The following is a 95,066-nucleotide window of genomic DNA, read 5'->3' as shown; positions in this document are numbered from 1 at the left end:
GTCGTGCGCGATTATTCCATCGACCAGCTCAAAGACGCCGCCAGGCTGATGCGCGGCTATGACCTGGTCGCCCTGTGCGCTGCCGGGAGCGGCCATGCCGGCGGAACCCTGTCAATCATGGATATCGCCGCCGCGCTTTATCTGAAAGTCGCTAACTTGGACCCGCAGAACGCCGAGTGGGCCGACCGCGACCGCATCATCTTCTCCACCGGACACAAAGCCCCGAGTCTTTATCTCGGGCTGGCATTCGCCGGCTTTTTCGCCCCCGAGGAAGTGGTCACGCTCCGCAAACTCTATTCGCCTTTCCAAGGCCACCCGCACTGGTTGAAGCTGGCGGGTGTGGAAGCCTCGACCGGTTCCCTGGGGCAGGGCTTGAGCATAGCGGTGGGCCTGGCGCTTGCCGCCCGGCTCAACCAGAAAAATTACACGACCTTCTGCATCATGGGAGATGGCGAGCAGCAGGAAGGCCAGATCTGGGAAGCGGCCATGGAAGCCGGCCACTACCAACTCGACAACCTGGTCGGAATCGTGGATTACAACCGCCTGCAGATAGACGGTCGCGTGGCCGATGTCATGAACATCGATCCCATCGAGCAGAAGTACCTCAGCTTCGGCTGGGACGTGGTGCGCATCAACGGTCATGACATGGACCAGGTGGTGGAAGCCCTACAAGCGGGGAAAGCACGAAGAGGAACCGGCAAGCCGCTGGCCATCATTGCTGAGACCATCAAGGGCAAAGGCATCAGCTTCTGTGAAGATGTGGCCGGATGGCACGGCAGGGCAACGAACCTGGATGAAACCAGGAAGGGCCTGGCCGAGCTTGGATTGACGGAGAAAATCCCTCTCGAGGCTCTGCTCGAGAAGGCCAAGTCCTACCAGGCGACGGTGAATGCCAAGCTGTTCGAAAAGATGCCGCAGTTCCGGCGGGACTACTGGTGGAACAACTCCGTAGACATGCAGGTCCAGATGAAACCGACGCGCATGGGATTCGGCGAATCGCTGGCCGTCAACGGCGCCGACGAACGCGTGGTGGCGCTCGGGCTCGACATCTCCGGCTCCATCACCATCAGCGAGTTCTACAACAACAAGCCGGAGCGCAAACCGCGGTGGATGAGCATGGGCATCGCTGAGCAGTCCGCGACCGCGGTGGCGGCCGGCCTGGCGCGGGAGGGCAAGCTGCCGGTATTTGGAACCTATGCGACTTTTGCCGTCGGCCGCAACCTGGACCAGATTCGCACCACCATTTGCTACGGCAACTTCAACGTGCTGATCGCCGGCGCGCATGGCGGGGTTTCCGTCGGACCGGATGGCGCCACCCACCAGGCGTTGGAAGATCTGTTCGCAATCTGTGGTCTCCCCAACATGGTGGCCGTGGTTCCTTGCGACAGCGTCGAAACACGCAAGGCGACCGACTACCTGCTGATGCGGCACGTCGGTCCCAAGTACATTCGCTTTGCGCGCGAGGCCACGCCCATCGTTACGAAACCGGACACGCCCTGGGTCTTCGGCAAGGCAAATGTGATCCGCTTCCGCCGCGAAGCGAAGGATTTTATTGACGCCTTCGATACCGTGCTCGCCTCTCACTACGAAAATGAAGACGAGGACCTGGCCATCATTGCTTCCGGCCCCATGGTGCCGGAAGCCATGCGTGCTGCCTACATCCTGAAGCAGGACTTCGGCTACGAGACGCGCGTTGTCAACCTGCACACGCTGAAGCCGGTCGACGAGGCTGCGATTGTCCGCGCCGCGAAGGAAACCGGGGTTGTCGTGACTGCGGAAGAGCACCAGATTGGCGCGCTGGCATGGCGCGTCAGCGCGGCCATCACCGCCAGCCCCGAAATGTACGGGCAGCCGATTATTACCGGCGCCATCGGGGTACAAGATCGGTTCGGGGATTCCGGCGCGCCGTGGGAGCTGATCAAGGAATTCGAGGTCTCGGCCGAGCACATCGCGCACAAGGCCGTAGAGCTGATGAAGATCAAGCGCCAAAAGGCCACGACACGCCTGGATCTTGGCCAATTGGTCAGCAGCCGGAACTGACTTCCGAATTGTCACCTGCTGTGTAGCACGGGTCTCAAAAACGAACCCCCGCGGGAAAACGAGACCTTGTGACACTGCCCTCGCTTGTGTGCACTTGCGAGTTCAAGTTCTTCGCAGGCCTCGGCGCCTCACCGAGGCAGCAAAACACATTTCCCGAAATTGCTGTGGCCTTGTACGAGGTATTACGCTGCGGTGGATTTTTTGCCAACCCCTCCCGTAAGCTAGATTGTTTCTTCAGGTGTGGGGGAGAGCTGCATGGCTGACCAGAAGCGCTTCCGCGTTTATGCGACGTGTGATATTGGCGAAGCTCTTGAGATGCTGCGCAAACGCGGCTACGAAGTTGAGGTTTATCCCGGTCCAGAGCCGCCGCCGAAGAAACTCATACTCGAAACGCTGCGCACCGGTGTGGACGGCCTTATCACCACCCTTCGCGATCCGATTGACGCGGAAATCTTCGAGGCCGGCAAAGGCCACCTCAAGGTGGTATCGCAGCTCGCGGTCGGCTTCGACAACATCAACCGCGCCGACGCCAATCGCTACCAGGTCCCATTTACCCACACCGCCGACGTCCTGACCGAAGCCACGGCGGAGTTCGCCTTCTTCATGATGGGAGCGGTGGCGCGGAAATTGTGGAGCGCCGAACTGAACCTGCGCCGTAACGAATGGGGAACCTGGCACCCGTACCTGCCATTTCTCGGCGATGAGGTCAGCGGAAAAACGATCGCGGTGATCGGCACCGGGCGCATCGGGCTGGCGATCATCAAGAAGTGTGACGGCTTCGACATGAATATCCTGTGCTACGACCCGGTTTACCAGAATCACGAGTTCGTGCGGGGAATACAGCAGCTCAAGGAATTGAGGCATTCCTTGGGGATCACGAAAGATCGAACCTGGATCAAGTACGTGGGCTTCGAAGAGGCGTTACGCGAAGCCGACTTCGTGACCATCCACGTTCCGCTGGTGCGGCCCGGCGAAGGCGAGACGCCGACGTACCACCTCATGAACGAGAAAACGCTGCGCATGATGAAGCCGACGGCGTACTTGATCAACAACTCGCGCGGACCCGTGGTCGATGAAAACGCGGTGGCCAAGGCGCTGCGGGAAAATTGGATTGCCGGCGCGGCGCTCGACGTCTTCGCCAAGGAGCCGCTGCCTGCGGATTCTCCGCTGCGCGACCCCGCCATCGAGGACCGCTGCCGACTGTATCCACACTTCGCCAGCGCGGGCAAGATCACGCGCCTCTCGACCGATCCTGACAAAGGCATGGCCGGGCGCTGCGTGCAAGGCTTGATTGATGTGCTGGAGAACCACTATAACGGCGATCCGGCAAAAATGCCCTTCGTAGTTAACAAAGAAGCTTTCAAATGAGGCTTCAGGCTGCTGGCTACCCGGCTCCAGGAAAACCGGCCTGAAGCCTGCAACCTGGAGCCAGTAGCCGCTAACTCCTGCCTGCCGACTCCTAACTACTGCTCTACCGCGGCTCTGCCGCCTGCTCCACGTTCTTGCGATCCACGTCAAGCTTGTTCACCACTTGATCGACGTTCGGCACCGTCGCCGCCAGCTTCTGGACCTGGGTCCGCTCTGCGGGCGTCTTCACCTTGCCGTCGATCGTGAGCACGCCGTTCTTGGCCTGGTAGTGGATACGTTCGTGATCGAGACGATTGGCCACCAGCACGGCCTTGAAGTTCTTCTCGATCGCGTCGTCAACGTTGCGCTCGATGGTTTTTGCCGCGTGCTCCTCGTCCACGGGCTCGATGCTGAGCTGGTTGGAGACCACGTCGCCGGCTGCGGCCTGCTGCGCGACTTCACCGGCCTTGGCTTTCAATTCCGGTGAGCGCACGCGGCCGTTCAACGCGATGACGCGCTTATCTTTGTCCCACTCGACCCTCAGGCCGCTGAAGCCGGCCTGGTCGAGCGATTTCTCAACTGCTTCTTTGTCGTTGCGGGCAGCGTTCGGGTTGTCATTGCGCGCGTTCGTATTGCGGTTCGAGGAACACGCCAGCGCCAAACCCAGAATCGACAGCAAGGTAAAAGCAAAGAACTTCCTGAGCATAGGACCTCCAAGCAAGGTCAGGGGATAAAGCTGGGATGCAAAGCTGAGCAGCCGGGAGGCCGGGGAATCCAATGCCGAATTGCCTTGCCGAATTGCAACTCGGCAGTTCCGCAGTTCGGCAATTCCGCAATGGCTATTTCGAAATGAGCAGTTCCTTCGCCCGCTGCGTCGCCTTCACCACCGCCTTGATGAGCGTGACGCGCAGCTTGCCCTCTTCCAATTCCAAAATGCCGTCAATAGTGCAGCCGGCCGGGGTAGTGACCGCCTCCTTCAGCAGCGCCGGATGCTCGCCGGTCTTCAGCACCATTTGCGCCGCTCCAAGCACGGTCTGTGCCGCCAGTTCGGTCGCAAGTTCGCGCGACAGGCCGACTTTGACGCCGGCTTCGGCGAGCGATTCGAGGATGATGTAGATGTAGGCTGGGCCGCTGGCGGAAAGACCGGTAATCGCGTCCATCTTATTTTCGTCAGCGACGGCGCAGCGCCCCACCGAGGTGAAAAGCCGGCGAGCCGTTTCCATGTGCTCGTCGGTCGCATACCGGCCCTTGCAGATGGCTGTCATTCCGCAGGCCACCACCGACGGTGTGTTGGGCATGGCGCGCACCACCGGGACTTCCTTGCCCAGTTTTTCCTCGATGTAGCTGGTAGGAACCGAAGCGACAATCGACACAATCAGCTTATTCGGCCCAACCTCAGGCCGGATTTCCGCCAGCACCTGGTCCATGACCTGCGGCTTTACGCAAACGAAGATGATGTCCGCGTTACGCGCGGTCCGCCGGTTGTCCGTGGTAACCGGGATATTGAACCGCTGGGCAAGCTTGCCGGCGCGCTCGGCGTGCTGCACGGTCGCACTCAGTTCCAAGCGCGGCGTTCCCTCGTAATGCGCGAATGCTTGCAGCAGAATGCCGCCCATTTTCCCGGCTCCCAAGAGTGCGAGACTTTGCGTACCAGCCTGAGGCCTGTGTTTTGCCCTCTTCGTTGCTTGCTGCATATGCTTCCTTCCCAAAATATTTCCTTGATCATCCGTAGCGCTGAATTTTGCCAGCTTTGCCGCGGCATCTTACCGCCATGCGGGGGCGAAATTGGAGGGGGTTTACGGTCGCAGCGCCATGGCACGGACCAGGGAATCGAAAATCTTGAACCCGTCGGTACCGCCCATCAGGGCTTCGCTGGCGCGTTCGGGATGGGGCATCATGCCTAGCACGTTGCGGCCATGGTTGCAGATGCCGGCGATGTTGTCGAGTGAGCCATTGGGATTAGCCGCCTCGGTGATCTCGCCTGCAGGAGAACAATAGCGGAACACCACACGCTGCTCCCGGCGCAAATCTTCCAGCGTGGCAGCGTCGCAAAAGTAGTTACCTTCCATGTGTCCGATGGGGATCTGCAGCACCTCGCCCTTGCGGCAGGAGGCGGTGAAGGGAGTTTCCGTCTCCACGCGCACGTGCACCGGCTTGCAGATATATTTCAGCCCGGCATTGCGCAACAACGCGCCCGGCAGCAAGTGCGATTCGCAAAGAATCTGAAAACCATTGCAGATGCCGAGCACCAATCCTCCGCCGGCCGCGAATTTGCCGACCGCCTCCATCACCGGGGAAAAGCGAGCGATGGCGCCGGTGCGAAGGTAATCGCCGTAGGAAAAGCCGCCAGGAACGATTACCAAATCACAGTTTTCCAGGTCCTGCGATTCATGCCAGAGATACGTGACCGGCTCTTTCGCCACCTGCTGGAATACCCAGTAGGGATCCTGGTCGCAATTCGAGCCTGGAAATTGAATGACGCCGACTTTCATTGTGACCAGTTTAGCATCGGTGGAGCGAATCCCACGGCGCGATCGTGCATGTTCACGGTCTCGCAAGGGACTTCGCGGCAGCCGAATCGACTCCTGTGGAGAGCAGACCGGCTATGGGCTACACGCCGACCGGGTATGGCTTGCCGGTTTGGGGCTCGCGCAGTTCGCGGCCGCTGAAGATGCGCTCAAAACGCCCCTGCAGCAGCGACATCAAGCCGGTGTACCAGTAACCCATCACAAACAGAAACAGGAAAGGAACCGTGATGTAGTTTTCGTTGGTGATCGCGTACCAGACGGTCGCGGCAAAGTAGGCGCCGACGAGCAGCTCGAAATAAGGAATCAGGCCGAGCCGCTTGCGGTACTTGCTGGTACGCACTCTATCCTTCTTCGATTCCACGCGGTACTTGGGCGTGCGCGCAAACGCTGATTGCTTCCCGAACAGCGCTTCCAGCACGACCTTGGTATTGGTCAGCGTGAGGCCGATGCCCTGCGCCATCAGGAAGGGCAGGAACAACAGGCAACGCGGCCAGGTTTTCGGGAACAGTTCCCGCTGCGACACCAGGTAGAAGCTGCTGATCGAGAACGTCGAGGCCAGGAACAGCGGCACGTCGATGTACAGCATCTGGAACCAGCCCTGGTAGAAGCGGATGATCATCGCCGGCAACAGCAGCGTGGAGAGCACAATCATCAGCGGGTAGCTGATGTTCGCCGTGAGGTGATACCAGGCTTCGACCTTCACGCGCCGCGGCGCGTTGCTCCTCATGACCAACGGCAGGTCCTTGATCGCGCACTGGATCAAGCCCTTGGCCCATCTCGCCTGTTGCGTCTTGAACGCTGTCATCTCCACCGGCAACTCAGCAGGGCACTCCACGTCCTGCAAGTAAACGAAGCGCCAGCCCTTGATCTGCGATCTGTAGGAGAGGTCGGTATCTTCGGTGAGCGTGTCGTGCTGCCACCCGCCGGCTTCTTCGATCGCACGCCGCCGCCACATGCCCGCGGTGCCGTTGAAGTTGAAGAAGACGCCGGTGCGCGAGCGCGCGCCGTGCTCCAGGATGAAGTGTCCGTCGAGCAGGATGGCCTCGACCTCGGTGAGCAACGAGTAGTTCCGGTTGATGTGCGTCCAGCGCGTCTGCACCATGCCCACGTCGGGCGCGGTGAACTGGTGGATGCAGCGCATCAGGAAATCTTCCGGGGGCACGAAGTCAGCATCGAAGATGGCGATGAATTCGCCGGTCGCGATCTTCATCCCTTCCTGCAGCGCGCCCGCCTTGAAGCCCTCGCGGTTGCTGCGATGGTGATAAGTGACCGGGTAGCCGAGCGTTGCCCAGCGATCGACGGCGTCGCGGGCGACATCGACGGTTTCGTCGGTGGAGTCGTCGAGCACCTGGATTTCCAGCTTCTCGCGCGGATATTGCATCTTGCACACCGCTTCCAGCAACCGCTCAATGACAAACTGCTCATTGAAAATCGGCAGCTGCACGGTGACCCGCGGCAGGTCGGAAAATCGCCCTGGGGGATGGTCGCTGCTGGCGCGGTTCTTGCGGTTCTTGTAATACAGGTACACCAGCACGTAGCGGTGAATCCCGTAGGACGCCAGCCAGATCAGAACGATGAAATACGGAATCAGCAGCGCGTAGTCGAAGGCGTTGGCATGATAGAGCCCGCGGAAAGTGGTATCGAGGAAATGGCTGCGAAAATATTGGCCGACGCTCGGCCGCGCCGCGAAAAGGGCAAACATGGGGACAAAAGTGTTCAGCGCAGTGCTCCGGTACAGCAGACGATCACGGGCAGCCGCCCGAGCAGGTATAAACACTTGATTGTAACGCAATCGGCTCTCGGCTGTCGGCCACCGTGTTCGGGAGTAGGCCGAGAAAAGAACACTGAACGCCGCTCGGTAAGCCAACGCGCACGCGCCGATCACCGACAGCCGAATGCCGACAGCGGTTCAGTTCAGGAAGTAGGTACGATACAGCGTGTCTCGCTGCACCGGGCGGAAGCCGGCGTCGCGGATCATGCGGCGCAGTTCCTCTTCCGTGGTGCAATTGGTCACTCCTGCGGAGCGCACCACGTTCTCTTCGATCATGACCGACCCGACATCGTTTCCGCCAAAGCGCAGCCCGAGCTGGCAGACCTTCAGGCCCTGCGTCACCCAGCTCGATTGCACGTTGAGGAAGTTAGAGAGGAACAGCCGCGAGATCGCCAGCACCTTCAGGTATTCCACCGCTGTGGCTTCATCCCAGCCGCGGCCGCCGAGCGCGGTGTTGTGCGGCTGGAAGCTCCATGGGATGAACGCCGTGAACCCGCCTGTCTCCTCCTGCAGGTCATAGAGCCGCTGCAGGTGGTTGATGCGGTGCTCATGCGTCTCGCCCACGCCGAACATCATGGTGGCGGTGGTGCGCATGCCGAGCTGGTGTGCTGTGCGGTGCACGTTGAGCCAATCTTCCGTCAGGCACTTCAGGCGCGCGATGCGGTAGCGCACTTCGTCATCCAGGATTTCGGCGCCGCCGCCGGGAATCGAGTCCAGTCCGGCATCGCGAAGGCGAGCGATGGTGTCGCGAATGCTCAAGCCGCTGTATTCGGCGATGGCAATGATTTCCGACGCCGAGTAGCAGTGCAGGTGAACGCGTGGGAAGCGCTGCTTGATCCCGCGCAGCATTGTTTCGTGCCAGTCGATCTTCAGGTCGGGATGAAGCCCACCCTGCATGAGCACACCAGTGCCGCCCAATTCCACGGTCTCCGCGATCTTCTGGTAAATGGTGTCGTAATCCAGGATGTAGCCTTCCGCCGCCAACTTGCCCTTCAGCGGACGATAAAACGCGCAGAAGGTGCAGTATTCGGTGCAGAAGTTGGTGTAGTTAATATTGCGGTCGATGATGTAGCTGACCACGCCGTCGGGATGGATCTTGCGCCGCTGCGCGTCCGCTTCGATGCCCAGACCGATCAAGTCGTCGGAGCGGAACCAGTCGAGCGCTTGGGCTTTCGTCAGGGACATAGAGAAACAGTCTGCCAGTCTCTCAGTTTATCAGCCAGGGTGTTTTGAAGTCACCGGCGTCTCGGGCGACCGAGCGACTTACGACTAACGGAGCTGAGAAGCGGAAAAACCGACAGACCGCGAGAGCTATTTCTTGGTTGTGTCTTTGCTCGGCTTGCCCGCAGCAGCCGGCGGTGCCTGGTGCGCAATGATCTGGTCCTTGATCTTCTCGTACTCGCTCTTGCTCACGATTTTCTTCGTAACCAGGTCGTTCTTGCCGCGATAAGGACGTCCATCAATGATCTTCTGCGAGGTTGCGGGACCGATGCCGGGCAGCTTCTCCAGCTCGTCTTTGCTGGCAGAGTTGATGTCGATCTTGGCGCCGGACTTCGCCGCGGCGGTGTCGGCGGAGGGCTTGGAGGTCTGCGCCGAAGTGTCCTTGCCCGACTTGGCTGTCGACTTATCTGTCTTGGTTTGAGCGGCGAGCATTGCTGTCGCCAAGCTCACGGTGATCAGTAACATCCATAATTTCTTCATGCAGTTTTCTCCTTTGCGTCTTCGTCGACGCTATCCGCGTCGCCGGCTCTTCCTTGTTGCTGCTCCTTCAGCTTCTGGTTGCCCTTGCCGGGAATGGGCAGCTCCTCGACCGGTTCGCCGCGGCGCTTTTCTTCGGCCCGGCGCTTGGGCCGGTAATACTTGAAATAGACAAGGGCACCCATGCCGCCCAAGGCCGCCAATACTAACAGAACGTACAGAACCGGCGTCCGATAGCGTGTTATGAAACCAATAATTGAGTTTCCGTACAGGTGCGCAAGGTACGCGACGCCGGCATAACGGATGCCGCGGCCAACGGTCAGAGCGAACAGGAAATTGCGTGTCGGATATTCCAGGATGCCCGGCGCCATCAGCACCGGAACGATAGGAAATGGCGGCGGCAACATGGCGCCGATCACGATAGTGGAAAACGCGTGTTTGTCGAATTTGGCATAAATCTTTTCTGCCCGCTTTTTGCCGATCTTCTTCTCCAGCGTTTCTTCACCGCCCTTCTGGGCGAGGCGGAATGTGAGCCAGCCGCCACAAACCGAGCTGGCGGTCGCGATTCCGGCGTAATAAAGCCACGCGCTTCGGTGTCCCGATACCAGCAGAATTGTGAAAATGTCCATCCCCCCGGGGATGGGAATAAGCGAGTTGTCGATGATGCCGACCAGGAACAACCCGACCGGGCCAAGCCGGTGCAGCCAGTCCATGACGGAGAATGCAAGCAAGCTGATCAAGGTCACCCACAAGGAGGAAGGACGCGCGTACTCTCATTCCCCAGGAGGTTAGACGCGACCAGCGAGGCCGGCGAAAGTCACCAGAGTTGGATTTATTGGATTTAAGAGATAAATCTTGCTGATATCACAGCTTCCAGGGGAAAGTTCAGCCAACAAACTGGGGCGCGGCCATGCCGAGGAAGCGCAGCGACGGCGCCTCCTCAATGACGCCACACTCGGCCGCGTAGCGGAAGAAGAGTTCCAGGCCCTCCAGGTTCTCGGCGTCGAGAGCAAAGTGGATGTTGCGGGTCAGATAGCCGGCAATCTCCCGCTCGGTCAGCCCGACGCGGCCACTCCAGCCGCGCGCGATCGTCGCGATATTCGCCGGCTGCACACCGTGATCACGCGAATTGCGGAACACCGCGGGGACGTCCAGGTCGCGGCGCGCTTCGCTCAGCGCCTGCATCCGCGCCGCCCAGAAAGCAAAGACAAATGGTTTGCCGGTGAACTTTCGCCACTCCTCCGCGAGGTCATACACGAAATAGTCGGCGCGTGCGACGCGCAGGGCGGGGTCGCCGATCAGCAGCGCCGCATCGCAGGCGGCGAGCATGGAATCAAGGTCGGCGGGGAAAGCGCGAAACTGCCGGACGCGCCCCCAGAGCTTCTGGCAGAGTATCCGCGCCAGGGCCACCGAACTCCGAGATGATGTGTCGGCGGCGATCGTGTTCACCTGCTCGACCGGTTTTCGGCTCACCAGCAAGATCGATCGCACGGCGCCTTTCGCGGCGATGGCGGCGTCGGGGAGAATCACCAGACCTGGAATCGTGGCGTAGGTGATCGCCGGAATGATCCCGATATCCGCGCGGCCCCGCTTCAAGGCCTCGGCGCAGTGCGATGGAACCGTGTACTCAACCGTGAAATCAGACCGCAGTTCGGGCGGAAGATCGTCGTCGCTGTGCTGCTCCGGCGTGGCGCCGTAATCGAAATCCCACATTAACGGCGCGGTGTTGAGGAACGAAATGGCGGAAACTTTCAGCCGTCGCATCGTAAACCGTGATTGTAACAAAGAGGTGTGACGCGGCTCGCTGACCCCGCGGAGCAAGGCGTGTAAAGTTGGTGGTTTTCCCAGGCTGGGAGATTCATGTCAATTGCAAAGACCGCACCCGCCTCCCATCACTTGCAGTGGCTCGCCCTGGCGCTGACGCCCTCGCTTGGACCCGGACGATGCCGGCGCCTCGTCGAGCATTTCGGCAGCACCGCGGCCGTGTTCAACGCCAGCCTGACCGAACTGGAAGCGGCCGGACTTTCCGCGGTCGCGGCACAATCCATCGCGCTCGGCAAATCGTCGGAGTTGGCGCAGGAAGAAATGGTGAGAGCGGCCAGCCTCGGCGCGCAGATCCTCACTTTGGACGATCCTGACTACCCGTCGCTGCTCAAGCAAATATACGATCCACCGGTCGCGCTGTATGTTCGCGGGGACCCCGCAATCCTGTCGGTCCCGGGGATCGGAGTGGTCGGCACGCGCCACCCCACACCCTACGGTCTCGGCATGGCCGAGCGACTTTCCTGCGACCTTTCGGCCCGCGGGATCATCATTATCAGTGGCATGGCCCGCGGCATAGACTCGGCTGCGCACCGCGGTGCCATTTCTGCCAAGGCAAGAACCGTCGCCGTCTTCGGAACCGGCATCGACGTTTTTTATCCCCGCGAAAATAGCAGGCTTGCCGATCAGATCCTCGCGTTTGGAGGCGCTCTGGTCACCGAGTTTCCCGTCGGCACATTCGCCGCGCCGCAGAATTTTCCGATTCGCAACCGCATTATCAGCGGCATGTCAGTCGGTGTTTTGGTGATCGAGGCGGGCGAGTACAGCGGGACGCGCATTACCGCGCGATGCGCACTGGAGCAGAATCGCGAGCTGTTTGCTGTGCCGGGCAATGTTACGAACCGCAACTCGTGGGGTCCGAACACGTTGATCAAGCAAGGCGCAAAGTTGACCGCGACCTGGGAAGATGTCTGGGAAGAATTGCCCGCCGACGTTCGGCTGAAGTTGGAGGCGGAGCGGCCTGCTGCAACGGAACCGGGTGCTACCGCATCCCTGTTCCAGTCCGAAGCGGTGCCGCCGCAGGAACGTAAGGTGCTGGCATTGCTCAAAGCGGACGAAAGCACCCACATCGATGACATCGTCGAACGGCTGGAAGGCACAATGTCGTCTTCCGAGATATTCGCCGCGCTTTTCGAGTTGGAACTGGCGGGCAAAGTCCGGCAGATGCCGGGAAAAAATTTCGTAAAAGCTTTTTGAGCTGGTTTGCCGCGGCGGCTGCAAACGCGACTGACTCGTGGTACAGCGAACTGCCGTTTCGTTACTGTCGAGGTTACGCGCAAACGCGTGATTGCAAAACGGCTTAGCTGAAAGCTGAGAGCCGGATCACAGACGGCCGGATAGCCAATACCATAAAAGCCGTGCTAGCTTGAAAACTCACAAGAGGTAATTTTGTCCAACTTAGTCATCGTCGAATCGCCGACCAAGGCGAAGAGCATCGCGAAGTATCTCGGCAAGGGATACGACGTCGAGGCCTCGCTCGGCCATGTCAAGGATTTGCCCAAGAGCACCCTGGGCGTCGACATCAAGAACGATTTCGACACCGATTACATCGTCATTCCGGGTAAGGAGAAGGTTCTGGCCAGGCTGAAGAAGCTGGCCAAGTCGGCGGACGCGGTCTACCTCGCGCCCGATCCCGACCGCGAAGGCGAGGCGATTGCCGCGCACCTGGCGGAAGAACTTGCGCCCGACGGCAAGCGCAGGAAAAAAGGCGAGGACAAGATCTGGCGCGTCACCTTTAACGAGATCACCAAGCGCGCCGTCCAGGACGCATTCCAGCATCCGCGCGGGATCGACTGGAACCTTGTGGACGCGCAGCAGACGCGTCGCGTGCTCGACCGGCTCGTCGGCTACCAGGTCTCGCCGCTGCTCTGGGACAAGGTCCGTCGTGGCTTATCTGCCGGCCGCGTGCAGACCGTCGCGCTGCGCTTGATCGTGGATCGGGAGCGCGAGATCAAGGCCTTCGAGAAAAAAGAATACTGGACCATCGACGCCCACCTGCAGGGCGCCAAGCCGCCCGCCTTCGATGCGCGCTTTATCGGCATCGGCGAAGAAAAGACCGAGGTCCCGAACGAAGAAGAGTCGAAAAAGATCGTTGACGCTCTGCGGAACGCTTCCTGGACCGTACGCAGCGTTGACAAACGCGAGCGCCGCCGCTCGCCTGCGCCGCCGTTCACCACCAGCAAATTCCAGCAGGACGCCTCGCGCAAGCTGCGCTTCAGCGTCAAGCGCAGCATGATGATCGCGCAGCGACTCTACGAAGGCATCGATATCGGCGAAGAAGGTGCCGTCGGTCTCATCACCTACATGCGTACCGACTCGGTGCGCGTCTCCAACGACGCGCTCAACGAAGTTCGTGAATATGTCGCGCACGAATACGGCCCGCAATATTTGCCGGAAACGCCGAACACCTACAAGTCCAAGAAGGAAGCGCAGGAAGCGCACGAGGCCATACGCCCGACTTCCGCCTTGCGCCATCCTGATTCGGTGAAGCAGTACCTGAAGGAAGATGAGTACAAGGTCTACAAGCTGATCTGGCAGCGTTTCGTGGCTTCGCAGATGAATCCCGCGATTTTCGACCAGACCAGCGTCGACATTGAAGCCAAATCAAACGGAACGTCTTACATCTTCCGCGTCACCGGTTCCGTGTTGAAGTTCGACGGGTTCCTCAAGGTTTACGAGGAAGCCAAGGACACCAGGGACGAGGAAGACGAGGCGCTCAAGCACAAGCTGCCCGTGCTCGAGGAAGGGCAGAGGCTGACGCTCAAGGAACTGAAACCCGAGCAGCACTTCACCGAGCCTCCGCCGCGCTACAACGAGGCGTCGCTGGTGAAAGAACTGGAAGAACGCGGTATCGGCCGACCATCCACCTACTCCGCCATCCTGAGCACCATCCAGGAGCGCCAGTACGTGCAGAAGCTCGGTGGAAAATTTGTTCCCACTGAGATCGGCCTGGTCGTCACCGACCTGCTGGTTGAAAACTTCAAGGACATTTTCGACTTCCAGTACACTGCCCGGCTCGAGGAAGAGCTGGACGAAATCGAAGAAGGCAAGGAGAAGTGGACCGACGCGCTCGGCGACTTTTACAAGAAGTTCCAGAAGGACCTCCGCTACGCCGAGAAACACATGGAAAACATCAAGCGGATGGAGAAGCCGACCGACGAGAAGTGCGAGCGTTGCGGCGCGCCGCTGGTGATCAAGTGGGGCAAGCACGGATCCTTCTACGCGTGCAGCACCTACGATAAGGACGATCCCAACTCCTGCACCTTCACCAAGGAAAATCCGATTGATCTGCCGGATCTGGACTCCGCCGACATCCAGGAGACCACGCAGGAGGAGTATTGCGAGAACTGCGGGCGTACCATGGTCCTCAAGCGCGGACGCTTTGGCCAGTTCATGGCCTGCACCGGCTATCCCGATTGCAAGACCACGCGCCGGCTCGACCAGGGCAAGAAGGTGCCCGATATTCCGCTGGAAGAAAAATGCCCCAAGTGCAGCCGCAACATGGTGCTGCGTCACGGCCGTTACGGCGAGTTCGTATCCTGCAGCGGTTATCCTGAGTGCAAGTACGTCAAGCAGAACTACATCGGCGTGCCGTGCCCGTTATGCAAGGACGGGGAACTGGTGGAGAAGAAGGCGCGCCGCCGCGGCAACCTCTTTTATGGCTGCTCGAATTACCCGAAGTGCAAGTTCACCTCGGCTTATAAGCCCATCGCCGAATCCTGCCCGCAATGCGGCAGTCCGTACCTGATCGAGAAGAATCTGAAGTCCGGCGCGGTCGTCGCTTGTCCCAACAACAAGCGCGCTGCCGCGGAAGAAGAAGACAAGCCCAAGCGCCGCCGCAAGAAGGGCGAAGAAGCACCGGAGAGCGCCGTGAAGTGCGATTACTCGCGCCCGCTCGAGCCCAAGGAAGGCGCCGTCGCCTAGCAGTCGCCTGAAACGCGCTACCGCGTGCACTCCGTTCCATCGTCTGGGAGCGCAGTTCGCTCCCCTCGTTGTGTTATATTTTGCCGAATCCTGAATGACAGCGCGTTCCGCGCCATCGAGAAATTCCACTCTTAGTTTTCGTGAGGAGAAACCATATGCCCAAAACCGCCGGCAAGAAAGCAACTGCTGCCGATGCCGAGATCGTGATGAAACTTTACGACCTGCGCCGTGAACCGGAGATGCGCAAGGCGCGCCACTGGTACGGCAATGCCGACTTCAGCTCCTGGGAAGCGGTCCAGAAAGTCATGATGGGCTGGGGCACGCAAGAGAATGCCTGGTTTCGCCAGAACCTTACATATTGGGAAAATGCCGCGTCGCTGGTGCTGCGCGGAGTCGTCAACGCCGACCTGTTCTTCGACTGGAACGGCGAGATCGTATTCACGTACGTCAAGATCAAGCCCTATATCAAGCAGATGCGTGAAACTTCGGGCAGCGACGAATTCATGCAGAGAACCGAGAAACTGCTGAGCAGTACGCCTGAGCTGCGCAAGCGCGTGCAATGGATGGAAGGGCAGTTTAAGAAGTGGGGCGAAATGATGAAAGCTCGGGCGGCGGCGAAGGGCTAAGCTCGGACTTTCGGGAAGTAGGGAAGAGGCTGCCCGGTAACGACGGCCTGCGGATTGTCGTTTGTGATTGCTTGCGCGACCCCCGGTCCATAAACGCGGCTGATGAGGTCGCGGGCAGCGGAAAGTATCGGCGGGCGGCGTTCAATGTTGTGCGAATCGGTCGCCAGGATATGCACGGCTTCGCGATCGAGCAGCCATTTCGCCGCCTTTTTCGCCTTCTCGCCCCAATTGCCGGTCACCGATGATGCTGTGACTTGCACCGCGCACCCCAATTGTGCCCACTGCAGAACGCGCTCCGGTTTGTGCTGCAGCAGCGGATTACGCTCGGGATGGGTAATGATGGGCCGCAAGCCTCGCAGCAACAGATCTTCCAGTTCGGCGGTCAGCGACGGCGGAATGGAAAAGTCGCTGAACTCGACCAGGAGATAAGGTGTGTCCTCGATGGTGTACCGGTGAGGCGTTTGAGCGATGCTTTCCAGATTTTCGTAGGACAGATGAAAGTCACAGCCCAGGCTGAGCTTGGGCTTGCCGCCGGTTCGCCGAGACAATTCCGAAAGCAGGCCGCGCAGCCAGTCGCGATCATACGCGTAAGTGCTGTTGGCGTGCGGCGTGGCAACCATGTGTTCGATCCCGTCGCCCGCGGCCATGTGACACATGTGCTCCGACATCTCCCAGGAGCGGGAGCCATCGTCAACTTCCGGAAGAATATGGCTGTGAATGTCGACCATGTAACGTTCAGCGATTAACTATAACGCGCCCGGGTACACGACAGACGAGTTCGCCCCGCATGGCCCGCGCAGGGTGCCCGCATGGCCGCGCCACCTACTTGTAATGCTCGCGCAGGTAGTCGGCCATGCCCGCATAGGCTTTGGCGAGCGTCGCTTCGTCGGGCAGAAAGACGATACGGATATGGCGCGTGCCGGGGTGCTGGCCGAATCCGCTGCCGTGGACGACGAGCACCTGCTTTTCCGTCAGCACGCCTTTGACAAAATCGAGATCGTCGCCGGAAATGTCGAGCTTCGGAAACACGTAAAAGGCGCCTTTCGGCGAGACGCAACTCACGCGCGGGGTGGAGTTCGCCCATTGCACCGTCAAGTCGCGACGTCGGCGCAATTTCTCATTCATTTCTTTCAGATGGTCCTGCGGGCCTTCGAGTGCCGGCTGGATGGCGTACTGCATGGGCGCGTTGGCGCACAGGCGCGCGCGCAGAAGCTTGTGAGTGCCTTCAATGTAGCTTTTGAGGGCTTCTTTCGGACCGCTGCAGATTGCCCAGCCAGTGCGCCATCCGGGCGCCAGGTAGGGTTTCGAGAGTCCGCTGAAGGTAATCACGGGAACGTCAGGCGCGAGCGAAGCCAGCGAGACATGTTCGACGTCGTGATCAAGAATGAGCTTGTCGTAAATCTCGTCGGCGAGGATGACGAGGTTGTGCTTGCGCGCCAGTTCGCAGATCTGTTCCAGCTTCTTCCGCGAGTACACCGCGCCGGTCGGATTGTTGGGATTGATGACGACGATTCCGCGCGTTTTCGACGTAATCTTGCTCGCCATCTCCTCGATGTTCGGTTCCCAGCCCTGCTCTTCTTCGAGGAAGTAGGCGTTAATTGGACTGTCGATTTTCGCCAGCACCGCCGAGTACAAAGGGTATTCGGGCGCCGGCGTGAGCACGTTTTCGCCAGGATTGCACAGCGAAGTGAGGCAGATCTCGACGCCTTCGCTGACACCGGCGGTGATGAAGATGCTCTGCACGTTGCGAATGCCGCGGCGTTCGGCTTCGCCGGCAATCGCCTTGATCCCGGCGTCGATGCCGAGCGAAGGCGCGTAACCGTTGTAGCCATCGCGCATGGCTTTCTGCACCGCTTCGATCAAGTGCGGCGGAGTGGCGAAGTCGAACTTGAGCGGGTCGCCGATATTGAGCGGGAGGATTTTCTTGCCGCTCCTGGCGACTTCGTCGGCCAGGACGGCGAGATCACGAATCGCGTAACGAACATTCTCCAGCCGCAGCGCGGCCAGGATTTCGCGGGCTTGCGTGGTCATGGGCATGGCAGTAATCCGCTGGACCTACGATTGTAGCCGAATGCCCGGATTAGCCACAGAGGGCACAGAGGAGTGCATTTTCTTGTGGCAAAGAATCGAGAATGCGGAATGTAGATGGCGGCATTTCCCGCGGCTCCACCAAACCTCCCTGGAGAAGAATGAATCACTGCATCTGTCCGGCGGGCCGGACATCTCATAGCTGATCACCCTGATCAGAGGAGGAGACAAGTGGCATCGTTACCCAAGACGTTCGCTGATTCCAGCGCCGGTAAGGCGATTGCGCAATCATTATTGCCGGAGTTCGATCAGGAGATGGCAAACACCCGCAAGACGCTGGAACGCGTGCCCGACGACAAGTTTGACTTCAAACCGCACGCCAAATCCGGTTCCATGGGATGGCTGGCAGGACACCTGGCCAACCTTCCGCTGTGGGCGGTAATGACGCTCAAGGAAGATTCGCTCGACATCGCTCCCGCCGGCGGACAGCCATTCAAGCTGCCTGAAACCAAGAACCGCAAGCAAGTTCTGGAAACGTTCGACGAGAATGTCGCCAACGCGAGGAAAGGTTTGCAGTCTGCCACCGACGCGCAGCTGATGAAGTCGTGGTCGCTGCTGAAGACTGGGCAGCCAATCATGACCATGCCGAAGGTGGTGGTGCTCCGCTCCTTCGTGCTCAACCACATCATCCACCATCGCGCGCAGTTGGGAGTTTATTTGCGGCTGAATGACCTGCCGGTGCCGTCGATTTACGGACCTAGCGCGGACGAAGGAAGCTTCTGAAACAAAGAAGTCAGAACGTCGTGGCGAGTGACGCCGCCGTTCTGACTTCTTGCTTTAGACTTCCTGCTTCTAACTTGTCTCTATTCTGGCCTGTCAATCTGCGCGCGCTGCAGCTTGTCGCTGTAATCAACGTAGATGGACTTCCACTCCGTGTAGAACTCGATCGCGCCGAGCCCGCCTTCACGGTGCCCGTTGCCGGTTGCTTTGGTTCCGCCGAAAGGCAGATGCACCTCGGCGCCTATCGTCGGAGCGTTGATGTAGGTAATGCCGGCGAACAGATCGCGCATCGCGCGGAAGGCGCGGTTCACGTCCTTAGTGTAAATCGCGCTGGAGAGGCCGTATTGGATGCCGTTGGCAATCTCGATGGCATCCTCGAAGCCGTCACAGGGAATGATCGACACCACCGGCCCGAAGATTTCTTCCTGCGCGATTCGCATCTGCGGGTTGACGTCGCCGAACACGGTAGGCTCCAGAAACCAGCCATGCTTGTAAATGCCGCTGTCCAGACGGTGTCCGCCGCAAAGCAGCTTGGCGCCCTCCGCCTTGCCGACCTCGATGTATTGGAGATCGGTTTCCAATTGTGACTTGTTGACCGCCGGACCCATGTCCACCGTCTCATCGAGCCCGTTGCCGATCTTGAGTTTCTTCGCGCGCTCCACAAAGCGGCTCACGAACTCGCCATAGACACCCTTCTGAACGATGATGCGGCTGGTCGCAGTGCAGCGCTGGCCGGTGGTGCCAAACCCGCCCCACAGGCCGCCTTCGAGCGCCAGGTCGAGGTTGGCATCATCGAGAACGATCATCGGATTCTTGCCGCCGAGCTCGAGCGAGCAGCGCTTGAAGCTCTTGGCGCACGATTCACCGACAATGCGCCCGACGTCGCTGGAGCCGGTCAGGGAGACTGCGCGGATCTCCGGGTGCTCGGTCAGCGGCGCGCCGATCTTCGAGCCAAAGCCGGTCACGATGTTGACCACACCCGAGGGAACGCCGGCGTCCACCAGCGTCTGCACAAAATTAAATACTGACAGGGGAGTATCCTGCGCCGGTTTGATGATGCACGTGTTGCCGGCAACCAGGGCGGGGAAGAGCTTCCAGGAGGGAATCGCCATGGGGAAGTTCCACGGCGTGATCATGGCGCACACGCCTACGGGATGGCGCGCAGCCATGGCGAACTTGTTCGGCAACTCGGAAGGCACGGTGGCGCCAAACATGCGGCGTCCCTCGCCGGCCATGTAGAAGCCGGTGTCGATTGCTTCCTGGACGTCGCCGCGGGTTTCCTTGATCACCTTGCCCATCTCGCGCGTCATGTCGCGGGCGTAGTCTTCCTTGCGTTCGGCCAGCATCTGGGAGGCGAGGTAGAGGATTTCAGCGCGGCGGGGAGCCGGCACCAGGCGCCACTTCTTGAATGCCTGGCGGGCGGCGTCCACGGCGGCGTCCACGTCGGCCTTGCCGGATTTCTGGAACACGCCGACCACATCGCGGGTGTCGGCGGGATTCAGGTTCTCGAAGGTCTCGCCGGTCGAGGCTTCCACCCACTGGCCGGCGATCAGGTTTTTGTAAATCCGGGCGGTCTTTACTTTGCTGATAACGTCCACATCAGTGGCCATTTGCTGCGCGCCTCCAGCGAAATAAGTACAAACCCATCATCGTATCCGGGAGGCCAAGGGTAGGCAAGTGCGCGCGGCTGCGAAGCTGAGCTGCAGGTCCAACTTGGCACTCCAATCGCTGCCATGGATCGGCCACAGTGGCCCGCCCCTCCAAAAGACCTGCAAGGGGTAATTCTCAAGTTATTCACCTATTTGCGACGGTTAGCCATTGTGGTACTCTCGCCACATTACCCCAAGTCCTACAATTTAATTGTTCCAACGCGTGCCACCGAAACACAAAGCGGGCTTCCAAATCTCGTGGACCACGGTCACGTATCGCAGTGTCCTTCTGTTAATTCTGATCGTGACGATGGCGCTGACGTTCGTCCTGCACCTCCTCTTTCCCGAACCGACGAAGCGTTTAGCACGCAAGGCCGGCGAAGCGGTCGCCGATTGGCTCGGAAAAAGAGGCCGCGGTCCGGGCAACAGCACCGGCCAGCAAGCCGCAAGCTTTACAGCGATTGACGGCACGGTGCGCGTCAAGAAGGCGAACAGCAATACTTGGGTCAATGCCGATTTCAACGTTCCGCTGGAAAAAGGCGATGTCGTGCAGACCAGCAACGAGGGAATCGCGAAAGTGGTGTTTCCCGACAACACCAATTACACCATCAAGCAGGATTCGCTGATCGTCATCCAGGAGAACTCGACCAACACCGCACAGCAAACGCAGGTCGCGGTGGAGTTGACGACGGGCACGGTGGACCTTTCGACCTCGTCGTACACACAGGGTTCCAAGAGCCAGGTCATCTTGGCCGGCGCGACTGCTTCCATCGGAGCGGACAGCTCGGCCATGGTCCGCAATGACCCTCGCGCCGACCAGCATGAGGTGCTGCTGAAAAAAGGCACCGGCGAAATCGCCCGCGGCACAGAAAAGGTCAAACTGGGCGAGTACGAGCGCGTGAGTTTCACTCAGGAATCGAAGAAGATGACGAAGCTGAAGGAAGTTGCGCCCCCGACGCTGATCGCGCCTGCCAACGTCGCTCCCATCTTCGTCAACATGCAAGCCGGAGGGTTGGTGGATTTCGTCTGGTCCCCGGTTCAGGATTCCGTCCAGTACCACGTGCGCATCTCACGCAATCCGTACTTCTCCTCCACCGTGTACGACAAGCGGACGCCGCTGCCGCAAGTGAAGGTCCCCGGGCTGGCCGAAGGCGCCTATTACTGGACGGTGCAGTCGGTCGATGCCGATGGCAAGGAGTCGGTGGAGAGCGAAAAAAACCGCTTCACCGTGATTGCCAAGGGCACGGAGAGCGCCGAAATCGCGCTGGAGCTGGCGCCATTCGTCCAGCACGGACACGTGATCGAGGTGAAAGGCAAGACGGAAAAGACGGCGCGCGTCATGGTGAATGGCACCGAGGTCCCCGGCGTACGTGAGGACGGTTCCTTCTTCTTCTTTACTCCTCCCTTGCCCAATGGAGAGAACATCATCACCGTGACGGCCCAGAACGCTAAAGGCGGGGTGAAGACGAAGCAGCAGAAGATTTTGATCCAGTAACCCGGGCGGCCAGTGTCCGTTTCGATCTTCAGCCCAGGAGCGGAGCCGCGATCGTGGACACTCCTCAGGGACTTGCGCCGCGCGGTGGGATATGGAGAATCACGGTAGGGCTGCGACTTTGGTTCCACCGATAGCGGTGCACATCGAATAGAATCAGTGCAGTCGGGCAGGAGAAATCAGGACAGGTTACAAGAAAACCAGGTTCCAGAGAGAAGAAGTATGTCAACGAACGGTTTCCATCCAACTTCCCGCTTCCACAATGTGCGCTCGCTGTTCAGCATGTTTTCCAGCGACTTGGCCATCGACTTGGGCACGGCGAATACCCTGGTTTACGCGCGCGGCAAAGGCATTGTGGTGAATGAGCCGTCCATCGTGGCGATCAACAAGAACACCGGGGAAGTGGAGGCGGTGGGCAAGGAAGCCAAGGAGATGTTGGGCCGCACCCCGGGCAACATCGTAGCCATCAAGCCGATGAAGGACGGCGTCATCGCGGATTTCAAGGTCACCGAGAAGATGCTGAACTACTTCATTCAGAAGGCCCACAACCGCAAGATGCTGGTGCATCCGCGGATAGTGATCGGCGTCCCCAGTGAGATCACGCAGGTAGAAAAACGCGCCGTCATGGACTCCGCCTACCGCGCCAAAGCCAGCGAAGTACACCTGGTGGAGCAGGCGATGGTGGCGGCCATTGGCGCCGGATTGCCGATCACCGAACCGAGCGGGAACATGATCGTCGACATCGGCGGCGGCACCACCGATATCGCCGTCATTTCCCTCAGCGGCATTGTGTACTCGCGTTCGGTGCGCATGGCCGGCAACCAGATGGACGAAGCGGTGATGAATTTCCTCAAGCGGAAGTACAACCTGCTGATCGGCGAGCGCACGGCGGAGCAGATCAAGATTGAGATCGGCAGCGCCTACCCGCTGGATAAGCCTCTGACCATGGAAATCAAGGGCCGGAATCTGATCGAGGGCGTTCCCAAGACCATTACCGTGGACGATAGCGAAGTGCGCGAAGCGCTCAGCGAGTGTGTGGCTACGATCATGAATGCGATTCGCGTGGCACTGGAGCGTACCCCTCCGGAGTTGAGTGCCGACATCAGCGATCGCGGCATCGTGTTGACCGGCGGCGGCGCGCTGCTCAAGAATTTGGACAAGCGCATCCGCGAAGAAACCGGACTGCCGGTTTCCATCGCCGACGATCCGCTCTGCAGTGTGGTGCTGGGTACAGGCAAGATGCTGAGCGATTTCAAACTGCTGCGAAAGATCTCTCTCGAATAGCCACAGAGGCACCGAGGAAGGCTAGTGAAATTCGGCGCAGATTAACGCGGATGAAGTGCAGATTATGCAACCATCATGAATGGGATGATGGCGGATTCGCAGCCTGTTTGCTCGCTACCGGCTGGCGGTTGATGCCCTAAGGTCGCTAACTACTAACCTCTAACTCCTGGCTGCTAGCCACTGGTTTGAAGTGGACAACATCATCAACCGCCATCGAAACCTGACCATCCTGGCGGTGGTATTGTTTGCCCAGATTCTCGGGCTCGCGGTCCAGGTCAAGAAGGGCACCGACCAAGGGTCTTCGCGCCTTATCCGCATCTGGGCTGTTTCTGCCGTTACTCCTTTCGAAAAAGGCGCGGTCCACGGCACGCGTTGGTTTAGCGAAGCCTGGCACAACTACCTCTACCTGCGTGGCGTGCGTAGCGAAAACCGCCAATTGCGCGAGGAAATAGAACGCATGCGGCTGGAGCAGGTGCGAATCTCGGAAGATGCCGGACAGGCGCGGCGCCTGCAAACGCTGCTCGGATTCAAGGAGCAATTCATCTCGCAGACGATGGCGGCGCAGGTGATCAGCACCACCGGCAGTGATTTCTCCCGCGGAGTTTTCATTGATAAGGGATCACGCGACGGGATCAAGGCCGACATGCCCGTCGTCACTCCCGACGGAATCGTCGGCAAGGTTTTTCGCGTTTACCCGACCTCTTCGCTGGTTCTGGAGATCAACGATCCCACCAGCGGCGCGGGAGTAATCCTGGAGAAATCGCGGCTGCAAGGAGTCTTAAAGGGCTCTTCGACGGGCGAAACTTTCCTCGCCAACGTCATGGCGGACGAAAAAATCGAACCCGGCGAGCGCATTCTGACCAGCGGTGGTGATCGCGTCTATCCCAAGGGAATGGCGGTCGGGACCGTCTCTCGCGTGAATCCGGCGGGCACCTTCCTCAATGTGGAAGTCAGGCCGGCCGCGCATCTCGACAGGCTGGAAGAGGTGCTGGTGATCACCAAGATCGTAGACAAGGCCCCGGATGTTGCCGACCAGAGCGGTCCGATACGGGCCATCGATATTTTGGCGCGCCGGCTGCCGTCGGTGCCGCCGCCGAAGCCTGAGGCGAAGGCCGGCGCGACGGGTGTGGTCGCCAAACCCGCGCCTCCGGCGACGACCTCGAAGCCGGCCAATGACGCAGCGAAGCCGGCAACTCCGCCCGAGACGGCAGGGCAAACCCCGGTCCGGAAAGAACCTGTAATTGCGCCCGTGGCGGATGCGGCGAAATCGGTGACCGATGCCGCCAAGCCCGATAATCCAGCAAAGGACACCCCACGGTAGTGGCCACCCACACTGTTTCCCGCGAGCAGATCGAAGTTTATCGCTTCCCGGTGGCGGTGGCGGTGGCAGTCCCCCTGGCAGCCTTGTTGCTGCAACGATTCCTGCCGTTGTATTTCCCCTGGCTGGCCATGTTCGACCTGCCTCTGCTGGTCACGATTTATTTCGGCATGGCCCGGCGCAACCAGATCAGCGGGCTGCTCACTGGCGGCGTGATCGGCTTGATGCAGGACAGTCTGACGCACCAGCCAATCGGTCTGTACGGAATTGCCAAGACGGTGGTGGGATACGGCGCCTCGTCACTCGGCGTCAAGATCGACGTGGAAAATCCCGGATCGCGCATGCTGGTGACGTTTGGGTTTTACCTGTTACACCAGGTCATCTACTTTGCGGTCGCCCGCGGGCTGGCAGGAGAGGTCATGTTCTGGCGGTGGGGCCATCAGGCGATCGCTGCTATTGCCAATGCGGCCCTGGGCCTGTTGTTGTACACGGCGTTGGACCGGCTGCGGCAGCGGACGTGACGACAGTCTGTCAGTCTGTCAGTCGGTCAATCGATCCGGACCACTATTTCGCTGTTTGCGACTGATAATGGCCGGAAGACTGAAAGACTGAAAGACCGAGAGACGAAGAAAAACCAGCAGCATCTAACCATTCAGAGTTGAACCATGCCGTTAGGACGCGACGACAAAGTACCGCAGCTCCGGCTCAACGCCGTTCAATACGGCATCCTCGGCATTTTCCTGATCCTGGTCTTTGGGCTGTGGCGCTTGCAGGTGGTCGGCACCGAATACTATTTGCAGTTAGCGGAAAAGAACCGCATCCGGAACGTTCCCATCCTGGCCCCCCGCGGCAAGATTCTCGACCGCGAAGGGCGGATCATCGTCGACAACTATCCTTCTTTTTCCGCGCTGCTGTTGCGCGATGCGTCGAAAAATGTCTGGACCGACCTGCCCGTCATCGCGGCCGGCCTGCACATGGATCCGGACGAGGTCCGGGATCGCGTCAAGAAGTTCTCCTTCACCCCGCAATACCAGCCGATTTTCCTGAAGGACGACATCACGCCGGATGAGCTGGCGTTCATCGAATCGCACCGCAATGAGCTCCCGGAACTGGACACCATCATGGCCAACCGCCGCCTCTATCCCAAGGGCGGGTTCATGGCCCATCTGGTGGGATACGTGGGCGAGGTCAGCGAGGACATGCTGAACTCCCCGCAGTGGGAGTTCTACAGCGCCGGCGACGTGGTGGGAAAGTCCGGCGTAGAACTATCGTATAACGACATATTGATGGGGAAGAATGGTTTCCGGCGGTCGCTGGTGAACAGCCGCGGCAAGGAGGTCGGCCGCCTCGATGAGACCCCCGCAGTCCCCGGCAAGCAGCTCAAGCTGACGGTGGATATCGACCTGCAAATTGCCGCCGAGGAAGCGCTCGGAGACAAAAATGGCGCCATCGTCGCCATGGATCCACGCAACGGCGAAATCCTGGCGATGGTGAGCCGTCCCACCTTCGACCCGAACTCGTTCGCGGTGCGGATCAAGAAAGCGGAATGGAACCGGCTGGTGACCGATGATGATCACCCCCTGCTGAACAAGGCCATCCAGGCGCAGCTGGCGCCGGGTTCAACGTTCAAGATCATCATGGCTACCGCCGGCCTGCAGGAAGGAATCGCACAGAGCATGCACGTCAATTGCACCGGCGGCGGCACTTTCTACGGGCGTTATTTCAAGTGCTGGATCACGGCCCAGCATTCCACGCACGGAATGGTGGAAATCAGCAAGGCCATTTACCAGTCCTGCGACACGTTCTTCTACACGCTGGCGGAAAAGCTCGGGATTGATCGCATCGCGAAGTACGCCACCGCTTTCGGCATGGGGCAGAAGACCGGGATCGACCTTCCCAACGAAGTCGCCGGCGTGATGCCGTCAGAACAGTGGAAGATCAAGAACTTCAAGCAGAAGTGGTACGCGGGCGAGACCATTTCGGTCGGCATTGGACAGGGAGCGGTGGCGGCCACGCCCATCCAACTCGCGCGCGCCGTTGGCGCCATCACCAGCGATGGCGTCCTGCGCCGCCCGCACGTGGTTTTCCCGGATGAGATGCCGGCGCAGCTCAAGCCGGCCGCGTTCCGGGAAAGCACCACGGTGCCCATCGACCCCAAGAATTGGGAGACGATTACTGATGCCATGTCGCTCGTGCCCTCGCCTGCCGGAACCGCGGGCAGCGCGCACCTGGACGGCATCGATTTCGCGGGCAAAACTGGCAGTGCACAGACCATGAGCAACGCGCTGGCGCAAAAGCTCGGCCACAAACACTCCGTCAAAGACAATGCCTGGTTCGTGGGCGTCACACCCCGGCGCAATCCTGAACTGGTGGTGGCGGTGCTCTTCGAAGGCGGCGAGCACGGGCAGTTCGCCGCCCGGCTGGCGGCGCAGGTCGTGAAAGCCTACGTGCTGAAGCAGCGAGCCAAAGAGACGAAGATGGCGGCAGCTGCGAAACACAATGCGGTTGAGCTGGCCGGTTTCTGGGGCATACCGGATCCCGATGGGCATGGCGGCGACGGCATGCGCGGCGCGCGCATTCATGTTGACCTGGATGCGACCAAGGCCCCGGTGGCGGCAGCGGTGATTCATTGAAACGTTACATCTCATTCCGCGATTTTGATTGGGTGTTGCTGGGATTCGTTCTGGCCATTTGCGCTGCCGGCATTCTTGAGATTTACAGCGCGACGGTGGGGACAAAGTTCGCGGGCGCGCACCTTCGCCAGGTGTACTGGATTTTGGGGGGCGTGTTCGTGATGTTTATCGTGAGCCGCATCAACTACCACGTTCTCCTGGACCAGGTACCATGGATGTACGTGATCTCGGTGGCGGCGTTGATGTCGGTGCTGTTGTTCGGTCAGAGGTACCTGGGAGCGAGGCGCTGGATCAAGATCGGCGGCGGCATCCACTTTCAGCCGTCCGAGTGGGTCAAGCTGATTCTGATTATCGCCGTCGCCAAGTACTTTTCCGATGTTCGAAAGCAGGACTGTACCATTTCCGATATCGTCAAAGCCGGCCTGCTGGTGGGCGTGCCCATGCTGCTGGTGCTCGCCCAGCCGGATCTGGGAACCGCATTGACCTACATGCCCATCGCGCTCATGGGCCTGTTTCTAGGCGGTCTCAGGTTCAAGCACGCGATGGCGATTCTGCTGTTGGGAGCGATGATGGCGCCCGTCGCCTGGCACGTCCTGAAACCCTACCAGCGCGACCGTCTGACCAGCTTCATGCAGCCGGAGGCCGATTATCACGGCTCGGGATACCAGGTCATACAATCACTAATCGCGGTAGGTTCAGGAGGGATTTGGGGCAAAGGGATTGGCCACGGCACGCAGATCCAGGGTTCATTTCTGCCGGTTCCGCAAACTGATTTTATCTTTGCGGCCTACGCCGAAGAACACGGATTTGTCGGTGCAATGGCGATCCTGCTGCTATACTTCATTGTGCTGATGCGACTGATCAACAACGCCCAAACGGCGCCGGATCGGTCGGGTACGTTCTTGGTCATGGGTGTGGTGGCGGTCTTGACCTTCCACATCCTGGTCAACGTCGGCATGGTGGTCGGTTTTATGCCCGTCACCGGAATACCGTTGCCGCTGATGAGTTATGGCGGCTCGTCTGTATTATTTACGTTCCTGGCGCTCGGCATTGTGATGAACATACGCATGCGCCGGTTCGTGAACTGAGAAGAGTATGGAATCCGCCTTTGCAGCCATGTCAATGGCGCAAGGGCGAACAGTTTTGAATACGATCGCCCCCTCGATACGGGGGTTTGCACCGGCCGCGTGAGGGGCCGGTACAGGATTGAGCCAGGCAGGGGACTGGAGCGGCACATCCGGGCTGCGACGACGCGCCGGGAAGCCTCCCGTACCCTGAACCAGCGCCGCGGGGCAGGTAACGGCGCCTTCGGATGACGCGCGGTCGGATCAACCGCAGCGTGGCCCGGAAGAGCGGTCACAAACCCCGTGTAGGTGCGCGAGGTGCTAAAGATTCCGAGTCTATTACAACGAATCGTGCTCGCATCTTGTGAGCGCCGTCCGACAACCGAGCCTTCCGCTTCCATCGCGGCGGGCCGGGGAGTGCCGGAAGGTTGCATCTTGACGCTCCGTCCTGCTGTCGCCCCTCGTTAGCTACAGGTGCTCGTCCCGCGCAAGCGGGAGTGGAGCAAGCATGTCGAAAGAGCTCTTTGTCTCCCTGACACCGCATGAAACCAAGGTTGCGGTCTCCGAGGATGACCAACTCACCGAAATTTATTACGAACGCGAAAACGAATACACCCTGGCCGGATCCATCTACAAAGGCCGGGTCACGCGCGTGCTTCCGGGCATGCAGTCCGCCTTTGTGGACATTGGCTTGGAGCGGGACGCGTTTCTCTACGTCTCCGATTTCTTCGAAATGGAAGACGAGCAGGACGAATTCGATCCGGTTAAGGTTGGCGGACCGCGTGCGGAATTCCGCGCCCCCGAGGAAGTGCAGCCGCACCTGATCGAACCGGAAGCGGAAACGCGGCCGTCTTCTCCGATTGTTTTTGAGGGATCGTTTGAAGGACCTTCGGACATGCCGCCTGCGGCCGAGCAAGGTGCCGCCGGGTCGGATTCCAACGAAGGCCCCTGGCGCGGGCGCGGCGGCCGGCGGCGCCGTGGACGCCGCGGCCGCGGCTTCCCGGAATCCAAGTTCGCGGCCCGCGACCAGGAATCTGGAGAATCCGAAGGCAACCGCGAGCCGCAGCCGGGCGGGTACCCGCCCATCATCTTGCCGGGTGAATCGATTTCCAAGTTTTCCCAGGCCGCCCCGCCGCCGCCGCCACAGATGTTGCCCGGCGAATCGTTGGCGAAATTTTCTCAGCCGCCAGGTCAGCCGGCCCCGCACGAAGAGCTGCCGCGCGCACAGGATCGAACCATGGAGCGTGAACGGCGTCCGGAGCGCGGATTCGATCGCGGCCGCGGACGGGAGCGCGATCGCGAGCAATCCTACGCTCCACCGCCGGGATACCAGCCGATCATTTTGCCCGGCGAATCGATCTCGAAGTATGCGCGCATGAAGCCATCGCAACCCGCGCAAGTCCTCGATGTGGAGCACGTTGAGTCGGCATCGGGTGAATCGTCGGAAGCCATGGCAATCGCGGCTGGGTCACACGACGAAGTCGCGGACCGCGAGCTGCCGCGCACCGAAGCGCATGCAGCCGAACCGCCGGTTATCGAGCCACCGGCGTTTCAGCAGGTTGGCGCCGAGACGCCGCTCCCGGGAGAGATTGAGGATCAGTCCAAGCATTCCGAACGCGAGCAGCGCTTAGATCGCATGAACACAGGTTTCTGTGGCGCAGAAGTCACAGCGGACGAAACCCACGCCGGAACGCAGCGCGAGGGATCACCAACACGAGAGGGCGGCGTTGAGGCTGCGCACGAGGACGATCAGCACGAATCTGCCGAAGCCCACGCCGAACACACCTTTTCCGCTTCGCCTTCGCAGACGGTCGAGCATGAAGAAATCGAAGAGGAAGAAGAGGCGGAGCTGCCCATTGTAGGCGAGCACCTCGAAGAAACCGACGACTACGAGGAACTGGAGGAGGAGACGCTGGAGCCGCATTCGATCCAAGCCGAGCGCAACGGCGACCTGGCCGAAGTTGGCGATGAATTGACCGAAGCCGTCGAGGAAGCGCAATCCGAAGCCGAAGCCGCCGAAGAGCTTGAAGAGGAGGAGAACGGCGACCAAGCGGAGTACGAGGCGGAGGCAGCCGGAGGCGAGGAAGAAACCGCCAACCGCGCTGAGCTTCGCGCCTCGGCCGGTACGGCGGGCTACCAGCAGCGGACCCAGCGTCCGCCGTTCGAGCGTCGCGGGCGAGGCCGTCGCGGCGGCCGTCGCATGCGCCAATTCCGTCCGGCACAACGGCAGCAGGCGATGATCTCCGACATGCTGAAGGAAGGCCAGGAGATCGTCGTCCAGATCGCCAAGGAACCCATCGGCAAGAAGGGCGCGCGCATTACCAGTCACATCGCGCTGCCCGGACGCTTCCTGGTGTACATGCCGACGGTGAACCACATTGGCGTCTCCCGCAAGATTTCCTCCGACGATGAGCGCCAGCGCTTGAAGCGCATTGTTATGGGCGAGCGCGACGTGCCCGGCCACGGCGGCTTCATCGTCCGCACCGCCGCGGAAAATGTTGCCGAAGACGAACTCAAGGCCGACATCCGCTTCCTCAAGAACCTGTGGAACGAAATCAAGAACCGCGCCGACAACAGCAAGGCTCCGGCGCTGATTTATCACGACCTTAACTTGGTGGAGCGCACGCTGCGCGACCAGCTCACCGAGGAATTCACCCACGTCTGGCTGGACAATGAGCAGGAGTACGAGCGCGTGCTGCGCTTCGTCAACCGCTTCCAGCCCAACCTTGTGCGCCGCGTCCGCCTGTATACCAAGGAGACACCGCTGTTCGACCAGTTCGGCATCCAGGAAGAAATCAACAAGGCGCTGAAATCGAAGGTGTGGCTGAAGAGCGGAGGCTACATCGTCATCAATCAGACCGAGGCGCTGGTTGCCATCGACGTGAATACCGGCAAGTACGTCGGCAAGACGTCGCGGCTGGAAGACACCATCGTGAAGACCAACGTCGATGCCATCAAGGAAATCGTGCGCCAGATCCGGCTGCGTGACCTGGGCGGCATCATTGTGATCGACTTCATCGACATGGATGAGCGCAAGAACCGGCAGAAGGTCATGCAAGCGCTCGAAGAAGCTTTGCGCGGCGACCGCGCGCCTTCGAAGGTCCTCCAGTTCAACGATTTCGGACTGGTGGCGATTACGCGCAAGCGCGTCAAGCACTCCCTGGAGCGCACGCTTGGGACCCCCTGCCCATACTGCACCGGCACTGGGCTGGTGAAATCAGTGGAGACGGTGTGCAACGAAATCTATGTCGAAATGAAGAAGATGCGCCGACACCTGGAAGGGACGGAGATCCTGCTGCGCGTTAATCCTGAGGTCGCCAAGGAACTGAAGGCCAATAACGCAAAGTGGCTGAACGATCTGGAGGAATTGACCGGCAAGAGCATTATCATCAAGCCCGACGCCACGCTGCATCAGGAGCAGTTTGACCTGTAGCTCTGACCTGGCAGCTCTCGGATATCAACTGCAGCGCGCTCGCAACTGGGCGCGCTTTTTCTCAACCGAAGGCGCGGATTTGACCCCTCCATGCGCTTCCCCTAACATCGGCGGGCGGTTATTGACTCGAATGCCCCGAACGACAGGAGTGAAGGCGTATGCACTATCACGATTCTGATGACATGAAAAAGTTGGGCGAGTTCAAACAACTGGTGCCGGCCGAATTTTCCGCGTTTGTAGAATTCGACAAGATTGTCGGTCGTGATGACAGCGCCATCCCGCGGAAATATCGTGAGTTGATCGCAATTGCGGTGGCATGCACAACCCAATGCCCTTATTGCCTCGACGTGCATACACGCGCCGCAAAGCGTGCCGGCGTTAGTCGCCAGGAAGTGGTCGAAGCGGCAATGTTGGCGGCCGCACTCCGGGCAGGCGCCGCCGTCACTCACGGCGCATTGGCGGTGAAGTTGTTCGACCAGGCTTAGGCAGCGGAGGGCGCCGAACCCCAAGTAATGCGCCGATGCGCGATGCAGGGGCCGGGTTCCCGGACCCCTGCTTCCCTGGTTATGAACCCGAAGGCGATGACTTCCGGTCTACTACCCTAGTGTTCCAATCAGGCAAAATTGCAGAACCCTAACGGGCAACACCCCTGCCCATTGGGTCATTTTTGGTTACCCCCCACAACAGCTGGTAGATACTCGTGAAGTTCAATTCCGGAAATTTCCAAACAACAGGCAAAACTACAGGACAACAACCAAAGTAGTTATTGACACACACCTGCTTAACACTGATATAAGGTGCAGCGCTCAACGATAACTCCCCCCGAGACAGCAGAGGAAATTCCTCTTGCAGGAGCTTCCTCTCCCCGTTCGGACACTGCCCGGGAACGACCGGGAGCGGGGTCCTGGCAGGGCCGCAATCGCCCGTAGGGGCAGAGCGCGACCAGGGTCGCTGTCATATTTTTGGAAAGGGCTTAGCGCTTTATGGCCGATTCGCGAGAAGTCATGAATATTCGCCAGGCCTCCCAGTACCTGGGCGTGAGTCCCGACACGCTCTACAAGTACGTCTACGAAGAAAAAATTCCGGCTTTCAAGCTGGGAAACCGCTGGCGCTTCAAGAAGTCGAAGCTCGACCAGTGGATGGAAGAGAAGAGCACCATGAGGGAGACTCGCGACAAGAAGAAGCCCAAGGCTGCGCGCATGGCGGCTGGGCAATAGGGGCGAACGCATGTTTGGATTGGGTGGAAGCAAGACCATCGTCGGGCTCGACATCGGCTCCAGTTGCATCAAGGCCGTCGAGCTGAAGCGGTCCCGCGGAGGGATCGAAGTTGCTCATCTGGGCGTGGAGCCGCTGGCCTCCGATGTGGTCGTGGATTCCATGATCATGGATTCCCCCTCGGTTTCCAGCGCCATCACCAAGCTATTCAACGACAACGGCATCAAGGCGCGCGCCGTGGCCACCAGCGTCAGCGGCCACTCCGTGATCGTCAAGCCGATCTCGATTCCGACCCGGTCGGAAAGCGAACTGGAAGACGACATCAAGACCGAGGCGGCGCAACATATCCCCTTCGACATCGACGTCGTCAATATCGACTATCAACTTCTCTCCGAGGACATGACCGGTCCGCAGATGGACATCATCCTGGTCGCAGTGAAGAAGGACAAGATCCTCAACTACACCAACGTGCTCAACATGGCGGGCAAGACCCCTGCCGTCGTCGACATCGACGCCTTCGCACTGCAGAACTGTTACGAGTACAACTACGAGCCCGCGCCGGGCACCACCGTGGCGCTGCTCAATATTGGCGCCAGCGTGATGAACATCAATATCGTCAAAGGCAGCAAGCCTCTGTTCACCCGCGACGTCAGCGTCGGCGGTCACCAGTACACCGACTCGCTGCAGAAGGAACTGGACCTCACCTTTGATGACGCCGAGTCGCTCAAACTGGGCCACAAAGTGGGCACCGTCAGCGAGGACGCCAAGGTTCCCATCCTGCAGCAGGTGACCGAGATCATCGTGCTGGAAATCCAGAAAACGTTCGATTTCTTCCGCGCCACTGCCGCCGGCGAGCATATCGAGCGCATTTACCTGGCCGGCGGTTCTTCCAAGGTCACAGGCCTGATGGAAGCGCTGCGCCAGGAATTTTCCCTACCGGTGGAAGTGCTGAATCCCTTCGCACGGATCAGCTACGCGGAGGGCACCTCCGCCGCCGATTTGATCGATCAGAACGCGGGACAACTCGCGGTTGCCGTGGGCTTGGCCCTGAGGAGCTTTGACGACTTATGATCCGCATAAACTTGTTGGGCGTAACTTCCGGGAAGAAGGGCAAGCGCGCCGCCGTCGCCGCCGCCACCACGACCGTCTCCGGCGGCGGCCCCAATATGCTGGTGGTGCTGCTGGTCATCACCGCTCTGGCCGCGGGCGGCAACTATTACTACTACTCGAGCCTGCAACGGGACGCCGCCAACCTCAAAATCAAGATGGAGGAGGCCAAGCGGGAAAATCAGCGCTTGGCCGACATCAAGGCCAAGTACATCGAACTGGAAAAACAGAAAGACATCTACGAGCGCCGGGTCAACGTGATTCATCAGCTGCAGGCCAACCAGTCTGGACCCGCCACCCTGCTGACCACCATCGGCGATACGGTGAACCGGACCGACGCGGTATGGCTGAACAGCATGAAAGATGACGGTGCCGCCATCAATCTGGACGGCATCGCGCTGAGTGTGGACGCGGTGGCGCAGTTGATGAAGAACCTGAAGGCGACCGGATATTTCAAGAACATCGAAATCAAGGAATCGTTTCAGGACGATGTGGTCAAGGACATGACCGCGTTTACCTTCACCCTGGTCTGCGAAAAGCAGCCTCAACAGAAGAGTTAGGGCGGCGAATATGGCGAAATTTTCAGAATTATCCTCGGCAGTACAACTGGGAATCGTGGTTGGCTTGGCGGTCCTGATCAGCGGCGCGGCCTACTGGTTCGTCTACCGCGACATGGACAATGCCAATCGGGCGATGCGGACTCAATTGAAGGCCAAGGAAGATGAGAACGCGGCCTTGCGTCCCTACGCGGACAAGAAAGCCGACATGGAGCGCAAGCTGGCCACGCTGAAGGACCAGTTGGAGCAGATGAAACGCATCGTCCCCGACGAGAAAGAAGCTCCTCAGTTCATGGAGATGGTCCAGGCCGAAGCGCGCAAGGCGGGCATAGAAGTGCGGCGTTACGCCGCCAAGGCGACCTCGCAGAAGGAATTCTTCACCGAGGTGCCGTTCGATGTCGAACTTGACGGTTCGTACTATTCGCTGCTGCGTTTCTTCGAGAATGTGGCGCATCTGGATCGCATCATCAACGTCTCGGGGCTGAAGATGGCTTCGCTGCGCAAAGCCGGCGAAGCCGGCGTCAAGAAGCAGTACCAGTACGCGCCCACCGAAACCGTGGCCGTAACCGCGGTCGCCACCACTTTCTTCAGCCGTGAAATTACGCCGGGGCCCAGCGCCTCGATGAAGTAGGGGAAGCCATGAAGGCTAGAACAATTGCTCTGATGTCGGTGATGGCAAGCAGCATGGTGGCGGCGCAAACCGCGCCTCCCAGTCAAATGGTCGCGCCCAATGCCAAACCTGCCGCTGCCAAGCCAATGACCCAGGTTAAACCGGCAGCACCGGCGGTGCATGTCGTCAAGCCTGCGGCTGCTCCGTCACCCATGCAGCCGAAGGCGAAAATGGCCGACCATGCCCCGTCCCAATCGCCGATGCAGCCCAAGGCGGTCGCCGTAAAAGTTAAGCCCGCCGCCATGCCCGCGACCGTGGCGGTCAAGAAAGCGGCGGTGAAGACACCCTCCGGTGTGGCCGTATCCAAGCGCGACCCGTTCACCAGTCCCATTCGCGAACAAGGATCGGTCGGGCCCACCTGCTCGGTCGGCAAGAAATGCCTTGCGATTAATGCCATGTCTCTGCGAGGCATCGTGAAATCGCAAGCCGGTATGATCGCCGTCGTCGAGAGTTCGACGCGCAAGATCAGCTACTTCCTCCGCGAAAACGATCCGGTGTTCAACGGCTACGTGGTCAGGATTACTGCCGACACGGTGGTGTTCCGTGAAAATGTTATGGATCGCCTTGGCAAGCAGAGCACGCGCGACGTCGTCATGAAGGTAGTTGCGCCCGTCGTTTAAAGTGGGAAAAAGTTTTTTCTGGAACTCGCAGTCGCAGTACCTCAGTTCGGCCGAACCGTAGGAGCAGTAACCGCCGTGGTTCCACGCTGCAGCTAATTGCGGCGCAGGCGAACGGTGGGGCTATTCTGCAAGCGTCGTAAGTTGTCGCACACGCTTTTGGACTTTTGTCCTGCGCGTGGGGAGATTCGAGATGAGGCTTAAGCAACTGCTGGGTGTTTTATTCCTGTTGCTCCTTGTGAGCACGATGGCGGCCGCCGCTGGCCCCCAACTCACCAGCGTCAATGTAACGGGCCAGGCCCAAACGTCCACCCTTGTCCTCCACGCGAGCGGCGCGTTCACCCACACTGAATATCGCCCGGTCGACAACATGCTGCTGGTGGATCTCACGGGCGTGCAAGCCGGCAGCCTGAAGGACACCAGCAAGGCTGTCGATCTGCCGGGTGTTGTCTCCTACCGTGTGCTGGGATATACCGGCAACCGCGGCAGCGAGGTAACTCGTCTGGAGATTACGCTCACTGCCGGCGCCGTGGTCAATGTTTCCGAGATCGCCGGCGGACTTCAGGTGCGAGTGAGCACAGGTGACGCCCCGCAGCAAGCCAATCCGGTTCCTGCCGCTATGAAGACGGCGGAACCGGCCAAGCCCGCGCACGCGGTCGTCGCGAGCACCGGGCCGGTGATGGTGCGGAATATCGCGGTTACGCGCGGCCAGGGCGGCATTCAGGTTGAGATCTCCGCCAGCGCCCCGCTTACCCCGAAGACGCTGACGCTAACGGATCCGGATCGAGTCGTGGTCGACCTGCCCAATGCCATTCCGACCGGACATCCGCGTTCGATCGTGGTCAACGGCGCCGACATCAAGTCGGTGCGCATGGGACAATTTCAGCAAGACCCGCCCGTGACGCGGGTCGTGGTCGACCTTGCCGGCGCTCGCGAGTTCGATATTATGCCCGTCGGCAACAAGCTGGTTCTGAAGGTCAGGCCGGAACCGTCGGCGGTTGTAGCACAGGCTCAGATGACGATTCATACCCCGGCGAGGCCATCGCTTGCGGGCATGGTTGTTCCCGCCGCGATGACGTCGGAATCGCCCAAGCCGCAGATCATCGCGGCCGCCATGACTACGACCGAACCGTCGAAGCCGCAAGCGGCGGCTGAGGTGGTTGCGGTCCAACCAAGCTTCGTGGTCAAACCGGAGACACCCGAAACTGATACCCAGGCCCAAACCGAAACCAAAGCACAAACTGAAACTGCCGCTCAGCTCCTGGCCAAGAGCAGTTCGCCGCAGGTCTCTGACCCCAGCGTGCTGCCTCCCGCCAGCGGCGCGCCGGCGACCAACTTGGCAGCTCAGCAGCAACAGCAGATGCAACGTGCGGCGCAAGCGCCCGCCCAACCTGGCCAGCGCTATACCGGCGAACCCATTTCGGTGAACCTGAAGGATGTTGACCTGAAGGATTTCTTCCGCCTGATCCACGAAATCAGCGGGCTCAACATCGTGCTGGATCCCAATGTGCGTGGCAGCTTGACCCTCGTGCTGGACGATGTGCCGTGGGATCAGGCTCTCGACATCGTTCTGCAGAACAACGGGCTGGACCGGCGTTTAGAAGGCAACGTGCTCCGCATCGCAACCCGGGACACCTTCACCAACGAGGCCGAGTCGCGCCGCAAGCAAGCCGAAGCGCAGGCCCTGGCCGTGGACAAGGTCCAGGTAACGCACTTCCTCAGCTACGCTCACGCCCAGGATGTAATGCCGATCGTCAAGAAGTTCCTCTCGGCGCGTGGCGATGTTGTCGCCGATCCGCGCACCAATGCGTTGATCATCACCGACATTCCCAGCACCATTCCTGAGGTCCAGCGCCTGCTCGGACAACTGGACCGCAAGACGCAGGAAGTTGAAATCGAAGCCCGCGTCGTCTCGGCTACTCGTAACTTTGCGCGTGACATCGGTGTACAGCTTGGATTTGCCTGGGGTAACACTCCCACGGCAGTCGGCGGCGCGACGGCGGTCGGAACCAGTCCGCTCCTCGTCGCCATCCCGAGCCCAACCTACTTCACCACTGGCAATGCGATTCCGCTGTTCTCAAACCTGGGCGCTGTAGGTCCGACCTCCGGCTTCAGCGTGTCGAACGCGACCAACAATTACCGCGTCGACACCATCCTCACCATGGCCGAGAGCCGCGGCCTGTTGAAGATTCTGTCGCGGCCGCGGGTGGTGACCCAGAACAACATTGGCGCCACCGTGAAGCAGGGCGTGAAGATTCCGGTGGTAACCGCGGCGCAGTTGGGCGGCCCGCCGACCACGACGTATGTTGACGCCGAACTGCGGTTGCAGGTGACTCCGCAAATCACGGTGGAGAACACCATCTTCTTGAACGTGGATGTGGAGAATACCTCGCCCGACTTTGGCCACCAGGTGCAAGGCAATCCCACACTGCTCACGCAACAGGCCACCACGCAGGTGTTGGTGACGGACGGCGGCACGGTGGTCATCGGCGGTGTCATCCAGACGCAAAACTCGGTGTCTGTGACCCAGGTGCCTCTCCTGGGCGACATTCCGGTCCTCGGCAACCTCTTCAAGCGTCGGAGCGTTTCCACTCAGACGCAGGAGTTGATCTTCTTTATCACTCCCAAGATCGTGCAGACATAGTCGGCAAACCAATCACCTAACCAGGAGCCCCCGGCTGGTTCGGGGGCTTCGCTTTTGTTGCCCAAAGTGTCCGGTTGCGATCGCGAAAAGCCGTCATGAAGTGAATCTAAAGCTACCATCCATTCTGATACTCTTCCCTTGATGGACTACCTCGGCCGCCAGTCTGCCGTAGAAGCGCACCTGGAGAAACTTCACCTCGACGCCTTTCTCACTACCCATCCCGCCAATGTTCGCTACCTGTGTGGCTTTGCCGGAAGCGCCGGGGCGCTGCTCCTGCATGACGGCCGGCCGGCCTTTTTCACCGACGGGCGGTACACAGCGCAGGCGCGAGAGCAGGTTGCGCATGCTGGCGTTTTCATCAGCAAGGGATCACCGCTGCTCGCCGCCGCCCAATTTGCCGGGAAAAGGGGGTTGCGCGCCCTCGGAGTTGAGCGCGATCACGTCACCCTCGGCATGCACGCCGCGCTTCGCACCGCGCTGGGCGCTGCAACGCGGCTGCGCGGCGTTTCCGGGGTGGTGGAAAAGCTGCGGATGATCAAGGACTCCGAGGAGGTCGCCCTCATTCGCGATGCCGTGAATCTCGGCGCCAGCTTGCTGGACGTCGCACTGAAGTCAATTCGTCCAGGCATCGCTGAAGCGGAGGTTGCAGCGCAAATTGAATTCGCTGCGCGACGTGCCGGGGCGGAGGCCATGTCGTTTGAAACGATCGTCGCTGCCGGCGTACGTTCCGGCATGCCGCACGGCATTGCTTCCGCTCTTCCCATTCCAGCGCGCGGATTCGTCGTCTTGGATTTCGGTGTTATACTCCACGGTTATTGTTCGGACATGACTCGCACTGTGCATGTCGGCAAAGCGTCCGCCGGCGCGCGCAGGATGTATAACTCGGTGCTTGAGGCGCAGCAGTCGGCGGTCAATGCGGTGCGCGCCGGTACCTTGTGTGGACAGGTCGATCAGGCTGCTCGATCTAGGCTGCGTAGCGCCGGATTGGCGAGACATTTCACGCATTCCACCGGTCACGGCGTGGGATTGGAAATCCACGAACCGCCGCGTATCGGCCGAGGGCAGCGGGAACCGCTGCAGGCCGGCATGATGATCACCATCGAACCCGGTGTCTACGTGGACGGCAAAGGCGGCGTTCGCATTGAAGACATGGTCCTGGTGACCGGCGGCGGCTGCGAGGTTCTTACGCCTGCCCCCAAAGATTTTATCGAGCTGTGAGTCGGGCCGGACGAACCAATTCATATGAATCAGAAAGAACTGAAAGAACTCATCGAATTCATAATCGAGAAGGACATCGCCGAATTTGAGTTGGAGCGCGGCGACGTTAAGTTACGTGTCAGGCGTGGTGGCGCCGAACCGCAAGTGGCGGTCGATCCACGTTTTTTTGTTGCTCCACAACCGCAGCCGGTGGCGCAGGCTGCTTCCGCCGCCCCTGCGACTACCGCTCCTGCTTCTCCAGCTTCCGCCTCTCCGCCGGCTGCCACCACGGCGGAGGTCGCCGAGGAGGCGGGGCTGCACATCGTTCGGTCGCCCATCGTAGGCACCTTTTATGAGGCTGCCTCACCGGGAGCGCCTCCGTTCGTCAAGCCGGGCGATACCGTTGCCGTGGGCCAGGTGCTGTGCATCATCGAGGCGATGAAGCTGATGAACGAAATTGAATCGGACTTCGCCGGCGAACTGGTGAACCGCTATGTCAGCAATGCGCAACCGGTGGAATACGGCCAGCCGCTGTTCGCCATTCGCACGCAGTGAAGTCTCTTAGTCGGTCCGTCTCTCAGTCGTAGAGTTTCTCGGCAAGCGTCTACATGGCTGAAGGACTAACGGACCGACAGACTCTGAAACTGAAATTGAAACTGAAACTTGTTTAAGAAAATCCTCATCGCCAATCGCGGGGAAATTGCGCTCCGTGTCATCTGCGCCTGCAAGGAACTCGGCATTCGCGCCGTGGCCATCTATAGCGATGCCGATCGCAACTCGCTGCACGTGCGCTTTGCCGACGAGGCTATCTGCATCGGTCCTCCCCGCCTGAGCGAGAGCTATCTCAACATCCCAGCCGTCATCAGTGCCGCCGAGATCGCCAATGTGGACGCGATCCATCCCGGCTATGGCCTGCTGAGCGAAAATGCCAATTTCGCCGAGGTCTGCGAAACCTGCGGCATCAAGTTCATCGGGCCGCCGCCGGAGATCACCCGTCTGATGGGCGAAAAAGAAAAAGCGCGTCAGGCGATGAAGCAAGCCGGCGTGCCCATCCTCCCCGGTTCCGAGGGCGTCGTCCAGTCAGCCGGTGAAGCGGCCGAGTGGGTACGGGAAGTCGGGTTCCCGGTCATCGTGAAAGCCTCCGCAGGTGGCGGCGGTCGCGGCATGCGCGTCATCCGCAGCGAGGAGGAGATTCCCAATCTCTTTCAGGCGGCGCAATCGGAGGCGGCGGCCGCGTTCGGCAATGGCGACCTCTACATGGAGAAGTTCATCGAGCGCCCGCGGCATATCGAGTTCCAGATCCTCGCCGACCAGTACCGTAACGTCATTTCCCTGGGCGAACGTGAATGTTCCATCCAGCGCCGCCACCAGAAGTTGCTGGAAGAGTCTCCCTCCGCCGTGGTCACGCCCGAGCTGCGCGCGCGCATGGCCAAGATACTGTCGGAAACGCTGGCGAAGATCGGGTACGTGAATGCCGGCACGGTCGAGTTCCTTATGGACGAGGACGGCAGCCTGCACTTCATCGAGATGAACACGCGCATCCAGGTGGAGCACGCGGTCACAGAAATGGTGACCGACGTTGATCTGGTCAAAAGCCAGATCCGGCTCGCCATGGGAGAACGTCTCGAGAAGGTTTTGAACGGCCCCGTCGCAACCCGCGGCCACGCTATCGAGTGCCGCATCAATGCCGAGCATCCGGAGAAGTTCACCCCGTCGGCGGGAAAGATCACGACCTTCAATCCGCCGGGCGGAACCGGGGTCCGTGTTGACACCGCTGCCTATGCCGAATCCGTCGTGCCGCCGTACTACGATTCACTGATCGCTAAGTTGGTCGCTCGCGGACGGGATCGCGAAGAGGCTATTTCCCGTATGTCGCGCGCCCTCGAGATGTTCATTATCGAGGGCATCCACACTTCCATTCCGCTGCACCGCCGCATTCTGGCCCATCCCGATTTTCGCGCCGGCCGCACCGATACCAAGTTTATGGAACGCTTGCTGGCTCCGCCCAAGGCCGCCGGCTCACAATGACCAGCCACGATCCATCTCTGTCTTCGCCGATCGGAATCCTTAGAACCGCCGCTTTTCCAAAGCTCTATGCAATTCTGGACGCATTCTGTTTTCCCGGTGATCGCGAACTCTTCCAATTTGCCGAAGATGTGCTCGCCGCAGGTGTTACGCTCTTGCAATACCGCAATAAAAATGGCAGTCCGCGACAGATGCTGTCGCAGGCGCGAGAGTTGCGCCGCATCGCCGGCAATCGCGCGCGCCTCATTATGAATGACCGTGCCGATCTTTGCCTCGCTGCCGCTTTCGATGGCGTCCATGTCGGCCAGGACGATCTTCCCCCGCCGGCCGTCAGGAGGATCGTCCAAATCCAGCTCTGGATGGGCGTTTCCACCCATAACGTGGACCAGCTTCGGGCCGCGGACCAAACCGACGCCGACTACCTCGCCATCGGTCCGGTCTTCGCGACCCGCAGCAAGGCCAAGCCTGACCCTGTCGTCGGCCTCGAGGGCGTGCGCTCGGCACGGTCGCTGACCCGCAAACCGCTGGTCGCCATCGGGGGAATCACGCGACAGAATGCAACTTCCGTGCTCCAGGCCGGTGCCGACTCTGTCGCCGTCATTTCCGATCTGTTGGGGGACCCACGCCGTGCCGTGGGAGAATTCCTCCGCTTCCCCTACTGACCACAGGGCGGTTAACTGTTGTGGGTACCGCCCAAGCGAGAACCAATCGCCGGCCACCGGGCCGGTATATCATTCGTCGCAATACGGAAGAAGCCGCTTAACAAGGTACTTCGCGGCTGGCGGGACTACGATCCTGAGGAACCGCTGCGCAAGACCGGTTGGGCGGAAGCGCTGGAAACCCCGCGTAAATAGGCACTTTAGTGGACTTTTGTTATTTGCAGGCGGTGGCCCAAGCGGTGTAAATTCTTGCTCAGTTCAAGGAGCTGCGTGACCCCTCAAATCGGCACGGCAAGCCGTCCCACCGCTCCCGCCCAAGACCAGGAACTCGTCAAGGGTCTTGGCCTGACCAGCGCCACCACTCTTGTCATGGGCTCCATGATCGGCTCGGGAATCTTCATCGTTTCCGCCGACATTGCCCGCCTCGTCAATTCCCCCGTCCTGCTGATAGCCGCCTGGGTCGTCACCGGGTTCATGACCGTGGTCGGCGCGCTCTGCTACGGCGAGCTGGCGGCCATGATGCCCAAGGCGGGAGGCCAGTATGTATTCCTGCGGGATTCCCTCGGGCCACTATGGGGCTTTCTCTACGGCTGGACCTTTTTTCTCGTGATCCAGTGCGGCACCATCGCCGCTGTCGGCGTGGCGTTCGGAAAGTTCCTGGGCGTGTTCTTCCCGTCCGTTTCTTCTACGCACTGGATCCTCCACTTCTGGAAAGCGCCCGCTCTGCATGTTGGCCCCATGGTTCTGGGCAACATGGACGTCGGCCTGAACACCGCCAACCTCGCCGGCATCATCATCATTGTTTTGCTATCGATCGTGAATGTTTTCGGCGTACGCACCGGGGCGATGGTGCAGAACGTTTTCACCTTCGCCAAGGTGGCGGCGTTATTGGGCCTGGTTCTTCTCGGCCTGTTCGTCGGCGGCAATGCGGTCGCCAGCGCCGCCAACTTCGGCCCCGAATTCTGGCGTCACTTCAGTTGGAGCGCCCGTTTCCCGGTGGAAGTTGGGGTTGGCGGCCCGATCGCGATGGTCAGCGTGCTGAAGATTCTCGCCGTCGCGCAGGTCGGCTCGTTGTTTTCCGCCGACGCATGGAACAACGTGACCTTCACCGCCGCCGAGGTCCGCAATCCCAGCCGCAACCTGCCGCTGTCGCTGGCCATGGGAACCGGCATCGTGATTTTGCTCTACATTGCGGCGAATTTCGCCTATCTCTCGGTCCTGCCGCTGCATGGTGACCCCAACGGCGCCACGGTCTTCGCGCGCGGCATCCAGTACGCCGCCGAAGACCGCGTCGGCACCGCTGCGCTGCAAGGCATCTTCGGCAGCGCGGGCGCGGCCATGATGGCGGCCGCCATCCTCGTGTCAACTTTCGGTTGCAACAACGGCCTCATCCTCGCCGGGGCGCGCGTGTATTACGCCATGGCTAAGGATGGCCTCTTCTTCCGCGGCGTCGCCCGCCTGCACCCCACGTATAAGACTCCGGCGGTATCTCTGATGGTGCAGATGGTCTGGTGCTCCATCCTGTGCCTCTCCGGGACCTACGGCCAGTTGCTCGACTACATCATCTTCGCGGTGCTTGTGTTCTATATTCTTACCATCCTCGGCCTGTTTGTTCTGCGAACCAAGCTGCCGGACGCGCCCCGTCCCTATCGCGCCATCGGCTACCCGGTCTTACCCGCCATTTACATTGTGATGGCCCTCTTTATTGATATAGTGCTGCTGCGCTACAAGCCCCAGTACACCTGGCCGGGGCTGATTATTGTTCTGGTGGGGATTCCCGTGTATTTCGTGTGGTCCCGAAGAAATCAGCAATCCATCGCCTCGTCGTAGGAGCATGACAATCGAATGTCCAACCTTCTGAAAACCAAGTCGCTCGACGTGCTTATGACGGAAGCTCACGAAACCGGTGAGCACAGTCTAAAGCGCGCCCTCGGGCCGATTAACCTCATCACCCTCGGCATCGGCGCCATCATCGGCGCCGGCATCTTCGTGCTGACCGGCCAAGCCGCCGCGCAGTACGCAGGTCCGGCCATCATGCTCTCGTACGTTCTGGCAGGACTCGGCTGTGTGTTCGCCGGACTGTGTTATGCCGAGTTTGCTTCCATGATCCCCATCGCGGGCTCCGCCTACACCTACGGCTACGCGACCTTGGGCGAGATCTTCGCTTGGATCATCGGCTGGGACCTCATCCTGGAGTACGCCTTTGGCGCGGCCACCGTTGCTTCCGGCTGGAGCAGCACGCTGGTCGCATTCCTCCAGGACTATGGAATTAACCTGCCACCGCAGATCTGCGACACGCCCGGTACGGTGTGGGTGAAGTATGCAACACCGCCGGCCACCGTGCCTTACTGGCAGCCGCTGAGCACGGTCGAAAAGGTCCTCACCGGCGCCCACATCGACTGGCACACGCTGCCGCATGCCACCGCAGCGTTCAATCTTGTCGCGTTCCTGGCGATCATCGCGGTGACTGCCATACTCATCGTCGGCATCAAGGAATCGGCGAACTTCAACACAACGATCGTTTTCGTGAAGTTGATTGCCGTCATCACCTTCATCATCGTCGCCGGCATGTACGTGATGAGCCATCGCGCCGAGGCGGCTGCGAACTGGTCTATCTTCATCCCGCCCAATGCTGGCCACTACGGCGCGTACGGATGGTCGGGTATAGCGCGAGCCGCCGGCGTGGTGTTCTTTGCCTACATTGGGTTCGACGCGGTGTCCACGGCAGCGCAGGAAGCGAAAAACCCGCAAAAGGACATGCCCATCGGCATCCTTGGTTCGCTGATCATCTGCACCGTCCTTTACCTGTTGGTTTCCGGTCTTCTCACCGCCACCGTCCACTATTCGCAGCTCAACATTGGCGCGCCGGTCTCGCTGGCCATCCGCCATACGGGCGTGAAGTGGGGCAGTTACGTGGTGAACGCTGGCGCACTCGCCGGCTTGAGTACGGTGATGTTGGTCATGTTGCTGGGCCAGTCGCGTGTGTTCTATTCCATGGCGCACGATGGTCTGCTATGGAAGTGGGCTGGAGAAATCCATCCAAAATTCCGCACCCCGTGGAAATCGACGGCGATCACAGGTCTCTGCGTTGCGGTCATAGGCTCGCTGGTTCCAATTGGTGACCTGGGCGAAATGGTGTCCATTGGCACCCTGATGGCATTCGTGATTGTCTGTGCCGGTATCTGGACCATGCGCAAGAAGCGCCCAGATGCTCCGCGCCCGTTCCGGACGCCGTGGGTTCCCTTGGTTCCGATCATGGGGATCATCATCTCGCTGCTCATGATGGTGTCGCTGAACACTGCAACCTGGATCCGCTTGTTCGTCTGGCTCATCATCGGCATGATCGTCTACTTCACCTACGGCCGTAAGCACAGCAAGGTCCAACTGGCCGGCAGCGAGCCCGAGAAGAAACCTAAGCCGGGAACCGTCATGGCGGATTAGTTTCTCGATTCGTCGCCCATTGGTTGCAACAAGCCCTTCGCCTCGGCGAGGGGCTTGTTGTTAATTGCCGGATTGAATAGTTGCCGATTCGGCAATTCCGCAGTTCGGCAATGCCTCAATTTGTTCTACACTCAGCAGCCGCATCCCACATGAAAGCCATCCGCAATCTCAAGCTCGTCGCGCTCGCCCTCGCCGTGCTCTTCGGACTCGGCACCGCGGGCTTCCACGTCATGGAAGGCTGGACGTGGTTCGACAGCTTCTACATGGTCCTGATCACGGTCACCACCATTGGGTACTCGGAAGTCCACCCGCTCTCGCATTCCGGTGAGGTTTTCAACGTATTCATCATCATCATCGGTGTCGGCCTGGTGTTTCTGTTGATCGGGGTTGTGGCACAGGCTTTGCTAGAATTCGAGCTCACGCAGTTCTTTGGAAGGCGGCGCATGGAACGCGAGATCGACCGCCTCAGCGGTCACTTCATCATCTGCGGCGCCGGACGCGTCGGGCGCAGCACCGCGCGCGAACTGGCGCGCAAGCCCGCGCCTTTTGTCATCATCGAAAATGCGGACACGAAAATGGAACGCCTTCCGCCCGAGTGGCTGGTCATTCGAGGTGATGCCACGCAGGAAGCTACTCTTCGCCAAGCGCAAATCGAGCGCGCCCGCGGCCTGGTTGCGGCGACGACAACGGATGCCACCAACATCTACATCGTGCTCACCGCGCGCGGCTTGAACCCGGAGCTCAAGATCATTGCCCGCGCCAGCGAGGAGGATGCCGAGAAGCACCTGAAGACCGCCGGCGCCGACTCCGTCATATCGCCCTATCACTTTGCCGGTCATCGCATCGCGCAGTCCTTCTTGCGTCCGCATGTGCTCGACTTCATCGACTCCGCCACCGTGCGTCTTGGTGTAGACCTGGAAATCGCGGAGATTGAGGTCGGCGCGCGTTCGCGCTACGTCGGGCAGACGTTTCGGACCTCAAAAATGCGCAGCGATACCGGCATCATTGTGCTGGCCGTCAAGCGCGACGGTTCCATGCGCTTCAATCCCGCGCCCGATGACCGTATCGAAGCCGGCGATACCCTCATCGCCATGGGGGAACCGGCGGGCCTGCGCAAGCTGGAGGAAGCCGCAGGAGTCGCAAGCTAAGTCTCAAGTTTACGTTTCACATTGTCGAAATCTCGTCCAAAATCCTCACGACGTGAAACGTGAAACGCGAAACGTGAAACTTTCATGAAAGTCACGACTTCGGCCGAAATGCGCGACATCGATCGCCTCACCAGCGAGCGCTACGGCGTCCCCTCTCTCACGCTCATGGAGAACGCGGGTACCCACGTCGCCAATTATGTGCTGCGCCGATACCCGCGAGCAGAGCGGGTCTGCATCGTCTGCGGCAAAGGCAACAACGGCGGCGATGGCTACGTGGCTGCTCGCAAGCTTCACGAAGCGGGAAAGAAAGTGCAGGTCCTGCTCCTCGGCGATCCGGCGGCAGTCAAAGGTGACGCGGCAGTAATGCTGAAGCGACTTCCGGTCGCCCCCATCCTCATCCGAAATGAGGAGGAGCTGAACGAAGTTGGAGCGCGCTCGCCCTCGAGCGCGGCGGGAGAAATTGGAGCGCGCTCGCCCTCGAACACGATGGGGAACGTTGGAGCGCGCTCGCCCTCGAGCGCGTTGAATGACTGCGACCTTATCCTCGACGCCATCCTTGGCACCGGATTCAAACCTCCCGTCACCGGCCTCTTCGCCGCCGCCATTGAAAGGATCAACGCGTCCACCCTACCGGTGTTTGCCGTTGACATCCCCTCCGGCGCCAGTGCCGACGCGTTCGCGCCCGAATCCCATCTTCGAAGTCGCGCCGACGCCATCGTCACCTTTACCGCCCCGCGTCCAGCGCACGTTTTCGGCGATCTCACTCGCGATGAGATTGTCGTCGGCCAGATTGGCTCCCCGCCGGAAGCAATTCAATCGCAATTGAATCTCGACGTCATCGCCTGGCCCGACATCGCGCCCTGCTTCGCACCGCGCGCCGTTGACGCTAACAAGGGCAGCTTCGGGCACGTGCTGACCATCGGCGGATCCTTAGGAAAGTCGGGTGCCGCGGCGATGGCGGGCATGGCGGCCCTTCGCGCCGGAGCAGGCCTCTCGACCGTCGCCACCCCCCGCTCCGTGCTGCCTTCGGTCGCCGGCTTCGCCGCCGAACTCATGACCGAGCCGCTGGCCGAAACCGAAGCCGGCACTATCTCGCTGTCCGCCGTCGAGTACGGCCGTCTCGACGCCATTATGCAGGGCAAGACCGTGCTTGCCCTTGGCCCGGGAATCTCGCGCCACGCCGACACTATTCAGTTCATTCGCGCGATCGTGGACAAGTATCCGCAGCCGCTGGTGATTGACGCCGACGGCCTGAACGCATTCCAAGGCATGACCGACCGCCTCCATGGCCGGTCCCGTCCGCTGGTTCTGACGCCCCATCCCGGCGAAATGGCGCGTCTGACGGGACTTTCAACGAAAGAAGTGCAGCAGGATCGCATTGGCGTGGCGCGTTCATTCGCGTCCGGTCACCAATGCATTGTTGTGCTCAAGGGACATCGCACGCTCGTGGCTGAGCCGGACGGCCATGTCTGGGTCAACATGACCGGCAATCCCGGAATGGCCACCGGCGGCACCGGCGACGTGCTCACCGGTCTGATCGCCGGCATGATTGCCCAGTTCCCAAACAATCTGATGCGCGCCGTCTGTGCCGCAGTCTGGCTCCACGGGTACGCCGGCGATCGCGCCATCTGCAACGACTCGTCCGAGCAGGCCCTCACCGCGACCGATCTTCTGGAAAACGCGTACGTGAGTGAATCGATGTGGTGGCGGATGAATGAAGATTCTTTCGTCAGCATTCAAGACATAGCCGGACTGCGTCGTAGGTTGGAATAATTCATCCGGTGTTTTGTCATCCCGAGCGAGGGCGAATGCCCGAGTCGAGGGACCCCGCGTTCGTTCGCATCTGCAATGCCGCCGACACGCATTTCAACGCGACATTTTTCATTCTGACGTCTTAATTCGTCATTTCCCGTTCCTCCGTGCCCTCTGTGGTTAAATGAATTTGAAATGGCCACCTCAGAATTCACCACCCACTCCGCCGATGAGACCATCCAGTGTGGCCGCCATCTCGCGCGCGAGCTAAAGCCGCCGCGGCTGGTGATCCTGCGCGGCGATCTGGGTGCAGGGAAGACCACGTTGGTGAAGGGAATTGCCGAGGGCTTTCAGGCCGCTTCGCAGGAGGATGTCACCAGTCCCACCTTCACCCTCATCCACGAATATCACGGTCCTGAGGTCAACGTCTTTCACATCGATCTTTACCGCATCGACACCGAGCGCGAACTGGAGACGCTCGGCCTCGACGACCTCTACGGCGATGCCAATGTCCTGTTGATCGAATGGGGGAACAAGTTTCCGCGCCTGGGACGCGACCGGCACGTAGACGTCAGCGTGAAGCGCTTGGGCGAGAACAAGCGCCGCATCCGCGTCAGCGGTTTATAGCTTGGTGATACAGACGCAGGCAGTACTGCGGAATCTGATATTCGTGCGCTATCGCCGCGCCAATGGCCAACGCAAAGGCAGCAAACAAGATGAACCGTTCCCGGCGGCTACGCATGTAAGCAAGGATAATCCGGTACTTGCGTAAAGTAAAAAGCAGCCTTGCCTTACCCCTCTCAACTTTCAGAACCCCATGATGTTGTACCCGCAATCCACGTAGAGCGTTTCCCCGGTCACGCCGGTCGAAAGATCGGATGCCAGGAACAGCGCAGCCTTTCCGACCTCATCCGGTTCGATGTTTCGTCCCAGCGGCGCGCGCTCCGCGTGTCCCTTCAGCATGTCGCCCAAGCCGGCAATGCCTCGCGCCGCCAGCGTCTTGATGGGCCCCGCGGATATGGCGTTGACGCGAATCCTGTCTTTCCCCAGGTCCGCGGCCAGGTAACGCACCGTGGCTTCCAGCGCCGCTTTTGCCACCCCCATGACGTTGTAATTGGGCACGACCTTTTCCGCCCCGTAATAAGTCAGCGTCATGATGCTGCCGCCGTCGGTCATCAGCGGCGCGGCAGCCCGCGCCAGCGCGATCAGTGAATACACGCTGACGTCGTGCGCGATCCGGAATCCCTCGCGCGAGGTCTCGCGAAACGGCCGACTGAGCTCGGCGGCGGGCGCAAATGCGATGCTGTGTACCAGCACGTCCAGCTTCCCGTAGCGGTCTTTCAGTTGCTGAAACAGGCGCTCGACTTCGCCCTCGTTCGCCACGTCGCACTGGAACCCTTCCGTTCCGGGCAGCGACTCCACCAGGTCCTTGGCCTCCAGCGCCAGCCGTTCATTCTGGTAGGTAAGCGCCAGGCGCGCTCCGGCCCCGTGCAGGTGCCGCGCGATGGCCCACGCGATGCTGCGTTTGTTGGCGACTCCGAAAACTACCGCGGTGCGTCCTTCGAGCAGGGTTGCCATACGTCTCCCCGGCTGTGGATTCAAATCGAAGAGAATAGCAGGTTGACCTTCGATGGTCGATGCCCGGCTTGTCGGCCCAGAGCCGTCTTCAAAACTGCGGCATCTATATATGTTAGCCTGTACTGGAAATCTGCTCCGGCCTTGTTTGCGCCGGGCCTACCGGGGATCCGCACAACCTTGTTTAACGCCATAGCAGCCAAGATTTTCGGCACCAAGAACGAGCGCGAGGTCAAGCGCCTCCTGCCTTCGGTCGAGCAGATCAACGCGCTCGAACCGCAGATGCAGGCGCTCACCGACGCCCAATTGCGTGCCAAAACCGACGAGTTCCGCCGCCGCCTCGCCGAGCGGGTCAAAGACATCGAGGACGACGAAGAACGCCGCGCCGCGGAAAATCAATTCCTCGACGAGATCCTGCCGGAAGCCTTCGCCGTGGTTCGCGAAGCAGGCCGACGCGTGCTCAACATGCGTCATTTCGACGTGCAGTTGATTGGCGGCATGGTGCTTCACTCCGGGCGTATCTCGGAGATGAAGACCGGCGAGGGTAAAACGCTTGTCGCAACCCTCCCCGTGTACCTCAACTCGATTCCTGGACGCGGCGTCCACGTGGTCACCGTCAACGACTACCTCGCCAAGCGCGACTCGGAGTGGATGGGCAAGATTTACAACTTCCTCGGTCTCTCCGTCGGCGTCATCGTCCACGACCTCGATGATGAGGAGCGCCGCGCTGCCTATGCGGCGGACTGCACCTACGGAACCAACAACGAGTTTGGCTTCGATTACCTGCGCGACAACATGAAGTTCGATCTGCGCGAGTGCGTCCAGCGGGGGCATAACTTCGGCATCGTCGACGAAGTCGACTCCATCCTCATCGACGAAGCGCGCACTCCGCTCATTATCAGTGGCGCCAGCGAAGAGTCCACCGACAAGTATTACAAGGTCAACAAGATCATTCCCAAGCTCGAGAAGGGCGAAGAAATCGATACCGCTCCCGGCGAACCTAAGCAGCTTACCGGGGATTACGTCGTGGACGAGAAGCACAAGACCATCACGATCAGCGACGAAGGATGGGAGAAGGTCGAAAAGCTGCTCGGCATCACCAACATCGCCGATCCGGAGAATTGGGACCTCAAGCACCACGTTGAAACCGCCGTCAAAGCCCACGCTCTCTACCGGCGCGATGTCGAGTACGTCGTAAAAGACGGCGAGGTCATCATCGTCGACGAGTTTACCGGCCGCCTGATGCCCGGGCGCCGCTGGAGCGATGGGCTTCACCAGGCGGTGGAGGCCAAGGAAAACGTCAAGGTCGAGCGCGAGAACCAGACGCTGGCCACTATCACTTTTCAGAACTACTTCCGCATGTACAAGAAGCTGGCCGGCATGACCGGCACGGCGGAAACGGAAGCGCCCGAGTTCGACAAGATTTATAAGCTCGAAGTTGTCGTCATTCCTACCAACAAGCCGCTGCTCCGGCAGGAAAATGCGGACATCGTTTACCGCACCGAGCCGGAGAAGTACAAAGCCGTTGCCGACAGCATTGAAGAACTGCATGAGAAAGGCCAGCCGGTGCTGGTGGGCACCACGTCGATCGAAAAATCCGAGCGGCTGTCGGAGCAACTGAAGAAGCGCGCCGTCAAGCACGTCGTGCTTAACGCCAAGTACCACGAGCGGGAAGCGGAGATCGTGGCGCAGGCCGGGCGCCTTGGCATGGTCACTATTGCCACCAACATGGCCGGCCGCGGCACCGACATTCTCCTCGGCGGCAATCCCGAGTTCATGGCCAAGCAGGAATTGGTCAAGAAAGGCGTCGCGCACCCCTTGCAAGCCGCCGGCGGCGAAGTCGAAGCCGCTGCCAGCAGCGAGGAGATGACCAGGTTCTATTACCAGGGCACCGAATTCGAGTGTCCGCTGCAGCAGTGGGAAGAAACTTTCGCGCACTACAAGCTGGACACCGACAAGGAACACGACCAGGTGGTCGGTGTCGGCGGCTTATTTATTCTTGGCACCGAACGCCACGAGGCGCGGCGCATCGACCATCAGTTGCGCGGCCGCGCCGGTCGCCAGGGTGATCCCGGCGCATCCCGCTTCTTCCTCTCCTTGCAGGACGACCTGATGCGCATCTTCGCCAAGGAGTGGGTCTCGACGCTCCTGCAGCGGCTGGGCATGGAAGAAGGGGTGCCGATTGAATCGCGCATGATCACCCGCCGCATCGAGGCGGCGCAGAAGACGGTGGAAGCGCAGAACTTCGAAGCCCGCAAGCACCTGCTCGAGTATGACGACGTGATGAACAAGCAGCGCGAGGCCGTCTACAGCCTGCGTCGCCAGTTGCTCGAGGGCCTCGATCAGAAGGATCTCATCCTCGAAGACTACGTTGCCGATATTCTCAGCGAGTTGCTCGACAAGTACGTCTCCAAGGAAGCTCATCCCGAGGATTGGGATATCAAGGGGCTGAAGAACGAAATCTTCACCCGCTTCGGCGTCGACATCCTCGCTGAAGGCGTCAAACCGGAATCGCTGAACCGCCAGGAACTGGGCGACGCGATTTTCGACAAGCTGAAGCAGCGCTACGATGCCAAGGAACACCTCATCGGTGCCGAGCAAATGCGCTACCACGAGCGCATGATCATGTTGAGCGTGCTCGACCAGCAGTGGAAAGACCACTTGCTCAACATGGACCACCTGAAGGAAGGCATCGGACTGCGCGGCTACGGCCAGCACGATCCGCTGGTGGAATACAAGCGCGAGTCGTTCGACATGTTCGAAGCCATGATGGCGCGCTTCGAAGAAGAGACTGTCCGCTACCTCTACCTGATGCAAGTGATCGAGCCGGGCGCGCCGCAAGTTGCACTCGAAGCCGGTGGCGATGGCAATGGTGATGGCGGCGGACGCCGCCGTCGCGCGGCACAGACCTCCGTAGACGAACTGGAAGAGGCCTTCCAGCGGCGCAAGCGCAAAGAACTGGAGCAGGCGCGCATGGCCGGCTCTGGCGAATATCAGCCGGTTCAGCAGCGCGTGCGCAGCGGCGCCAAAGTCGGCCGCAATGATCCCTGTCCTTGCGGCTCTGGCAAGAAATACAAGAAGTGCTGCGGCGTGAACGCGTAATCCGCGAAGCGGCAGCCTTGCGCACTGCCTTTCTACGCCTGCCGCGTTGACGTTGCTTCCGTATCAGACCTAACATTCCACCGACACCCGTCGGCCATTCGCGTGGGAACGCCAATAACAGAACCCGTCCCAGCACACGATGACATGCATGCCGCCGCCGCCGCGGCCTATCGTGTGCTATACGACGGGCAGTGCGAAGTCTGCCAGGCTTGCGTGGCCTGGTTGAATACTCTCGATCGCCACCACAAGACCCTCGCTTTGCCCATCACCCAGGACGTCCTGCTCCAGGTGGACCCACGCCTCAATTTGGACGATTGCCTGCGCCAGTTGCACGTAATAGCGCCTGATGGCCGGATTTATGTCGGCTGGGATGCCGTTGCCCGGCTGGCGCGATTGTTTCCTCCGACGTGGATGATCGGCGCGCTGGGATCGCATTTCCCGTTCCGTCAATTGGGTCGGCTGGGGTACGGCTTTGTCGCGCGCAATCGCTACGCACTGAGCAAGTGTCGTGGCGGCGCATGCCGCGTCGCACAGCCCGAAACGGTCAAGCGGAAAGCGCGCCTGGGAGCCTTCTGGTCGTGCTACACGCTGGGCCTCTTGCTTCGCCTTCCCTTAGTCGCGTGGGCCGCGTTGAAGGCTGCCGCGGGAAGAATCAGCACGTTTGTCCGGACCTATAACCGGCGGCTTGAACTGCTCGGCGGCAGGCTGACGATTCTGTTCTTGAACGGTGCCTTGCCCAACACCGTGCCCATCCTGTTCGGGGAACTGTTCACCACGGTGCTCTATGACGGCATCGCCATTGATCCCGGCTCGCCCAAGATGCGGCGCTCGCTGGCGCGCCACCTTCGCCGGGGACCGCCCAGGATCACCAAGATTGTGGCCACGCACGCGCACGAAGAGCATGTCGGGAACCTGAATTGGCTGGCGCAAATGACGGCTGCGCCCATCTATGTTTCCGAGATGACGGCGCGGTTTCTGTCGCCTTTCAAAAAGCTGCCACGAGTGCGCGCCACCATAATCGGGCAGCCGCCCGATTTGCGGCCGCCTTTCAAAATACTCGGCGACACCCTGGATTCCGATTCCGGCTGTTTGCAAGTATTGGCCACCCCCGGCCACTGTGACGATCACATTGCCTTGTACGACCCCAAGGAGAAGCTGCTGCTGGCGGGCGATGCCTTCATGGGTAGCTATTTTGCGACTCCAAACCCGGATGTCGACAGCCGCAAGTGGCTCGCCAGCCTGGAACGTCTGATGGAACTCGATGTTGAAATTCTCGTCGAAGGCCACGGCCATATTCACACGCTCCGGCCCGATATTCCGGATTTTCCCGGGGTTGTTGTCCGGCGGGATCCCAAGGAGGCGATCGCGGAAAAGCTCAATTACATGCGCTGGCTGCGCGAGCAAATCGACGCCGGCTTCCAGGACCAGCTTCCGGTGCGCGTGATCGAGGCCAGCTGCTTCCCCTGGGGCCAGAAACGCTCGTGGGAGACCTGTGCCACCGACGAATGCATTCGATTGCTCAGCCTCGGCCACTTCTCGCGCACCGAACTGGTGCGCAGCTTCGTTCGTCCAACTTCGGAGCCGCTTCCGACCGTCTACGAAGTGCGCATGTCTCAAGGGAAGTGAGGCGGAGTCTGCATCCGCGCTCCAAAACGGCCAGGGCAGGACATTGTCCTGGTTTGTGCATTCGTTGATTCCTGCCTGAACCAGCGATTGTCGCCGTCACCGTATGACGGTATGATCCGCTCCAATCACAAGATTGCCGGCCGCGTCGAGTGCCCTTCCGTCGATTTCGCGCGGCGCTGGTTCCGGGGAAGGCGCAGCTTTGGCTGGAGAAACGACCATCGAGGCACAATCCACGCCCTCGAGCGGCGTTGGAGTGCACACCGTATCGCCCGCCGCTGCCCTGGTTCCGCCTGCCTCCTGCCCTCGTCGAGCCTGGGAGTGGCTCATACTGGCTGCGTTCGGCCTTGTGTTGCTCGCACAGTTGTGGACCAGCGTCGGACGGTTGTCGATCACCTGGGATGAAGCTGACCATCTCCATGCCGGCTATCGATACCTGACATGCGGTGATTTCGGCTGGAACCCGGAGCATCCTCCGTTGGCCAAGATGGTGGATGCAATCCCGCTGCTATTCCAGCGCATCCGCGATCCGTTTCCCAAGGCTTGCGGCTTCCCCAACACCCGGGAACTGGATAATCGCATCGGCCATGCCTTCGTATTCGCCAACCCGGAGAGTGTTCTGTTTTCCGCGCGCCTGGCTGCATCCCTGTTCGCGGTGATGTTGTTAGGAGTCGTGTGGGTCGTTGCGCGCAGCATGTTTGGACTTGCGGCGGCGTGCGTGGCCGGAACCCTGCTGGCGTTTGAACCCAACCTGCTGGCGCATGGCGCATTGATTGCCACCGACGTGCCGGCGGCGTTCGGAACCTTGGCATCGGTGTTTGCCCTGTACGCGTACCTGGTGAATCGTACGCGCGCGCGATGGCTGCTGGCGGCATTGGTTACGGGTGTCGCTTTCTCATTAAAGCACTCCACCATGCTGCTGGTGCCGATCCTGCTGATCCTGGCGGTTGCCGATCCTCTCGTGCAGCGGAACGGCGAACCGGTGGGGCGGCGCATGGGACGCAATCTGTTAGCGGTCGCCGGAATCCTCTTGCTTGCGTTGGTTGTGCTGTGGACAGTCTATGGCTGGCGTTACCAGAGCCGCCCACACGGCGCACAGACCTGGGGTTGGGGTCGGCCGGAGTTCGCCGGCCCGGTGGCCCAGGCGATTCCAAGGCTGGAAGACGCACATCTCTTGCCGGAAGCTTACCTGAAGGGTTTGCAGGATGTGGTGGTGACGTCGGAAGTCGGCCGTCCCGCCTTTATCTTGGGGCGGCTTTATCGACGCGGACAGTGGTTCTATTTCCCGCTTGCGATCGCAATTAAGTTTTCCCTGGCGGTGCTGGTAATGGCTGCCTTGTCCTGCTGCGCCTTGCGTTTTTGGCGCGCGCGGCGGCGCGAACTGCTGTTCCTGGCAGTCCTTCCGCTCGTCTATCTGGGATCGGCCATGACCTCCGGATTGAATATGGGCGTGCGGCACCTGCTTCCGGTGATGGTGTTCGTCATCTTGTTTGCTTCCGCGGGATCCGGCGAGTTGCTGGCGCACAGCAGAAAAGCGCAAGTGGCGCTGGCCCTCTTGCTCGGGCTGCACATCGCAAGCTCATTGCGCGCGTTTCCGAATTACCTCAGCTATAGCAACGAAATCTGGGGTGGACCAGGTGCCACGTATAAGCACCTTTCGCTGTCGGATAGCGATTGGGGACAGGCGCTGAAACAGGCCAAGGCTTATGTCGACCGCACGCCGTCAAGTCCCTGCTGGATCATTCGCGCTTTCTATGCCACCAATCAGGACTACGGGATTCCATGCGGTGAAACGTCCGGCTCGATCCAGCAGATTCCGCCGGTTCACTACCATGGCACGCTCATCGTGAGCAGTGAAAGCCTGGCGGGATTCGACACGGCACTCGGCGGAGCGCGGCTTGCCGCCACTTTTCGCGGCCGCGAACCGAAGGCAAAGCTGGGAGGGAGCGCTCTGCTGGTTTACGAGGGAGATTTCGACCTCAGCGTGACCGCAGCCTACGCCTATATCAACCTGGCCAACCAGGAATCGGGCCGAAACCTTGACCTCGCGCGGGCGCACGCGGAAACCGCAGCTCGGCTATCGCCGGACAGTCCCAGCGCTCACGGCCTGGTCTGCTCTCTGGCTCGCACCAGGGAACAATCGGACGTTGCCGAACGCGAATGCAACCTGGCCTTGAAGCTGATGAAGGACGATCCCAATTCCACCCCGCTCGATGAGGCATCGATGAGGGGATTCATGACCGCGCTGGGAATTCCCATCCACTAATGTCGCTACAGTCCGCTGAACAGCCTGGCATGACCTTCCAAGATGCGCGCCTTTGCATTTAGGTCCGGCTCCAGGCTCCACTCGCCGCGCCCATGCGTGCCGCCCAGCACGATTCCGTCGCGCCGCGGAAACATGTACAGCTCGCCGGCAATCAGGTTGTAGTTGACCTCAGGCTGGGGCAACAAGAACGTAAGCTGTCCTTTGATGGGCACCAGGTCTGGGTCGGAGAACAAGGACTTTGCTCCCAGGCCGGTGCAGTTGACAATGGCGCGCTCCGGCAGGGCGGAGATCTCGGCAACGTCGCGAAACTCTCGCACCAGGATGCATCCGCCCGCAGCTTGAAAATCGCGCACCAGCGCCCGTAAGTAATGATGCGGCTCGATAAGCAGGGACTTGAATTCGCGGACAAACGCGGCCGGGAAGCGGTGTTGCTGGGGCTGCAGGTCGCGCGCCGCTGGTTCGAAATCGGCGAACGGCCCCTTCGGCCCGACCATTCCGGTCTCGTTGAAAGGGTGTTCGTTCAGGTAGTACGTCGGCAGCCAGCGTACGCTGTAGTCTTCCCCAACAAACTGCTGGAAATATGTATAGGAGAGCCTCACCGCGCGCGGGAACTGCTGCTGGAACAGCGGTGCTTCGTGGCCCCGGTCGAAGACGGTGACGGGAAACCAGAACCCCCCGGCTGAGTTGGACGTGGTTTCGGGAGGAATGGCCTTGGCGTAAATCGTGACCGCTTTGCCCATCTGCTGCAGCGTGCGCGCCGTCGCCAGCCCGACGACGCCACAACCGAGTACCGCGACTTGCCTCTGGCCGGAAGCGAGAATTTCGCTGGCTGCAAGCTGGGCAGTCCCCCACGACAGTGTTATGCCCGCTCCGCCGTGGCCATAGTTGTGGACGCAAAGCTTGTCGTCGAGTTTTTGCGGCTCCAGGCGAAAACCACTGGGACGGAACGGCCGCAGGCACACAGTGGTGCGGATTTCGCGCTCGGGCGAGACTAGGACCTTGGCAAGATCTATAGGCGGAGGAACCGCTGCGGCCACTGGCCGAACACGTCGCGCCGCACAGCCTTCCAACAGCAGGCTGGCGGAGGTCAACGCGGCGCCTTTCAGGAGCGTGCGTCGGTTCACAGCACGGTACTATACCAAGACGTCGACGTGGCAGATCTCCGGAGTCATCAGCCGGCAGCAGGCACATCCGGTGGCCACACGGTTCAGCTCACAACTCATTCCCGCACGGCATCGACAACCGACCACTGAACGCCAATTACCATCTGAAAGCTAATGCCTGTATTGCTGCCAGTTTTTGTCCCACTGGGACATGTCCTGAAGTGAGCTAGAGAGCCTGTTTTGTTACCTTTTCAAAGGCCGTTCTCAATTGACAATTTGTGTCACTGAACATACGATTCGCCTTACCCAGAGTTGAACATCTTTCCCCCGAGATGTGCGCGTAGTCGCGTTTTGCGACACGATCGAGCCGGCTGGATTTAGGCGATAGGGAGTGGTATGTCTCAGCGATTGGGCGACCTTCTGGTTAAAGAGAAGGTAATTACGCTGGAGCAGCTGGACCAGGCACTGAAGGTCCAGAAGGACTCCGGCACCCGCCTGGGATCGATCCTGGTCAAGCTGGGTTATCTCTCCGATGAGGACGTCACCAACTTCCTTTCCCGCCAGTATGGCGTTCCTGCCATTAACCTCACCTTCTTTGAAATTGATCCCACGGTCGTCAAGCTGATTCCGTACGAGACCGCCAAGCGCTACCAGATCCTGCCCCTCAGCCGGGTCGGCGCCTCCCTCACCATCGCCATGGTCGATCCCACCAACGTTTTCGCCATGGACGATATCAAGTTCATGACCGGCTTCAACATTGAGCCCGTGGTGGCCTCAGAAAGTTCCATTCTCGACGGCATCGAGAAGGCGTATGGCTCCGCCCATGAGGAAGATCTGGAACGGGTCATGATGGAAATGACCGAGGGCGCCGATGCCGATGTCGAACTCCAGGCCGAAGAGGAGGACATGGCGCTTTCCGACCTGGAGAAAGCGGCCGAGGAAGCGCCCATCGTCAAGCTGGTCAACTTGATCATGACCGATGCGGTCAAGCGTGGCGCCAGCGATATTCACGTCGAGCCCTACGAAAAGGAATACCGCGTCCGTTTTCGCGTGGATGGAATGCTCCAGTCCATCATGAGCCCGCCGATGAAGCTCAAAGACGCCATCACGAGCCGTATCAAAATCATGGCGAAGCTCGACATCAGCGAGAAACGGCTGCCGCAGGACGGGCGCATCATGTTGCGCGTCAACCTGGGGGGAAAGAAGAAGCAGCTCGATTACCGCGTCAGCACCCTGCCCACGCTGTGGGGCGAAAAGATCGTGATGCGGCTTCTCGACAAGGAAAACCTGCGGCTTGACATGACCAAGCTCGGCTTCGAGGCCGAATCGCTGGTCAAGTTCGAGAAAGCAATCTTGAAGCCGTACGGCATGGTGCTGGTTACCGGCCCCACCGGATCGGGGAAGACGAACACGCTGTATTCCGCGATCTCGCGCCTGAACCAGCCCGACACCAACATCATGACCGCCGAGGACCCGGTGGAGTTTCAGTTGGCCGGCGTAAACCAGGTGCAGATGAAAGAATCCATCGGGCTGAATTTCGCCGCCGCTCTCCGCGCCTTTTTGCGCCAAGACCCGAACATCATCCTGGTGGGCGAAATTCGCGACTTTGAAACGGCTGAAATCGCCATCAAGGCCGCCCTCACCGGACACCTGGTGCTCTCCACGCTGCACACCAATGGCGCCCCGGAAACGATCAGCCGGTTGATGAACATGGGCATCGAGCCCTTCCTGGTCGCGACTTCGGTCCACATGATCGTGGCCCAGCGCCTGGTGCGCCGCGTCTGCGCCGAGTGCAAGGCGGAGGTGGACTTGCCGCCGCAAGCTTTGATCGAGGCCGGCTTCACACCCGAGGAGGCGAAGACGGTCAAGGTATACAAGGGCAAGGGTTGCGGCGTTTGCAATAACAGCGGCTATAAAGGCCGCTCCGGGCTGTACGAAGTAATGGAAATTGACGACGAGATCCGCGAGTTGATCCTGGTCGGCGCCTCGGCGGTCGAGTTGAAAAAAAAAGCCATCGAGCGCGGCATGATCACGCTGCGGCGTAGCGGCTTGGTCAAAGCCATGGCGGGACTAACGACGCTGGAAGAAGTGGCAAGGGAAACCGTTCATTGAAGTGGCTAGTGGTCAGTAGCTACTGGCTAGAGGCAAATCCGGTAACGAACGGTAACTGAGACCGATAACCGATAACTGAGAACGCACCCTATGGCAGTCACATTAAGCGATCTGTTGAAGAAGCTTTTGGAATTGAACGGCAGCGACCTGCACATCACCACCAACACGCCGCCGCAGATCCGCGTCCACGGCCACTTGCAGCCATTGGACATGCCGCCGCTCACCCCGGCCGAGACCAAGGCGCTGGCCTACAGCGTCATGACCGACGCGCAGAAGCACCGCTTTGAAGAAGACCTGGAGCTGGACTTCTCCTTCGGCATGAAAGGGCTGGCCCGCTTCCGCGCCAACATCTTCAACCAGCGCGGCGCTTCCGGGGCTGTCTTCCGCGTGATTCCGTTCGAGATCAAGAGCTTCCAGCAGCTCAACCTGCCGCCGGTCGTCTCCAAATTGTGCGACCGCCCGCGCGGCCTCATCCTGGTGACGGGACCGACGGGCTCGGGCAAATCTACCACCCTGGCGGCCATGATCGACAAGATCAACGCCGACCGTCACGATCACATCATCACCATCGAAGACCCGATCGAGTTCGTGCACCAGCACAAGAACTGCCTGGTGAACCAGCGCGAGGTCCACGCCGATACCAAGTCATTCTCCAACGCCTTGCGCGCGGCGCTTCGCGAGGATCCGGACGTCGTGCTGATCGGCGAAATGCGCGACTTGGAGACCATCGAATCCGCCTTGCGCATCGCGGAGACCGGTCACCTCACCTTCGGCACCTTGCACACCAATTCCGCCGCCTCCACCATCAACCGCGTGATCGACGTCTTCCCATCGCACCAGCAGTCGCAGATTCGCGCCCAGCTGTCCCTGGTGCTGGAAGGCATCATGTGCCAATCGTTGCTGCCCAAGATCGGCGGCCAGGGTCGCGCCATGGCGATGGAAATCCTGATCCCTAACGCTGCCGTGCGCAACCTGATTCGCGAAGACAAGATTCACCAGATTTATTCCGCCATGCAGTCAGGCCAGGACAAGTTCGGCATGCAGACGTTCAACCAGTCGCTGGCGACGCTCTACATGACCAAGCAGATCTCGCTGGAGACGGCAATACAGCGTTCCTCCATGCCGGATGAATTACAGGAAATGATTAATCGGGGCGCTGGACTCAGCAAGCCGGCAAGCAATGCGGCGGCAGCGCAGGGGAGAAGATAGTCCATCGCACAACGGGCAATGGGTTTCGTGTCCGAAAGCCGTAGAGCGACACATTAAGCGAGGTACACATGCCAGTTTTCACATTTTCGGGAAAGAACGCAGCCGGCGAGAAAGTGGCCGGAGAGCGGGTTGCCGAGAACAAACAGGTCTTGAAGGCGGCCTTGAGCCGCGAGCGCATCACCGAAACCATGATCAAGGAGAAGGGCAAGGAGTTTGTCATGCCCACCTTTGGTTCCGGCAAGGTGGCGACCAAGGACATTGCCATCTTCTTTCGCCAGTTCTCGGTGATGATCGACGCCGGCTTGCCGCTGGTGCAGTGCTTGGAGATCCTGGCCGCCAACCAGGAAAATCCGGTCTTCCAGAAGGCGCTCACGGGGGTCCGGCAGACAGTGGAAGGCGGCGCCACCCTGTCGAACGCGATGCGCGGATACCCGAAGATTTTCGACGACCTCACCACCAACATGATCGAGGCGGGCGAAACCGGCGGTATCCTCGATACCATCCTGCAGCGCCTCTCCAGCTACGTGGAGAAGGCGGTGAAACTGCGGGCGGCGGTCAAGTCGGCGCTGATCTACCCCGTATCGGTCATTAGCATCGCCGTCCTCATCGTGGGTGCGCTGCTGAAGTTCGTCGTGCCTATTTTCGCCAACCTCTTTGCCGGCCTGGGTGTTGAACTCCCCGCGCCCACCCGCTTTGTCATGAGCCTGAGCTCCCTCGTCAGCCACTTCTGGTGGGTGTTCTTCGTCGTGATCATTGCGCTGGTGGTGGGGGTCAAGCAGGTCCGCAAGCATCCCCGCGGCCGCTACGTGTGGGACAACATGATGCTGCACACGCCGGTTTTCGGCATGGTGCTGCGCAAGATCGCGGTCGCCCGCTTCACCCGGACCCTGGGAACGCTGATTACCTCGGGCGTGCCCATCCTGGAAGGGCTCAGCATCACCGCGCGCACCTCCGGCAACGCGGTCATGGAAACCGCCCTCATGAAGGTGCGCAAGGCGATCGAGGAAGGCCGCACCATCGTCGATCCTTTGAAGGAGTGCGGCGTCTTTCCCAACATGGTGACGCAGATGATCGGCGTCGGCGAAGCGACCGGCGCCATGGATGCCATGCTGCAGAAGATCGCCGACTTCTATGAAGACGAAGTCGACGCCGCCACCAAGGACATGCTCACCCTGCTGGAGCCGGTGATGATCTCGTTCCTCGGTGTGGCTGTCGGCGGTATCGTGATCTCCCTGTACATGCCTTTGTTCTCCATGATCTCCAAACTGTCCGGAGGCTAGAGACTTGGGCGGCAGTTCTGAGGTGTGAGTTCTGGGTCGTGAGCGGTGAAACGCGGTGCGGAAATCCGCTTGCCGGGTGCGCTATCTCGAACCGGAACTGGAATGCGCTAACTCACAACTCTCAACGCACAACTCAACTGACGACAGCATGAATTCCACGACGTAGAAGATTGATGGGTGAGCAGTTCAACGAGCGAGGCTGGCTGATTTGGCTGGGCAAGGTGAGGATCATTGTCATCACCTTTGTCTTCGGCATCGAGCTGGCGGTCGCCGTTCTTACTCCCACCAACCTTCCCAAGCGGCTGTTCATCATCGCCATTCTCCTGTGGTACACGATTGCAGCCTTTTACCTGCTCCTTTTGTCCCGTTGGCGCGACGCTCAGTTCCAGGCCCGGGTGCAGGTTCTCACCGACCTTTGTATCGCCGCCGGCATTGTGTACTTGACCGGCGGCATCGACAGCTCCTTCAACTTCCTTTTTCCGCTCATCATCATCGTTGCGGCCATGCTGTTCTCGCGTGTCTGGACATTCCTGACCGCCTCGCTGTCGTTCATCATCTTCGGCGGAATCCTGGAACTGTCCTACTTCGAGGTGTTTCATTCGTATTCCGTGAATCGGCCCGATCTTCGCAGCTTGCAGGCCAGCATCATCATCAACCTGTTCGCCTACGCGGCCATCGCGTATCTGGCCAGCCTCCTGTCCATGAAGCTGCGCCAGGCCGATGTCAGGTTGCTGGAGCAGAGCGGCGCGTTGGAAAACCTCCAGGTCCTGCACGAGAATATTGTCAATTCCATCAGCGGCGGACTGATTACCACCGGAGTCGATGGCCGGGTGCGCCTCATCAACGCCGCCGGGCAACGGCTGCTCGGCCGGCGTGAAAGCGACGTCATCGAGCGCGGCGTGGAATCGTTGTTCCTCGATCCCTTGCCCGAGCCCGGCATGACCGCCATTCGCTGCGAAGTGCGTACCGCGCTTCCCGCGGGGGGAACCAGGACATTCGGCATGAGCCGCTCCGTGCTGGAAACGCCGGAGCGCGAGACCAAGGGGTACGTCTACACTTTCGACGACCTTACTGAACTTCGCCGCCTCGAGCGCGAGGTGCGCTTGCGTGACCGCATGGCTGCGGTGGGCCGCATGGCCGCCGCCATCGCTCACGAAATCCGCAACCCGCTTTCTTCGATTGCCGGCTCGGTCAAGGTGCTTGCCGACGTGGCGGTGCTGAACGAGGAGGAGCGCACCCTGGTTGACATCGTGACCCGCGAGTCGGAGCGTCTCAACAACATCGTTTCCGATTTCCTCACCTACTCGCGCGAAAACAAGTACCAGTTCGCCACCCTCGACCTGCTTCCCCTGCTCGAAGACACGCTCACGCTGTTGCAGAACCGCGAGCAGCCGGGTACGGGAGCCGTGCGGATCGTCCGCCGCTTCGAAGTCTCGCAGGCGATGGCGCAAATTGACGGCGACCGCATCAAGCAGGTGTTCTGGAACATCTGCGATAACGCCGTGCGCGCCATGCCCGAGGGCGGGATACTGACGGTCACGGTCCGCGCCGACCAGCCGTATTGGATGATCAGCTTCAACGACACCGGCCACGGGATGCGCGGCCCCGAGATGGAGAAGATTTTCGAGCCCTTCCAGTCCGGCTTCGACGGCGGAACCGGGCTCGGGCTGGCGATCGTGTACCAGGTGGTTCAGGCCCACGAGGGCAAGGTTTCGGTGAACTCCAAGCTCGGGCAAGGAACCACGTTTATCGTCCACTTGCGGCAGGCTGCCGTGAAAACTGAGTCCGCGGAATTACAGCCAGCGGCGGCAACGAGGGGGGCCCTTGGGTAACGTCCTGGTAGTTGATGATGAGCGCTCCATTTGCGAATTGCTGGAAATTGCACTGCGCAAGGACGGGCACAAGGTTGAAACCGTCAACTCCGGTGACAACGCCAAGAAAAAGGTCGATTCCGCTCTCTTCGACGTGATCGTGACCGACATCAAGATGCCGCATACCAATGGCATCGAGGTGCTCCGCTATTCCCATACCGTATCTCCCGATACCGCGGTCGTGCTCATTACCGCCGTCGATGACCTGGAATCCGCGGTGCAGGCGGTAAAGGCGGGGGGAGCTTTCGATTACATCCGCAAGGGTCCCGGCCTGGTTGACGACGTCAAGTTCGCCATCAGCAAGGCGGTCGAAAAACTTTCGCTGCGGCGTCAGAATCTGGCCTTCAAGCGTGATGCTGCCAGCCGCAATTCGCTCGACAACATCGTCGGCGTCAGCCCGACCATTGAAAAGCTGAAGGCGACGATTCGAACCATTGCACCCACCTCCAGCACCGTGCTCATCCATGGCGAGAGCGGCACCGGCAAAGAACTGGTGGCGCGTGCCGTCCATGCCTGCTCTACACGCACCGGGATGCCATTCCTGCCCGCCAACTGCGGCGCGTTCACCGAAACGCTGCTCGAAAGCGAATTGTTTGGATACTTGAAGGGCTCTTTCACCGGCGCCAACCAGAACCGGCGCGGGCTATTCGAGGAGGCCGATGGCGGGACCGTCTTCCTGGACGAGATCAGCGAGATGAGCCTGGCCATGCAGGTGAAGCTGCTGCGCGTGCTCCAGGAAAACGCCGTGCGGCCGCTCGGGTCGGCGGCTGAAACCTCGGTCGACGTCCGCGTGATTGCCGCCACCAACCGTGATCTGGAACGCGCCACCGCGGAAGGCAATTTCCGCGAGGACCTCTACTACCGCCTGAGCGTGATTCCCATCCATGTCCCGGCGTTGCGCGAACGTCGCGAAGACATTCCCATGCTGGCGAACCACTTCTTGAAGAAATATGCGCCGGCGGCGGGAAAGAGCATCCTGCGCATCTCCGAAGATTCCTTGCGCGCGCTCGCCGGATACGACTGGCCAGGCAACGTGCGCCAACTGGAAAACGCCATCGAGCGCGCGGTCGCTCTGTGCTCGGGCAATGAATTGCAAGTCGAGCTGCCGGTGGAACGTACGCTGGTGCGGGCCGCGGCCGCCAGCTCCGGTGGCGCGCCCTCCGCGGTTTCCATCCCCGCCGATGGAATGGATATGGAACGCTACGTCGCCGACCTGGAACGCGCGCTCATCCAATCCGCGCTGCGCCAATGCAACGGAGTCCAGACCCGGGCCGCGGAAATGTTAAAGCTTTCCTACAGGTCTTTCCGCCATCTGCTAAAAAAATATGATCTCTAGCATGGCTGGCAGCTGGTAGCTTGCGGCTGGCCGCTGCGCCCCCCTAGCTCCTAGCTGCTAAACCTTAGCCACCTTGCTTCCCTTGCTTCAACTGTTGCTTCCAACCCAAAATCCGCGCCTTGTTTCCTTCCGCTTCTGCTTCGGGAACCATGCCCTTCTTCTGATAGAGGATAGACAGAGAAGTGTGGGCGAGCACGTCGTCGGGATCTAGTAGCGCAATGCGGCTCGCGATTTCGATGGCGTCATCAAGCCGGTTCATGTCCTGGTAGGCGCGCGAGAGTCCATGCATCGCCTCCGTGAACGTAGGATCGGCTTCGATCGACTGCTTGTATGCGGCGACCGCCTCTTCATGCTGACCTTCGGCATAAAGATCGAGCGCATGGTAGTAGTGGTCTTCAGCGGCCTGGCGCGGATCGGACATGGCAACAGTCTGTCAGCCGGTTGGTCTTTCAGTCAATCAGGCCCTCAAGTCGGTTCGTGTTTCGGTTAGTTATCCTCGTGCGTCGGGTCGATCAGCCTCAGATCAGTCAATCGACGAACCCCGGGGCGCACGCGATAGACTGAACAGCTGTCAGTCTGACCGGCTAAGATGCGCTACCTTCTCCGATTCCTGTGGAACGCTACGCGTGGACATCACCTGGCGCCGTGGCGAAGTCCCTACCTGCGCTGGCGCATTGAGACCTACACCGGCGTAAAAATGAAGGACATCGGCTTCCTGGAATTTTTCGATTTCCTGTGGCGGGAACGCGGCGAGCTGGTCAGGTTTCTGCACTGGACGGCGGAGATGGAACGGTATGCTCGCCCCAAACCTAAGAATCCTTAAAAAGCTTTACGGTTTCACGTTTCAAGTTGGCAAAGTCCCGGTTCAGTCATGAAACATGAAACGCGAAGCCTACAGCGTCACCGCCCCGATCTGCGCGCTCTCGAACAACACTCCCACGTCCGAACCCTTTGCTGCGCCCACGATATGCGCCGCTGACCCGCGGTGGCTGGCGATTTCCAGAAAACCCATCGAGTTCAGGATGACGAACACCTCGCCCGGCGTACCTTCCGCGTAGGACTGCGTCATCTTGCTGATTTCGCTTTTTGATATCAGCACCTTGAAGGGCGGCGGCGCGGGAGCAAACAGTTGCGGGATGTCGTTGGGCGTGATGTTGGTGATCAGGTTTCCAAACTTGTCCACCTTCAGCACTACGCCTTTGAGCAGTTTGTCGTTCACCGCTTTGGGTTTGGGCGCGGCAAAGCGGGCGTAGTCGCCTATTTCATCCCCGAACTTCGCCACCTCGACTCCCTTGCTCAGCCAACCGGCCACGGCACCGAAGACGTCGCGGCCTTGGAAAGTCTGGCTCACGGGCTGGAGAAAATAGTGGCTGGCGGTGATGTTGCGCACCGAGATCCGTTCCTCGCGCTCATAGACGAACGACAGCACGCCGTTGTCCGGCGCGATGAACAGGTGCCTTTCCGTAGTGACCAGCAGAGGGCGTCGAGTCGTGCCCACGCCCGGATCCACCACCACCAGGTGGACCGTATCGGAAGGGAAGTACTTGTACGCTTGGGCGATGGTGATGGCACCGTCCAGCACGTCGAACGATTGCACCGCGTTGCAGATATCCACGATCTGCGCCGACGGGTTGATGGCCAGGATGACGCCTTTCATCGTCCCGACGTAGTGATCGTTCACTCCAAAATCAGTGGTAAACGTGATCAGCCGCTGCACGCAACCTCTTTCCGGGATGAATCGAAAGTTACGCGACGTTAGCGCGAGCGCGGAACTGAAGTCAAGGAATGAGCTTTGGCTGTAGGTAATCAGATAATAGCGTGTTGTTCAGAGCTGCGAAGATGTCCAACCATGCAGAAATGCGTGCACGGATTCTTGACCCGTGCACGCGCGCGTCTGAGATCATCGCAACGCACGCTCTCTAATCGATGTTGATGCTGCCTGACCCCGTTTTCAGGTCAAGATGAAATCCGCCGCCGTTTACCGTGCCGCGCAGTTCGTGTCTCCCCATCGTTCCCTGGACCGAGACTTGGCGGTTGGTATTGATCGATCCGGAACTGCTGTGCGCGTTCAGGTTAAACGCCGCTTGCGCCGGCAGGCGCACCGTGATTCCGCCAGAACCTGTGCCCAGGCGCCAATCTCCCATCGGTTGGCCCTCCAGCTCGATCCTGCCGCTGCCGGTTTGCGCGCGCACTGCGCCGCGCAAGTCATCAATATGAATATTCCCCGAACCGGTTTCAAAATCAAATTCTGCGGAACTCGTGCCGGGGTTGCCGGCAAAACTGTTCGCGGCCGCGCCCCGCTTGCTGGTCGCGCTTGATGGCCCGCCCCCAATGTGCTCGCCGCGTATCGCGCCGCTTCCGGTATGCGCGCTTGCCGAACCTCCAACGTTGGTCAGGGTGATTCCGCCGGAACCTGTCCGCGCGCTCACCTGCCCGGCGATACCGGTTATTGTCAGGCTGCCGGAACCTGAGCGCACTTCGGCCGGACCGGTCAGGCCGCTGATCTCCTGCCCGCCGGAACCTGTTTTTGATAACAGCTTTGTCTCTGCGGGTACCGTCACTTCGTAGCTGATCGAGATGTTGTTGTACTTCTGGCTTTCGCCGAGATGACCAATGCGCACCGTGTTCCCACTCTGCTCGATCGGCGGGTTGGCGGCGATCGCCTTCACCGCGCCTTCCTGGGATCCTCCGAAAAGGTTGCAGCAGCTCTCTTTCACTACCCCGTGCACCGTGATGGCTCCCGGCGCGCCGCTGCGCACCGTGATGTGACCCGAACCGGTCACCACTTCCAGGTCTACCGGCCCGCTGACCTGCAGCGTGCGGTCAAATGTCGCCTCTTCCGCAAGCATCGGAAGGGCGATCCAGAGCAGTGCCAGGTAGAACGCAACCCGCGCCGACTTATTCATCGTGACTCCTCATGAAAGGCAAAAGGCGCCAGGCTCAAGGAGAACCTTCAGCCTTGTGCCTTAAGCCATAAGCCTTACGCCTGAATTTCCGGGGATCCCCAAGCTGGAGGGTTCCTGGGCGATCCCCGGGGTGCCGCACCCAAGTTATTGCAGCACGACCTGGTCGCCTTCCTTGAGTCCGTCCAGCACTTCCGCCTTCGCTCCGTTGGAGATCCCAAGTTTCACGGCGACTTTTCTCTTTCCGTCCTTCTTGTTCTGGTCCGGAACTTCTACGGATGCCTTCTTGTCCTTGTCGTAGACCACGGCGCCTTCGGGAATGCGCAGGACGTTCTTGTGCTCTTCTAAAATTATCTCCGCGTTCGCGGTCATTGCCGCCTTCAGCTCGCCGCCGGGGTTGGTGATCGATACCCGCACTTCGAAGGTGGTGACATTGTCCTTCTCTACTCCCATGGGCGAGATCTTCGTTACCTTGCCGGTAAAGCTCTTGTCCTTGAACGACTCCACCTTGATGCGCGCCGGCTGCCCCAGGTAAACCTTGCCGATATCGCTCTCGTCCACCTTGCCCTTGACGTAGACCTCGCTGGTGTCGCCTTCGGTCATGACCAGCGTTGCCGAGGAGCCCATCACCAGAATGGAACTCACCGCATTTCCGATTTCCACGTCACGCGAGAGGATGATGCCGTCAATCGGCGCCACGATCGTGTAGTAGGTGTATTGTTCCTGCAGTTGCGCCAGCGTCGCGCTGGCTTGGGCCACCTGCGCCGCCGCCTGCTTTTCCTTTGCCTTCAGAACTCCCAGCTGCGCCTGCGCCACCTGCTGTTTATTCGTGGCCAATTCGTACGCTTTCTGCGCGTCGTCAAGCTGCGACTGCGAAACCACGCCGTCTTTCGCCATGCTCAGGGCGCGGTCGTAGGCGCGTTTCAGCATCGGGATGTCGGGGCTGATGGCATCGACCTTGGCCCGTTCATAATCGGCGATAGCGGCGCGTTCGCTCGCCTCGGCTGCCTCCAGCTGCGCCTTGGCCTGCCGCACCTGCGCCTCGATTTCCACCTTGTCCAGTTCGACCAGCACCTGCCCGGCCTTCACCGTCTGGCCGGCATCGACGTTCCATTTCTTTACTATGCCGCTCGCCTTGGACTTGATTTCTACCTTCGTGATCGGCTCGACCTTGCCGGTCGCGACCACGCTTTTGGCCAGATCGCCGCGGTCCACCTTGGCCAGCTTCGACGAATCAATCTTGGTCCCGCCGCGGGTAGCAGCCACAACCCCAAACACGATTAGCAGTACGCCCACTACCGAACCTGCGATATAAAGCCAGCGCTTCTTCTTTTTCTTACCATTGCCATTTGCCATATCGCCCTCCTGCCTTAGCCGCCGGACTTTGCCACGCAGCTCGCCTCATGCCGGGGTACTGCCTTCTCCCTGCCATTGTCTACGCACCGGGTGCGCATTTGGTTCCACCTTCGCCGTCTTATTTCCCTGGGGACCAATCTGGTACGAACTGCAGCCGCGTCGGTTACCTCGTCTTAGACCGTGCAGATTTCAAAAGGAAAGCAACAAAAACAGGCTCCGGCTTTAGGCTAAAGGCTAGAGGCCGGAAGATCTGAAACCTCAAGCCCAATACTCTGAACCCTGACCTGTGAAGCCTGATGCCTCCATCCGCAGCATCCGTGCTGTAGAATTTCCGGCAATGGCCGGATTCGTGTTTCTGCGGGTCTTTGCCGTCTTGCTGCTGGTCGCGGCCAACGCCTTCTTTGTGGCCGCCGAGTTCGCTCTGGTCAGCGTTCGCGATACCCGCATTCAGCAGCTCATCGATGCCAACCGCGTCGGCGCCCGCACCGTCCGCAAGCTGCACGAGCGCATGGACGATTTGCTCAGCGCCGTTCAGCTCGGCGTTACCCTCGCCAGTCTGGGCCTGGGATGGGTGGGCGAGCCCACGCTGGCTGCCTTAATTCAACGGCCATTGGGCGGCGGCGATCACCCCACCGTGCTTGCCCACACCATCGCCGTCACCATTGCCTTCATTCTCATTACGTACTTCCACGTTGTCCTCGGCGAGGTGGTGCCGAAGTCGGTGGCCCTGCAGCGCGCTGACCGCGTCGCGCTCGCCGTGGCTGCGCCCATGGACTTTTTCATGACCGTGGCGCGTCCCTTTCTGCGCATCATGAGCGCTTCCGCTCGTTTCGTGCTGCGCAGCTTCGGCGCCCGCGAGATACGTTCCTCCGGCGTCCATTCCCCCGAGGAGCTGAAGCTGATGGTCACCTCCGCGCGCCGTTTTGGCATCGTGCCCGCCGTCGAGGAAGACATGATCGTGCACGCGCTTGAACTCGGCGAGATCACGGTGCGCCAGGTGATGGTTCCGCGCCCGGGAATTTTTTCTCTTCCCGCCGACATGCCGCTGGAGCAGGCGCTGGCGCGCGTGGTCGAAGAGATGCACTCGCGTGTGCCCGTCTTCGACCCGCAGAGCGGTCCTGAACACATCATCGGCCTTCTCTATAGCAAGGACCTCACGCGCTGGATGCGCCTGCGCTATACCAAGCCGGCCTCCGATCCCGCCTTGCCGCGCCTGGCGCGCATGGTGGTGCGTGACATCATGCGCGATGTGCTGGTGGTGCCTGAAACCAAGCCGCTCACCGACTTGCTCATCGAATTCCGCCAGCGTAAACGCCATCTTGCCGTGGTGGTCGATGAATTCGGCTCCACCTCGGGCGTCATCACCGTCGAAGATGTTCTCGAGCAACTCGTCGGCGAAATCGAGGACGAATTTGACATTGCGCCGCAGCCCCTTCCGGCCGGCGCCACCAGCATGGTGCTGGAAGGCGCGGTCAATATCCGCGACCTGGAAACGCAGTACCACGTCGTGCTCCCCTCGGATCAGGGCTTTGAGACCCTCGCCGGGTTCATGCTGGCGGAGTTCCAGCGCATTCCGAATCCGGGCGAGTCGTTCGAGTTCGGGGGACGCCGCTTTACCGTGCTGGAAATGGAGAACCGCCGCATTGCCCGCGTGCTGATCGAGGCCGTCGAACCCCGGGCCGCGCAGCAGGCAGGAGACTAGGAATTGTAGTCGGGTAGTATTTGGTCGACCGTGCGACGAACCAACGACCGGCGACCGACGACGAACGACTAACGACGAACGACCAACGACCAACGACAGACTACTAACAACCACGACGATGTTGCGGTTCCTATTCACGCGCCTGGCCTACACGCTTCCCGTCGTGTGGCTGGTCGTGTCGGTGGTCTTTCTCCTGATTCACCTCGTGCCCGGAGACCCCATCCAGCAGATGCTCGGCGAAGGCGCTGCCGCCGCCGATATCCAGGCGGCGCGCCATGCCTATGGCCTCGACCTGCCCCTGCCGCAGCAATACCTGAATTACTGGAAGGGTGTATTGCGCGGCGACCTCGGCCAATCGTTGCGCTTCAATCAAAACGTCGGTCGTCTCATCGCCGAGCGCTATCCGTTCACACTCAAGCTCACCCTGGCGTCCCTCCTTGTCGCCCTTGTGCTCTCCATTCCCGCTGGCGTGCGCTCCGCGCGCCGCCGCAACCGCTGGGACGATCGCGCCATAAGCTTCATCAGCCTGCTGGGGCTCTCATTTCCGAACTTTGCCCTCGGCCCGGTGCTGATCTTGTTCTTCGCGGTGAATCTCGGCATCCTGCCTGTCTCCGGCAGCGGCACCATGGCGCACCTGGTGTTGCCGGCGATCACCATGGGCGGCGCGCTGGCGGCCATCCTCACCCGCATGGTTCGCACTTCGATGGTGGAGGAGCTAAGCCAGGATTACGTTCGCACCGCGCGCGCCAAGGGTCTGCCGGAAAGCACGGTCGTATACCGCCACGCGCTGCGCAACGCCATGGTCCCCGTGCTCACCGTCATTGGTCTGCAGTTCGGCGCGCTGCTGGCGGGCGCTATCGTCACGGAAACCATCTTTTCCTGGCCCGGGATCGGCCGCCTCACCATTCAGGCGATCAACACCCGAGACTACTACTTGGTGCAGGGCTGTATCCTGGCGATTGGATTGACCTATGTTGCCGTGAATTTCCTTACCGACCTGCTCTATTCGGCGTTCAATCCACGGATCCGGCAATAAATACTGAAAGCCCCTCGTATGACTGTTCCCGAAGTTGCCAATGCTCTCGAGGTCAGCGGCGGTAGAAATGGCCGCCTTAGTACGGTATCCAGTCCCCATAACTCAGCGAACGACCTGAGGAAATCCAACCGCCCTTAAAGTGTTAAAATCCACCTCAATCGGCACAAATGAATACGAGAATTTTCAAACTCCTCGCCGGGGTTCCCAGCTTGCTCGCCAGTCTGTTATTGCTGGCTGCGTGCGGCAAATCCGGACCCAGCACCACCGAACCGGTCAAGATCGGCGTGATCACGTCGCTGACCGGCAGCAACACCGCTTTCGGCCAGGCACACAAGGCTGGATACACGATCGCCCAGAATGAGATCAACGCCGCCGGCGGCGTAAATGGCAGAAAAATTCAGCTGATTTATTACGACGACCAAAGCAAGCCCGACCGTGCAGTGCGCGGTGTTTCCAAACTGGTGGACGAGGATCATGTCCCCCTCCTGCTGGGCGCCTATTCCAGCGAGAGCACGAGCGCGATTGCTCCGGTGTTGACGGCGAAGCAGGTTCCGCTGATTATCCCGACGGCGGTGGCCGACAACATTATGAAAGCCAATTCGCCGTGGGTGTTTCGCGTGTGCGCGGGTTCGGGCGAATATTCGCGGTCCACGCTGGATTTCCTCAAGAACAACGGCAATCCCAAAACCCTGGCCATCGTGTATGAGAACACCACGTTCGGCCAGGCGAATCGCAATTCCATGTCGGTTGCGGCGAAGGCGGCGGCGCTCGACGTCGTTGCCGAGGAAGGGTACCAGGCCAAGTCCCCCGGCTACGAGGCGCTGTTACAGCGCATCAAGGCGCGGAATCCCGAAGTCATCTACTTTGCCTCGTACCTGTTCGACGCTAATGCGCTGATGCGCCAGGCGGCGCAGGTGGATCTGAACACCAGGTACTACACCTCGGCTGGAACCGGCTTCGCCGCGGCTGAATTTCCCACCGACAAGGGCGCGGGAAAATATGCGAATTACACTTTCTCGGTTTCGCAGTGGCTGCCCATGGCGAAGTGGGCGGGTTCGAAGGAATTCGACGAAAAGTATTTGCAACTGACGAGTACTCACCCGGCGTATCACGCCGTGGAAGCGTACGCCGCATTGTTGGTCGCTGCGGACGCAATTAAACGCAGCGCGTCAGCGGAGCCGGCGGCAATTCGTGATGCCATCCGCAATACGGACTTGCCCCAGACCGCTTTTGGCCCCATCAAGTTTGACGCGCACGGCCAAAATGCGCACCCGGTGCTGATTACACAGGTTCAAAACCAGCAATATAGAGTCGTGTGGCCGCCCGACGCCGCTGAAGCCAAGCCCATTGTGCCCACGCCGACCTGGGCCGAACGTAGTTCGGAAGGGTCGAAGCAATGAAGCAGTCCGAATCCAACCCAATCGCCAATTCAGTTACGGTCTATTGGAGGCCCCTATGACGGAAACTAGCGCTCTCGAAAAACCAGCCTGGTTGTGGTGGATTGCAGTGGCGTTCATCATGTTGGGCGCCGCCGGCATAGGTGCGTACGCGACGTACCACCGTGCCGACCGCAAAAGCGCGGTCGCCGCCGCCGGACGCCCGATACTGTGCCTCGCCGGCGCCAACACCATTGGGACGAAATTGGCGCCGTCACTGGCGCAGGCTTTCTTGCAGCAAATCGGCGCCACCGAGGTCAAAGTCCTGCCTGGTTCGGCCTCCGGCGTAGCCACGGTACAAGGGACCCTTCCCGGAGCAACGTCACCCTCCTCCATTGAAATTGACGGTCGAGCGAATTGGGTCGCCTTTAATCGTCTGGCGGATGGCTCTTGCGACATTGGCATGTCGGCGCGTCGCATCAACCAGGAAGAGATTACGAACCTTCCTTTCATGGGCGACATGACTTCGCCCTCCAACGAGCATGTGCTGGCTTTGGATGGCATTGCCATCCTGGTGAATAGCGCTAATCCCGTTGCTTCTCTCAACACCGAGCAACTCGCCGGAATCTTTTCCGGCACAATCACAGACTGGTCGAAGGTTGGCAACACCAAGGGAACCATAGTGCTCTATGCCCCGTTCGCGAACTCCGCGACCGAAGATGGATTCCGGTCCCTGGTGCTCGGCGGCGGAACGGTAGCGCCCAGTGTGAAACGGACAAAGGACATGGCTTCGGTTGCCACGGCCGTGGCCGCCGATCCCATGGGCATCGGATTCGTGGGCTCCGGGTTCATTGGCAGTGCTCGTGCGGTCCCCGTCTCGGAGCGTGGCACCACGGCTCTGCTGCCCAACCGCATGACCATTGCGACTGAAGACTACCCGCTTACGCGCCGTATGTACCTCTACACTGCGGCCAAGCCGGCAAATGATTACGTGAAACGCTTCGTGGACTTCGCGGCATCGAAGGCCGGCCAGGATCTTGTCGCCTCCGCTGGCTTCGTTCCGCAGAACGTGACGGAGGAGACTCCTGTCGCCACGCCACGGTTGGCTCCCGTCGAATATAGCCGGATGACCCGTGGGGCAGGTCGGCTATCGCTGGACTTCCGTTTTTTGCCCGGAGGCGCAGCGCTGGACAACAAGGCGATCACGGACATCAATAAGGTCGTCGATTTCATGGGCGACATGGGCTACGGCGGAAACAACATTCTGCTTTTCGGCTTCGCCGACAACACGGGTAATCCGCAATTCAACGTCGACCTCTCCCAGGCGCGCGCCTATGCCGTAGCGGAACAGTTCATTCAGCGTGGCCTCAAGCCAGGCCTGGTGAAAGGTCTTGGCGACAACCTCCCCGTTGCAACCAACGACACGCCGGAAGGCAGGGAGCGGAACCGGCGAGTGGAGATCTGGCTTAGGAAATAAAGATGGCTTCCGGATCGGATCCAGCAGGTGCGTGCCGGACGACTCCTGCAGCCAATCTTCTCTTGTACGACCTGCAGACTTATCGAATTGGCAAATATTGGGTAGGGCACGGCTTTAGCCGTGCCGCACAGAATCCCTGTGTCATCCCGAGCGAGCACGACGGAGTGGATGCGACGGAGTGCGAGTCGCGGGAGCCTGCGTTTCCGAAACTTCCGAAACGTCCGAAATCTTCAGGGTCGCTTGCGGAGGGCGAACTTGATGGAGATCATGGTTTCTACCGCCACCGGTTCACCGCCGAGCCGGTACGGTTCGTAAACCCACTGCTGCACCGCCGCGATCGCGGGCGCGGCCAATTCGTCTGGTCCCCTCACGAAATTCACGTTCGTCACCCGGCCTTGCTTGGTGACAATAGCAGTGAGCACCACAGACCCGCTGACGCCTCGGGCGCGCGCGGAGGCCGGATAAGCCGGTTCGACCATGTGCGCCAGCTTCCCCGGCTTGAGTTGCGGTGCGGTACCGCTCACGTTGGGCCCTGCTTCCGAGCCGGAAACTGAAAGGGAATTCTGCTCGACCGTGATTTCGGGTGTCCCTGCCGATGCTTCTCCCGGCTCGGTCGACGATGCCACGCTAGCCTTGCTTGACGAGGATGCTACAGGTTCTGCAGGCGGTGAATTGCGACTCCCGCCGACCATGTACAAACCGATGGCAAGCATCGCCAGCGCGGCCACGCCGATGCCAATCTTGGCCCTGGAAGATAGGGAACTCAGTGCCAACGGTGAAGCGGCCACCTCCTCCGCTGGCGGCTCTACTGCGGGAGCGGCGGTCCTGACATCATCCGGTTGCTTTCGAATCTCGGTGACCCGCGCTGTAGGCTGCGATGCGCCGGGTGCAACCGTGGGCGCCGGGCTTACACCCGCACTATAGCTCGAAATCGGTGGGGCGCCGGGAGGCTTACGTTCGAGTCGTCTCCCGTCTGCTACAGACGCTGTGGAATCTGCTTGAAGTGGTTGTGCCGGCGCACTTGGCTGCGGTTGTGCGCTGCCGTGGCTGAGCACCATCGCAATCCCTTTTGCCATGCGGGACAATTCATCCCGATGCCGCGAGCTAAACGCTCGCGGCTTTGAAGACATGACTTCCAGGATTGCCTGCAGGCGGCCGTCCGCCAGCACCGGCGCGATGAGCACCGACCGGATACTTAATTGCTGGCCCGCTTGGGCGCCCACGCGAGGATCGTTCGCGGTGTCGTCGCACTGCACCAACTGGCCGGTCCGCAGACAGACTCCCGAAAGACCGGAATCGGGCCCCAGCAGCACGCCCACATCCGGCGCATTGCCCGCCTTGGCGCAGCAGCACATGGCCGAACTATTGCCGATGGCAATGGCGGCGCCATCGGCGCCCGTGATACGGGCTGCCTCCTCAGCCGCCAATTCCAGGGCAGTTAGGGTGTCAAGCCGGGGCACATCTGCGGTACGCACGGTAGGCCTGTTATACAACGCCAGAGGTGAGAAAAAAACAGGTATTGCACCTGATTTTTGCCTCTGGCAGGCCGCCAACCCTCGCCAGAGCGCGTGCAGCCCACGATGGAAATTTCCTGCAGTATATATGCTGCCCTCATCGGCGTTAGCGGAACCCTGCGTCGTTAGCGATTTTGAAAGACTGAGGATTGGCCGGAACACTGCAAGCTGCGCGGCTATTCGAGCCCCGACGTCATAACGCTGCAGTTGCAATGACGAATCATCGGTAGCGGTCCGGGTGGGTTCTTACTACCGCTTCTGGTCCAAGCTTATTTCCGGCGCCGTCGGCTGCGCCAACTGCGGATCCTTCGAATCGGAGCGCCCTGAGAAGGCGTCTCCATTCTCCATCTCGATCCATTCTTGAATCGCGTAATAGTCTTCTCGCGGGTCGAAGCGCAAGCCGGTCAGAGCATTTCTTTTCCACCATACGACTGCCCCGACGCTTAGGCGACAGCCTGTGGGCAAAGCGAATGACAGTTGAACCGGTTGTCCCAACGAAAGGTGGTCTCCGTCTTCCAGCGACATACCTTTTGTGCCCAGCTGTACGCTGCGTGCGTTGAAGCTGAAGTCCTGTCCTTCCACCTTGACGTCGGTAGCTAAAGCTGCACGTGGATGCTCACGAGGCGGCCCCAGGGGGTTCTTTGAGGCTCGGGCCGCCACCTTGCTCGGCAGCAAAAGCGAGAACTTGCGTAAGATTCGCTTCACTGGCATTGGATTCGTTGTGACTTTATTGCGTGCGGAAAGAGTAGGGAAGAGCACGTTAGTGCATAGGGTAAGTAACGGTTGGATACCCGGGCGGCCCTATGGCTAAAAATAGTCGGTCAAAGGGCTAACCCATCGAGCTAGTTCCTCTTGGTAATTGCGTGCCGCACCATTAGCGGATAAGTTGGCGCTCGAAAGTTTGCGGGTCGAGGAATCGCGCCGCGCCAAACAGCGCAGGGCCGTCCCTCCCCACAAGCCGCCCGCAAGGGCGGCTTCTCTTTTCTGACAACCGTCAACTGGTTAACTGGGCGCGAAACTCGCCGCTACACCGTCGGACCGGCTGCACCAATTACGGGTAATTGACCTCGAAGCCGACTGAACGTAGCTTTAGCCCAGCTCATATGCTGCCCAGACTGTTTAGGCTGCTCTTCGAATGCAAGCACAAGTTTGGGTTCCCGGTCACCAATCCCGGGAGCCACCGGACTTACCAGGTCTGCATCCGGTGCGGCATGGAGTACGAATATGACTGGGAGCATATGACTCGGCTTAGCCGTATTGAGCAGAATTCTGAGACTCCCGACCTGCTCGACGCGCACAAACCCTCTCCAAAAATTTCTGCTAAGCCTGTGGAATCGGTAGCCGGCTATCGCAAGATCTTGTGAGCGGGCTGGCCTTTACGGCGCAGATTGCACCAAGCGATGCGGGCAGTACGCTTGCGGGCAACGCAACTGCGCCGCCTCTGCCAGGAAATCGAACTGGCCTTCGTACAGCGGCACGTCGTGGGCAGGGCAGGTTAGAAATGGCGGGTCCGGCATTGGACTGCCGTTCATCATGTCGAAGTAGCCAATCGTGGCGTCATACCAGCGGCCGCAACCCGCTTGCCAGCATAGGTAACCGTAACCCTCGAGCGCGACTCCGTTATCTTCGTAAGCTGCAAATGACATCGGGACGTGGTGTCGGTCGCATAGAGGAGCGGTGGTAGCGCGGAAGAACACTGATCACCTTCCGATTGCTTGCAGTGGGCAGGTTCAAATTGCCATGATTCCACGCCGGTTCCTATTAGCAAGCCGGGCACCGGGCCTTCAAGCAATCTCAGGATTCAGCAGGCAGGGTGAAGGAAAAGACCGAACCATGTCCCGGTTGGCTCGTGACGTTGATGTTGCCGCCATGTAATTCGACAATCGCCTTCGCAATCGACAGCCCCATGCCCGTGCCCTGGATCGAGACTCTTTCGTTGCGCCCGCGATAGAACTTCTCGAAGATCATGGACTGCTCCACTTCCTCGATGCCCGGTCCGTGATCGGCTACCGAGGTGACCACTTGTCCGTTCCGCAGCTCGGCCGTGACGTGAATCGGCGTATTGGGCGGGGAATACTTGCTTGCGTTGTCCAGCAGTTGCGTGAGGACCTCCGCGATTCTCTTCACGTCCATGCGCAGAGCCGGAAGATCATCCGGAGCATTCACCTCAATGCTGTGACGCTCCGTAGCTTGTTTCGACTCCTGCAAGGCCAGCTGGATCGCGTCGCGAATCGAGTGTGGCTCAAAATTGAGCTCGACCTGGTGCGCATCCAATTGCGCAACTTCGGCTGCCTCTCCAACCAGGTGATTGAGCCGGTCGCTCTCTTCATTAATGACGGTGGCCAGCTCTTTCAGTTGCGGTTTGTCCAGTTCGACCTCGGATAACAGGGTTTCGGCCGATGCTTTGATTGCGGTCAGGGGGGTGCGGAATTCATGCGTCACCGAATCCAGCAGTAAGGAGCGGAGCCGGTCACTCTCGCGAGTCGCTTCCGCCTTGGTCAGCTTCTCCATCGTGGTCGCGCGCTCGATGGCGATAGCAATCAGGCTGCCGATGGCTTCCTGCGTCTCCCGGGAAACATTGCAGCCCACCAAGCCAAGACTTCCGATCGGCCGCACTCCCATCCGGATGGGCATGTAGCAGAGGCCATTCTTTCGATCCAGCACCGGCTCACCCCTGCCGCTGACAGCCTGGAGCTGTTCCAACGGAATCGCGGCTTGGACCACGATGTCGGAGTAGTAAGTCTTCTGCTTGTTTTCAAAGTAAATGGCGGTTCCCACCACTCCGAACGACTCCACGATGAAACTGGGTACGCGGTTGAGCAAACCGAACACGTTTTCCGTGCCCAGTAATCGCTGGCTGAAGGCGTACAGCCGTTCTACCTCCTGGCGCCGTTGGTTCGATTGCTGCGTCTCACGCCGTGCCCGCTCCGACAACTGACTGCCGATGATCGCCGTGACCAGGAATGCAAACAATGCGACCCAGTTCTGCGGATCAGCGATGGTGAATTTGAGCACCGGCGGAAGGAAGAAATAGTTGTAGGCCAGGGTCGACACGATCGCCATGAACAGTGCCACGCGCAGTCCCCAGGCTGCGGAAACGGCCAGGACCGCCATCAGGAACGTGAAGCCCACCGTCGTTGGATTTACCCGGATCAGCCGGAAATAGACCCAGACGATTATCACCACGATGGCCGCGGCGGTGATAAAGCGCAGGATCTGTGCCGGCCTTTTCACACGCAGGATTGTAGCCCATCCGACTTTTTGGGCCGCGCTGGATGAGCCCAACCATGCCGCGGCTCTACCCGGACCCTTTGCGTTGCCACGCGAAGATTGAACTGACCGCAAAATTCCAGACCGAACTGACGATCACACCCGTGATGGCTGCCAACACCCAGGGCCACGCATGTCCGAAAGCGAATTGCGCAACCGTAATGTTGGTCAGCGCGCCGAAAGAGCACGCGAGGTAGAAGACCAGCAAGCCGCGCAGCATTTTCCACCCGTGCAGGCGGGCGTCGCGGAAGGTGATCGTGTTGTTGAGGAAGAAATTCCACGTCATCGCGACCACCGTCGCCACCGTCTGCCCGATAAGGAACTGCGCATGCAGCACTACAAACAGGAAGGACAGCACGGCCATGTGCACCAACAGTCCGCTGCCGCCTACCAGGAGAAACATCGCAAAACGCACCGGCACCAGACCATGGGTAAGCTTGTCAACGACGAGGTACAGGTATTCGAACCCGACATTGACATCGAGCTTGCTTTCTCCGTGTTGGCGCAGACCGAAGGTGTAGGGCACTTCGGCAAGGCGCAGCTTGCGGTCGGCCGACGCAACAATGTCCACCAGGATCTTGAACCCGGTGTTCGACATTTTTCGGACCACCTCGAAGAAGCAGGAGCGGGTCAGCATGAAAAATCCGCTCATCGGGTCCGATAGTCGCGTTTTGCAGACAACGCCGCTGAGCTTTGCCCCAAAATCGCTGAGCAGCGCACGTTTCCTGGCGAAATCGCCCTTGCTGCCGCCGCTGGCGTTGCGCGTGGCGACTACCAGGTCGACATCGCCCCGCCGGATCGCCGCCAGCATCACCGGCAGGATCGACTCATCGTGTTGCAGGTCCGCATCCATTACGGCCAGGAAGCGTGCGCTCGTTGCCAGCATCCCCTCAACGCAGGCGGAGGCGAGGCCGCGCCGCCCGATCCGTTGCAGCACGCGGAGTCGGGGCTCGCGGACGCCCAACTCGCGGACCACGTCGGCGGTCCCGTCCGGCGAGTCATCGTCCACGAAAATCGCCTCCCAGGAAACTCCGTCAAGCGCGTTTTTTAAGCGTTCCACGAGCAAAGGGACGTTACTCCGCTCGTTGTAGGTGGGAATGATCACCGCCAGTTCCAAGGTCTGGCCCGTCATGCCGGTAGTAGCTCCGTGTTCAACGCCAGGGAAACTGGCCAAAGCGTCTTCTCCTCCTACCATGTTGTTCGTTTCACCGCCCATCGGAAACTTCGGCGCGCTCTACCTATCAGGCAAAGTATAGGGCTTCAGGCCTGCAGCCTTGAGCCTGCACATGCTTGCAGGATTGTAAGCACTGTCGGCCAAACTGTAACAGTGCCGGATTGTAGCCCACTTCGAATTAGCAAGATGTGGCCTGATCGGACGCCCGAAGCGCTGGAAACGCGGATGCGCTGCGCCGATCGACTGTCGACGTGCAATTTTGACCAAGGAATGGACCCGAGCGGCCGTCGCCCTCGCCCGCGGCGCCCGCACGCCACGAATCTGCAATTTTCCTTTAAACCTTTCAGGCCCTCGCCTCTTCCAATTACAATTCGGCTGAATTTCTGGCTTGCGGGCGGAGTTCCGGCGCAGATTTTGCGACGTTAGGTATCATCACTGGGCCAGATCGCTTTCATGCTTATGTTCCTGCCGCGCAAGCTGGGAGCAATTCGGCAATCGTTGGCTAAGCCCTCCCACTGAAATGGGTCTTGCTCAAAACTCGAAGCTGAAGCGTCCGGTCATCCCGGTGTTCATTGCCACCACCGTCATGCTGAGCTTCATCAGCTTCTGGCGGGTGGCGGCGGTAGTGCTGGCGGATTTGGCCTCCTCCGCCTATTACGTCGGCGGCGATGCCGAGAAGGTGATTGGCAAGAGCGCGCCCTGGTTCATCCTCGCCGTAATGCTGTTCAGTTATGCCGTCCGCTCCGTCTACATCGAATCCAGCAGCATGTTCGTGCGCGGCGGCGTGTACCGCGTTGTCAAGGAAGCTCTCGGCGCCACTCTCGCCAAGATGTCGGTTTCCGCGCTGCTCTTTGACTACATCCTCACCGGTCCGATCAGCGCCGTATCCGCCGGCCAATACCTCGGCGGCTTCGTCCTGGAAATTTCCGTTTACGCCGGGCACGGGGTGCGCTTTAACGAAGATCACTTCGCCGCCGTCTTCGCCGTCATAGTCACCATCTATTTCTGGTGGAAAAACATTCAAGGCATCCACGAATCCAGCGACAAGGCCATGCAGATCATGAAAATTACCACCGTGATGGTGGTCATTCTCATCGCCTGGTCGCTGATCACGATCTTCAGCCGCGGCGCCCATATCCCGCCCTTGCCATCGCCCAGCAATTTCAAAATGGATAAGGAGGCATGGGGCTGGCTGCATGGCACCTGGGCGCAGTCACTCACCTGGCTTATCTTCCTGGTGGGCTTCGGCCACTCCGTGCTGGCCATGAGCGGCGAAGAAACGCTGGCCCAGGTCAACCGCGAAATTGAGAGCCCCAAGCTTAAGAACCTCGAACGCGCCGGTCTTGTGATTTTCCTCTACAGCCTGCTTTTTACCGGGTTGGTCTCCTTCTTCGCGGTCATGATCATCCCCGACAATGTCCGGCCCGACTTCTTCGCCAACCTCATCGGCGGCATTGCCATGTATCTTGTCGGCCCGCCCCTGCCGAAGCTGATCTTCCACGCCTTCGTGGTCCTGGTTGGCGCCCTGATCTTGTCGGGCGCGGTGAACACCGCCATCGTCGGCGCCAGTGGTGTGCTCAACCGGCTGGCCGAAGACGGTGTACTGATGCCTTGGTTCCAGCGGCCGCAGAAGCGCTACGGCACCAGTTTCCGGATCATTAATCTCATCGTCGGCCTGCAGGTTCTTACCATCATCGTCAGTCGCGGCAACGTCTACTTGCTGGCGGCACTGTACGCCTTCGGCGTGATTTGGAGTTTCGCCTTCAAAGCTCTCGCCGTGCTCGTGCTCCGCTATACCGAGCCGGAAAATCGCGAATGGAAGGTCCCGGGGAATCTTCATATCGCCGGGCGCGAAATTCCGCTCGGGCTCGTCGGAATAGCGCTGGTATTGTTCGCCACCGCGCTGATCAACCTCTTCACCAAGCAGGAGGCGACCATCGCCGGCGTCGCTTTCAGCCTGGTCTTCTTTGCTATTTTTACCGTCAGCGAGCGCTATACGCTGCGCCGTCAGGAGGGGAAGCACCACGCGCTGGAGCAGTTCCGCGTTTTCGCCGATCCCGAGCTCGATACCCAGCAAGTGCGCGTCCGGCCCGGCAACGTACTGGTTCCCGTCCGCGATCCCAGTCTTTACTATCTTCGTGACATCCTTCGTCGCACCGAGACCGCCAAGCAGGACGTTGTCGTCATGACCGCCCGGGTTACCCCGCGCGAGCACTCCTTCAGCGGCAACCGCATGTATGAGGCCAAAGAGATTTTCGACACCTACGAGCAAGAACTGTTTTCGCGGGTCGTGGCTGTGGCGGAGAAGGAAGGGAAGCCGGTGTCGCTGCTGGTCGTTCCCGGCGCCGACGTGTTTGATACGATCCTGCTCACGGCGCAGCGATTGGAAGCGGCGAAGCTGGTGTGCGGCCTCTCCACCAAGCTTACCGCCGACGAGCAAGCCAAGCTTACCGGCGACGCTTGGGAACGGCTGCCCGAACCCAAGCCGCGTTTGACGCTGGAAATCATCTCCCCCGACGGCAGCCGCAAGGAATACCTGCTCGGACCTCACACTCCGCGACTGCGCGACGAAGACCTGGCATTGCTGCACGACCTATGGCTTCAGCTCACCACCGACCCACGCTACTCCGGCCTGCACCACTACGATTTGGTTGGCCTCGCGCTCAAGGAACTGAAACGCGAATTGACCGGCCCTGATCGTGATCGCCTCATGGCCCTGCTGCAGCAGGAACTGGATGGCCGGGTCGGCAACCGGCCCGACAATGGGTAACCCGCCCGACCATGAAAGTAGCGGCGCCACCAATTGAAATCTGCTCTCACCTGATAAGTTGGCCCGCTTTTGACGGGTCGCGGCTTTAGCCGCGCCTTTTGCCACTACCTCTTGAAATCCTGAGTCCCGCCGGAACGGCAGTTTCCCTTCCGGATATCGGTTGGAGCGCGCTCGCCCTCGAGCGCGACTCCGGCAGGCACGACGGTTCATAGCCCGGCACCGCCTGCCCTGAGCAAAGCCGAAGGGTGAGTGCCGGGAACGCAGTCATAAACAACCTGAGTCCAGCGCGGCAGTTCATAGCCGCCACCTAAGTGGCGGGAAGCCTGTCCGAGGGACCACACGAACGAGCGGCCTGCACGTGCTTGAGCGCGAGCGCAGCGAGCCCGGCATGCTTCGCCAGCCCAACGCGTTAGCGTTGGGTAGGATTCGCAAAACCAAGCCAGCCCGAGCGAACGCGAGGCCGACACGTTTTTGTTGAGGACGACAGCCCGAAACACGCTGCGATCAACACCAAGACATCCGGCCGCGCAGCGGCGGCACAATGTGTAACTCTGGGGCGCAAGAGAGGGTCATACGGTTACATCAACTCCACCGCAGGGACGTCAGAACCCAGCCCGGCGCCTGAGTGCCGGGAAACTGCACGTACCAAGACTGTATCTCCCTCTCCTCTAGTGTCAGCGGTATCGTGTCTCAGGCGAGGCCTTTGCATTGCCGGTTCGGGAGGCTTACGGCCAAGTGGACCGTTACATTTGTATTCACGGGCACTTCTACCAACCGCCCCGCGAAAATCCTTGGCTGGCCGCGGTTGAATTTCAAGCGTCCGCCACTCCCTACCACGACTGGAACGAACGCATCTGCGCCGAGTGCTACGCGCCCAACAGCGCCTGCCGCATTCTCGACGACCAAGGGCGGATCGCCAGGATCACCAACAACTATTCGCACATCAGCTTCAACTTCGCTCCCACGTTGCTTTCCTGGCTGGAAGAGAAAGCGCCTTGGACTTACGAGCAGATCCTTGCCGCCGATCGCCTGAGCCGCGAGCGCTTCTCCGGCCACGGCGCCGCGCTGGCGCAGGCCTACAACCATCTCATTCTCCCCTTGGCCAATCCGCGCGACAAATACACCCAGGTGCTTTGGGGCATGCGCGATTTTCAGCACCGCTTCGGACGTGATCCCGAGGGCATGTGGCTGCCGGAAACTGCGGTGGACCTTGAGACCTTGGAGTGCTTGAGTTCCCTGGGCATCAAGTTCACCATCCTGGCTCCGCATCAGGCGCTGCGCTGGCGCAACCGCCCGTGGCAGGATTGGGTGACCTGCGACGGTGGCGCGATCGACCCCACCCGCGCTTATCAATGCAACCTCAGCTCCGGCCGCTCGATCAGCCTCTTCTTCTATGACGGACCGATCTCGCACGCCGTGGCTTTCGAAAAATTGCTCTCGAACGGCGAGAATTTCGCCCGTCGCTTGATGACCGGTTTCAACGACGCTCGCACCTGGCCGCAGTTGATGCACATCGCCACGGACGGCGAGACCTACGGCCATCACCATCCGCGCGGCGACATGGCGTTGGCCTACGCGCTGGAGTACATCGAACGCAATCACCTCGCGCGCATCACCAACTACGGTGAATTCCTTGCCCTGCACCCCGCGACGCAGGAAGTCGCGATTGCGGAGAAGACCTCCTGGAGTTGTTGTCATGGCATCGAGCGCTGGGAATCCGATTGCGGCTGTAACTCCGGCACGCACCTCTCCTGGAATCAGCAGTGGCGCCGCCCTTTCCGCGATGCCCTGAATTGGCTGCGCGATCATCTGGCGCCCCTCTACGATTTGGAGGCACAGCCGTTATTGCGCGATCCCTGGAGCGCTCGCGACGACTATATCCGCGTCGTGGTCGATCGATCTCCTTGGGTCGCCGATGCTTTTCTTGCCCGCCATGCCGTTCCCGGCTTGTCGCGCGAGCAGCAGGTACGCGCCCTCAAGCTGCTGGAATTGCAGCGCCACCTCATGCTCATGTTCACCAGTTGCGGATGGTTCTTCGACGAGCTCACCGGTCTTGAAACGGTGCAGTCGCTGCAATATGCGGGCCGCGCCCTCCAGCTCGCCCGGGAATTGCTGGCCGTGGACCCCGAAGAACAATTCCTCTGTCGCCTGGAGCAGGCTTGGAGCAACCTTCCCGCCTGCGGCAGCGGACGCCAGGTTTACGAACGCTTCGTTCGGCCGGCCATGCTCGATCTGGAAGGAGTCGGCGCGCATTACGCCATCAGCTCGTTATTTGATGGCTACCGCGGCCGCAGTTACGTTTACTGCTATAGCGTCGACTTGCTCGAATCGCGTGTGCTCGAGTCGGGGAAAGCCCGGCTCGCTCTCGGCCGCGCCGACGTCTCTTCTCGTCTCACCCGCGAGCAGTTGACCCTCAACTTCGCCGTACTTCATTTCGGCGATCACAACCTCACTGCCGGGGTTCGTCCGTCATTGCGCGAGGAGGAATTCCGCGGCCTCGTGACGCAGGCCACACGCGCTTTCCAGTCGGCCGATTTGCCTGAGTGTCTGCGCGTGCTCGACCGCCATTTTCCCGGCGCGGCTCATTCCCTGAAGTCGCTGTTCCGCGATGAGCAGCGCCGCATCGTTTCGCAAATCGTTAACTCCACCCTGGGCGAAGCCGAGTCCGTCTATCGCCAGGTTTACGACCAACACGCGCAGCTCATGTGTTTCCTCTCGGACTTGCAGATGCCGTTGCCTGGCATCTTGCGCACCACCAGCGATTTCGTCCTGAACCGCGGTGTCCAGCGCGCGCTGACCGATCATGACGTTGACCTGGAGCGCATCCGTGCCCTCATTGAGAAGGCCTCGCGCGACCGCATCCAGCTCGACGTTCCCGCTCTGCAGTTCGCCATTCGCGAACGCCTGAATGCGCTGGCGGATCAGTGGTCGCAGAAGCCTTACGATCGTGACTTGTTGGAAACCGTCTCCGCCATCGTCTGCTTGGCCCGCGTCCTGCCGTTCGACGTGGACCTGTGGAAGGCGCAAAACGTGTATTACCGGCTGCTCCAGGAAGTATCCACAAACGCGCTGGCGCATGAGATCCCGGGCGCCTGGTTTGAGCACTTTGTGCAGTTGGGCGACCGCCTGGGAGTCACGGTCCCGGATGGCGCTTTTTCATGTCCGCTTCTCCCGGATCACGTGGGACCGCCACCCTTGCACAGCGACCACCCTGGTTCCGGCTTTGCTCACCTCGCCTCCCCTTCGCAGCGCCCCTGCATATAAGAGAACCGGCTAGCACCGGACGCAACGCCCAGGTACCCCCGGTCGGTCAGCTTTTCGCATACCACTTGATGTTTCTTGTTGCACTCTTTTGGGGCAGGGGTATGATGCACAGATCGAAGTGCAGGGGAGCTCACCCAGATGTTGGCCCGTGTCGTCGCGTTTTCGGCTGCTTCCGTTGCCGCTGCCGAGTTCACAAAGGTCGTCGAAGAAACAGCGCTTCGCGACCGCTCGGGATGCATTGCCACGCTCGTACAAATTCGTGGACAAGCCGTGATGGAAGTGAGTATTTGGGAGTCGGCGTCGGCTGCTGAGCACTACAGCAGTGAATGTTATTCAGACTTGCAGAGGATGCTGAGGCCCTATCTCAAGTGTGACTCCAAGCTCTACACCTTTGATGCGCCGGGTACGAACCGTTCCAACATTCGAACCCGCGCCGCGCTCTCAAGAACAACAGACTCTTTCCGCTACGCACGAGCCGGCGTCTTTGCCACCACGCGATCATACGCATTTTCATCGCGGCGGCGTTCTAGCTCAACAAGTTGAGGAGTGAAAAGTTTCTGTCGGGCTCGCCTTAGACTGTGGGCACCGGTTCCAAACGGTCGATCTCCACTGCCATCCCATACTGCCCGCCTTCGGACTTCGAGCGAACGATCCGCCCGTGACAACAGACCATCCCGCTTACCGGCAACCCCACCTCTTCCGGCAGCATAAGCAGAATGTCGATATCGCTGCCAACTTCGACCTTGGCATCGGTGAAACAGAATAAACCTCGTTGGCTGATGTCCTTGGTCGATGCGGCGATCCGGTGCTCCGCCGCAGCGATAGTCGCCGGGGCTTCAAAGCGAATCCGCTGCTCGCAGCGTCGTTCATTGCGGGTGGTGTCAGTCATCGCGCTCCTGCCTCAAACTGCTCAGCATGCAATTGAAAGTTCTGTGACCTCAGCGGCACCGCGCCGGGTTCTCCAATCAGCTGGGCGCGGAGCGCGCGAACCTCCCTAGGCTCTGCCGACCACAATTTACAAAGTGAGTGTATCCTAGCGTCGAAGCGGAAGCTTCTTTAAACTTTTGCTAATCACAGCACAATTGCTGCTGGTGGCCCTTCGCGCGTCGGCGTCGTCGGCCCGGAATTTCCCATCGTGTTAACCGGCGACTGTGCTTATTTCTGCCTGATCTCGGTGATCATCGCGAAGCAGCAGAACGGCGCTGGCTCGGCGGGTTGCTGTTCCGCTTGCTCCGGCATTACGACCCCACGATGTGCCGGGCATTAAACCTCTGGATTGGGCGTGTCGTCAACCTGCTTCGTGAATCCTACGAGAACCCAAGCCAACTCCCGCGCCTCGCATGAGCGCGCGCGACCGCGCAAGTCGGGCTGAACCTCTGGTTGGTTCAGCCGCAACCTTGTGGCAAAGATTTTATTTTGTGAGTTGGACCGGACTAAATTTTCTTGACGTCTTTCGCCTGCGGTCCCTTGGGCCCCTGCTCGGTCTGGAACTCGACTTTGTCTCCTTCGGCCAACGACCGGAAGCCGCTGCTGACGATCGCGCTGTGATGAACGAAGACGTCTTTGCTTCCGTCATCGGGGGTGATGAAACCGAATCCTTTGGAATCATTGAACCACTTTACCGTTCCTTGCATGGTGCTCTCCTAACCCAGCAGATGATACTTCGCGCCCTTAGCACGGCGCAAGCTATAGCCAGAAAAGTCAAAAGATAAGAGCCTGGAGCTAAAAGCTAAAAGCTAAGAGCTGGAAACCAGGAACTGGAAGTTAGAGACCAGAAACTAGAGGCTTTCATTCCATGTGGGAAATGAGTGGAAATCTCCGCTAAACACTGCTGCCTTAGCGCCCTCGGATTATCTTCCACTGCACCGATGTTGGGCGTTGACTGCTTTTGGTTCAGTGTTACTATCCCGCCCGTCGACGGTCGAAAGGGTTGGCTTCAATCATCGGTCGCCAGTCCAAAGTAGACTGAGTGGTCCGCCAGGCGAGGCAACTCGTCGAGCGGCCGGACCCGAAAAAACCGACGGATACTGCGAGGTTCCGTTGGGGTTCGGTACTGCGAAAGCAGTGATCGCATCAAGGGGCTGTGACGGTACATGCGTCCACGTCGTTAACTCCCTCGCAGGAGTTGGCGGCTAGACCATAACCAATGTCATAGCCCTTTTAATTTTTTGTCGCTAGCCTCGCTGCATCATCGCCACCCGCGACCTCTGGCAAGCCCAAACTTGCAGCCGACGCCAGCGGCTCGTCGACTTCCCTACTTTCAGCGACACCATCTTTACAAACTTTTACTTCTATCCGGAGACTTTTCCCTCCCGCCTGCGTCTAATTAATTAACCAAACGGTTAATTATTGTGGGGACGAATAGGTTCGCATTCGTGAGGAGAAAGCATATGAAAAGCAACGCGAAATTTGCGGCGATTCTGTTGGCCGCGATCATGAGCCTGGGCGGATTGGCGCTGGCTGACGCAGCCAGCGACGCTGCCCTGCAGGCCAAACTCGCTGCCGAACTGCAGAAGAAATCCGAGTTCAAGAATGTGCAATCCAGCGTGTCCGATGGCGTGGTCACGCTCCAGGGCACGGTTGACTCCTACAAACACAAGCTCGACGCGGAGAAGAAGGCGCGCAAACAGAGCCACAACGTACGCGACGAAATCAGCGTTGCCGGACCGGAAATTTCCGACGCCGCGCTGCGCGACAAGCTGGCGAAGAAGCTCGCCTACGACCGCGTCGGCTACGGCAACGTCTGGAACGTGCTCACCGTCGGAGTCGACAACGGCGTGGCCACCGTCGGCGGGGAAGTCCGCAATCCGGTGGACCGCGAATCCGCGATCGCCGAGGTCGTCAACACGCCCGGCGTGAAGGGCGTGGTGAACCAGGTGAAGGTTGCGCCGGCCTCGTTCTACGACGACCGGGTGCGCTTCAGCGTGGCGCGCGCCATCTATCGCGATCCGGCGCTCAGCCGCTACAGCCTGGATCCACAGGCGCCGATCCGCATCGTGGTCGACGGCGGCCATGTCGGGCTCTACGGCGTCGTCATGGACAACTTCGATCGCAACGTAGCCTTCATCCGCGCCAGCGCGGTCCCAGGCGTGTTCTCAGTGGAGAACCACCTGCAGACCGACAAGGAAGTCGCGCGCTAGCGTGAGTACCAAGTAGCGGGCACTGACTACTGATGACGGGTTAGCCGACAACCGAGAACCGTCATAAAAATGCACGGCCGAAAGGGCCGCGCTTTTTTTTGGCGACTCGCTAAACTGCACCAGGCGCCTGGCACCAGGTACTCGGTACTAGCTACTCTTCTCACGCAACGTTCTTGTTCTCGTCATCCAGGTACTCGGCGGGAACATCGTCCTCCGGCACCTGGCGCGTAGTGACCTCCGAGACGTCGGGGTCCTCGGCGTCTTCCACGCCCTCGACGAGGCCGGCCTCCAAGGCGTTTCCTTCCTCGACTAACTCCTCGACGCTTTCAGAATCCGCGTCGGGCAGGTTCGAAATCTGCTGCGTGTCGCCGGATTGCCCGGCGGAGTTGGGTCCCAGTTCGTCGTTTTCGCGGTTCTTAGCCATGAGGTCGCTCCGCATGTTCAGATGCGCTCCGCGACATCGTCGTCGGGCCTAAAAACCGGACGATCGGGACGGCATAGGTGCTCCTTTGGTGGTGAGCGGAATCAGCGAGTTAGGTCCAGATAACCTGAGGTTTTGGGCAGGTAGCCTGGGGTTTTCGGTCTGACTGGCGGCGGGGAGCGGAGGAAGAAGCGGCGACGAGTTGCGAGCAATGGCAAGAAGACGGAAAAGGAAACCGAGATTCCTTGCGGGCTGAAGCCCGCTCGAAATGACAAGTCTCCGAAAAAAGCATGCTTTCCAGGGCTAAAGCCCTGCGCGGCCCGAGACGCTAAAACGAAGTCTCTCGCGGGGTTCTGGGAGGAAGAATGTTTTGCACGGCGGAGAGAGGTTTGCCGTCGGAGGCGCGGTGGATAGAGACCGGACCGTTCACATTTTTCAGCTGGATGCGGACGGCGCCGGAGCCGAGCCGCCCGGCGAGGGAGTGGCCGACATAGCGACCGTCGTCGACGGGAAGTCCGAAGTCGTTGCTGATGCTGCCGTGCACGGTGCGAACGTGGACTTCGGCGTCGGTGTCCGAGGGAAGAGTCACGGCGACTTCGCCGTTGACGGATTTGAGCGCGACGTCACGCGCATTGTCGGACTGACGATTGGCGGAAATGACGGGTCCGGAAACAGTGTCGAGTGTCACTTCCAATGCGCCATTGATGGTGGAGAGATCAGTGCGGCCGCGGAGGCCGGAGGCGCGCAGATTTCCGTTGATGCAATGCGCGTCGACGTCGCCGGTGACGTTCTGGATGTCAAGATTGCCGTTGATGAGCTTGATGCCGTCGAGGCGCGCACTGGCGGGCACAGTAAGGGTGTAGTCCACGGTGGCGGGGTTGTGGATGGGGTCGTCGCTGCTGTAGTTGAGCTCGTGCCCGTCGTCGTAATGGGTTCTGATGTAGATAGAGCTGGGGCTGGCGTCGACCTCGATTTTGGCCTGGTCGAAGCGCTCGCGAGTCCCGGCGTACTTAAGGGCGTCAACCTTGACCTCGTTGCGGTCCCAGGAGCTGATCTTCACCCATCCGTTGATGTTCTTGAGCTGGATGCTTCCGCCCGGTGTGAGCGTGTAGGCGTGGTGGAACTCCTCTTGAAACGCCGATGACGTTTGCGCATTGGCGGATACGGCGGCAACAGCGCCGAAGAAAAGGCCAAGAATGATGGAGCGGTCCAGTTTCATAATGCCCCCCGTACGAGGGGTTGGACGAGTGGAAGAGGGAAGGGTGAGCGAGAGAAAACAAGGGCTAGGGCTACTGTTTAAACGGTGACTGCAGTGGCGGAGGCGATTTCGTCGAGGATACGGCGGGCGGAGGCGGCAGGGTCGGGGGAAGCGGTAATAGGTCGTCCCACGACAATATGGCTGGCGCCGGCGGAGATGGCTTCGGCCGGGGTGACGACGCGCTCCTGGTCGGCCTTGGCGTTGCCGGCGGGACGGATGCCGGGGGTAACGATGGCGAAGCCGGTGCCGAGTTCGCGGCGGATCTCCCGGACCTCGCGAGCGGAGGTAACCACCCCACCGCAGCCGGCGGTGCGGGCCAGGGCAGCGAGCCGGAGCGCCTGGTCGATGACCCGCCCGGAGACGCCGATTTCGGTGAGATCCTCGTCTTTGAGGCTGGTTAGGACGGTAACGGCCAGGATCAGGGGGCGCGTAGCGGCGGAATTGATTCCCCCGGACGGACTCAAGGCCGTCGCTACAGAAGCGGTGGCCGCGGCTTCGACGGCGGCCCTGAGCATCCGGAGGCCGCCGGAGGCATGGACGGTAAGCATGCGGACACCGAGCTGGGCGGCCATGCGGACGGCGCTGGCGACGGTATTGGGGATATCGTGGTACTTGAGGTCGAGAAAGACATCACGGCCGGAGGCCACCAGGTCGCGTACGATCTGGGGTCCTTCGGCCGTAAATAACTGCTTACCTACCTTATAAATCTGGGCCGAGTCGCCAATCGTTGCCACGATTCTTCGAGCCTCGGGGGCACTGGGAACATCAAGGGCAACAATCAGGCGCTCGCGGGCGTCGGCCATGCCTGCCAGTTTAAGGCATAAAGGCCTGAGATTGTGCGATTTCCGGCGCCGGCTGGACGATATCCAGGCGCACGGGCTGTATACCCGCGCCGCTCATGCCGATCTGCCGGGCCGCCCCGTAGGACAAGTCGATGATCCGGGCCGAGGGCACGGGGCCGCGGTCGTTCACGCGGACCACTACGGACTCGCCGTTGTGCAGGTTCGTTACCCGGACAATGGTTCCCAAGGGCAGATGCCGGTGGGCGGCGGTGAATTGGTACATGTTAAAGGTTTCGCCGCTGGCGGTTTGTTTTCCGTCAAATTGGTGGCCATACCAGGAGGCGGTGCCGACCTGATAAGGCTTATGCGGCTTCAATCGGGGCCCGGAGGCGTTGCTTTGGATCGCGTGCTCTAATGGATCGGGGTGCGTGTTCGTTCGGGGTGCCGCCTCCAGGCCGGTGGCCAGTAAAACGGCCGCCAGGATGTAAGACAGTACTCGTCGCATTGTCACCTCGCGCGTTCTATAGTCGTCCCTCCCCCGAGAAACGATCGTTAAAGGCTAGCAGACGAGGGGGGAAAGTCAACCGGGAGCCCCAGCCAGAGGTAACTTGGAGTCCCGAAATGAGACAAAACGGCGTGGCGAAGAGGCGCGGACAGGAGGCCGAAAGGAAGCAGTTACCAACCTGATTCCCCCTGCTGTCTAGGAGTTAGAAGCGACCTTTTGAGGGGTAGTTGGCCGGTCAGAAGGCCTTTCTGGCTGGTATCAGAACGAGACGGGCATGTACCGCCGTAACACCGGTGTAAACTCCTGCCATGCCTGAAACCAGACCGATAGTGCTCAGCATCGCCGGATACGATCCGTCGTCGGGGGCGGGGGTCACGGCAGACATAAAGACGATCGCCGCCCATGGTTGCTACGGGGTGACCTGCATTACAGCCCTCACGATCCAGACAACGCAGGGGGTCAAGAGGGTGGAAGCGGTCCCGGGACGCCTGGTAGCCGAGACCCTGGAGGCTTTGGCGGGGGATGTGGCGCTTTCGGCGGTCAGGATAGGAATGCTGGGGTCGGGAGATGTGGCGGAAGCGGTAGCGGAGTTCCTGGGGAAGCGCCGGCTGAGGAACGTGGTCTTGGATCCGGTGCTGAGGGCTTCGTCGGGGCTGGACCTGCTGGATGAGCGGGGGGTGGGGGTGGTCAGGAAGAGGCTGCTCGAGCTGGTGGACGTGATCACGCCTAATCTGAACGAGGCGGCGGCGCTGAGCGGGGCGGAGGTTTCAGACCTGGCTGGCATGAAGCGGGCGGCGGCAAGGCTGCACGAGATGGGAGCGCGGGCGGTGGTCGTAACCGGCGGGCATTTGAAGTCGCCGGTGGACGTTTTGAGCATCGGCGGAAAAGTAACTACGTTCGCCGGTAAAGGCATTGATTCGCAGTCGACGCACGGGACAGGATGCGCGTTTGCCACGTCGCTGGCATGCAATTTAGCGCGCGGATTCGAGCTGAAGGATTCAGTGAGCGCGGCGGGACAGTATGTGAGACGCGCCATCGAGCGGGCGTACCGCGTGGGAAAAGGGAAAGGGCCGCTGCATCATCTTTATGGGATGAGGGAAGCATGAGTCAGTTGCCAGTGGCGAGTCAAACGCAACTCCAACGCTCACGCTATCCCGAAAAACCGATTCCTCA

At 60.2% G+C, this 95,066-nt stretch carries 74 protein-coding genes; 46 read left to right on the top strand and 28 right to left on the bottom strand.

Features of this window, described 5'->3' with window-relative positions; translation table 11 throughout:
• Together VFI82_06120 and VFI82_06115 are read left to right on the top strand one after the other, a co-directional pair.
• Positions 1-2,040 (top strand): transketolase (locus tag VFI82_06120; protein HET7184241.1); only part of this gene is annotated, 2,040 nt, incomplete at its 5' end.
• Positions 2,041-2,295: 255 nt separating this feature from the next.
• Positions 2,296-3,408, top strand: coding sequence for a D-glycerate dehydrogenase (locus VFI82_06115; GenBank protein ID HET7184240.1), 1,113 nt, complete (start codon positions 2,296-2,298; stop codon positions 3,406-3,408).
• A gap of 103 nt (positions 3,409-3,511) precedes the next feature.
• Here the strand turns inward: VFI82_06115 and VFI82_06110 are convergent, their stop codons facing one another.
• From VFI82_06110 to VFI82_06075, 8 genes are all read right to left on the bottom strand, one after another.
• Positions 3,512-4,093, bottom strand: coding sequence for a BON domain-containing protein (locus VFI82_06110; protein ID HET7184239.1), 582 nt, complete (start codon positions 4,091-4,093; stop codon positions 3,512-3,514).
• Between the two features lie 133 nt (positions 4,094-4,226).
• A complete protein-coding gene (gene proC, locus VFI82_06105; GenBank protein HET7184238.1) occupies positions 4,227-5,081 on the bottom strand; it encodes a pyrroline-5-carboxylate reductase in 855 nt (284 codons plus the stop codon).
• Between the two features lie 102 nt (positions 5,082-5,183).
• Positions 5,184-5,879, bottom strand: a complete 696-nt coding sequence (purQ, locus tag VFI82_06100; protein ID HET7184237.1) for a phosphoribosylformylglycinamidine synthase subunit PurQ — start codon at positions 5,877-5,879, stop codon at positions 5,184-5,186.
• Between the two features lie 118 nt (positions 5,880-5,997).
• Positions 5,998-7,617, bottom strand: a complete 1,620-nt coding sequence (locus VFI82_06095; protein HET7184236.1) for a cellulose synthase family protein — start codon at positions 7,615-7,617, stop codon at positions 5,998-6,000.
• A 207-nt stretch (positions 7,618-7,824) separates the two neighbouring features.
• Positions 7,825-8,871, bottom strand: coding sequence for a cyclic dehypoxanthinyl futalosine synthase (gene mqnC, locus VFI82_06090; protein ID HET7184235.1), 1,047 nt, complete (start codon positions 8,869-8,871; stop codon positions 7,825-7,827).
• Positions 8,872-8,997: 126 nt separating this feature from the next.
• Entirely contained in the window at positions 8,998-9,387 is a 390-nt protein-coding gene (locus VFI82_06085) for a helix-hairpin-helix domain-containing protein (protein HET7184234.1), read from the bottom strand.
• Positions 9,384-10,097 carry a VTT domain-containing protein gene (locus VFI82_06080; GenBank protein HET7184233.1) on the bottom strand — a complete coding sequence of 238 codons (714 nt, stop codon included), beginning with the start codon at positions 10,095-10,097 and terminating at the stop codon, positions 9,384-9,386. Before VFI82_06080 ends, VFI82_06085 begins: the two co-directional genes overlap by 4 nt.
• A 172-nt stretch (positions 10,098-10,269) precedes the next feature.
• Complete coding sequence (locus tag VFI82_06075) at positions 10,270-11,148, bottom strand: menaquinone biosynthesis protein (protein HET7184232.1); 879 nt, start codon at positions 11,146-11,148, stop codon at positions 10,270-10,272.
• Positions 11,149-11,244: 96 nt separating this feature from the next.
• On the opposite strand from VFI82_06075, the gene dprA reads away from it, so the two are divergent.
• From dprA to VFI82_06060, 3 genes are all read left to right on the top strand, one after another.
• A complete protein-coding gene (dprA, locus tag VFI82_06070) occupies positions 11,245-12,402 on the top strand; it encodes a DNA-processing protein DprA (GenBank protein ID HET7184231.1) in 1,158 nt (385 codons plus the stop codon).
• Between the two features lie 192 nt (positions 12,403-12,594).
• Positions 12,595-15,129 (top strand): type I DNA topoisomerase, encoded by a 2,535-nt coding sequence (gene topA / locus VFI82_06065; GenBank protein HET7184230.1) that lies wholly within the window; start codon positions 12,595-12,597, stop codon positions 15,127-15,129.
• 155 nt (positions 15,130-15,284) lie between these two features.
• The gene (locus VFI82_06060; GenBank protein ID HET7184229.1) at positions 15,285-15,755 is read left to right on the top strand and encodes a hypothetical protein; all 471 of its coding nucleotides are present in this window, start codon (positions 15,285-15,287) and stop codon (positions 15,753-15,755) included.
• On the opposite strand, the gene VFI82_06055 is transcribed toward VFI82_06060, so the two are convergent.
• Both VFI82_06055 and VFI82_06050 read right to left on the bottom strand, forming a co-directional pair.
• Positions 15,752-16,483 carry a CpsB/CapC family capsule biosynthesis tyrosine phosphatase gene (locus VFI82_06055; protein HET7184228.1) on the bottom strand — a complete coding sequence of 244 codons (732 nt, stop codon included), beginning with the start codon at positions 16,481-16,483 and terminating at the stop codon, positions 15,752-15,754. The two genes, VFI82_06060 and VFI82_06055, sit on opposite strands and share 4 nt — an antisense overlap.
• 94 nt (positions 16,484-16,577) lie before the next feature.
• On the bottom strand, positions 16,578-17,792 hold the full coding sequence (locus tag VFI82_06050) for an aminotransferase class I/II-fold pyridoxal phosphate-dependent enzyme (GenBank protein ID HET7184227.1): 1,215 nt from the start codon (positions 17,790-17,792) through the stop codon (positions 16,578-16,580).
• 222 nt (positions 17,793-18,014) lie between these two features.
• Between VFI82_06050 and VFI82_06045 the strand changes: the two genes are divergently transcribed.
• On the top strand, positions 18,015-18,566 hold the full coding sequence (locus VFI82_06045) for a DinB family protein (GenBank protein ID HET7184226.1): 552 nt from the start codon (positions 18,015-18,017) through the stop codon (positions 18,564-18,566).
• Between the two features lie 80 nt (positions 18,567-18,646).
• On the opposite strand, the gene VFI82_06040 is transcribed toward VFI82_06045, so the two are convergent.
• On the bottom strand, positions 18,647-20,173 hold the full coding sequence (locus VFI82_06040) for an aldehyde dehydrogenase family protein (protein HET7184225.1): 1,527 nt from the start codon (positions 20,171-20,173) through the stop codon (positions 18,647-18,649).
• 349 nt (positions 20,174-20,522) lie between these two features.
• On the opposite strand from VFI82_06040, the gene VFI82_06035 reads away from it, so the two are divergent.
• The 23 genes from VFI82_06035 to tsaE all read left to right on the top strand — a co-directional run bounded on the left by VFI82_06035 (position 20,523) and on the right by tsaE (position 49,095).
• A complete protein-coding gene (locus VFI82_06035; protein HET7184224.1) occupies positions 20,523-21,707 on the top strand; it encodes a hypothetical protein in 1,185 nt (394 codons plus the stop codon).
• A 219-nt stretch (positions 21,708-21,926) separates the two neighbouring features.
• Positions 21,927-22,988 carry a rod shape-determining protein gene (locus VFI82_06030; protein HET7184223.1) on the top strand — a complete coding sequence of 354 codons (1,062 nt, stop codon included), beginning with the start codon at positions 21,927-21,929 and terminating at the stop codon, positions 22,986-22,988.
• 190 nt (positions 22,989-23,178) lie between these two features.
• Positions 23,179-24,309: a rod shape-determining protein MreC gene (mreC, locus tag VFI82_06025; GenBank protein HET7184222.1), complete on the top strand. Its 1,131-nt coding sequence runs from the start codon at positions 23,179-23,181 to the stop codon at positions 24,307-24,309.
• Positions 24,309-24,827 (top strand): rod shape-determining protein MreD, encoded by a 519-nt coding sequence (gene mreD / locus VFI82_06020; GenBank protein HET7184221.1) that lies wholly within the window; start codon positions 24,309-24,311, stop codon positions 24,825-24,827. Before mreC ends, mreD begins: the two co-directional genes overlap by 1 nt.
• A 144-nt stretch (positions 24,828-24,971) precedes the next feature.
• Positions 24,972-26,939: a penicillin-binding protein 2 gene (mrdA, locus tag VFI82_06015; protein ID HET7184220.1), complete on the top strand. Its 1,968-nt coding sequence runs from the start codon at positions 24,972-24,974 to the stop codon at positions 26,937-26,939.
• Positions 26,936-28,027 carry a rod shape-determining protein RodA gene (gene rodA, locus VFI82_06010; protein ID HET7184219.1) on the top strand — a complete coding sequence of 364 codons (1,092 nt, stop codon included), beginning with the start codon at positions 26,936-26,938 and terminating at the stop codon, positions 28,025-28,027. The genes mrdA and rodA overlap by 4 nt, the downstream gene beginning before the upstream one ends.
• Positions 28,028-28,511: 484 nt before the next feature.
• The gene (locus tag VFI82_06005; GenBank protein ID HET7184218.1) at positions 28,512-31,436 is read left to right on the top strand and encodes an Rne/Rng family ribonuclease; all 2,925 of its coding nucleotides are present in this window, start codon (positions 28,512-28,514) and stop codon (positions 31,434-31,436) included.
• Between the two features lie 158 nt (positions 31,437-31,594).
• On the top strand, positions 31,595-31,921 hold the full coding sequence (locus VFI82_06000) for a carboxymuconolactone decarboxylase family protein (protein HET7184217.1): 327 nt from the start codon (positions 31,595-31,597) through the stop codon (positions 31,919-31,921).
• A 498-nt stretch (positions 31,922-32,419) separates the two neighbouring features.
• Entirely contained in the window at positions 32,420-32,653 is a 234-nt protein-coding gene (locus VFI82_05995) for a helix-turn-helix domain-containing protein (protein HET7184216.1), read from the top strand.
• A gap of 10 nt (positions 32,654-32,663) precedes the next feature.
• The gene (gene pilM / locus VFI82_05990; protein ID HET7184215.1) at positions 32,664-33,722 is read left to right on the top strand and encodes a type IV pilus assembly protein PilM; all 1,059 of its coding nucleotides are present in this window, start codon (positions 32,664-32,666) and stop codon (positions 33,720-33,722) included.
• Positions 33,719-34,318, top strand: a complete 600-nt coding sequence (locus VFI82_05985; GenBank protein HET7184214.1) for a PilN domain-containing protein — start codon at positions 33,719-33,721, stop codon at positions 34,316-34,318. The genes pilM and VFI82_05985 overlap by 4 nt, the downstream gene beginning before the upstream one ends.
• A 10-nt stretch (positions 34,319-34,328) precedes the next feature.
• Positions 34,329-34,946: a type 4a pilus biogenesis protein PilO gene (gene pilO / locus VFI82_05980; GenBank protein ID HET7184213.1), complete on the top strand. Its 618-nt coding sequence runs from the start codon at positions 34,329-34,331 to the stop codon at positions 34,944-34,946.
• Between the two features lie 8 nt (positions 34,947-34,954).
• Positions 34,955-35,605 carry a hypothetical protein gene (locus VFI82_05975; GenBank protein ID HET7184212.1) on the top strand — a complete coding sequence of 217 codons (651 nt, stop codon included), beginning with the start codon at positions 34,955-34,957 and terminating at the stop codon, positions 35,603-35,605.
• 190 nt (positions 35,606-35,795) lie between these two features.
• On the top strand, positions 35,796-38,246 hold the full coding sequence (pilQ, locus tag VFI82_05970; protein ID HET7184211.1) for a type IV pilus secretin PilQ: 2,451 nt from the start codon (positions 35,796-35,798) through the stop codon (positions 38,244-38,246).
• Positions 38,247-38,387: 141 nt separating this feature from the next.
• Entirely contained in the window at positions 38,388-39,464 is a 1,077-nt protein-coding gene (locus VFI82_05965) for a Xaa-Pro peptidase family protein (protein HET7184210.1), read from the top strand.
• 24 nt (positions 39,465-39,488) lie between these two features.
• Positions 39,489-39,998 (top strand): acetyl-CoA carboxylase biotin carboxyl carrier protein, encoded by a 510-nt coding sequence (gene accB / locus VFI82_05960; GenBank protein HET7184209.1) that lies wholly within the window; start codon positions 39,489-39,491, stop codon positions 39,996-39,998.
• 108 nt (positions 39,999-40,106) lie between these two features.
• The gene (accC, locus tag VFI82_05955; GenBank protein ID HET7184208.1) at positions 40,107-41,471 is read left to right on the top strand and encodes an acetyl-CoA carboxylase biotin carboxylase subunit; all 1,365 of its coding nucleotides are present in this window, start codon (positions 40,107-40,109) and stop codon (positions 41,469-41,471) included.
• A complete protein-coding gene (gene thiE / locus VFI82_05950; GenBank protein ID HET7184207.1) occupies positions 41,468-42,130 on the top strand; it encodes a thiamine phosphate synthase in 663 nt (220 codons plus the stop codon). Before accC ends, thiE begins: the two co-directional genes overlap by 4 nt.
• Positions 42,131-42,397: 267 nt before the next feature.
• A complete protein-coding gene (locus VFI82_05945) occupies positions 42,398-43,957 on the top strand; it encodes an amino acid permease (GenBank protein ID HET7184206.1) in 1,560 nt (519 codons plus the stop codon).
• 15 nt (positions 43,958-43,972) lie between these two features.
• Positions 43,973-45,568, top strand: a complete 1,596-nt coding sequence (locus VFI82_05940) for an amino acid permease (GenBank protein HET7184205.1) — start codon at positions 43,973-43,975, stop codon at positions 45,566-45,568.
• Positions 45,569-45,717: 149 nt separating this feature from the next.
• The gene (locus tag VFI82_05935) at positions 45,718-46,716 is read left to right on the top strand and encodes a potassium channel protein (GenBank protein ID HET7184204.1); all 999 of its coding nucleotides are present in this window, start codon (positions 45,718-45,720) and stop codon (positions 46,714-46,716) included.
• 84 nt (positions 46,717-46,800) lie between these two features.
• The gene (locus VFI82_05930) at positions 46,801-48,489 is read left to right on the top strand and encodes an NAD(P)H-hydrate dehydratase (protein ID HET7184203.1); all 1,689 of its coding nucleotides are present in this window, start codon (positions 46,801-46,803) and stop codon (positions 48,487-48,489) included.
• Between the two features lie 174 nt (positions 48,490-48,663).
• The gene (gene tsaE, locus VFI82_05925) at positions 48,664-49,095 is read left to right on the top strand and encodes a tRNA (adenosine(37)-N6)-threonylcarbamoyltransferase complex ATPase subunit type 1 TsaE (GenBank protein ID HET7184202.1); all 432 of its coding nucleotides are present in this window, start codon (positions 48,664-48,666) and stop codon (positions 49,093-49,095) included.
• Between the two features lie 180 nt (positions 49,096-49,275).
• Here tsaE and VFI82_05920 read toward each other — a convergent pair whose 3' ends face one another.
• Complete coding sequence (locus VFI82_05920; protein HET7184201.1) at positions 49,276-50,046, bottom strand: enoyl-ACP reductase; 771 nt, start codon at positions 50,044-50,046, stop codon at positions 49,276-49,278.
• Positions 50,047-50,223: 177 nt separating this feature from the next.
• On the opposite strand from VFI82_05920, the gene secA reads away from it, so the two are divergent.
• The 3 genes from secA (at position 50,224) to VFI82_05905 (ending at position 57,034) form a co-directional block, all read left to right on the top strand.
• Positions 50,224-53,145, top strand: a complete 2,922-nt coding sequence (gene secA, locus VFI82_05915) for a preprotein translocase subunit SecA (protein ID HET7184200.1) — start codon at positions 50,224-50,226, stop codon at positions 53,143-53,145.
• A 144-nt stretch (positions 53,146-53,289) separates the two neighbouring features.
• Positions 53,290-54,771 (top strand): MBL fold metallo-hydrolase, encoded by a 1,482-nt coding sequence (locus VFI82_05910; GenBank protein ID HET7184199.1) that lies wholly within the window; start codon positions 53,290-53,292, stop codon positions 54,769-54,771.
• Between the two features lie 199 nt (positions 54,772-54,970).
• Complete coding sequence (locus VFI82_05905) at positions 54,971-57,034, top strand: phospholipid carrier-dependent glycosyltransferase (GenBank protein ID HET7184198.1); 2,064 nt, start codon at positions 54,971-54,973, stop codon at positions 57,032-57,034.
• A 5-nt stretch (positions 57,035-57,039) separates the two neighbouring features.
• On the opposite strand, the gene VFI82_05900 is transcribed toward VFI82_05905, so the two are convergent.
• A complete protein-coding gene (locus VFI82_05900) occupies positions 57,040-58,158 on the bottom strand; it encodes an FAD-dependent oxidoreductase (GenBank protein HET7184197.1) in 1,119 nt (372 codons plus the stop codon).
• Positions 58,159-58,533: 375 nt separating this feature from the next.
• Here VFI82_05900 and pilB point away from each other — a divergent pair, with 375 nt between their 5' ends.
• From pilB to VFI82_05875, 5 genes are all read left to right on the top strand, one after another.
• Positions 58,534-60,249: a type IV-A pilus assembly ATPase PilB gene (gene pilB, locus VFI82_05895; GenBank protein ID HET7184196.1), complete on the top strand. Its 1,716-nt coding sequence runs from the start codon at positions 58,534-58,536 to the stop codon at positions 60,247-60,249.
• Positions 60,250-60,339: 90 nt separating this feature from the next.
• Positions 60,340-61,458, top strand: coding sequence for a type IV pilus twitching motility protein PilT (locus VFI82_05890; GenBank protein ID HET7184195.1), 1,119 nt, complete (start codon positions 60,340-60,342; stop codon positions 61,456-61,458).
• A 68-nt stretch (positions 61,459-61,526) separates the two neighbouring features.
• Positions 61,527-62,738 carry a type II secretion system F family protein gene (locus VFI82_05885; protein ID HET7184194.1) on the top strand — a complete coding sequence of 404 codons (1,212 nt, stop codon included), beginning with the start codon at positions 61,527-61,529 and terminating at the stop codon, positions 62,736-62,738.
• Between the two features lie 173 nt (positions 62,739-62,911).
• The gene (locus VFI82_05880; GenBank protein HET7184193.1) at positions 62,912-64,570 is read left to right on the top strand and encodes an ATP-binding protein; all 1,659 of its coding nucleotides are present in this window, start codon (positions 62,912-62,914) and stop codon (positions 64,568-64,570) included.
• On the top strand, positions 64,563-65,945 hold the full coding sequence (locus VFI82_05875) for a sigma-54 dependent transcriptional regulator (protein HET7184192.1): 1,383 nt from the start codon (positions 64,563-64,565) through the stop codon (positions 65,943-65,945). Before VFI82_05880 ends, VFI82_05875 begins: the two co-directional genes overlap by 8 nt.
• Before the next feature lie 64 nt (positions 65,946-66,009).
• Here VFI82_05875 and VFI82_05870 read toward each other — a convergent pair whose 3' ends face one another.
• On the bottom strand, positions 66,010-66,366 hold the full coding sequence (locus VFI82_05870) for a tetratricopeptide repeat protein (GenBank protein ID HET7184191.1): 357 nt from the start codon (positions 66,364-66,366) through the stop codon (positions 66,010-66,012).
• Between the two features lie 168 nt (positions 66,367-66,534).
• Between VFI82_05870 and VFI82_05865 the strand changes: the two genes are divergently transcribed.
• On the top strand, positions 66,535-66,768 hold the full coding sequence (locus tag VFI82_05865) for a hypothetical protein (GenBank protein ID HET7184190.1): 234 nt from the start codon (positions 66,535-66,537) through the stop codon (positions 66,766-66,768).
• Positions 66,769-66,837: 69 nt separating this feature from the next.
• Here the strand turns inward: VFI82_05865 and VFI82_05860 are convergent, their stop codons facing one another.
• From VFI82_05860 to VFI82_05850, 3 genes are all read right to left on the bottom strand, one after another.
• Positions 66,838-67,662, bottom strand: coding sequence for an SAM-dependent chlorinase/fluorinase (locus VFI82_05860; GenBank protein HET7184189.1), 825 nt, complete (start codon positions 67,660-67,662; stop codon positions 66,838-66,840).
• A 202-nt stretch (positions 67,663-67,864) separates the two neighbouring features.
• Positions 67,865-68,851, bottom strand: a complete 987-nt coding sequence (locus VFI82_05855; protein HET7184188.1) for a DUF4097 family beta strand repeat-containing protein — start codon at positions 68,849-68,851, stop codon at positions 67,865-67,867.
• A 144-nt stretch (positions 68,852-68,995) separates the two neighbouring features.
• Positions 68,996-70,204 carry an efflux RND transporter periplasmic adaptor subunit gene (locus VFI82_05850; GenBank protein HET7184187.1) on the bottom strand — a complete coding sequence of 403 codons (1,209 nt, stop codon included), beginning with the start codon at positions 70,202-70,204 and terminating at the stop codon, positions 68,996-68,998.
• Positions 70,205-70,541: 337 nt separating this feature from the next.
• On the opposite strand from VFI82_05850, the gene VFI82_05845 reads away from it, so the two are divergent.
• From VFI82_05845 to VFI82_05830, 4 genes are all read left to right on the top strand, one after another.
• The gene (locus VFI82_05845; protein HET7184186.1) at positions 70,542-71,906 is read left to right on the top strand and encodes a hemolysin family protein; all 1,365 of its coding nucleotides are present in this window, start codon (positions 70,542-70,544) and stop codon (positions 71,904-71,906) included.
• Between the two features lie 118 nt (positions 71,907-72,024).
• The gene (locus VFI82_05840) at positions 72,025-72,942 is read left to right on the top strand and encodes an ABC transporter permease (GenBank protein HET7184185.1); all 918 of its coding nucleotides are present in this window, start codon (positions 72,025-72,027) and stop codon (positions 72,940-72,942) included.
• Between the two features lie 167 nt (positions 72,943-73,109).
• Positions 73,110-74,342 (top strand): ABC transporter substrate-binding protein, encoded by a 1,233-nt coding sequence (locus VFI82_05835; protein HET7184184.1) that lies wholly within the window; start codon positions 73,110-73,112, stop codon positions 74,340-74,342.
• Positions 74,343-74,397: 55 nt separating this feature from the next.
• Complete coding sequence (locus VFI82_05830; GenBank protein ID HET7184183.1) at positions 74,398-75,795, top strand: phosphate ABC transporter substrate-binding/OmpA family protein; 1,398 nt, start codon at positions 74,398-74,400, stop codon at positions 75,793-75,795.
• Positions 75,796-76,025: 230 nt separating this feature from the next.
• On the opposite strand, the gene VFI82_05825 is transcribed toward VFI82_05830, so the two are convergent.
• The 5 genes from VFI82_05825 to VFI82_05805 form a co-directional block, all read right to left on the bottom strand.
• Complete coding sequence (locus tag VFI82_05825; GenBank protein HET7184182.1) at positions 76,026-77,270, bottom strand: TonB family protein; 1,245 nt, start codon at positions 77,268-77,270, stop codon at positions 76,026-76,028.
• A gap of 288 nt (positions 77,271-77,558) precedes the next feature.
• Entirely contained in the window at positions 77,559-78,014 is a 456-nt protein-coding gene (locus tag VFI82_05820; protein ID HET7184181.1) for a PilZ domain-containing protein, read from the bottom strand.
• Between the two features lie 671 nt (positions 78,015-78,685).
• The gene (locus VFI82_05815; protein HET7184180.1) at positions 78,686-78,955 is read right to left on the bottom strand and encodes a hypothetical protein; all 270 of its coding nucleotides are present in this window, start codon (positions 78,953-78,955) and stop codon (positions 78,686-78,688) included.
• Positions 78,956-79,103: 148 nt separating this feature from the next.
• Positions 79,104-80,543, bottom strand: a complete 1,440-nt coding sequence (locus VFI82_05810; protein HET7184179.1) for an ATP-binding protein — start codon at positions 80,541-80,543, stop codon at positions 79,104-79,106.
• A 64-nt stretch (positions 80,544-80,607) separates the two neighbouring features.
• Positions 80,608-81,711, bottom strand: coding sequence for a glycosyltransferase family 2 protein (locus tag VFI82_05805; GenBank protein HET7184178.1), 1,104 nt, complete (start codon positions 81,709-81,711; stop codon positions 80,608-80,610).
• Between the two features lie 562 nt (positions 81,712-82,273).
• Here VFI82_05805 and VFI82_05800 point away from each other — a divergent pair.
• Together VFI82_05800 and VFI82_05795 are read left to right on the top strand one after the other, a co-directional pair.
• Positions 82,274-84,523 carry an APC family permease gene (locus tag VFI82_05800; protein HET7184177.1) on the top strand — a complete coding sequence of 750 codons (2,250 nt, stop codon included), beginning with the start codon at positions 82,274-82,276 and terminating at the stop codon, positions 84,521-84,523.
• Positions 84,524-85,258: 735 nt separating this feature from the next.
• Entirely contained in the window at positions 85,259-87,787 is a 2,529-nt protein-coding gene (locus tag VFI82_05795; GenBank protein ID HET7184176.1) for a DUF3536 domain-containing protein, read from the top strand.
• Positions 87,788-88,358: 571 nt separating this feature from the next.
• On the opposite strand, the gene VFI82_05790 is transcribed toward VFI82_05795, so the two are convergent.
• Both VFI82_05790 and VFI82_05785 read right to left on the bottom strand, forming a co-directional pair.
• Positions 88,359-88,676 carry a PilZ domain-containing protein gene (locus VFI82_05790; protein HET7184175.1) on the bottom strand — a complete coding sequence of 106 codons (318 nt, stop codon included), beginning with the start codon at positions 88,674-88,676 and terminating at the stop codon, positions 88,359-88,361.
• Positions 88,677-89,220: 544 nt separating this feature from the next.
• Positions 89,221-89,421, bottom strand: coding sequence for a cold-shock protein (locus VFI82_05785; GenBank protein HET7184174.1), 201 nt, complete (start codon positions 89,419-89,421; stop codon positions 89,221-89,223).
• Between the two features lie 756 nt (positions 89,422-90,177).
• Here VFI82_05785 and VFI82_05780 point away from each other — a divergent pair.
• On the top strand, positions 90,178-90,927 hold the full coding sequence (locus VFI82_05780; protein ID HET7184173.1) for a BON domain-containing protein: 750 nt from the start codon (positions 90,178-90,180) through the stop codon (positions 90,925-90,927).
• Between the two features lie 160 nt (positions 90,928-91,087).
• Here VFI82_05780 and VFI82_05775 read toward each other — a convergent pair whose 3' ends face one another.
• From VFI82_05775 to VFI82_05760, 4 genes are all read right to left on the bottom strand, one after another.
• Positions 91,088-91,351 carry a hypothetical protein gene (locus tag VFI82_05775; GenBank protein HET7184172.1) on the bottom strand — a complete coding sequence of 88 codons (264 nt, stop codon included), beginning with the start codon at positions 91,349-91,351 and terminating at the stop codon, positions 91,088-91,090.
• A 325-nt stretch (positions 91,352-91,676) separates the two neighbouring features.
• Positions 91,677-92,567, bottom strand: a complete 891-nt coding sequence (locus tag VFI82_05770; protein ID HET7184171.1) for a hypothetical protein — start codon at positions 92,565-92,567, stop codon at positions 91,677-91,679.
• 77 nt (positions 92,568-92,644) lie between these two features.
• Positions 92,645-93,409 carry an orotidine-5'-phosphate decarboxylase gene (gene pyrF / locus VFI82_05765; GenBank protein ID HET7184170.1) on the bottom strand — a complete coding sequence of 255 codons (765 nt, stop codon included), beginning with the start codon at positions 93,407-93,409 and terminating at the stop codon, positions 92,645-92,647.
• A gap of 10 nt (positions 93,410-93,419) precedes the next feature.
• The gene (locus VFI82_05760) at positions 93,420-93,893 is read right to left on the bottom strand and encodes a septal ring lytic transglycosylase RlpA family protein (protein ID HET7184169.1); all 474 of its coding nucleotides are present in this window, start codon (positions 93,891-93,893) and stop codon (positions 93,420-93,422) included.
• 308 nt (positions 93,894-94,201) lie between these two features.
• Between VFI82_05760 and thiD the strand changes: the two genes are divergently transcribed.
• Positions 94,202-94,999, top strand: coding sequence for a bifunctional hydroxymethylpyrimidine kinase/phosphomethylpyrimidine kinase (gene thiD, locus VFI82_05755; GenBank protein HET7184168.1), 798 nt, complete (start codon positions 94,202-94,204; stop codon positions 94,997-94,999).
• Positions 95,000-95,066: the final 67 nt, after the last annotated feature.

This window comes from Terriglobales bacterium, assembly GCA_035691485.1.
Taxonomy (GTDB): Bacteria; Acidobacteriota; Terriglobia; order Terriglobales; family Acidobacteriaceae; genus JAIQGF01.
Note: the sequence above shows the minus strand (reverse complement) of the source record. Positions and strands in the feature narration are given on the sequence as shown.

Excerpts from the sequence above, each read along its gene's own strand:
- VFI82_06115 (HET7184240.1), top strand. The coding sequence starts at position 2,296 with ATGGCTGACCAGAAGCGCTTCCGCGTTTATGCGACGTGTGATATTGGC.
- VFI82_06110 (HET7184239.1), bottom strand. The coding sequence starts at position 4,093 with ATGCTCAGGAAGTTCTTTGCTTTTACCTTGCTGTCGATTCTGGGTTTG.
- proC (HET7184238.1), bottom strand. The coding sequence starts at position 5,081 with ATGCAGCAAGCAACGAAGAGGGCAAAACACAGGCCTCAGGCTGGTACG.
- purQ (HET7184237.1), bottom strand. The coding sequence starts at position 5,879 with ATGAAAGTCGGCGTCATTCAATTTCCAGGCTCGAATTGCGACCAGGAT.
- VFI82_06095 (HET7184236.1), bottom strand. The coding sequence starts at position 7,617 with ATGTTTGCCCTTTTCGCGGCGCGGCCGAGCGTCGGCCAATATTTTCGC.
- mqnC (HET7184235.1), bottom strand. The coding sequence starts at position 8,871 with ATGTCCCTGACGAAAGCCCAAGCGCTCGACTGGTTCCGCTCCGACGAC.
- VFI82_06085 (HET7184234.1), bottom strand. The coding sequence starts at position 9,387 with ATGAAGAAATTATGGATGTTACTGATCACCGTGAGCTTGGCGACAGCA.
- VFI82_06080 (HET7184233.1), bottom strand. The coding sequence starts at position 10,097 with ATGGACTGGCTGCACCGGCTTGGCCCGGTCGGGTTGTTCCTGGTCGGC.
- VFI82_06075 (HET7184232.1), bottom strand. The coding sequence starts at position 11,148 with ATGCGACGGCTGAAAGTTTCCGCCATTTCGTTCCTCAACACCGCGCCG.
- dprA (HET7184231.1), top strand. The coding sequence starts at position 11,245 with ATGTCAATTGCAAAGACCGCACCCGCCTCCCATCACTTGCAGTGGCTC.
- VFI82_06060 (HET7184229.1), top strand. The coding sequence starts at position 15,285 with ATGCCCAAAACCGCCGGCAAGAAAGCAACTGCTGCCGATGCCGAGATC.
- VFI82_06055 (HET7184228.1), bottom strand. The coding sequence starts at position 16,483 with ATGGTCGACATTCACAGCCATATTCTTCCGGAAGTTGACGATGGCTCC.
- VFI82_06050 (HET7184227.1), bottom strand. The coding sequence starts at position 17,792 with ATGCCCATGACCACGCAAGCCCGCGAAATCCTGGCCGCGCTGCGGCTG.
- VFI82_06040 (HET7184225.1), bottom strand. The coding sequence starts at position 20,173 with ATGGCCACTGATGTGGACGTTATCAGCAAAGTAAAGACCGCCCGGATT.
- VFI82_06035 (HET7184224.1), top strand. The coding sequence starts at position 20,523 with ATGGCGCTGACGTTCGTCCTGCACCTCCTCTTTCCCGAACCGACGAAG.
- VFI82_06030 (HET7184223.1), top strand. The coding sequence starts at position 21,927 with ATGTCAACGAACGGTTTCCATCCAACTTCCCGCTTCCACAATGTGCGC.
- mrdA (HET7184220.1), top strand. The coding sequence starts at position 24,972 with ATGCCGTTAGGACGCGACGACAAAGTACCGCAGCTCCGGCTCAACGCC.
- VFI82_06005 (HET7184218.1), top strand. The coding sequence starts at position 28,512 with ATGTCGAAAGAGCTCTTTGTCTCCCTGACACCGCATGAAACCAAGGTT.
- VFI82_06000 (HET7184217.1), top strand. The coding sequence starts at position 31,595 with ATGCACTATCACGATTCTGATGACATGAAAAAGTTGGGCGAGTTCAAA.
- VFI82_05995 (HET7184216.1), top strand. The coding sequence starts at position 32,420 with ATGGCCGATTCGCGAGAAGTCATGAATATTCGCCAGGCCTCCCAGTAC.
- pilM (HET7184215.1), top strand. The coding sequence starts at position 32,664 with ATGTTTGGATTGGGTGGAAGCAAGACCATCGTCGGGCTCGACATCGGC.
- VFI82_05985 (HET7184214.1), top strand. The coding sequence starts at position 33,719 with ATGATCCGCATAAACTTGTTGGGCGTAACTTCCGGGAAGAAGGGCAAG.
- pilO (HET7184213.1), top strand. The coding sequence starts at position 34,329 with ATGGCGAAATTTTCAGAATTATCCTCGGCAGTACAACTGGGAATCGTG.
- VFI82_05975 (HET7184212.1), top strand. The coding sequence starts at position 34,955 with ATGAAGGCTAGAACAATTGCTCTGATGTCGGTGATGGCAAGCAGCATG.
- pilQ (HET7184211.1), top strand. The coding sequence starts at position 35,796 with ATGAGGCTTAAGCAACTGCTGGGTGTTTTATTCCTGTTGCTCCTTGTG.
- VFI82_05965 (HET7184210.1), top strand. The coding sequence starts at position 38,388 with ATGGACTACCTCGGCCGCCAGTCTGCCGTAGAAGCGCACCTGGAGAAA.
- accB (HET7184209.1), top strand. The coding sequence starts at position 39,489 with ATGAATCAGAAAGAACTGAAAGAACTCATCGAATTCATAATCGAGAAG.
- thiE (HET7184207.1), top strand. The coding sequence starts at position 41,468 with ATGACCAGCCACGATCCATCTCTGTCTTCGCCGATCGGAATCCTTAGA.
- VFI82_05940 (HET7184205.1), top strand. The coding sequence starts at position 43,973 with ATGTCCAACCTTCTGAAAACCAAGTCGCTCGACGTGCTTATGACGGAA.
- VFI82_05935 (HET7184204.1), top strand. The coding sequence starts at position 45,718 with ATGAAAGCCATCCGCAATCTCAAGCTCGTCGCGCTCGCCCTCGCCGTG.
- VFI82_05930 (HET7184203.1), top strand. The coding sequence starts at position 46,801 with ATGAAAGTCACGACTTCGGCCGAAATGCGCGACATCGATCGCCTCACC.
- tsaE (HET7184202.1), top strand. The coding sequence starts at position 48,664 with ATGGCCACCTCAGAATTCACCACCCACTCCGCCGATGAGACCATCCAG.
- VFI82_05920 (HET7184201.1), bottom strand. The coding sequence starts at position 50,046 with ATGGCAACCCTGCTCGAAGGACGCACCGCGGTAGTTTTCGGAGTCGCC.
- VFI82_05910 (HET7184199.1), top strand. The coding sequence starts at position 53,290 with ATGCATGCCGCCGCCGCCGCGGCCTATCGTGTGCTATACGACGGGCAG.
- pilB (HET7184196.1), top strand. The coding sequence starts at position 58,534 with ATGTCTCAGCGATTGGGCGACCTTCTGGTTAAAGAGAAGGTAATTACG.
- VFI82_05890 (HET7184195.1), top strand. The coding sequence starts at position 60,340 with ATGGCAGTCACATTAAGCGATCTGTTGAAGAAGCTTTTGGAATTGAAC.
- VFI82_05885 (HET7184194.1), top strand. The coding sequence starts at position 61,527 with ATGCCAGTTTTCACATTTTCGGGAAAGAACGCAGCCGGCGAGAAAGTG.
- VFI82_05880 (HET7184193.1), top strand. The coding sequence starts at position 62,912 with ATGGGTGAGCAGTTCAACGAGCGAGGCTGGCTGATTTGGCTGGGCAAG.
- VFI82_05870 (HET7184191.1), bottom strand. The coding sequence starts at position 66,366 with ATGTCCGATCCGCGCCAGGCCGCTGAAGACCACTACTACCATGCGCTC.
- VFI82_05865 (HET7184190.1), top strand. The coding sequence starts at position 66,535 with ATGCGCTACCTTCTCCGATTCCTGTGGAACGCTACGCGTGGACATCAC.
- VFI82_05855 (HET7184188.1), bottom strand. The coding sequence starts at position 68,851 with ATGAATAAGTCGGCGCGGGTTGCGTTCTACCTGGCACTGCTCTGGATC.
- VFI82_05850 (HET7184187.1), bottom strand. The coding sequence starts at position 70,204 with ATGGCAAATGGCAATGGTAAGAAAAAGAAGAAGCGCTGGCTTTATATC.
- VFI82_05845 (HET7184186.1), top strand. The coding sequence starts at position 70,542 with ATGGCCGGATTCGTGTTTCTGCGGGTCTTTGCCGTCTTGCTGCTGGTC.
- VFI82_05840 (HET7184185.1), top strand. The coding sequence starts at position 72,025 with ATGTTGCGGTTCCTATTCACGCGCCTGGCCTACACGCTTCCCGTCGTG.
- VFI82_05835 (HET7184184.1), top strand. The coding sequence starts at position 73,110 with ATGAATACGAGAATTTTCAAACTCCTCGCCGGGGTTCCCAGCTTGCTC.
- VFI82_05830 (HET7184183.1), top strand. The coding sequence starts at position 74,398 with ATGACGGAAACTAGCGCTCTCGAAAAACCAGCCTGGTTGTGGTGGATT.
- VFI82_05815 (HET7184180.1), bottom strand. The coding sequence starts at position 78,955 with ATGTCATTTGCAGCTTACGAAGATAACGGAGTCGCGCTCGAGGGTTAC.
- VFI82_05805 (HET7184178.1), bottom strand. The coding sequence starts at position 81,711 with ATGACGGGCCAGACCTTGGAACTGGCGGTGATCATTCCCACCTACAAC.
- VFI82_05800 (HET7184177.1), top strand. The coding sequence starts at position 82,274 with ATGGGTCTTGCTCAAAACTCGAAGCTGAAGCGTCCGGTCATCCCGGTG.
- VFI82_05790 (HET7184175.1), bottom strand. The coding sequence starts at position 88,676 with ATGACTGACACCACCCGCAATGAACGACGCTGCGAGCAGCGGATTCGC.
- VFI82_05785 (HET7184174.1), bottom strand. The coding sequence starts at position 89,421 with ATGCAAGGAACGGTAAAGTGGTTCAATGATTCCAAAGGATTCGGTTTC.
- VFI82_05780 (HET7184173.1), top strand. The coding sequence starts at position 90,178 with ATGAAAAGCAACGCGAAATTTGCGGCGATTCTGTTGGCCGCGATCATG.
- VFI82_05775 (HET7184172.1), bottom strand. The coding sequence starts at position 91,351 with ATGGCTAAGAACCGCGAAAACGACGAACTGGGACCCAACTCCGCCGGG.
- VFI82_05770 (HET7184171.1), bottom strand. The coding sequence starts at position 92,567 with ATGAAACTGGACCGCTCCATCATTCTTGGCCTTTTCTTCGGCGCTGTT.
- pyrF (HET7184170.1), bottom strand. The coding sequence starts at position 93,409 with ATGGCCGACGCCCGCGAGCGCCTGATTGTTGCCCTTGATGTTCCCAGT.
- VFI82_05760 (HET7184169.1), bottom strand. The coding sequence starts at position 93,893 with ATGCGACGAGTACTGTCTTACATCCTGGCGGCCGTTTTACTGGCCACC.
- thiD (HET7184168.1), top strand. The coding sequence starts at position 94,202 with ATGCCTGAAACCAGACCGATAGTGCTCAGCATCGCCGGATACGATCCG.